The organism is Embleya sp. AB8 (genome assembly GCF_049739465.1).
Classification (GTDB): Bacteria; Actinomycetota; Actinomycetes; order Streptomycetales; family Streptomycetaceae; genus Embleya.
Genome location: NZ_JBMHHY010000038.1, coordinates 1 through 91351, shown reverse-complemented (window position 1 = coordinate 91351; position 91351 = coordinate 1). Strand labels below are relative to the sequence as shown.

The following is a 91351-nucleotide window of genomic DNA, read 5'->3' as shown; positions in this document are numbered from 1 at the left end:
GGGCCGGGGTCTTTGCTTGGTGCTCCGCATCCGTTGTTGCCCGTCCACTACGTGGCCGTTACCACCCTGGTCGGCATCCCCCGACTCGCGGTCGGCAGCCGTTGTCCCGGCGGCGGCCCCAGTGGCCGGTGGCCATGCCGCGTCTCGCAGCCCCTCACGGCACCCGCTCTCTCCTCGGGACCGAAAACGGATCCCGACGAGACTCCCAAGGCTCGAGACGAAGCCTGACCTGCGGCTTTACCCGGCACCCGGGTCCGCGCAGGCCGGCGAGTGCGGGTTTCGTGCTCCCCGACCCGAAACCGAGGCACGACAAGGCAGAAAAGGCCGCGCACCCCGCCGGAAACCCAAGCACCGGACACACACCCGACCCAAGACCCCGAGCCGGCGCTCCCCAAGCACACCGCAACACCCGCCACCCAACCCCAGCGAGCCCGGACCGCCTGCGCAGCGGCCGAACACCCCGACGCCCAATGCACAACGGCCCCCGACCGCGAGTCAGAGGAAGCCGTCCCGGGTGGTAACGGCCACGTAGTGGACGGGCAACAACGGATGCGAAGCACCAAGCAAAAACCCCGGCCCCGGAGGGGACGAGCAACGACGAGACGGCGGCCACCCCCACGACCCGGCCCCGCCGAACGGACCCAGGGCCACCACGCCACCAGCCCAACCCCACGACGCCCAACGGACAACGACCCCCGACCACGAGTCAGAGGAAACCGACCAGGGCGGCAACGGCCACGTAGTGGACGGGCAACAACGGATGCGGAGCACCAAGCAAAAACCCCGGCCCCGGAGGGGACGAGCAACGACGAAACGGCGGCCACCCGCCACGACCCAGCCCCGCCGAACCGACCCAGCGCCAACCACGACACCAGCCCAACCCCGCGACGCCCAAGCGCCCAACCGCCGCAGGGCGGGCAAGCGCCCCGTACGGAGCACCCCCGCCCCCGCCCCGCCGCCCGCCCGCCACGCCGCCGCGACCCACAGCCGCACCCATCCCGGCCCGCCACACCGCCGCCCGGGCCCAGGCGCGCTTCCCGCCCAGCCGCCCAACCGCCCCGCATTCCGCATTCCGCGCGTCAGCGCGTCCGCCCATCAGCATTCGCGCGTCAGCGTGGCCGCATCAGCGTCCGCCCATCGGCATCCGCGCGTCCACGTCCCCCGCATCCGCCTCCCCGCGCCCGCGTCCGTGCCCCTCCCCGTCAGTACCCCGTCGGGTGCCAGACCGTCCGTACCTCCGTGAACGCCAGCATTCGGGCCGTGCCCGGGTCTGCCGACCAGTCCGGTTCCTTTGCCGCCGGCCTCAGGACTCGTTTCAGGTTGTCCGCTGCGGCGATTTCCAGGTCGCGTGCCGAGGCCACTCCCGCGTCCGGGGATACGCCGGTCAGGTCGATCGCGTTGATGTCCTGGTGGGCGGCCAGGGTCGGGGCGATCTCGGCCGGGTGGCCGGTCAGGATGTTGATCACGCCGCCCGGCAGGTCGGATACCGCGAGTACCTCGGCGAAGGACAACGCGGGCAGTGCCGAGGCGCCGGCCGCGAGTACGACGGCCGTGTTGCCCGTGGCGATCACCGGCGCGACCGCGCTGGTGAGGCCGAGCAGCGAGGAGCGCTGCGACGCGATCACCGCGACCACGCCGGTGGGTTCCGGCGTCGACCAGTTGGCGAACGGGCCCGCCACCGGATTGGCGCCGCCCGCCACCTGGGCGAGCTTGTCGGTCCATCCGGCGTACCAGACCCAGCGGTCCACCGCCGCGTCCACCGCCGCGAGCGCCTTGGTCCGGCCGAGCCCCTCGGCCGCGGCGACCTCGGTCGCGAACTGCTCGCGCCGGCCCTCCAGCATCTCGGCGATCCGGTACAGGATCTGCCCGCGGTTGTACGCGGTGGCGCCCGACCAGCCCGGGAACGCCTTGCGCGCCGCGACGACCGCGTCCCGGGCGTCCTTGCGGCTCCCGCGCGGCGCGTTGGCCAGGGTTCGGCCCTTGCTGTCGGTCACCGGGTACACCCGCCCGCTCTCGGACCGGGGGAACTTGCCCCCGACGTACAGCTTGTAGGTCTTCAACACCTCAAGGCGCTCAGACATCGAGGTAGGCCTCCAGCCCGTGGCGGCCACCCTCGCGGCCGAAGCCCGACTCCTTGAACCCGCCGAACGGCGAGGCAGGATCGAACTTGTTGAACGTGTTGGTCCACACGACGCCCGCCCGCAACCGCTGCGCGGTCCACAGGGCCTTGGCGCCCTTCTCCGTCCACACCCCGGCGGACAGGCCGTACGCGGTGTTGTTCGCCTTCTCCACCGCCTCCGCCGGAGTACGGAAGGTCTGCACGGTCAGCACCGGGCCGAAGATCTCGTCCCGGGCGATCCGGTGCGCCTGGGTCACCCCGGTGAACACCGTCGGCGGGAACCAGAAGCCCTTGTCCGGCAGTTCGCCGGCCAACGACCAGCGCTCGGCGCCCTCGGCCTCGCCCGCCGCGACCAGTTCCTGGATCCGGGACAGTTGCGCGGCGGAGTTGATCGCGCCGACGTCGGTGTTCTTGTCCAGCGGGTCGCCCACCCGAAGGGTCTTGATCCGTCGGGTCAGGCTCGCCATCAGCTCGTCGGCCACCGACTCCTGGACCAGCAAACGCGAACCGGCGCAGCAGACCTGGCCGCCGTTGAAGAAGATGCCCTCGACGATGCCGTCCACCGCGGAGTCGATCGCCGCGTCGTCGTAGACGATGTTCGCGGCCTTGCCGCCGAGTTCGAGGGTGACCCGCTTGCGGGTGCCCGCGATGGTGCGGGCGATCTCCTTGCCCACGGCGGTCGAGCCGGTGAACGCGACCTTGTCCACGTCCGGGTGGGCGATCAGCGCGCGCCCGGTCTCGCCGGCGCCGGTGACGATGTTGAGCACACCGTCCGGCAGCCCGGCCTCGACGCAGATCTCGGCGAAGCGCAGCGCGGTCAGCGGCGTGGTCTCGGCCGGCTTGAGCACCACGGTGTTGCCGCCCGCCAGGGCCGGCGCCACCTTCCAGGCCAGCATCAGCAGCGGGAAGTTCCACGGGATGACCTGCCCGGCCACCCCGATCGGCTTGGGGTCGGCGCCGAAGCCCGCGTGGGCCAGCTTGTCCGCCCAGCCCGCGTAGTGGAAGAAGTGCGCCGCGACCAGCGGGATGTCCACGTCGCGCGACTCACGGATCGGCTTGCCGTTGTCGATCGACTCCAGGACGGCCAACTCGCGGCCGTGCTCCTGGATCAACCGGGCGATCCGGAACAGGTACTTGGCCCGCTCCGCGCCGGGCAGCGCGGACCAGGACTTGAACGCCTTGCGCGCGGCCTTGACCGCGCGGTCCACGTCCGCCTCGCCGCCGACCGCGATCTCGGCCAGCACCTCCTCGGTGGCCGGATTCACCGTCTTGAGCCGGCCGCCGTCCGCCGCGTCGACGAATTTGCCGTCGATGAACAGCCCGTACGCCGGGGCGATGTCGACGATCGCGCGCGACTCGGGCGCGGGCGCGTACTCGAATGGGTTGCCCATGGGTGTCAGTCCACCGTCACGTAGTCGGGGCCGGAGTAGCGGCCCGTGGCCAGCTTCTGGCGCTGCATCAGCAGGTCGTTGAGCAGGCTGGAGGCGCCGAGCCGGAACCAGTCCGGGTCCAGCCAGTCCGCGCCGACCGTCTCGTTGACCAGCACGAGGTATTTCATCGCGTCCTTGGTGGTGCGGATCCCGCCGGCCGGCTTGACGCCGACCTGACGACCCGTCGCCTCGCGGAAGTCGCGGACCGCCTGGAGCATCACCAGGGTCACCGGCAGTGTCGCGTTGACCGCGACCTTGCCCGTGGACGTCTTGATGAAGTCCGCCCCGGCGAGCATCGCCAGCCACGAGGCACGGCGCACGTTGTCGTACGTCGACAGTTCACCGGTCTCCAGAATCACCTTGAGGTGCGCGCTGCCCCCACCGGCCGCCGCGCTGCGGGCGCACGCGGCCTTGACCGCGACGATCTCGTCGAAGACGGCCCGGTAGTGCCCGGCCAGGAACGCGCCGCGGTCGATGACCATGTCGATCTCGTCGGCGCCGGCGGCCACCGCGTAGGCCACGTCGGCCAGCTTGACGTCGAGCGAGGCGCGCCCGGAGGGGAACGCGGTCGCGACGGCGGCGACATGTACGCCGAAGTCGCCGAGCGCGGCCTTGGCCTCGGCGACCAGGTCGCCGTACACACAGATCGCGGCGGGCCGCGGCGCGTCCGGCGCGCCCGGGTCCGGATGCAGCGCCTTGGCGCACAGCGCCCGGACCTTGCCCGGGGTATCGGCACCTTCCAAGGTGGTCAGGTCGATCATCCTGATGGCGAGGTCGATCGCGGCGACCTTGGCCTCGTTCTTGATCGAGCGGGTCGCGAGCATTGCTGCCCGCGCTTCGGTCCCGACCCTGTCGACGCCGGGAAGCCCGTGCAGAAAGCGTCGAAGGGCCGCTTCGGACGAGGTGACCTCGGCCGGGTCGGCGAGAATTGCAGACGGCATGCTCACCACAGGAGCATATCTACTCGCGTAGCGTCGGGCCCAGGGGTCCGGTCGGGCCAAAGTGGCGCCGCAATCGCCATCGCCGCGGTCTCGTGCGGCACAATCACCGGTCATGAGCAGCGACGAGGACATCACCACGTATCGCTCCCGGCCGGCGATGGCCGTCGGGGTGCTTCTGATCGCCGTCGGAGCCTGGATGGTGGTCGACACGTCGATCCGCGGCGACGGCCGAACCAAATGGCTGGCCATCGCCATGGTGATCTTCTTCGCGATCCTGGTGGTCGCGCTCACCCTGCGCTCGGCCGTCGTGATCGGGCCGGATCGGCTGGTGATCCGCAACCCGTTCCGCACCATCGTGGTGCCGTGGGGCGCGCTGGAGCGGGTCCGGGCCGAATACTCGATCGAGGTGCGCGCGGACCGGAAGGCCTTCCACATCTGGGCCATCCCGGTCTCCCTGCGCGAACGCAAGCGCGCCCTGCGCCAGCAGGGCCGCTCCGCCGCCGAGAACCCCTACGGTCAGGGCGTCCACGAACTCCCCCGGCTCTCCCAGGCCGACCAGGTGGTGGACGACCTGCGCGGCATGAGCGAACAGTTCGGCAAGCAGTCCACCGGCCCGGTCCAGATCCGCTGGTCCCCGGAAATCCTCGGCGGCCTGGCCGTGTCCGGCCTCGCGTCGGTGCTGCTGGGCGTGCTGTAGCCGCGCGGCCGGCGCGCCTTTCGCCGGGTCCGCGACGCTTGCCATGCCGACGGCCTCCGGCTCTCCCGGACGGGGAGCGGAGGCCGTCGCAGGCTACGCCGTCAGCTCGTCGGGCCGATCCGGTCGATCAGGATCGGGTTGGGGGTGAACGCCGTGCCGGCCGGGGCGATGGTGACCGCGTCGGACAGGATCTCGGTCGCGTAGGGGAACCGCTCCGGGGTGTCCGTGTGCAAGGTCATCAGCGGCTGCCCGGCGGTGACCACGTCGCCCGGCTTGGCGTGCAGTTCGACGCCCGCGCCGGCCTGGACCTGCTCCTCCTTGCGGGCCCGGCCCGCGCCCAGGCGCCAGGCCGAGACGCCGACCGCGTAGGCGTCGAGACGGGTCAGCACACCGGTGGCGCTCGCGGTGACCACCTGGGTCTCCCGGGCCACCGGCAGCTCGGCGTCCGGGTCGCCGCCCTGGGCCGCGATCATTCGCCGCCAGACGTCCATCGCCCGCCCGTCGCGCAGCGCGTCGGCCGGGTCGATCCGGGTCTGCCCGGCTGCCGCGAGCATCTCGCGGGCGAGCGCGACGGTCAGCTCGACCACGTCCGCCGGGCCGCCGCCGGCGAGCACCTCGACCGACTCGCGGACCTCCAGGGCGTTGCCCGCGGTCAGGCCCAGCGGGGTGGACATGTCGGTCAGCAGCGCGACCGTGCCGACCCCGTGGTCCACGCCCAACCGGACCATGGTGCGCGCCAGTTCGCGCGCGCTGTCCAGGTCCTTCATGAACGCGCCGGAGCCGACCTTGACGTCCAGGACCAGCGCGCCGGTGCCCTCGGCGATCTTCTTGCTCATGATCGAGCTGGCGATCAGCGGGATGGCCTCGACCGTGCCGGTGACATCGCGCAGCGCGTAGAGCTTCTTGTCCGCCGGGGCCAGCCCGTCGCCCGCCGCGCAGATCACCGCGCCGACGTCCTCGAGCACGCGCATCATCGCGTCGTTGGACAGCGCCGCCTGCCACCCGGGGATGGCTTCGAGCTTGTCCAGCGTGCCGCCGGTGTGGCCCAGGCCACGCCCGGACAACTGCGGGACCGCGACGCCGCACGCGGCGACCAGCGGGGCCAGCGGCAGGGTGATCTTGTCGCCCACCCCGCCGGTGGAGTGTTTGTCCGCAGTCGGCCGGGACAGCGTGGAGAAGTCCATCCGCTCGCCCGACGCGATCATCGCGTCGGTCCAGCGGTTGATCTCGCTCGCGGTCATCCCGTTGAGCAGGATCGCCATCGCGAGCGCGGACATCTGCTCGTCCGCGACCTCGCCGCGCGTGTACGCATCGACCACCCAGTCGATCTGAGCCGCCGTCAGTTCACTGCGGTCCCGCTTCGTACGGATGACCGAAATCGCGTCCATGCTGTCCGTTCTCTCTCGGCCGCCGAGGCGACCCGTTCCGGTCACGACCACGTGCTAGAGCAGATCCTCGGGCCCGAAGGCGTCCGGCAGGATCTCGTGCAACGGCCGTATCCCATGCTTGGTTTCCAGCAACATCGCGGCCCCGCCGTGCTCCCACAGGAGCTGTCGGCAGCGGCCACACGGCATCAGTACCGCACCCGCGCCGTCCACACAGCAGAACGCCACCAGGCGCCCGCCGCCGCTCGCGTGCAGCGCGGACACCAGGCCGCACTCCGCGCACAGCGTGAGGCCGTACGACGCGTTCTCCACATTGCACCCGGACACGATCCGGCCGTCGTCCACGAGTGCCGCGGCGCCGACCGGATACTTCGAGTACGGCGCGTACGCACCGCGCATCGCCGCCGTGGCGGCCTCGCGCAGCGCGGGCCAATCGATCTCCGACACGCCCGTCAGCCCTTCGTGTAGGGCTTGTTGGCCGCCGCCGGCGCCCGTACCTTGCCGACCAGACCGGCCACCGCGAAGATCGTCACGACGTACGGCATCATCTGCAGGAACTGGCTCGGGATCGAGGTGTTCAGCGGCTGCAGCGAGGTGGCAAGCGCGCTGGTGAAGCCGAACAGGAGCGCCGCGGCCACCGCGCCCAGCGGGCGCCACCGGCCGAAGATGACCGCCGCGAGCGCGATGTAGCCCGCGCCCGAGGTCATGTCCTTCGAGAAGGTGCCGACCGTGCCGATGCTCAGGAACGCGCCGCCGATGCCGGCGATCGCACCCGCGAGCATCACGTTGCGATACCGGGTCGCGTTGACCTTGATGCCGACCGTGTCCGCCGCCGTGGGGTGTTCGCCCACCGCGCGCGCCCGCAGGCCCCAGCGGGTGTGGAACAGGCCGAGGTGGACGATCACGATCAGCGCGTACATCAGGTACACGATGATGTTCACGTCGAACAGCACCGAGCCGATCACCGGGATGTCCGCGAGCCCCGGGATCCGGATGTTCTCGAACACGCCCGGGTTGTTGTACTGCTCGGGGTCCTTCTGCAGCAGCTGGGTGTAGAGGAAGCCGGTGATGCCGGTGACCAGCAGGTTGATCACCACACCGAGGACGACCTGTTCGACCAGGTAGCGCACCGCGAAGACGGCGAGCAGCCCGCCGATCAGCGCGCCCGCGATGGCACCCGCGGCCAGCCCCGCCCACAACGACCCGGTCACCGAACCGGTCAGCGCAGCGGCGAACGCGCCGAACAGGAACTGACCGTCGATGGCGATGTTGACCACGCCGGAACGCTCGCCGATCACCCCCGCGAGCGCGCCGAGCACCAGCGGCACCGCGGCCAACAGGGTGTTCTGCAGGGCGCCCGCGAAGGACATCTGCTTGCCCGCGACCGCCCATACCAAGAACGCGACCACGAACGCGATCAGGAACAGCGCGATGCTCAGCCGGATCGCCGCCTTGGACCGATCCAGCACGATCCGCAGCCCGCCCGCGACCATGCACACCACGGCCATCGCGATCGCCACACCACGCGCGGGCAACGACAGGTCGCCGATCTCGGTGGTGTCGCGGTTGGGCACGTTCATCCCGAAGACCGCGTCGCTGCCGCCCTTGGTGCCGAAGCCGAACGCCCACAGCGCGTACAGCCCGACCAGGACGAAGCCGATGCCGGTGATCAGCGCCTTGCGCCGGGCCGCGGCCCGCACCACGTCGGCGGCCTCGCCGGTGGGGTTCACCGGGGCCTCCACGTCGGGGGCGATCACGGTGTCCGCCACCTGCGTGCCTCCTTCAGGATTGCGCTCGGTCATGCCTGGACCCCCACGGTCTCCTTGGCGGTCAGGCCGCCCTCGGCACCCTTGCGGGCGCCGCGCAGCCGGAAGATCGAGCGCACCAGCGGCGGCGCCGCGACGAACAGCACGATCACGGCCTGGATGACGATGACGATGTCGACGGACACGTTCGCCGACGCCTGCATCACCGAACCGCCCGCGCGCAGCGCGCCGAACAGCAATGCGGCCAACACCGTGCCGACCGGCTTGGTCCGGCCGAGCAGGGCCACCGTGATCGCGTCGAAGCCGATGCCCGCGTCGATGCTCGGGGTCAGCGTGTGTGCCGGGTTGGTCGAGCTCATCACCTGCGAGACACCGGCGAGGCCGGCCATCGCACCGGCGATCACCATGGCCAGGATCTGCGCCCGGGCCACGCTCATCCCCGCGGTGCGCGCCGCGTCCGGGTTGGAGCCCACCGCGCGCAGCTCGAAGCCCAGCGTCGAGCGGTTGAGCAGCCACCAGTAGATGCCGGCCGCGAGCAGCGCCAGGATGATGCCGAAGTGGATCCGCAGGTTGTCGCCGAACAGGTTCGGCAACACCGCGTTGTGGTGCGCGTCCTTGCCGATCGGCTGCGACTGGCCGCCGCGGCGGAAGGTGTCGGTGGTCAGCAACCAGCCGAGCAGCAACACCGCGACGTGGTTGAGCATGATCGTCACGATCACCTCGTGCGCGCCGAAGCGGGCCTTGAGGAAACCGGCGATGCCCGCGTAGAGCCCGCCGCCGATCACGCCGGCGAGGATCACGAAGACCAGGTGGATCACCGGCGGCAGGTCGACCACGAAGCCGACCCAGGACGCGAACACCGCGCCGGCGATGATCTGGCCCTGCGCACCGATGTTGAACAGCCCGGTACGGAACGCGATGGAGACCGCGAGGCCGCCGAAGATCAGCGGCGTGGCCTGGGTGATGGTCTCCGAGATGGGCCGGAAGTTGTCCTCCAGCGAGCCGGAGGAGAAGGTGTCCGGGTTCATGATCGAACCCTTGAACATCGCGCTGTAGGCGTCCGCGACCAGGTGCCACGAGCTGGAGAGCGCGTCGCCGGGCGCGGCGGTGAAGTACTTGTACTGGTCGAGCACATCCTGGTCCGCGAGGATCATCAGGATGCCGCCGACCACCAGCGCGAGCAGGATCGCCAGGAAGGTGACCACGGCCGAGTTGCCGGTGATGATCGCGTCGAGCATCGCCCGACCGAGCGACGGCCTCGGGGGTGCGGTGGCGGTCGCCCCGGCGGCGGGTTGGCCGGCGCCGGGCTTGCCGGCAGCGGGCTTGCCGTCGGCGGGCTTCGTCCCGCTCGGCTCGCCGGGCGTGCTGTTGTTGTCCTCGGTCACGCTGGGTCCTCCTCCCCCGGGGTTGCGTCGGTGTGCTCGACGGCGTCTGCGCCGACCTCGGCGACCTTGCCGACCGCGTCGGCGCCGTTCGGCTCCCTGCTCGGGATCACCCCGGCCATCAGCAGGCCCAGGTCCCCGCGCGAGGTGGTCGGCGGCACGATGTCCACGATCCGGCCGCGATACATCACCGCGATCCGGTCGGCCAGCGCGACCACCTCGTCCAGCTCGGTGGACACGATGATCACCGGGGTGCCGACGTCGCGCTCGGCCACGATCCGCTTGTGGATGAACTCCATCGCCCCCACGTCCACCCCTCGGGTGGGCTGCGAGGCGATGAACAGCCGCAGCGGGCGCGAGAGTTCGCGGGCCACCACGACCTTTTGCTGGTTGCCGCCGGAGAGCGTGCCGGCCGGCGACTCGATGGTCTGGGTACGGATGTCGAACTCCTCGACCCGGCGGCGCGCGTTGTCGCGCACCGCGCCCGGGTCGATCGAGCCGCGCCGACCGTACGGCGCCTGGGTGACCAGGTCCAGGACCAGGTTCTCGGCCACCGTGAAGTCGCTCACGATGCCGTCGTGCTGCCGGTCCTCGGGGACGAAGCCGACCCCGGCGTTGAGGATCTGTCGCGGACTGCGGCCCGCCAGGTCCTGTCCGTCCAGGCTGATCGAACCGGCGGCGGGTGCCCGCAGGCCCAGGATGGCCTGGGTCAACTCGCTCTGGCCGTTGCCGTCGACGCCCGCGATGCCGAGGATCTCGCCCTCGCGCAGCTGGAGGTCGACCCGGTCCACCACGGCCTGGCCGTTGGCGTCGAGCACGGTCAGGTCGTCGATCTCGAGGCGGACCGCGCCGGGCTTCGCCTCGGTCTTGTCGACCACCAGCTTGACCGGCCGGCCGACCATCAGCGACGCGAGTTCCTTCTCCGTGGAGGCCGGGTCGGCGGTGCCGACCACCTTGCCGCGCCGGATCACGGTGATCCGGTCGGCGACCGCCTTGACCTCTTTGAGCTTGTGCGTGATGAACACGATGGAGTGGCCGGATTCGCGCAGCGCGCGCATCACCCGGAACAACTCCTCGGTCTCCTGCGGGGTGAGCACCGCGGTGGGCTCGTCCAGGATCAGCACCTTGGCGTCGCGCACCAGGGCCTTGAGGATCTCCACCCGCTGCTGCAGACCGACGGGGAGGTCCTCGACCAGCATGTCCGGGTCGACCTTGAGGCCGTACTCGTCGACCAGGTCGAGCACCTTCTTGCGGGCCCGGCGGCGGTCCAACCAGCCCAGCGGCTTGGTCTCCTCGTGACCGAGCATCACGTTCTCGGCGACGGTGAAGACCGGGACCAGCATGAAGTGCTGGTGGACCATGCCGATGCCCGCGTCGATCGCGTCACCGGCGGTCCGGAACTTGCGGGGGGTGCCGTCGACGACGATCTCGCCCTCGGTGGGCTCGTAGAGCCCATAGAGCACGTTCATCAGGGTCGACTTGCCGGCACCGTTCTCACCGAGAAGGCAGTGGATCTCCCCCGGCTCGACGGTCAGGTCGATGTGGTCGTTGGCGACCAGCGACCCGAACCGTTTCGTGATTCCGCGCAGTTCGAGCTTCAACGCGGAGACCTCCTCGGCTACGCCCCCCGCGAGGGGCCGCTACGGGTTCGACCCGGGTCCCCTCGGGGCCCGGGCAGGTACGGACGCGGGCGCCGCGGAATCTGCTTCCGCGGCGCCCGATCCCTTGGTCAGCTCTTCGGCTGGTTCTTCGAGGTGATCTTGATCTTGCCGCTGACGATGTCGGCCTTGACCGTGTTCAGCTCGGTCTTCAGCTCGGCGGGGACCTTCGCGTCGAAGTCGTGGAACGGCGCCAGGCCCACCCCACCGTTGGCGAGCGTGCCGATCGTCGCCTTGGTGGTGAACTGGTTGGTCGCCGCGGCCTTGACCGCGTTGAACACCTGGCTCTTGATGTCCTTGGTCACGGTCGACAGGAACACCGACTTGTACTGCTGGGCGCTTTCGTAGCCGTCCTGGTCGACCCAGATGACGCTGGCCTTGCCACCGCTCTTCTGCACGGCCGAGGCCGCGCCCAGCCCGGTCTGCCCGGCGACCGGCATGATCACGTCGGCGCCCTGGGCGATGAAGTCGTTGGCGATCCGCTCACCGTCGGCCGGCGAGTCGAACTTGCCCGCGAGCGAACCGTCGCCCTTGACGTCGTCCCAGCCGATGACCTGGACGTTCTTGCCCTTGGTCTGGTTGAAGTACTTGACGCCCTGGACGTAGCCGTCCATGAACACGGTGACCGGCGGGATCGGCAGTGCGCCGAAGGTGGCCACCTTGCCGGTCTTGGAGTAGCCCGCGGCGAGGTAGCCGCCGAGGAAGCCGGCCTCGGCCGTGTTGAACTCCAGGCCCTGCACGTTCGGCTCGATGCTCGACGAGTCGACGATCGCGAACTTCTGGTCCTTGTTCGTGGACGCGGCGGCCTTGGTCGCGTCGGCCATCAGGCCGCCGACCGCGACGATCAGCCCGCACTTGTCGTTCACCAGGCTGTTCAGGTTCGGCACGTAGTCGTTCTCGGTCTTCGAGGTGATGTACTTCACCTGAACACCCAGGTCCTTGTTGGCCTGCTGCAGACCCGCCCACGACGAGGCGTTGAACGAACGGTCGTCGATGCCGCCGGTGTCCGTCACCATGCATGCCTTGAAGTCGATCTTCGCGGCCTGCGTGCCACCCGGGGTGGCACTGCTGCCGGAGGACTTCTTGTCGTCCTTGGGCTTGCTACTGCACGCGGCAGTGGCAGTAAGGGCGAGAGTGACGCCGACCGCAGCCGCGGTCACCTTGGATACCCGGCGCACGGGTGTCTCCTTCCGATGAGCGCCCCTTCGGGCGCTGCTCCCAGATGCAGACTCTGACGCGCTTGGATCCCTGGTAAACGCGCGTAGACCTGCTAGCCGTCGGAGAGCATACCTAGTAAAAGAATATGAGCGACAAAAACCGTGAATCGCCGGCGCAACACGCCCCGCTAGCCCGGCCGAGTGGCCGGACCGGAGACGGGTCGACGCGGAACCGGGCAGTCCGCGAGATGGCAAGACGTGACAGACGTGACAAGACGGAAATGACCCGGTGCCGCACGTCGTCGAACGGCACCGGGTCGGAACATTACAGACTTACGAACGCGGGAGGAACGGGGACCGGAGTCGCGGTGGTTAACAGTTCCGCATACCTGCGTTCCCGGCGTACCCACCCACGTGACGTGCGGCGGGTCGGTCGAAGGTCAGCGAAAGGGCCGCAGCGCCAGCCCGGCGAACAGCTCGACACCGACCCCGATGGCCCGCTCGTCGACGTCGAACTGCCCCTGGTGCAAGTCGTATACGGGGTGTCCGACCGGTCGCACGCCGAGCCGGGTCAGCTGCCCGGGGACCTGGTCCAGGAACCACGAGAAGTCCTCGCCGCCCAGGCTCTGCTCGGTGCCCTCGACCGCCTGCGCGCCCAGTACGCCGGTGGCGATCGTGCGCATCGCGGCGACCGCGTCCGGGTCGTTGACCACCGGCGGCACACCCCGGTGGTGCTCCAGCTCCCACTTGGCGCCGTAGGTCGAGGCGATCGCGTCGACCAGCTCGTGCAGCAGATCCGGGGCCTGCCGCCACGCCTCCAGGTCCAGGCAGCGCAGCGTGCCCTCCAGCTCGCCGTGTTGCGGGATCACGTTGGGCGCCGAGCCGGATTCGATTCGTCCCCACACCAGGCTCGCGCCCGAGCGCGGGTCGATCCGCCGGGAGAACACCGAGGGCAGCTCGGCGGCCATCTTGGCCAGCGCGGTGACCAGGTCGGTGGTGCGATGCGGGCGCGCGGTGTGCCCGCCCGCGCCGCCGAGGGTGATCACCACGCGGTCGCAGGCCGAGGTGATCGCGCCGGAGCGCAGTCCGACCCGGCCCACCTCCACCTTGGGGTCGCAGTGGATCGCGTGGATCTCCGCGACGCCGTCCAGACCGCCCGCCTTGATCACGTCCAGCGCGCCGCCTGGCAGCTTCTCCTCGGCCGGCTGGAAGATCAGCCGGACCGGGCGCGGCAACAACCCCTCGCGGGCGAACTCGGCCAGCACCAGAGCGGTGCCGAGCACGATCGAGGTGTGCACGTCGTGACCGCACGCGTGCGCCCGGCCGGGCACCGTCGAGCGGTAGGGCACGTCCTTGACGTCGGCCACGGGCAGCGCGTCGATGTCGCCGCGGAACGCGATCAGCCCCTCGTCGAAGTGACCGCCCGGCGAGGCCCGTTCGGGTCTGATGTCGCACACCAGGCCGGTGCCGGGCAACAACCGGGGGGTCAGTCCCGCGCGCACCAACCGTTCCCGGATGAGCCCGGTGGTGCGGAACTCCTCCCGACCGAGCTCTGGGTGCATGTGCAGGTCGCGTCGAAAGGCGACGAGCTCGTCGGCGAAAGCCGCGGCTTTGCCGGCGGCCCGGGCGGGGAGGGATTCGCTCACCCACGCAAGACTACGTTGCATCGGCCCTACCGACGTGGTAGGGAGCGAATTACCCCCGTTCGGGTGAGAAAAAAGCGTCCCGCCGGCGCATGCGCTACGGCCGGTTGGGGTATGACTGTGCGCTCGTTCCGACAATGGCCGACTTCGGCCCGCTCGACCCCGTATCGACCAAGCGCCCCGATTGCTCAGGACTTCCCTTGCCGCCCATGGAACGCGTCCAGGATGCGAGACGCGGCAAGCGTCGCGGTGAGATGGCCGGCCCGCACGTCGCGTTCCAGGTCGGGCACGATAGCCCGTACTGCGGGGTGCCCGCGCAGCTCGGCGAGCAACGCGTCGTACACCGTCGCCCAGGTCCAGTCCACCTGCTGCCGGCGCCGCAGCTCGGCCGACTCGCCGGTGGCCTCCAGCGTTTGCCGATGCTTGAGGACGGCTCCCCAGACGTCGTCCAGGCCCTCCCCGGACAGCCCGGAGCAGGTCAGCACCGGCGTGGTCCAGGACTCCCCCGGGCGCCGCATCAGGCGCAGCGCACCGGCCAGTTCGCGGGCCGCGCGGCGGGCGGGGAGGGCGTACTCGCCGTCCGCCTTGTTCACCGCCACCACGTCCGCCAGCTCCAGGACGCCCTTCTTGATGCCCTGGAGCTGATCACCGGTCCGGGCCAGGGTCAGGAACAGAAAGCAGTCGACCATGTTCGCCACGGTCGTCTCGGACTGCCCCACGCCGACCGTCTCCACGAGCACGACGTCGTAGCCCGCCGCCTCCATCAACACGATCGACTCGCGGGTGGCCCGCGCCACCCCGCCGAGCGTGCCGGCGGTCGGCGAGGGCCGCACGAACGCGTGCTCGTCCACCGCGAGTCGGCCCATCCGGGTCTTGTCGCCCAGGATGCTGCCGCCGTGCCGGGACGAGGACGGGTCGACGGCGAGCACCGCCACCCGATGCCCCTCGCCGGTCAGCCGGGTGCCCAGCGTCTCGATGAAGGTCGACTTGCCCACCCCGGGCACGCCGGTGATGCCCACCCGGTGGGCACCGCCGGCGTGCGGCAACAGCTTGACCAGCAACTCCTGCGCGAGGTCGCGATGGTCGGCCCGGGTGGACTCGACCAGCGTGACCGCCCGGGCCAGGATCGTCCGGTTGCCCGCGAGCACACCTTCGGCATACGCGCCGACGTCGATCACCCGTGCCATCAGTCGACCGGCAGCTCGTGGTCCAGCCGCCGGTACAGGCCGCCCAGCAGGTCCACCGCGGCGTCCGCGATCACCGTGCCGGGCGGGAAGACCGCCGCCGCGCCCATGTCGAGCAGCGGCTGCACGTCGGCGGGCGGGATCACCCCGCCGACCACGACCATGATCTCCTCGGCGTCCAGCGCGGCCAGTTCCTCGCGCAGCGCGGGCACCAGGGTCAGGTGCCCGGCGGCGAGCGAGGACACGCCGACCACGTGCACGTCCGCCTCGACCGCCTGCCGGGCCACCTCGCCCGGTGTCTGGAACAGCGCGCCCACGTCCACGTCGAAGCCGAGGTCGGCAAAGGCGGTGGCGATCACCTTCTGCCCCCGGTCGTGCCCGTCCTGGCCCATCTTGGCCACCAGGATGCGCGGCCGGCGGCCCTCCAGTTCCTCGAACCGGGCGACCAGCGCGCGGGCCGTCTCCACGTTCGGCGACATGCCCACCTCTTCCCGGTAGACCCCGGTCAGCGTGCGGATCTGCGCCTGGTGCCGGCCGTACGCCGATTCCAGCGCGTCGGAGATCTCGCCGACCGTGGCCTTGGCGCGCGCCGCGTCCACGGCGAGTGCGAGCAGGTTGTGTTCGAGATCGCGCGGCCGAGTGCCCTCGACGTCGGCCTGCGCGGCGCCGGACAGTGCGCCGAGGGCGCGGCGTACCGCGTCGTCGTCGCGCTCCTCGCGCAACCGGCGCAGCTTGTCCAACTGGCCTTCGCGGACCGCCTTGTTGTCGATCTTGAGCACGTCTATCGCCTCGTCACCGGCGATCAGGTACTTGTTGACGCCGATCACCGACTGCCGACCCGAGTCGATCCGGGCCTGGGTGCGCGCCGCCGCCTCCTCGATCCGCAGCTTGGGCAACCCCTCGGCGATCGCCGACGCCATGCCGCCGGCCCGCTCGGCCTCGGCGATGTGCGCGCGGGCCTTGACCGCCAGATCGTGGGTGAGCCGCTCGATGTACGCCGAGCCGCCCCACGGGTCGATCACATCGCAGGTGCCCGACTCCTGCTGGAGCAGCAGCTGGGTGTTGCGCGCGATCCGGGCGGAGAAGTCGGTCGGCAGCGCGAGTGCCTCGTCCAGCGCGTTGGTGTGCAACGACTGGGTGTGCCCCTGGGTCGAGGCCATCGCCTCCAGGCACGTGCGCACCACGTTGTTGAACACGTCCTGCGCGGTCAACGACCAGCCCGAGGTCTGCGAATGGGTGCGCAGCGAGAAGGACTTCGGGTTCTTCGCGCCGAACGAGGCGACGATGTCGGCCCACAGCAGGCGCGCCGCGCGCAGCTTGGCGACCTCCATGAAGAAGTTCATCCCGATCGCCCAGAAGAACGACAGGCGCGGTGCGAACGCGTCGATGTCCAGGCCCGCCTCGACGCCGGCGCGCAGGTATTCGATGCCGTCCGCGAGCGTGTACGCCAGTTCCAGGTCGGCGGTGGCTCCGGCCTCCTGGATGTGGTAGCCGGAGATGGAGATCGAGTTGAACTTCGGCATCTTCTGCGAGGTGTACGCGAAGATGTCGGAGATGATCGACATCGAGGGCTTGGGCGGATAGATGTAGGTGTTGCGGACCATGAACTCCTTGAGGACGTCGTTTTGGATCGTCCCCGTCAGGTGTTCCGGTGCCACCCCCTGCTCCTCCGCCGCGACGATGTAGAGCGCGAGCACCGGCAGCACGGCGCCGTTCATCGTCATCGAGACCGACATCTTGTCCAGCGGGATGCCGTCGAAGAGTTGGCGCATGTCGTAGATCGAGTCGATCGCCACGCCCGCCATGCCGACGTCGCCGGTCACCCGCGGGTGGTCCGAGTCGTAGCCGCGGTGGGTGGCCAGGTCGAACGCGATGGACAGGCCCTTCTGGCCGGCCGCCAGGTTGCGCCGGTAGAAGGCGTTGGACTCCTCGGCGGTGGAGAAGCCCGCGTACTGGCGGATCGTCCACGGCTGGTTGACGTACATCGTCGGGTAGGGACCGCGCAGGAACGGCGTGATGCCCGGGTAGGTGCCCAGGAAGTCGAGCCCTTCGAGGTCCTCCTCGGTGTAGAGCGCCTTGAGCGGGATGCCCTCGGGGGTGTCGTGGGTCAGCGCGTCCGCGTCCTTGCCGGTCTCCTCGCGCACCGCGTCGCGCCACGCGTCGAGGTCGCCGGACGCGGGCGCGTCGAGCTCGACCTGGGTGAAGTCGGGAATGCTCATTTCGCCCCCTCCGGGGTTTCCGCCAGGGTCTCGTACGTGGCGTGCAGGACGGCGAGCGCGTCGCACCCGGTGTACACGTACCCGTCCGGCTCGGCTCCGTGCGCCTTTTGGCCGGCGAGCAGGATCCGTCGGGCGCCGGCCGCACGCAGCGCTGCGGCCACCGGGGCGGCCAGTGTGGCGTAGAGCTGCTCCGAGGAGGTCAGCACCACCGTCGCCGGTCGGCCGGCCGCCGTCCAGCGCTCGACGACCTGCGCCGCGGCACTGTCGTCCACCGCGGTGCTGCCCGCCTCGGCGGCGGCGATGCCACCGGCGGCGAACAGGTTCGTGGCGAAGCCGGCCCGCGCGGTGTACCGGGCGAGCGGGCCGAGGGTGGCCAGGAAGACGGTCGGGCGGGCGCCGGTGGCGGCGAGCAGCGCGTCGGAGCGATCGCGCAACGCCTCGTACGGCTCGGCGTAGCGCACCCTCGGCAGGCCGGCGGCGGAGACCGGCGGCTCGGGCGCGGGTGCGCGCACGACGGGTGCCTCGGTCAGGTTGGGGAACTCGCTCACGCCGGTGATCGGGTCGGTGCGATCGGCGATGTCGCGGTCCCGCTGCGCCCGGACCTCGGCCAACCGCTCGGCCAGCCAACCCGAGTCGAGCACCGCGACGATGCCGCCGCGCCGTTCGATCTCCTGGAAGAACGCCCAGCCGGCGCGCGCGAGATCGTCGGTGAGCTGTTCGACGAACCACGAGCCGCCGGCCGGGTCGATCACCTGCGCGAGGTGCGACTCCTCCAGGAGCAGCGCCTGCGTATTGCGGGCGATCCGCCGGGAGAACGGGTCGGGCAGGCCGATCGCCGCGTCGAAGGAGCGCACGGTGACCGCGTCGGCGCCGCCGACGCCGGCCGCGAAGGCGGCGACCGTGGTGCGCAACATGTTGACCCAGGGGTCGCGCCGGGTGGTCATCGCCCACGAGGTCAGCGCGTGCTGGCGCTGGGCGCCGGCGGTCGGGGCGGCGCCGGATGCCTGGGCGACCCGGGCCCACAACCGGCGGGCCGCGCGCAGCTTGGCGATGGTGGGGAACTGCTCGGCGGTGGCCGCGAAGCGGAACTCGACCAGGCCGAGCGCGGTGTCCACGTCGAGCCCGGCGGCGGTCAGCGCGCGCAGGTAGGCGACGCCGGCGGCGGTCGCCGCGCCGAGTTCCTGGCCGTCCGAGCCGCCCGCCTCGTGGTAGGGCTGCCCGTCCACGGCGATCGCCTGGATGCCGGGGAACTCGGCGTGGGCGCGCGCCGCGAGGTCGGCGGCGGCGGCCGGGTCGGCCCCCGAACCGGTGCGGGCGTGCTGCGAGATCGGGTCGGCCCCGAGGTTGCCGCGCAACTCGCCCGGCGCCACGCCGCTCGCCCGGAAGACGGCGAGCAACGCGTCGCCGGCGGCGACGAAATCGGCGCCGGTGGTCAGGGCCACCGGCGCCAGGTCGAGCAACACGCCGTCGAGTGCGCGGGCGAGTTCGGCGGGGGCCAACGCGCCGTCGCCCACGTGCAGGAAGACGGATGTGACGCCGTTCTCCAGATCCGCGAGCACGCTCTCGTTGGCCCGGGCCGGGTCGGTGTCCGCGTGCAATTGGCGCACGTCCCAACCGTCGGCCGCGTGTCCGGCCGCGCGCGAGCCCCGGACGAACGGGCTCAGCCCCGGCACGCCCGGCCGCGCGGCCGCCTCGGTGTAGAGCGGGGACAGCTCGATGCCGTCGTAGGTGGTGGTCGCCAGCAGGTCTTCGGGGCGCTCGGGCGCGTCGTGCTCGCCCAGCACCTTCGATTTGCGGAGCACGCCGGCCACGAGGCGCTGCCATTGTTCCCGCGTGGGTTGCGGGAATCGGCTCGCGAAGGTGGATCCGGTAGACGTGCCGCCATCGACAGTAGCCTCCGTCATGCGTCGCATCGTAGGGATCACCGGGTCCGATGAATACGCACAAGCGATGTGATGCCGGCCCTACCCGTCGGTCACCTCGCCGACCTGGGCCTTCGCGCTTGCCCCGAACTTTCGTCCGCAAGCGTGGCGCTTTCACCCGGACGGGTGCTGACGGGGCGTCAGGGATCCGTGACCCGAGACGTGCCCGTCACCCGGATGGTTCCACTCTGCCGTGCGGAATCGATCACATCGCGCGCCCTGCCACAAGAGGGCCCCGCAACGGTGGCTACCATGGCCGGGGCCGGGCGACCGATACCCGGCCGGGCCGACCGACATCCAGAGGGTCCGACACCGAATGCGGACACCCTCCCAGCCGGCCGTGTCCCCACCTGTACCGCACCCGGAGGGTAGTTTCCGTGCCGGCTGGAACGCTCTACCGCGGCCGGGAAGGCATGTGGTCCTGGGTGGCTCATCGAGTCACCGGCGTCCTCATCTTCTTCTTCCTGTTCGCGCACGTCCTCGACACCGCACTCGTTCGCGTATCGCCCGAGGCGTACGACCAGACGATCGAGATCTACAAGAACCCGTTCGTCAACCTGCTCGAGTACGGGCTCGTCGCGGCCATCCTGTTCCACGCACTCAATGGTCTGCGGATCATCGCGGTGGACTTCTGGGAGAAGGGCCCGCGCTACCAGAAGCAGATGTTGTGGGCGGTGCTCGGCGTGTGGCTGATCCTGATGGCCGCCAGCCTGCCGCGGATCCTGGAGCACTCGATCAAGACCGTCTTCGGGAGCTGAAGTGTCCGCAACCATCGAGAACGCACCCAAGATCCACGGCGGCGGTCCGTCGATCGAGTCCCCCCGCAGCAAGCGTTCGCCGCGCTCGACGAAGACCAACTTCGAGCTCTACAGCTGGCTGTTCATGCGGCTGTCCGGGATCCTCCTGGTCGTGCTGGTGCTCGGCCACCTGCTCATTCAGCTCGTCCTCGACGGCGGGGTCAGCCGGATCGGCTTCGCGTTCGTCGCCGGTCGCTGGGCGTCGCCGTTCTGGCAGTCGTGGGACCTGATCATGCTGTGGCTCGCCGAGCTGCACGGTGTCAACGGTCTGCGCACGATCATCAACGACTACGCGGAGCGGGACCAGACCCGGTTCTGGCTCAAGACGCTGCTCTACACGTCCGCGCTGATCGTGCTTTTCCTGGGGACATTGGTGATCTTCACCTTCGACCCGAACATCGGCAGCTGACCAGTACCCCGAGGACTGAACGAGCATCATGCAGACCCACAAGTACGACACCGTCATCGTCGGCGCGGGCGGCGCCGGCATGCGCGCGGCCCTGGAGTCGAGCAAGCGCAGCCGTACCGCCGTACTGACCAAGCTGTATCCCACGCGTTCGCACACCGGCGCCGCGCAGGGCGGCATGTGCGCCGCCCTCGCGAACGTCGAGGAGGACAACTGGGAGTGGCACACGTTCGACACGGTCAAGGGTGGTGACTACCTCACCGACCAGGACGCCGCGGAGATCATGTGCAAGGAGGCGATCGACGCCGTCCTGGACCTGGAGAAGATGGGTCTCCCCTTCTCCCGGACCCCCGAGGGCCGGATCGACCAGCGCCGCTTCGGCGGGCACACCCGCGACCACGGCAAGGCGGCGGTGCGTCGCTCCTGCTACGCGGCGGACCGCACCGGCCACATGATCCTGCAGACGCTGTTCCAGAACTGCGTCAAGCAGAACGTCGAGTTCTACAACGAGTTCTACGTCCTGGACCTGCTCCTGGCCGAGGACGAGGCCGGCAACAAGACCACCTCCGGCGTGGTCGCCTACGAGCTGGCCACCGGCGAGATCCACGTCTTCCAGGCCAAGTCGGTGATCTTCGCGACCGGCGGCTTCGGCAAGGTCTTCAAGACCACCTCCAACGCGCACACCCTCACCGGGGACGGCATGGGCATCGCGTGGCGTCGCGGACTGCCGCTGGAGGACATGGAGTTCTACCAGTTCCACCCGACCGGTCTCGCGGGCCTGGGCATCCTGCTCACCGAGGGCGCCCGCGGCGAGGGCGGCATCCTGCGCAACGCGGACGGCGAGCGCTTCATGGAGCGCTACGCGCCGACCATCAAGGACCTCGCGCCGCGCGACATCGTGGCCCGCTCGATGGTCCTGGAGGTGCTGGAGGGTCGCGGCGCGGGTCCGAACAAGGACTACGTCTACCTCGACCTGACCCACCTGCCGGCCGCGCAGATCGAGGAGAAGCTCCCCGACATCACCGAGTTCGCGCGCACCTACCTGGGCGTCGAGCCGACCACCGAGCTGGTCCCGGTGTACCCCACCGCGCACTACGCGATGGGCGGCATCCCGACCAACGTCGAGGCCGAGGTGCTCTCGGACAACACCACCGTGGTGCCCGGCCTGTATGCGGCCGGCGAGGTCGCGTGCGTGTCGGTGCACGGCTCCAACCGGCTCGGCACCAACTCGCTGCTCGACATCAACGTGTTCGGCCGCCGAGCGGGCATCGCCGCCGCCGAGTACGCCACTTCGCACGACTTCGTCGAGTTGCCGGAGGCTCCCGAGGCCACCGTGGTCGAGCTGATCGAGCGGCTGCGGGACAGTGCGGGCACCGAGCGGGTCGGCGCGATCCGCGCCGAGATGCAGGAGACGATGGACGCCAACGCCGGCGTCTACCGCACCGCGGAGACGCTCAAGCAGGCGCTCTCCGACATCAAGGGCCTGCAGAAGCGCTACCTGGACGTCTCCATCCAGGACAAGGGCAAGCGGTACAACACCGACCTGCTCGAGGCGATCGAGCTGGGCTTCCTGCTCGACCTGGCCGAGGTCCTGGTGGTCGGCGCGCAAAACCGCAAGGAGTCCCGCGGCGGGCACGCCCGCGAGGACTTCCAGGCACGCGACGACGAGAACTACATGAAGCACACGATGGCGTACCGCGAGGTCGACGCGAAGGGCGAGCACTCGATCCGCCTGGGCTACAAGCCGGTCGTGGTCACCCGCTACCAGCCGATGGAGCGTAAGTACTGATGACTGCCGTAGTGGAAGAGACCGCGCCCGGCACCGGGCACGGCAACACGGCCGCCGAGCGCGACCACACGCCGATCGTGATCACGCTGCGGATCCGCCGGTTCAACCCGGAGACGGACACCGAGCCGCACTGGCAGGACTTCCGGGTCGAGGCCGACCCGACCGAGCGCATCCTGACCGCGATGATGAAGATCAAGGCGGAGCAGGACGGTTCGCTGACCTTCCGCCGCTCGTGCGCGCACGGGATCTGCGGCTCGGACGCGATGCGGATCAACGGCCGCAACCGGCTGGCCTGCAAGACCCTGGTCAAGGACTTGGACATGTCCAAGCCGATCACGGTCGAGGCGATCAAGGGCCTGAAGCTGGAGAAGGACCTCGTCGTCGACATGGACCCGTTCATGCAGGCGTACAAGGATGTGATGCCGTTCCTGATCACGTCCGGCAACGAGCCGACGCGCGAGCGGCTGCAAAGTCCCGAGGACCGGGAACGGTTCGACGACACCACCAAGTGCATCCTGTGCGCGGCGTGCACCACGTCGTGCCCGGTGTTCTGGAGCGACGGGCAGTACTTCGGCCCGGCCGCGATCGTCAACGCACACCGGTTCATCTTCGACTCGCGGGACGAGGGCGCCGAGGAGCGCCTGGAGATCCTCAACGAGAAGGAGGGCGTGTGGCGTTGCCGGACGACCTTCAACTGCACCGACGCGTGCCCGCGTGGCATCGAGGTCACCAAGGCGATCCAGGAAGTGAAGCGCGCGCTGATCTTCCGCCGGGTGTGATCGATTGACCCGACGAGGGCCCGGAAACCGAGATCGGTTTCCGGGCCCTCGGCTGTTTCGGGCGGCGGCGGTGGGGGTTTCGGCCGGCGCCCCTCGACTAGCGCCCCTCGACCTCGCGGACGCGGGCGCCGTGGCGCAGCGTCGCGGCGCGCAGGGCGGTTTCGGCGTCCACGCCTTGGCGGGCCGCCAGTTCGGTGACGGCCAGGAGCAGGTCGCCGATTGCCTCGGGGCCGGTGTAGGCGTCCGGGTCGATGGCGGGCGGGAGGGCCGGGGTCGGTACGGTCAGGCCCGCCTTGGCCGTGCGGGACAGGTACTTGGCCGCCAGCGCCAGGGCGGGCTGGCCGAGCGCCACGCCGTCGAGCGCCGAGGCCCGGTCGCTCTTCTCGGCCGCCTTGAGCGTGTCCCAGTTGGCCTCGACCGCCTCCGGGGTGTCCGCCTCGACGTCGGCAAACACGTGTGGGTGACGGCTGATCAGCTTGGCCACGATGCCGCCGGCCACGTCGTCCACGGAGAACGGGTCGGCCTCGTCCTCCTCGGCCACCCGGGCGTGGAAGAACACCTGCATCAGCACGTCGCCCAGTTCCTCGCGCAGATGCTCGCGGTCGCCCGAGTCGATCGCGTCCACCAGTTCGTAGGTCTCCTCGACCAGATACCGCGCCAGCGACTCGTGGGTCTGCTTGGCGTCCCACGGGCAACCGCCCGGCGAGCGCAGCCGGTCCATGACCGCGACCAGGTCCAGGAGCCGCGCCCCCGGCAGGTCCCACGCGCCGGGCAGCAGTTCGATCTCCGGGATCGGCGCGCCGTCCTGCTCCCCGGCCGCCACCTGCCCGAGCGCCGGACCCAGGCCCGGGTCGTCGTCGGTCCCCGCGAGCCACACCACCAGCCCCGTGCGGGCCCGCTCGACCAGTGCGCGGGCGACCGCGCGCGGGCCGGCGTCGAGGCCGACCACCTCCACGTCGATGCCCGCCTCGCGCAGATACGGCAGTTGCGGGTGGTCGGCGTCGGCGGTCAGCACGCCCCCGGTCGGCGCGTCGGCCGCCGCGCGCAACGTCCGCCACGCGGGCCGGCTCAGCAGGCCGGGGGCGACCCGGTGCGTGGTGGCGAGCAGGACGAGGCGGTTGACGGGCACGGCGGGTGCGGAAGCAGACGAGTCACTCACCCGGCCAGCCTACGGTCCGACTCAGGCGCCGCCCCCCGCGCCGGTGGGCACCTCGACCAGGCCGGTGGCGGGCTGGGTGCCCGGGGCCAACCACGAGTAGGTCGCCGCGGTGGTGGTCAGCTTGGCCGAGTCCCACGTGCCGTACCTCGGGTTCACCTGGATCTTCATCGAGCTCGCCACATCGCCCAGATACTGGTTCAGCCGCGCCTGCGCGTCGGCCGAGCCCAGGTCGATCCCGCGCGCCTTGGCGATCTCCGGCTTGAGTGCCTCGGTCCGGACGAAGTCGTCCACCTCGCCGGGCAACACGCCGGTCTGCAGCAGCCGGTTCTGCAGTGCCTGCGGGCTGCCGAACCTGCCCTCCAGGGTGCGCCGGGCCTGGAGCACCTGGGTCGCGGTCACCGAGATGTGGTTGCGGCGGGCCGCCTCGTCGACCACCCGACGCTGGATCAGTTGCACCAACTCGGCCTGGTTGGCCTCCAGTTGGGCGCCGCTGCCGGCCAGCGGGAGATGCTGCGCGGTGAATGCCTGCTCCAGTTTGGCGACCTTGGCGTTCAGGGTCGAGATCTCGATCCGGTCCCCGCCGACCATGGCGGCGGCCCCGGCCTTGGATTCCGAACAGCCGGACAACGCCAGGCCGGTGACCAGTACCAGGCCCACCGCGACCACCCGGGCCCGGGAGGCGGCTCGCCGCGGGCGGTGCGCGGGATCGACAGGGACGGAACGCGACGTGCGACTCACACGAACTCCCGAGGCTCGATGGCGCTGTACGGCGGTACGACTGTCGGCCACGGCAGGCGTGCGACCCATGACCAACGATCAAAGATACGGGCGGGCACGCCCGAAGTCCGCAGATTCGCCAAGATCATCCGCACGCCGGCGGACCACCGGGCCCGAACCGACCCGCCGCCCGGGCCCGGGCCGACGCCTCGCGCCGGCCCGGGGGCGACCGGCTACTTGCCCGCCGCCGCCGCGATCGGCTCCAACAGGATCGCGTCCACCAGGTCCCGCGCCCAGGCGAGCAGCGCCACGTCGCGCAGCGGCTGACCGCCGATCCGGGCGGTCATCGGCTTGGGTACCAGGATCTGCTGGGTGGCCGTCTTGACCAGTGTCTTCGGATACAGCCGCTGGAGCCGCAACTGCTGCGACTCGCGCAGCTCGACCGGCCCGAACCGGACGAAGTTGCCCTGCAGGGTGACGTCGGCGACGCCCGCCTGCCGGACATGCGCCCGGAACCGGGCCACCGCCAGGAGGTTTTCCACCGGCTGCGGCAACGGCCCGTAGCGGTCCACCAGTTCGGCCCGCACCGCGTCGATGTCCGACTCGGAGGTGATCGCCGCGATCCGCCGATACGCCTCCAGGCGCAGCCGCTCGCCGGGCACGTAGTCGTGCGGGACGTGTGCGTCGATGGGCAGTTCGACCCGGATCTCCGGGATCTCCTCGGCGCCCTCGCCGCCCGCCGCGAGTTCCTTGTACTGGTTGACCGCCTCGCCCACCATGCGTACGTAGAGGTCGAATCCGACGCCCGCGATGTGCCCGGACTGCTCGCCGCCGAGCAGGTTGCCCGCGCCGCGGATCTCCAGGTCCTTCATCGCCACGAACATGCCCGCGCCCATCTCGGTGTGCTGGGCGATCGTGGCCAGCCGCTCGTGCGCGGTCTCGGTCAGCGGCTTCTCCGGCGGGTAGAGGAAGTAGGAGTACGCGCGTTCGCGCCCGCGCCCGACCCGGCCGCGCAGTTGGTGCAGCTGGGACAGGCCGAAGTTGTCGGCCCGCTCGACAATCAGCGTGTTGGCGTTGGAGATGTCGATGCCGGACTCCACGATCGTGGTGCAGACCAAAACGTCGAACTCCTTCTCCCAGAAGTCCACCACCACCTGTTCCAACGCGTTCTCGTGCATCTGGCCGTGTGCGATGGCCACCCGCGCCTCGGGCACCAGTTCACGGATCTTCGCCGCCGTACGGTCGATCGACTCGACCCGGTTGTGGATGTAGAAGACCTGTCCCTCGCGCAGCAGTTCGCGCCGGATCGCGGCGCCGATCTGCTTCTCCTCGTACGGTCCCACGAAGGTGAGCACCGGGTGCCGCTCCTCGGGCGGCGTGGTGATCGTGGACATCTCCCGGATGCCGGTGACCGCCATCTCCAGGGTGCGCGGGATCGGCGTCGCGGACATCGTCAACACGTCCACGTTGGCCCGCAGCTTCTTCAGCTGCTCCTTGTGCTCGACGCCGAAGCGCTGCTCCTCGTCGACGATGACCAGGCCCAGGTCCTTGAACTTCGTCTCGGCCGAGAACAGCCGGTGGGTGCCGATCACGATGTCGACCGAACCCTCGCGCAGCCCCTCCAGGACCGCCTTGGCCTCGGTCTCGGTCTGGAACCGGGACAACGACTTCACCACCACCGGGAACTGCGCGTAGCGCTCGGAGAAGGTGGAGAAGTGTTGCTGGACGAGCAGCGTGGTGGGCACCAGTACGGCCACCTGCTTGCCGTCCTGGACCGCCTTGAAGGCCGCCCGCACCGCGATCTCGGTCTTGCCGTAGCCGACGTCGCCGCAGATCAGCCGGTCCATCGGGATCGGCTTCTCCATGTCGCCCTTGACCTCCTCGATCGAGGAGAGCTGGTCGGGCGTCTCGATGTAGGGGAAGGCGTCCTCCAGCTCGCGCTGCCACGGGGTGTCCGGGCCGAAGGCGTGCCCCGGCGCGGCCATCCGGGCCGAGTAGAGCTTGATCAGGTCGCCGGCGATCTCCTTGATCGCCTTCTTCGCCTTGGCCTTGGTCTTGGCCCAGTCCGCCCCGCCGAGCCGGTGCAGCGACGGGCTCTCCCCGCCGACGTACTTGGTCACCTGCTCCAGCTGGTCGGTGGGCACGAACAGCCGGTCGCCGGGTTGGCCGCGCTTGGCCGGCGCGTATTCCAGGACCAGGTATTCGCGCTGGGCGCCCTGCACGGTGCGCTGGAGCATCTCCACGTAGCGGCCCACGCCGTGCGACTCGTGCACGACGAAGTCGCCGGGCTTGAGCTGGAGCGGGTCGACCATGTTGCGCCGCCGGCTGGGCAGCCGGCGCATGTCCTTGGTGGAGGTGCGCTGGCCGGAGACGTCCTCCTCGGTGAGCACCAGGATGCGCAGCGGCTCGGAGCTGAAGCCGTGGCCCAGGCAGCCGGTGGTCACGTGTACCAGGCCGGGATCCGGCACGGTGTCCAGGTCGGCGTCCAGGCGGGCCGCGACGCCCTCGCCGGAGAGCGTCTCGACGAACCGCGAGGCGGGCCCGTGGCCCTCGGTGACCAGTACCACGCGCCAGTCCTCGGCGAGCCGGCCCTTGATCTCGGCCAGCACCCGCTGGGCGTCGCCGCGATACGCCTCGGCCTCGACCGCGCCGATCTCGTTGCCGCACTCGTCGGCGTCCGCGCTGAACGGGCTGAGCGACCACCACGGCACGCCGATGTCGGCGGCGTGCTCGCGCACGTCGGCCAGGCTCCACAGGGAGGCCGCGCCCAGGTCGATCGGGCTCTCCCCGCCGCCCGCCGCGGCGGCCCACGAGGCGTCCAGGAACTCGCGGCTGGTGGCCACCAGGTCGGCCGAGCGGGTGCGCACCCGCTCGGGGTCGCAGACCAGCACATGGCTCCCGGCGGGCAGCACGTCCAGGAGCAGCTCCATGTCGTCCACCAGGGCCGGGGCGAGCGACTCCATGCCCTCGACCGCGATGCCCTCGGCGATCTTCCCGAGCATCTCGACCAGCCCGGGGTGCTCCACGAGCAGCTCGCGGGCCCGCTCGCGCACCTCGTCGGTGAGCAGCAGCTCCCGGCACGGCGGCGCCCACAACCCGTGTTCGGCGGTTTCCAGGGAGCGCTGGTCGGCCACCTTGAACCAGCGGATCTCCTCGACCTGATCGCCCCAGAACTCGACCCGGAGCGGGTGTTCCTCGGTCGGCGGGAAGACGTCCAGGATGCCGCCGCGCACCGCGAATTCACCGCGCTTCTCCACCAGGTCGACCCGGGAGTAGGCGGCTGCCGCGAGCTGCTCGACGACGGTGTCCAGCTCGATCTCCTGCCCGGCGGTCAGCGCCACCGGTTCCAGGTCGCCAAGGCCCTTGACCTGTGGCTGGAGCACGCTGCGGATCGGCGCGACGACCACCTTGAGCCTGCCGGTGCCCGAGTCGGCCGGGCCGCCGGAGGTCGGGTGGGCGAGTCTGCGCAGCACCGCGAGCCGGCGCCCGACGGTGTCCGAGCGCGGCGACAGGCGTTCGTGCGGGAGCGTCTCCCACGAGGGGTACTCCACCACGGAGTCCTCGGGCAGCAGCGACCCCAGCGCGGCGACCAGGTCCTCGCACTCGCGGGTGGTGGCGGTGACCGCGAGTACGGGTCGATCCGCGCGGGCGGCGATCGCGGCCACCACGAAGGGTCGCAACGCCGGTGGTCCGACGAGGTCGAGGGCGGTACCGCGGCCCTCGGACGCGGCCCGCACCGCCTCGGCGACGGCGGGGTCCTGGACGACGATGTCTAGCAGACCGGTCAGGCTCATGGGCCGGTTGGATCCTCCGCAACGCGAACGGCCCCGACCTTGGAAAAGGACCGGGGTTCCCGGACAACCCTACGCCCGAAGGGGTCGGTGTCGCCTGCGCCGAGCGTGCGCGACTGTGACCAGCACCGCCTACCCCTACCTCTTGGCAATGCGACGGATAGGGGGTCCAATGGCCTGCGAACACGAATCTGACGGGTCGTCGGATTCTCGACGGACCGTCGGGAGTCCCGGGCGGCGGCCGGACCAGGGGAGCGACGGACACGATGAGCAGCGCGCAGCAGAAGCTCTACATCGGCGGCGAATGGGTCGAGCCGGAGCGCGGTCACTACGAGGTGATCAACCCGGCGACCGAGGAGGTCGTGGGCCTGGCGCCGGACGCGTCGGTGGAGCAGGCGCACGCGGCCACGGCGGCGGCCGCCGAGGCGTTCGGAACGTGGTCGCGAACCGCCCCCGAGGAACGCTCCCGGATCCTGGACCGGGCCGCGGACCTGTTCCTCAAGCTCGGCGGCGAGGTGGTCCCGCTGGCCTCCGCCGAGACCGGCGCCACGCTCGCGGTGGCGGGCATGATGCAGCTGGGCACCACCTACTCGCGGTTCAAGCGCTACGCCAAGGGCGCCCTGGAGCCGACCGAGTTCGCGCTCAACCCCCAGGCCACCCCGGAGACCGCGCTGAGCCGGGCGGGCATCTTCGGCGCCGTGGAGGTCCGTCAGCCGGTCGGCGTGGTCACCTGCATCACGTCGTACAACAACCCGCTGGCGAACACCGCGGGCAAGGTCGCGCCGGCCCTGGCGATGGGCAACACGGTCGTGGTCAAGCCCGCGCCGCAGGACCCGCTGGCGGTGTACCGGATGGCCGAGGCGCTGGCCGAGGCCGGGCTGCCGGCCGGCGTGCTGAACATCGTCACCGGTTCGGGCGTGGACGTGTCCGAGGCGACCGTGGACTCGCCGCACGTGGACATGATCAGCTTCACCGGCTCGACGCTGATCGGCGCCCGGATCGCCCAGGTGGCGAGCCGGACCTTCAAGCGCCAGCTGATGGAGCTGGGCGGCAAGGGCGCGTGCATCGTGCTCGACGACGCGGACCTGGACGCGGCGGTGCACGGCATCGGCACCGTGTGGAGCTTCTACGCGGGCCAGATCTGCACCGCGCCCACCCGGGTGATCGCCCAGCGCGGCATCTACGACCGGCTGGTGGAGCGACTCGCCGAGCATGCGAAGGGCCTCAAGGTGGGCAGCCCGCTGGACCCGGCCACCCAGGTCACCCCGGTGATCTCCGCGGTGCAGCGCGGCCGGGTGGAGGCGCTGATCGCCCGGGGCCGCGAGGAGGGCGCCCGCCTGGTGGTCGGCGGCGAGCGGCCCGACTTCGCGAAGGGTTTCTACGTGGCGCCGACGTTGTTCGCCGACGCGACCAACGAGATGACCATCGCGCGCGAGGAGTTCTTCGGCCCGGTGGTCACGGTGATCCCGTTCGACGGGGACGAGGAGGAGGCGATCCGGCTCGCCAACGACTCCGACTACGGGCTGATCTCCTACGTCTTCTCCGGCGACACCACACGCGCCTACGCGGTGGCCCGGCGGCTGCGCTCCGGCGGGGTCGGGGTGAACACCGTGGGCCGCAACATGGAGGCCCCGTTCGGCGGCTTCAAGCAGTCCGGCATCGGCCGTGACGGCGGCTCCTACGGGCTGGCCGCCTACAGCGAGATCCAGAGCATCGTCTGGCCCAGCGTCTGACCGTCGGGCGAGCGGGCACCGGCCGCCGACCACTGGCGGTCGACCCGCCCGCCATGGAGCGCTCGCCCCCGCCTGCTCACCGGCGACCGCTCCCCACCGACCGCGGACGACCCCGGGATCCTTCCCCGGGGTCGTCCGCATGTCCGCGTGCGCGACACACGGCTGTACCCGCCCGCTCCACCCGTTGCGTTCACCTCGATGGCTGCGGGATCAGAGGCCCCGGGCGGCCCGGTCCGGCCCCGCGACCCCCGCCCGGGATGGTGACCGAGATTTGGTGGATCGGCTGCGGTTTCGAGACGGGCTTCCCCCAAGTCCCCGACGGAGGCCGCGTCCCGGCGCAGCGCCCCCGAGCCGGGCCACCTGCGGTGATCGACGCGCGAAGCGCGGAGAGCGGCGGAGCCGCAAAGTTTGAGCGGGGTGGCCCGGAGCGAAGCGGAGGGACACCCCGCTCCGAGCGAGGTGCCGCTTTTTGCGGGGGAGCGAAGCGGAGGAGCAAAAAGCGGTATCTCGCGAGCCGGCGGCGAAGCCGCCCAACAAGAGCAACACTGCACCCGCGACTCCGGCCCCGGCGCCTCGCCGCGCGCACGACTCCGGTCCCCGTGGCTCGCTGCGCCCGCGACTCCGGCCCCGGTACTCACCGCGCGCACGACTCCGGTCCCGGTACCTCGCCGCACCCGCGACACCGGCCCCGCTGCCTCGCACCCGCGACTCCCGCCCCGGCGCCTCACTACGCGCGCGACTCCCGCCCCAGTGCCCCGCCCCACCCCCGACTCCGCTCCCGGCACCTCACTCCACCCCGACCCCGGCCCCGGCGCCCCGCCCCCACACCACCCACCCCACCCAAACCCCCACCCCCACCGCCCCTTTCCCCATAGCCTGATCCCCGGTCCGCGGCGCCAGGTCGTGGGCTCGTCAGGGGGGATTGCTCGCGATGTCGAGTGCGCAGCCGCAACGTCTGGTCCGGGCCTGGTCGGTGCGCGCGGGAGCGGCCCGTTCGCAGGTGGCGGCCGGGGCGCGGGCGCGACGGTGGTTGTGGTTTCGCGAGGCGTTCCCGGACATCGAGCGGTTGCGGGTGGTGGACCTGGGCGGCTCGGCCGAGTTCTGGTGGCACGCGCCGGTCCGGCCCGCCCGGGTGCGCGTGGTCGCGGCGGCCGACCGATCCGCCGAACTCGCCTCGTGGCTGGTCCACGAGGCGGCCGATCCGCTTGCCTGGTCCGGGAGTTGCGACCTGGTGGTGTGCGACGGCCTGCTCGACCGGTTGGCCGCGCCGAGCAGCCGGGCCCGGCTGGCCGACGTGGTGCACGCGTCGGCCGAGCGGTTCTGGCTGCGCGCATCCGCCCGCGTGCACCCGCTCGATCCGCAGACCTCGCTGCCCGCGCTGCATCTGCTGCCCGATCGACTCCGGTCGCGGATCGGCGGATCGGCGCCGCGGGTGTATCCGGTCCGACGCGCGGAACTGGCATCGCGGTTTCCCGGCGCGGTGCTGCGCGGCGAACGCGAGGCCGGGCTCATCGCGTCCTGGGTGGTGGCCAAACCACGTGCCGATCACGTGCCGGGCCGCACCTGACGTTGCATCACCAACCGCTCGGGGGTGGGCGGTTGCACGAGGAGGGGGATTCTCGGATGCGTGTTGTCATCGCCGGTCAGGGCTATGTGGGGCTGCCGCTGGCGGTCCGGGCCGCGCAGGTGGGCCACGACGTGGTCGGCTACGACGTCGACCAGGGGCGGGTCAAGCGGTTGGCGGCGGGCGAGTCCTACGTCGAGGACATCCCGTCGGCACAGCTGCGGGCGATCCTGGACGCGGGCAGCTACCGCGCCACCGCCGAGCCGCGCGATCTGGGCGGCTACGACATCGCGGTGATCACCGTACCCACGCCGCTGCGCGAGGGTGTACCGGATCTGAGCTACATCGAGGAGTGCGCGCGCACCCTCGCCCGCTACCTGCGCCCGGGCGCCTGCGTGGTGCTCGAATCGACCACCTACCCGGGCACCACGGAGGAGTTGGTCGGCCCGATCCTGGCGGAGGGCTCCGGACTGACCGCGGGCCGCGACTTCCACCTGGGCTACAGCCCGGAGCGGATCGACCCGGGCAACCCGACCTGGAACCTGGTGAACACGCCGAAGGTGGTCTCGGGCGTGGACGCCGCGTCGCTCGCGGTGGTGGAGGGCTTCTACGGTTCGCTGATCGAGCGGGTGGTGCCGGTCTCCTCGCCCAAGGAGGCCGAGTTGGTCAAGTTGATCGAGAACACCTTCCGACACGTGAACATCGCGCTCGTCAACGAGGTCGCGATGTTCGCCCACGACCTGGGCATCGACGTGTGGGAGGCGATCGACGCGTGCTCGACCAAGCCGTTCGGGTTCCTGCGCTTCACCCCGGGCCCCGGCGTCGGCGGGCACTGCCTGCCGATCGACCCGTCGTACCTGTCCTGGCGGGTGCAGCGCGCGCTGGGCCAGAACTTCCGCTTCGTGGAGCTCGCCAACGACGTCAACAACCACATGCCGGACTACGTGATCCGCCGACTCACCGCCGCGTTCAACACCCGGCGCCGCTCGGTCAACGGCTCGCGCGTCCTGCTGGTGGGACTCGCGTACAAGAAGAACACCGGCGACGCCCGGGAGTCGCCGTCGGCGCATGTGGCCCGGCTGCTGCTGAACCTGGGCGCCGAGGTCACCGCCGCCGATCCGCATGTGGAGACCTCCCAGGTGGTGGACGCCCGGCTGCACCGGGTGGAGTTGACCGCGCAGACCGTGGCCGAGGCCGACGCGGTGGTGCTGCTCGTGGACCACGACGACGTGGACCTGGACCTGCTGCGCACCGCGGACTATGTGCTCGACTGCCGACGGGTGCTCGGCGCCGGGCCCAACATCGAGGTGTTGTAGGCCCGTTGCGGGCCGGCGCGCGGCGGCCGTGGGGGTCGGCCGCCGCGCGCCGCGCGGCCCGCTACCTGTATTCGACGATCTTCGTCTTGTGCCCGGTGGCCTTCGTGTGCGCCTTGGCCGCCACCTGCGCCGCGTCCTTCGAACGGTACCGCTGACGGGCTCCGTCGGCCTTCGACGGACAACCGCTCTCCTGGCAGACCCATCCCCAAGTGCTCATGGACAACCTCCAGACATCGCAGGCGCCATTCGAGTCCCGACCGAGGAACACGAATGACTTGGACGGGCACACCGCAGCACTTGTGACCGCCGCACGACCGACACTCGACACGCCATGACACGCTCGTGACGGAACCCGGACGTTCCGGAGAAAAACGTTTTCCTTTTGAATGCCTAACGCGTCGCTACCGACATACAAAGGATGCGATACCGCGATCAATGCTCTTTTCTGTCAATTAGGGCATAAGAGTTGCGCGGGCTCGCTCGCAGGGGTGACACGACGCAAGCCGGCCCGCCCGGCTGCCGATAAGCGCGACACGTTATGTCAACCGGATCGGGCTCGAACACGTGTGTTGAGCGTTCGGCGCCGACGCTCATCGATTCGGCGCCTCGGCAGCCTCCCGATCGACCGGCTCCACCCGCAACGGCACCGTGCCGCCCGCGACGCACTCCCCCGTGTCCAGGCGCCACTTCCAGTGATGGCGCGGGCATTCCAGCACCCCCGCGTCGATGTCCGCGTGCGAGAGGTCCTCGCTGGCGTGCGGGCAGAACCGCTGCATCCGCACCCCGCAGCGCTCGATCCGCTCGCCGGCCGCGGCCGATTCGCGCTCGCGGACCATCTGCATGGTCTGCGCCGGGTGTTCGCCGTAGCGCAGCAGGCTCATCAGGGTCAGGTCGAACACGTCCGGATCGCGGGCCAGGCCCAGGCGCATGGACAGCAGCGCCTCCTCCCAGCCGACCGCGCCGGACACGATCGCGCGCAGCGCCCGCTGCGGTACCTCGATCGTGTAGGCGGGGTCGACCGGTTCGTCCTCGAAGACGATGTCGCCCGCGATCCGGCCCAGCCGCACCGACCAGGACCCGCCGTCCGAGGTCAGCCGCACGTCCTTGCGCCAGTCGCCCAGGAATCGTTTGTTCCAGCTCTGCAACCGGGCGAAGTAGGCGTCCAGTTCGGCCGGCGCGACCGGCTCGAAGGGCGCGTCCGCGTACGCCCGCCACTCCGCCTCGCGGCGCTCCCGGTAGGCGGTGAGGTAGGCGTCGGTGCGCACGTGCGCCTGCGGGCCGCTCGGCGCCGCCAGATCGTCGCCCGGCGCCGCCTCGACCACCTTCACCTGCGGACAGGCCGCCGCGAAGTCGGCCGCGAAGGTGTCCCACAGCGGGAAGATCGTCGCGTCGCGGTCGTTGTACCGGGCCAGTTCCGGATCCAGGAACACCGGCGGGCCCGCCGACGGCAGATACGCCCGGGCCCCGGTCAGCCGAACCTTGCGCACCAGTGTGTCGAACAGGTCCGACCGCACCTCGGCGGTCTTCTTGCGCTGGACCTCCTCGGGATACGCGTAGGCGTTCGGATACCACATCGCGCCGGAGTACTGCGCGGACAACAGGTCGACATCGCCCGGGAGTTCGCTCAGCGGCGTATTGCAGTCGTTGAGGTCGAGAAAACGGAACCCGGACAGGTCGACAAGCAGCCCGGAGTCCTCCTTGTGGCTGGTGTCGAGCAGCATGGTCAGGGTCAACCCCGGCGCGGGGGTGAACGACTCGCGATGCCCGAGCACCACCTGCTCGCGAAAGCCCAGCGCGCTCATCCGCCGGACCAGCGACCGGGACCGATACCTGGGCAGCACCACGGTGGTGTCCCGATCCAGCCGCGCCAACACCCGTTCGTCGAAGTGGTCCTCGTGCAGGTGGGACAGGTAGAGCAGATCCGGTCGCGCGGCCAGCACCTCGGGCAACAACTCACGATTGTCCGGGAACGGGAACCACGAGCCGAGGAAGGCCGGATGGAACCACGGGTCGATCAGCAGCGACAAGCCCGCGTGCGCGACGACGAAGCCCGCGTGCCCCAGATAGCGGATCGCACCGGGCGCCGGTGCCCCCGGCGGCCCGCCGGCAAACGCGGGCCTCACAGTCGGCTCAGCGCTCCCACGAGCACCTCCACGACCCGTTCCTGCTGCGCGGCGGTCAGCTGCGGGTACAGCGGCAGCGACAGCAGCTCCTCGGCGGCCCGCTCGGTCACCGGGAAGTCGCCCTTGGCGTAGCCCAGTTCGGCGAACGCGGGCTGAAGGTGCACCGGCACCGGGTAGTGCACGCCGGCCCCCACCCCCGCCTCGGCGAGCAGCGCGAGCACCTTGTCCCGCTCGGGCACCCGGACCGCGTACAGATGCCACACATGCACATTGCCCGGCGCGGTCCGCGGCAGCCGGACGCCCTCGACGCCGGCGAGCAGCGTGTCGTAGCGGGCCGCCGCCGCCCGGCGTCGTACGTTCCAGTCCGCGAGCCGGCGCAGTTTGGCCCGCAACACCACGGCCTGGATGGTGTCCAGGCGCGAGTTGAAGCCGAGCCGGGCGTGTACGTACTTGCGGGACGAGCCGTGATCACGCATCTCGCGCAACACCCGGGCGTGCTCCTCGTCGCCGGCGGACACCGCGCCGCCGTCGCCGTACGCGCCCAGATTCTTGCCCGGGTAGAAGCTGGTCGCCGCGAGGCCGGCCGGCCCCCACGCGCCGGGCGCCAGGCCGTCCTGGGTGGCGCCCTGGCACTGCGCGGCGTCCTCGACCAGGGCCAGGCCGCGCGCGTCCGCGAGCGCCCGCAGCGCGCCCATCGGGGCCAGTTGCCCGTTCAGGTGCACCGGGAGCAACGCGCGGACCGGCATCGGGCCGCCCGACGCCTCGGCGGCGCGGTTCGGATCGAGCAGCAGGAACTCGTCGTCCACGTCCGCCAGTACGGGCCGCGCGCCGGCCCGGACCACCGCCTCGGCGCTGGCCACGAACGTGTTCGCGGGCAGCACCACACCGGCGCCCGCGCCGATCTCCCGGACACGCAGCGCCAGTTCGACCGCGTCGGTGCCGTTGGCCACCGCGACGCAGTGCGCCACACCGGTGAACTCGGCGTATTCGGCCTCGAATTCGGCGACATCCGGCCCGCCCACGAAGGCACACGTGGCCAGCACCCGGGCAATCCCCGCCTCGACCTCGGCCGCCACCTCGGCGTGCGCGGCGGCCAGATCCACCAGCGGAATACGCTTCGGCTCAGCATTCATCACGTATCTCCCCCTCGTCGTACCTGCGGCTGGTCGTGCCGTGCCCGGGCAGGCGTCGGCGCCGACCGCAGTCGGCGGGCCGGCACCCCCGCCCACACCTCGGCCGGCGGCACGTCCCGCGTCACCACCGAGCCCATCCCCACCAGCGACCGGGCGCCGATGGCGCGGTTCTCGCGCACCAGCGCGCCCGCCCCCAGGTAGGCCTCCCGGCCCACCCGCACTCCGCCCGCGAGCCGCACCCCCGCGGCCAGCGTGGCGAATTCGCCCACGTCGTCGTCGTGGGTGAGCACCACATGCGGCATGGTGTGCGCGTGCGCGCCGAGCCGAACCGCGGTGGTCAACACGGTCTGCGCCATCAACACCACGCCCGGACCCAGCTCGCAGGTGCGCGGCACCACCGCACTGACATGCACGAGGCTCGCCCACCGATGCTCCGGCAGGGCCAGCCGGGCCACCACCCGCGAGCGGCTCCACCAGTTGGTCGGACTGCCGACGCACACCACGACCATCGCGTCCGGCCACTTGTGCACCACGTCCGCGCCGCCGAGCACCGGGAACCCGTCCACCTCGGTGTCCCACCGGCCCGGATCCTCGTCCACGAAGCCCAGCAGCCGCCAGCCCGAACTCCCGCGCGGGGACCGGAAGTCCGGGAGCGCGGCGGCCACCTCCCGGGCGAACCCGCCGGCGCCGACCAGGAGCAGGTCGGTGAAGGCCACTAGACCGCCGCCCGCACACCGGCCGCCGCGCGCACCGCGGCGACCACCCGGTCCTGCTGCGCCTCGGTCATGTCGTGGAACAGCGGCAGGATCAGCGAGTCGCGGGTCAGCCGCTCGGTGACGGGCAGCGGCACATGCTCGACGTCCGCGTAGGCCGGCTCCAGATGCGCGGCCATGATCCCCCGCCGGGCCGAGATCCCGGCCCGGGCCAGCTCGCCGAGCAGTTCGTCGCGCGACACGGGGAAGTCCTCGGGCAACAGCACCCAGAACGCCTGATGGTTGCTCTGCCCGTACGCGGGATCCGCCGCCGTCCTCAGGCCCGTTACCTCGGCGAGCAACTCCCGGTAACGGGCCGCCAGTTCGCGCCGCCGGGCGACCATCGCGGGCAATCTGCCCAATTGCACCAGGCCGACCGCCGCCTGGATGTCGGTCATCCGGTAGTTGAAGCCCAGTTCGTCGTAGCTCTCCACCACCGGTGCCCCGCCCGCGCGGTCCGCCGCGTCCCGATCGGCCGCACTCACGCTCATCCCGTGCTCGCGCAACCGGCGCAACCGCGGCGCCGCGCTCTCCCGGGCCAGGGTGAGCATGCCGCCCTCGCCGGTGGTCAGCAACTTGCGCGGGTGGAAGGAGAAGGTCGCCGACATCGCCCCGGCGCCCACCGGGCGGCCCTTGTAGGTCGAGCCCGCCGCACAGGCCGCGTCCTCGACCACCACGACCCCTCGGGCGTCCACGAGGTCCCGCACGCCGTCCAGATCGGCCGGGATGCCGCCCTGGTCGACCAGGATCACCGCGCGCGTGGCGGCGCCGAGCACCGGCTCGATGGTCGCCGGGGTCAGGTTCCCGGTGGCCGACTCCACGTCGGCGAACACCGGCCGCGCACCCACGTAGCGCACCGCGTTGGCGGTGGCCACGAAGGACAACGAGGGCACCACGACCTCGTCGCCCGGTCCCACCCCGGCGTTGATCAGCGCCAGGTGCAGCGCGGTCGTACACGAGGACACCGCGATCGCCGCGGGCACTTCGACATACTCCGCGAAGGCCCGCTCGAAGGCCGCCACCCGGGGCCCCTGGGCCACCCAGCCGGAGCGCACCGCCTCCGCCGCCGCGGTCGCCTCCTCCTCGCCCATCCAGGGCCGCATCACCGGAATTCGTTCCATGCTCATCGTGTCTCCCCCAACCCCGTCCGCCCCGACCCTTGTCCCAGCCGCACGACCTTCGCCCGCCGGGCACCGAACTCCCTCGATGCCCCGGTCGACTCAGACCGTCTCCCGCCACCACGCCACCAACCGGCGCAGCCCCTCGTCGATGTCCACCTCCGCCGTGAAGCCCAACTCCCGGGCCGCCTTGGAGGTATCGGCCAGCCGCCGGGTCACCCCGCCGCCCGCCCGGGCCGGCCCGTACTCGATCCCGAGCTCCGCCGCGCCCATCACCGCCGACAACCGCTCGGCCAGGTCACGTAGCGAAGTCTCGGTCCCGGAGCCGATGTTGAACACCTCGCCGCTCGAATCGGCCCGCGCGGCAAGGAGGTTGGCGCGGGCGATGTCGTCGGTGTACACGAAGTCCATGGTCTGCAGGCCGTCGCCGAGGATCAACGGGGGTTCCCCCTTGCCGATCCGCTCCATCCAGCGGATCAACACCTCGGTGTAGAGGCCGTGTACGTCCATCCGCGGGCCGTAGACGTTGAAGTAGCGCAGCGCCACGTAGTCCAGGCCGTACATCGCCCGGAAGCTGCGCAGCAGGCCCTCGTTGAACAACTTGGCCGCGCCGTAGAGCGTGTCGTTGTCGTAGGGGTGGTGCCGCTCGGTGGTCGGGAACTCCTCGGCCAGCCCGTAGACGGACGCCGAGGAGGAGGTGACCACCTTGCGGACGTCGGCAGCGACCGCCGCCTCGAACACGTCGTAGGTGCCGTCCACCAGCACCTCCAGGGCCAGTCTCGGCTCCTCGACGCACTGGGTGATCCGGATCGCGGCCAGGTGGAACAACACGTCGGTGCCCGGCATCAGCCGGGCGAGCAGCGGCCGGTCGCGGATGTCGCCCACCACCAGTTCGACCCGCTCGTCGGTCGACGCCCGGGCCAGATTGCCCCGGTGACCCCGGGTCAGATCGTCCAGCACGACCACCCGCGCCGCGCCCTCGGCCAACAGGTGGTCCACGATGGTGGACCCGATGGTCCCCGCGCCACCGGTGACCACGCAGCGCGACCCCGCGATCTCGACACTCATCGGATCTCCCCCACCGCGACGGTGACGCCGCCCAGTTCCAGGCTGCGCGAGGCGGCCTCCAACAGTGCCAATACCCGCAGACCCGCGCGGCCGTCGGTGAGCGCCGGCCGCGAGGTGCCGATCGCGTCGGCGAACTCGGCCATCACCGCGCGCAGCGCCTCACGTTCGGGCAGCGCGGGCGAGACCACGTCGCCCACCCGGTAGGAGATCAGCTTCTCCCGCCGGGCCTCGTGGCTGAGCGCGGCGTCCGCGGCCAGGTCGATCCCCTTGTCGTGCACCTGGAGCCGGGCGGCCGGGTTGGTGTCGTCCCACACCAGCGTGCGCCGCGAGCCGCCGATGATGGTGGTACGCACCTTGGTCGGCGACAGCCAGTTCACGTGCACGTGCGCGATGGCGTCGTTGTTCAGCCGCAACACCAGATAGGCCAGGCAGGCCCGCCCGGTGCCGAGCGGGTCCGCGCCGTGCGCGGCCACCGACACCGGGCGCACCCCGGGCGGCAGGATGAAGTCCAGGATGGACAGGTCGTGCGGGGCCAGGTCCCACAACACGTCCACGTCCGGCTGGACCAGGCCGAGGTTGATCCGCACCGAGTCGAAGAATCGGATGTCGCCCAACTCGCCGCCGTGGATCAGCTCGCGGATGTGGCGGACCACCGGCATGTAGCAGAACGTGTGATCGCACATCAGGGTCAGCCCGCTGCGCTCGGCCAGTTCGACCAGCTTGACCGCGTCCGCGTACTCGGCCGTGATCGGCTTCTCGACCAGGACGTGCTTGCCCGCCGCCAGGGCCGCGGCGACCAGTTCGAAGTGCGTCGCGGCCGGCGTCGCGATCGCGACCGCGTGTACCGCGGGATCGGCCAGCACGTCCTGATACGACGTGCTCACCCCGACCGTGCTGTACTCACCCAGTACCGCGCGGGCACGCGCCTCGTCGAGGTCGCACAGCCACTCCACCCGCAACGCCGGTGTGGCCTGCGCGTTGCGCACCAGATTGGGCCCCCAGTAACCGGCCCCTATCACGGCGAGCCCGATGGCTCGCCCCGACCCGGAATTCGACATGACGGACATGACGAAGCGTCAACTCCCCTGCACCCCCCGGCCGCACGGGCCCAGCCGCCGCACGGCACCCCCACCCGAACGAAGCTAGCGTCCGATCCGGTCCGCCGCCCCGCATCCGGGAAATCCGGGGCGGTATCCGGGAAATCTGCGGGTCATCCGGGAAATCCCGGGGTCGGACCGAGCTGCGAGGATCCTTCCCGGCGTCCCGGTTGCACGTGTCGCCGAGGCGTTTGGCACGCTGTTGCACGCACAGTCACCGATCCGGGCGCCGGCATGATCGATCCGTCGACTACAGCCGTGTCGAACCGAGCAGCAAGAGAACGAGAAGGGAACGCCACGTGGCCGCGGGTACTCCGACGACGACACTGGCGAAGGAACGTACGGCGCAGGTGGATCCGGAACTCGAACCGGACGCCGCCGAGCCGCACGAGCCGAGCGCGCCGGGGGCCGCTCGGGAGAGCATCCTCCCGGCCGTGGCAGCGGCGCTGTTCATCGGCAAGCAGATCCGCACCCGGGCCGGCGCCAAGGGCGACACCGTGCCGACCGCGCATCCGCTGGTCCGGGACTTCCTGGTGGCGCTGCCGGTCGAGGCGCGCGAGCGCTGGCGGGGCCGCTGCCCCGAGGTCGAGCTGGTCTCCGAGCACCTCTTCGAGGCCGAGGCCGCGCGGACCAAGCGGGCCGCCCGGCGGCCGTTCACCGTGCAGGAGGCGCGGCGCTCGCTCAAGGGCGCCAAGTTGACCCTGCGGCGGATCCGCGAGGACGGCGATCCGCACCACGACACCTATCAACCGCCGTGCCGCTCCTGCGCGCCGATGCTCGAGCACTTCGGCGTCACGCCGACGGAAAGCGGCTGAGATGTCGCGCTTCTCCACCGACGTGGTACACGAACTCAAGCGGGCCGGCTGGACGGTGGGCCGGCGCCGACTGGCCCAGGCCGAGACGTGGGCCCGACAGATCAGCGATCACGAATCGCCCGACGGACACCGGCACAGCGTGTTCCCGGCGGCCCTGGTGGCCTGGGCCGAGTTCGGCACGCTGCACTTCGCAATCCACGGCGCGGGCAAGGACGTGCTGCGCCGGCCGTTCACCATCGACCCCACCCGGGGACTGCACCTGCCGCGCACGCTCACCGACGTGGGTCGCGCGCTGGGCACCCCGCTGGCGCCGCTGGGCGAGGAGGAGGGCGGCAGCAGCTATCTGGCGATCGACCCGAGCGGTCGGGTGTTCGGCCTGGACCACACCGGTGAGTGGTTCCTCGGCTCGTCGATGGACGCCGCGATCAGCACACTGGTGCTCGGCCTGGCCCCGGTGCGCATCCGCGACGACGGGCGCTGGTAGTCGTACTCGCACAGCCGTACGCACACGTCGGGGCGGTGTCCCCCAGCGGAGACACCGCCCCGACCCGCGCACGGCACGATCAGACGTTGAACCGGTTCTGCGCGCGCTCGAGTCCCTCGCGGACCAGGGCCTCGCACGCGTCGGCCGCCCGGTCCACCTCGAACCCGAGTTCCTTGCGCTCGGTGGCGGAGAAGTCCTTGAGCACGAACGCCGCCACGTCCATCCGGCCGGGCGGGCGGCCGATGCCGAACCGTACGCGCAGGTAGTCGGGTCCGAGCGACTTGGTGATCGACTTCAGGCCGTTGTGCCCGTTGTCGCCGCCACCGCGCTTGAGCCGCAGCACGCCGAAGTCGACGTCCAACTCGTCGTGGACCGCGATGATGTTCGCGACCGGGATCTTGTAGAAGTCGCGCAGCGCGGTCACCGGACCGCCGGACAGGTTCATGAACGACATCGGCTTGGCCAACACCACCCGATGCGGACCGAGCCGGGTCTCCACCACCTGGGCACGCGACCTGTGCGCCTTGAACTTCGACCGGTCCCGCTCGGCGAGCAGGTCGACCACCATGAATCCGACGTTGTGGCGATTCCCGGCGTATTCCGGCCCGGGATTGCCGAGGCCCACGATCAACCACGGACTGTCGTCCGTGGTCGCGTGGGCCTGCGACTCACTCATGATGTTGTTGTCCCCGCGTTCGTCCTACGACAACGGACCGGATCAGGCCTCGGCCGCGGCTTCCTCGGCGGTCGGCTCCGGCGCCGACGGGGTGAGGATGTGCAGGATGACCGCGTCCGGGTCGCCCGCCAGGACGGTGCCCTTCGGCAGCTTGATGTCCTTGGCGTGCACCGAGGCGCCCGGCTCCAGGCCGGTCACGTCGATCTCGATGGTCCCGGGGAGGGCGGTCGCGTCGGCCTCGATGGGCAGCGCGGTGACGACGGTCTCGAGCAGGCCGCCCGGGGCGATGTCGCCGACGGTGCTGACCGGGACGTCGACCGTGACGGTCTCGCCCTTCTGCACGATCAGCAGGTCCACGTGCTCGAGGTGGCGCTTGATCGGGTGCCGCTGGACGTCCTTGGGCAGGGCGAGCTGCGCCTTGCCGTCGATGTCCAGCGAGAACAGCACGTTGGGGGTCTTGAGCGCGAGCATGAGCTCGTGGCCCGGAAGCGCAAGGTGGAGCGGAGCGGAGCCGTGACCGTAGAGGACGGCCGGCACCTTACCCGCGCGACGGGCGCGACGGGCGGCACCCTTGCCGAACTCGGAACGCGGCTCGGCGACGATACGGACCTCGGACACGACGGGTACTCCTCGAACGACGCGGTGGCGGATGGCGGGGCGGGGTCCCCATGGTGCGGACCGACTGCGGACGGATGAGTCGCCGGAGCCGGTTCGTAGGTGCCCGAGTGGCACCGGGTCCCCTGCAAAAGCCTTGGAGGAGCACACGACACACAACTACCGCGTCGATCACGGAGCAAGTAGCGCGCATCCCTCGCCGGGCAACCCCGTTAGCCTACCCGCTCTTCTCGGTCACCCCGAAATCGGGTCGGGACAAGCACCACTCACAGGAGTGACAGCGTGCGCCCCATTCGTCGCAAGATACCGCGAAAAGCAGGTGGGCACACGTCCGCCGCCCGGCCGAACGGCCGGGCGGCGGACGCGAGTTGAGGCTCGGTCACCCGTCGGGGTGAATCCTGCTCAGCTGTGGCCGTCGAACAGGCTCGTGACCGAACCGTCCTCGAAGACCTCGCGAATCGCGCGACCGACCATCGGCGCGATCGACAGGATGGTCAGCTTGTCGAACCGGCGCTCCTCCTCGATCGGCAGCGAGTTGGTCACGATGACCTCGCTGATCCGCGAGTTCTTCAGCCGGTCCACGGCGGGGCCGGAGAGCACCGCGTGGGTGGCGGCCACGATCACGTCGGCGGCGCCGTTGTCGTAGAGCGCGTCGGCCGCGGCGCAGATCGTGCCGCCGGTGTCGATCATGTCGTCGACCAGCACACACGTACGGCCGGTGACGTCACCGACCACCTCGTGCACGGTGACCTCGTTGGCGATGTTCGGGTCGCGGCGCTTGTGGATGATCGCCAGCGGTGCGCCCAGGCGATCCGTCCACTGGTCGGCCACCCGGACCCGGCCGGCGTCCGGGGAGACCACGGTCAGCCGCTCGCGGTCCACCCGCCTGCCGACGTGGTCGGCCAGCAGCGGCAGCGCGAACAGGTGGTCCACCGGGCCGTCGAAGAAGCCCTGGATCTGCGAGGTGTGCAGGTCCACGGCCATCAGCCGATCCGCGCCCGCGGTCTTGAACAGGTCCGCCATCAGCCGGGCCGAGATCGGCTCGCGACCGCGGTGCTTCTTGTCCTGCCGGGCGTAGCCGTAGAACGGCACGATGACCGTGATGCGCTTGGCGGAGGCCCGCTTCAGCGCGTCGATCATGATCAGCTGTTCCATGATCCACGTGTTGATCGGAGCCGTGTGGCTCTGGATCACGAACGCGTCGGCACCTCGTACGGAGTCCTCGAACCGTACGTAGATCTCCCCGTTGGCGAACTCGAAGGCCTTGGTGGGAACGAGATCCGCACCGAGCTCCGAGGCCACCTCCTTCGCAAGTTCGGGGTGGGCCCTGCCCGTGAAGAGCATGAGCTTGCGCTCAGGCGTCACCTTGATCCCGCTCACAGCACCGTCTCCTTGCCATTCGCCTCGGCAGAACCGTCGTTCGGCCCGGCCGTTGTGTGCACGTCCCCCGCGGCGCCCTGCGCCGCCGCGAGCGCGCGTTCGGCGGCCTGCGCCGAGGCCGAACCCGCGCGTTTGCGTGCGACCCACCCGTCGATGTTGCGCTGGCGCCCCCGCGCCACCGCCATCGCACCGGGCGGGACATCTTCGGTGATCGCCGATCCGGCGGCCGTGTAGGCACCGTCGCCGATCTCGATCGGGGCGATCAGCATCGTGTCGCTGCCCACTCGCACGTGGTCCCCGACCACGGTGTGGTGCTTGTTCACTCCGTCGTAGTTCACGAAGATCGTCGCCGCGCCGATATTGCTGCCCACCCCAATCGTCGCATCCCCGACGTAGGACAGGTGCGGCACCTTGGATCCCTCGCCGACCACGGCGTTCTTCATCTCCACGAAGCCGCCGGCCTTGGCCGCGCGCGCGAGGCGGGTGCCCGGTCGCAGGTAGGTGTACGGACCCACGCTCGCCTCGGCACCGATCTCGGCGCCCTCGCTCGTGGTGTTGTACACGTGCGCCCGCTCGCCCACGACGGTGTCGCGCAGCGTGCAGTTGGGACCGACCACGGCCTCGGCGGCCACGCTGGTGGTGCCGTGCAGTTGGGTGTTGGGGTGCACGACGGCGTCCGGTTCGAACGTGACGTCCACGTCGATCCAGGTGGTCGCGGGGTCGATGACGGTGACCCCGGCGCGCATCGCGGCTTCCAGGAGACGGTCGTTGAACACCCGCCGCGCCTCGGCCAACTGGACCCGGTCGTTGACGCCCAGGATCTCCCGGTGGTCCACCGCGGCGGCGGCGCCGACCCGGTGGCCGGCCTCGCGCAGCACGTGCAGCGTGTCGGTGAGGTATTCCTCGCCCTGGCTGTTGTGCGCGGTGATCTGGCCGAGCGCCTCGCGCAGCAGCTTGCCGTCGAACGCGTACACGCCGGAGTTGATCTCGGCGATCGCGCGCTGCGCGGCGGAGGCGTCCTTGTGCTCGACGATCGCGGTGACCGCGCCGCGCCCGTCGGGGGTGTTCTCCCGGACGATCCGGCCGTAGCCGGCCGGGTCCGGGACGACCGCGGAGAGCACGGTGACCGCGTTGCCCTCGCGCTCGTGGGTGTCCACCAGCGCGGCCAGGCTGGCCGCGGTCAGCAGCGGGGTGTCCCCGCAGGTGACCAGGACCACGCCGGTCGGCTCGCGGCCGGCCGCGCCGAGCCCGTCCAGGGCCACCCGCACGGCGTGCCCGGTGCCGTTCTGCTCCTCCTGGACCACCACGCGGGCGGCCGGGTCCAGTTCGGACAGGTAGCTCGCCACCTTGTCGCGGCCGTGGCCGACGACGACGATCAGGTCTTCGGGATCCAGCCGTCGCGCGGCCTCGACCACGTGCCCGACCATGGCCCGACCGGCCAGGGCGTGCAACACCTTCGGTGTGGTCTTGGAACGCATGCGGGTGCCCTCACCCGCAGCGAGTACGACGACGGCAGCCGGGCGGATGGGGCTCACAGAGCAAGGCTCCTCGGCTTCGCTGGCGGGGGAAGCCCGACGACTCCGAAGGCCGACTCCGGAGAAACGAAATGACGGCACGACGAAGTCGAGCCGAACAAACCGGGCCCTACGAGGATAGCGCCGTCGGGAGAAGGCTCCACGCGCCGCTGCGGCCGGCACTGCCGAAAGGCTCCGCTACCAGGATTTGAACCTGGACCATGGGGACCAAAACCCCGTGTGCTGCCGAGTTACACCATAGCGGAATGAATCGGGCATTCCGCTGGGCAGGCGGGTTCATCCCGTTTTCACGGCACCTACTATGCCGGCCCCTCGACGGTTCGTGCGCGAATAACCCCCGTCGACCCCGTCGAAGATCCGCGCGACGCCGCGCCGCACTCGCACACAAAGCCGACCGAGGCCGCCGGCATGCCGCCCGCCGGGCCCGGAAAACCTCTCGGACAGGGCATGAACGGAAGGAACAGGGGGCCGTACAGACCCCTCACTTTCCGCTCATGACCTGCCATACTGACGGAACTTACGGCCCCGTAGGTTACGTCGCCGTAGCGCTGCCCGCCCCCGACCCGAGGGAATCCCGATGACCCCTTCCTCCGGCACCAGCGTGCTCGACGCCGAACGGAAGCCCGCCACCGACGCCGCCCGCGGCACCCTCGGTGGCGAACGCAAGCACCTCGCCGAACAGATCGCGCTGGCGTTGTTCATCGGCATCCCGTTCCTCGCGCTGGTGGCGGCGGTCCCGGCGGCCTGGGGTTGGGGACTGTCCTGGCACGACGTGGTGCTGGGGGTGGTGATGTACGCCATCACCGGCCACGGGATCACGATCGGGTTCCATCGCTACTTCACCCACGGGTCGTTCAAGGCCAAGCGCCCGGTCCGGATCGCGCTGGCGATCGCGGGCAACATGGCCGTACAGGGGCCGCTGGTGCGGTGGGTGGCCGACCATCGCAAGCACCACAAGTACTCCGACAAGGAGGGCGACCCGCACTCGCCATGGCGCTACGGCACCAGCGTCGGCGCCCTCGCCAAGGGCCTGTGGTGGGCACACCTGGGGTGGCTGTTCGACGTCGAGCAGACCTCGCAACAAAAGTACGCGCCGGACCTGCTCAAGGACCGCGACATGATCCGGGTATCGCGCCAGTTCCCGCTGTGGGTGGCGGTCTCGCTGGCGGCTCCCGCGCTGGTCGGCGGCCTGTGGGCGTGGTCGTGGTGGGGCGCGCTGACCGCGTTCTTCTGGGCCGGTCTGGTCCGGGTCGCGCTGCTGCACCACGTGACCTGGTCGATCAACTCGATCTGCCACGCGGTCGGCGCGCACACCTTCAAGTCCCGGGACCGCTCGGGCAACGTGTGGTGGTTGGCGATTCCCTCGATGGGCGAGTCCTGGCACAACCTGCACCACGCGGACCAGACCAGCGCCCGACACGGGGTGCTGCGCGGCCAACTCGACAGCAGCGCGCGGGCGATCCGCTGGATGGAGCGGCTCGGCTGGGTCTGGGACGTGCGCTGGCCGGACCGGGAGCGGGTGGCGGCCCGGCGGGCGGCATGATGGGGCAGTGACCGAGAGCAGCAGGCGGAGTGCACCGCGCGGCGGCGGTCGTGTGCGCATGACCGGGAAAGAGCGCCGTGAGCAGTTGATCGACATCGGTCGAACACTGTTCGCGGAGCGTGGCTACGACGCGACGAGCGTCGAGGAGATCGCCCACAAGGCGGGCGTCTCGAAGCCGGTCGTCTACGAACACTTCGGGGGCAAGGAAGGGCTTTACGCGGTCGTCGTGGACCGCGAGACCAGCGCGCTGCTCGACATGGTGACGGGGGCGCTGACCGGCGGGCACCCTCGGGAGCTGCTGGAACAGGCCGCGTTCGCCCTCCTGGACTACATCGACCAGAACACCGACGGCTTCCGGATCCTGGTCCGGGACTCGCCGGTGGCCCAATCGACCGGCACCTTCGCGTCCCTGATCAGCGACATCGCCTCGCAGGTCGAGGACGTACTGGGCCTGGAATTCAAGTCCCGCGGCTACGACCCGAAGCTGGCCCCGATGTACGCCCAGATGTTGGTCGGCATGGTCGCGCTGACCGGCCAGTGGTGGCTCGACGTCCGCCGCCCGAAGAAGGCCGACGTGGCCGCCCACCTGGTCAACCTGGCCTGGAACGGCCTGTCCGGCATAGAACCCAAGCCGAGGCTGGTGGGCCGCAGGAGCTCGTGAGCCGAGGTGTCGTTGGACACATATATGTGCGGGGCCGCTCCGGAGGGGGCGGCCCCTCGCGCTGTCCGCGCGGGTCACGCAGCGAGCGGAAGACTTCCACCAAAGATACTATCGCCAGAGATAGTATCTCTGGCGCTACCATTGTGAGTCGGTCCGAAGATGCCCGACGCTTCACGAATGGACATTTCCTCTCATGTACCGCTTCATCGGCAGGGATCGAGAGCTGCGCACGCTGCGGAACACGCTGGACGAGGTGCGCGATGCCGTCGGCGCGCCTCGCCCCGGACAGTGCGTTCTGATGCGCGGGAGGCGGCGCGTCGGGAAATCGACGCTGGTCGAGGAGTTTCTCCGGCAGGCGGCGGTTCCGCATCTCTTCTTCACCGCCGGCGGCGGTACCGCCGAGGACGAACTGGCGGAACTGCTCGACGCGGTGGCTGAATCCTCGCTGCCGAATCGCTCGCTGTTCGCCGAAGAGGCGCCGAGCCGGTGGAACGCGGCGTTCCGACTGTTGGCCGAGATCCTGCCGGACGACGCGCCGAGCGTGGTGGTGATCGACGAGGTGCCCTATCTGATGGAGCGCGTCGACGCCTTCGAGGGCATGCTTCAGCGGGCCTGGGATCGTTGGCTCGGCACCAAGCCGGTGCTGTTGCTGCTGGTCGGTTCGGACCTGTCGATGATGGCCGCGCTGAACGCCTACGACCGACCGTTCCACCAGCGTGGGCGGGAAATGGTCGTCGGCCCGCTGAACCCGGCCGACCTCGGCGAGATGCTCGACCTGGCGCCCGCCGACGCCTTCGACGCCGCGCTGATCACCGGGGGCCTGCCGCTGATCTGCCGGGAATGGCGACCCGGGGCCTCGATGTGGGAGTTCCTGGCAGCCGCGCTGGAGAACCCGATCTCCGCCCTGCTCGTCTCCGCCGAGCGATCCCTCGCCGCCGAGTTCCCACCGCAGGCGATGGGCCGGGAGGTGTTGCGCGCCATCGGGGCGGGCGAGCGCACCTTCACCAATATCGCGCGCGCCGCCGGCGGCATCGCGCACAGCAGCCTCAGCAGGGCGACGGACCTGCTGATCGGCAAGGGCGTGGTGGCGGCCGAGTTGCCGCTCTCGACGCACCCCTCGAAGGAACGCCGCTACCGCGTGGCGGACCCGTATCTGCGCTTCTGGCTGACGTTCCTCGACCCGCACATGGCGGAGATCGAACGGATGCGTGGCGATCTCACCCTGGACCGACTCAGGGGGCAGTGGACCGCGTGGCGCGGACGCGCCGTCGAGCCATTGATCCGAGAATCCCTCGCCCGGATACTGCCCGCCGGCGGCCTGCCCGCCGCGCCCGCCGTCGGCGCCTACTGGACCCGAAGCAACGACGTCGAAATCGACCTCGTGGGCGCCGACCGGCAGCCCGTGGCCAAGAAGCTGCTGTTCCTGGGCTCGATCAAATGGCTGGAGACGTCCCCGTTCGACGCCCACGACCTGGCCGCCCTGCACAAGCATCGCGCCGCGCTCACCACCGAAGCGGTCCCCTTGATCGCCGTCTCCCGAAGCGGCACCACCTGCTCGGGCCTGCAAGCGAACTTCGGCCCGGAGGACCTACTTGCCGGATGGCGGCCACAGCGCGGCACAGGCGCGGCATAGTCACGTCGGGTCGAGCGCGGGCCCGATCACGCCGGCGCGACGCTCCCCGTGTCCACCCACCCCGGGATCGGTTCGCGGGTGGTCAGCCAGGTGCTCGGGACGTCGGTCAGGCCCCTGCGCGAGGCCACGACACCCGCGGTGATCGCGCAGGTCGTGTCGACGTCGCCCATTCCGCTCGCCGTCTCCCACAGGGCGTCGTCGAGCGCGTCCGGGTGGTGGGCCGCCGTCCACAGGGCGAAGGGGACCGTGTCCGGCGCGCTGATGCGCGAGCCGTTGCCCAGCATGCTCACCGCGTTGCGGACCGAGGAGTCGGCCGGCAATCGGGCGGCCGTGCGCAGGCCCGCCGCCACGTCGCTCTCGGGGGTGTGCCCGGCCACCTCGGTCAGGAACCGCACCGGGTCGGGGGCCGGTTCGTCCCGCCCCCGAGTCGCCAGCGCCGCCGCGATCGCCACCGCGACCGCGCCCGCCACCGCCTCCGGATGCGCGTGCGTGGTCTCCGCCGAGCGCTCGGCCTCGGCCGCGACGTCGGCGAGTTCGCGGTCCGCGTACCACGCGCCCAGTGGCGCGACCCGCATCGCGGCGCCGTTGCCCCACGACCCCTGGCCGTCGAACTGACGGCGCGTCACCTCCCGCCACGACTCGCCCTCGCGGATCGCGCGCAGCACGCCGTGCATCGACGGGCCGTAGCCGCGATACGGGTCGGCCGTGTACGCCGCGGCGAAGTGCTCGGCCAGCGCGTCCTGGTCCACCTCGCCGCGCAGGTGCAGGATCCGCAGTACGGACAGTGCCATCGCGGTGTCGTCCGTCCAGTACCAGAGGTCGGCCTCGGGGGCGATCCGGCGCGCCTGATGCTCGGCCAGGTCGGCACCCTTGTAGAAGAACCACTGCTCGCCGAAGGCGTCGCCGAGGGCGAGGCCGTGGAGTGTGCGGGCCGCGTTCGCGACCCGTCGGGTACGGTCCATACACCTCAGCCTGCCGGCCGCCCCCGGCCCGGACCAGGGATTTCCCGGGCGTTCGAAGTAGCCCGAAACCAAGGAAGAAGTGTCGGATATTGCTCATTCTTATCTCGACATCAAGAGGCTCGGCATCGAACGACTCGCTAGAATGACCTCATGAAAGACGAGGTCGACCGGCTTGTCGCGGCATGGAAGCGGGAGCGCCCGGACCTCGACGTCGAACCCCTCGAAGTACTGAGCCGGGTCACCCGGCTGGCTCGGCATCTCGACCGCGCCCGACGCACCGCGTTCTCCGCGCGCGACCTCGAACCGTGGGAGTTCGACGTACTCTCCGCACTGCGTCGCGACGGCGCCCCGTACCAGCTCTCCCCCGGCCAGCTGCTCACCCAGACCCTGGTCACCTCCGGGACGATGACGAACCGGATCGACCGCCTCGCGGCCAAGGGGCTGGTGTTGCGGCTGCCCGATCCCGACGACCGGCGCGGCGTACTGGTCCGGTTGACCGAGGACGGGCGCGATCGGGTCGACTCGGCGATGGCCGAACTGCTCGGCCGGGAACGGGCCATCCTGGCCGGCCTGACGGTCGATCAGCAGGCCGCGCTGGCCGGGCTTTTGCGTTCTCTTGTCGCGCCGTTCGACAACCACGCCTGAAACAAACCTCTTTGACCATCTCATGGCCATGATTCACTCTTGGTGACCAAATACGTCAAGCACCCATTGTGTGTCGGTAAGTGCGCCCTGTAGACAAGTTCCTGTCGGAAGCGAAACCGCGAGGGTTCGCCCACCTCGGGAACAGGAGCAGGGAATGCCGCCCACCATTCGTCCGGTCCACAGTCCGCGGCACCGACGGACCCCGGCGTCCGGCCGGATCGACCGACCCACCCCCGCCGACCTCGCCGCCCTGACCGGGCACGACTAGTCCCGATCGACCCCGGGGGACGGGGTCGGGGGGACTCGGGGCGACGCGGGGGCTGGGGGAACGGCCCCGCTCACGAGCCGCGAAGGCGTCTTGGGGAAGTAACGCCGGAGCGATCGGACAGCGGTGGTCGACGAGTCGGCGGGGTGCGAAGCGTGGGGGTCGGGGGCGGAACACGAATACGGCGGTGGAATTCCGGGGGGATCCGAAGGAGAAACCCGAAGGGACCCGAACGGGGAAACGCGGCGCGGCGACAACAGGCGAACGACACGGAATACCGGGGAATACCGGGGAATGGGGCGGGGCGGCGCGCACTGGGGGCGGGTGGCAGGAAATGGGGGCGGGTCGGGGGCAGTCGGGGGCGATTCGGGGAGAAGGGCAATCGGGCCACACCCGACGGCGGGCCGGTGGATGACGATCCACCGGCCCGCCGTCGGGTCCGATCCCGCCAAATTCAGCCGGCCGACGTACCGACCGCCGAGGCCGCCTCCGGGGTGAATGTCACCGGCAGCCGCTGTAGGCCCCGCATGATCAGCCCACCGCGCCACCGCAGTTCGTCCTCGGGCAGCGCGAGGCGTACGTCCGGCAACCGGCGCAACAGTGTGCCGATCGCGATCTGGCCCTCGAGCCGGGCCAGCGGCGCGCCGATGCAGTAGTGGATGCCGTGCCCGAACGCGAGGTGCTGGTTGTCCGCGCGGGCCGGGTCGAGCAGGTCCGGCTCGGCGAACCGGCGCGGATCACGATCGGCCGCCGCGAGCACCACGAGCACCGGCTCGCCCGCCGGGATCCGGGTCCCGCCGATCTCCACCTCGGTGGTGCTGAATCGCCAGGTGGCCACCTCGACCGGCCCGTCGTAGCGCAGCAGTTCCTCGACGGTGGGCGCCAACAACCCCGGATCGGCCTGGAGCGCGAGCCGTTCGGCCGGATGGTTCAGCAGGGCAAAAAGGCCATTTCCGATCAAATTGACCGTGGTTTCGAAACCGGCGAACAGCAGGATGAAGGCCATCGCCGCGGCCTCGTCCTCGGTCAGGTGTTCGCCGTGGTCGCTCGCCCGGATCAGGCCGGAGATCAGGTCGTCGTCCGTGTCGGTGAGCGTCGCCCGCTTGCGGTGGATCAACTCGGCCAGATAGGTGCGCATGTGCCGCACCGCGCGGGCCACTCCGCCGCGCGGCCCCGAGCCGTGTCGGATCATCATCCCGGCCCAGGTGCGGAAGTCGGCCTGGTCCTCGTCCGGCACCCCGAGCAGGTCGCAGATCGCGTAGATCGGCAGCGGGAAGGCGAAGTCGTGGATCAGGTCGGCCTCGCCGGTGCGCGCCACGTCGTCGAGCAGCCGGTCCGCCAGCGCCTGCACCCGGGGACGGAACTCCTCGGCCCGGCGCGGCGTGAACGCCTTGGACACCAGCCGGCGCAGCCGGGTGTGGTCCGGCGGGTCGAGGTTGAGCAGATGCGCGCCCACGCCGGAGCGCTGCTCGCCGGGCACCCCGACCTTGCCCTGCTTCCAGGCCGCCTCCGAATGCCGGGGGTTCTTGCTGAGTCGCTGGTCGGCGAGCGCCTGCCGGGCGTCCGCGTACCGGGTGACCAGCCAGGCCTCGACTCCGCTGGGCAACGTGGTGCGGTGCACCGGTGCGTGCTCGCGCAGGTGCGCGTAGGCCGGATACGGATCGGCGATGAACTCTCGGCTGAACAGCTCGGGCCCGGCGGGCACCGGGTGCGCCGGGCAGCCCGGCGCGGGTGTGTCGTCGGTCACGGCTGCGGCGTCCGGGCCGCGCGGAGCCCCTTGATACCGAGCCAACCGATCGCGTTGCCGGCCACGAACGAGACGATCGTCAGGGCCAGATGGATGAGGAAGAAGGTGGTCGCCCCGTCGTTCCAGGATCGGTCGTCGGCCCAGATGTTCTTGAGAAAGTTCGGCCACAGGATCCAGCTCCAGACGCCGAACAACACCAGACAGGTGGAAATACCTCGGCCGATCCTCAACGTGAAGCACCCGTTCCTCGGTCACAAGCTTCGCAATTTTGTCCCGGTTCAGTATGCGGCGGCGCGGCCGACGGACCGTAGCCGGGGGTCACCAGTACGCTCATCACATGTCTGATTGGTTCCGGGCTTCTCGCAAGCCGGCTGTGGTGTGCGCTGCCGCGCTCGTTCTCGCGTCCGGTCCGGCCTCGGCCGCGTGGGCGAGCAAGACCGATCCGGAGCCACAACCCCCCTCGCCGATGTCCGATGTCGGCGGGCCGCGCCTGGCCGAGCCCGGCGTACAGAGCGAGCTGCCCGCCGGCGCTCCCGCGTTGCCCGCGGTGGAGGGCTACTCGTGGGTGGTCGCGGACGCGGACACCGGCAAGATCCTGGCCGCGAAGAACCCGCACTGGAAGTTGCCGCCGGCCAGCACGCTCAAGATGTTGTTCGCGGACACCGTGTTGCCCAAGATCGACCGCAACTCCACCCACCAGGTGGCCCCCTCCGACATCCGGAACCTCGGCGAGGGCAGCAGCCTGGTGGGCATAAAGGAGAACGAGACCTACAAGGTCGAGGACCTGTGGCGCGGGGTGTTCCTGCGCTCGGGCAACGACGCGGTACACGTGCTGTGCGCGATGAACGGCGGTGTGGCCACCACCGTGCAGCAGATGAACGAGCGGGCCAAGCAGCTCCAGGCGGGCGACACCAACGTGATCTCGCCGGACGGCTACGACATGCCGGGCCAGGTCTCCAGCGCATACGACCTGGCGCTGTTCGCCCGTGAAGGCATGAAGAACAACGACTTCCGCTCGTACGCGAGCACCAGGGTCGCCGACTTCCCCGGCGTCGCGGGGGCCAAGTTCCAGATCCAGAACACCAATACGATGCTCGGCCAGTATCCGGGCATGATCGGCGTCAAGAACGGCTACACCACCAACGCCGGGAACACCTTCGTCGGCGGCGCCCAGCGCGGCGGGCACACCCTGCTGGTGAGCATCATGCACATCGAGGGCAAGGGCAAGACCTACGAGGACACCGGCAAGCTGCTCGACTGGGGCTTCGCCGCACTGGCCCAGGCGAAGCCGATCGGCACGCTGGTGGAGCCGCTGTCCGGGCCCGGCGAGCAGAAGAACGACAAGGGCGGCAAGTCGACCGACGGCAAGCCCGGCACGGCGAACACCACCAAGGCCGCGTCCTCCTCGGACGACGGCACCTTCGACTGGGGCCTGTGGGCCGGTCTGGGCGTGCCCGCCGCCCTCGTGGTCGGCGGCGGCGTGCTGTTCGCGCTGCGCCGCCGCGAGGGCAACACCGGGGTCCGGTTCGAGGACGACGTCAATCCCTAGGACGCGCCTTCAAGCCCTAGGGCAGGCGGCCCGGTTCAGGCGCGTTGCCGGTTTCGGGTGAACCGTTCCAGGAGCACGCCGAGCGCGGCGACCCCGGCGATCCCCAAGCCGTAGGTGCGGACCGGGTGCGCCGGCTTGGCGGGGTGGGCGGACAGGTCCAGCGGCGGTTGTGCCGCCACCTTCTCGGCGGCGGCCTCGGTGTGCACCGCGAGTTCCTCAGCCTGCTGCGCGTTCGCCGTCCAGGCCGCGCAGAACAACAACAGCCGGATCACGAAGTGCATCCACAGGAGCAGCGCGACCGGCACGCCGAATGCCCCGTACGCGCTCTTCCCCGCGATGCCCGCGATATAGCCGGACACCAGCAGCTTGAGCACCTCGAAGCCGACCGCCCCGATCAACGCGCCCTTGAGCGCGACGCCTCGACTCATGGTCAGCACCGGCAATCCGACCAGCAGGTAGACGAACAACACCACACTCGCCCCGACCGCCACCGCGAAGGCGGCGATCTGCAGCAGGATCCGGCCGACCGGCTGGTGTTCGAGCCCGATCGAGTCGGAGACGCGCTGGATCACCACGGTGGCGAAGGTGGACGCGCCGACCGACAGCGCGCCGGCGAGGCCGAGTCCGATCAGGACACCCACGTCGGCGAGCTTGCGGGTGACCACATTGCCGGGTTCCTCGTTCACGTCCCAGATCGCTCGGATCGAGGAGCGGGTCGCCTCCACCCACCCGGTGCCGGACACCAGCAGGAGTGCCCCGCCGATCAGCCCGACCGCGCCCGCGTTGCGCACCAGGGCGTCCAGGTCGAGCTTGTCCGCGATGCCGGGGATCTGCTTCGAGATCTTGTCCTGCAGCCGCCGGACCTGGCTGTGGTCGAGCGTCGCGGCCACCATCGCCGCGGCGAGCGTGATCAGCGGGAACAGCGACAGGAACCCGTAGTAGGTCACCGCCGCGGCGAGCCGATTGCCCTGCCGCTCGTCGTAGCGTGAATACGCCCGCCAGGCGGGGCCGATGACCGGGATCCGGGCCAGTCGTTCCTTGATCGCCACGAATGACCGCTGCCCGGCCGAGAACCGACCCACACACGACTCCACTTCGTGCCGTCCCCGCTCACCGGGACGGCGTCAGACGGGCAAGGGCCCCGGCAACGACTGGCCGAACGCGAAGTCACGTTGCGGACGCCACACGCCGTCGGCGCCGTGCTCGTAGAGGCTGAAGCCCCAGATCGGGAAGACCGCGTCGTAGTCCACGAGTTCGGCGAACGCCAGATCGAGCATGTGGTCCGGCAGGTGGTGCGCGATCGTCACGTGCGGATGGTACGGGAAGTGCAACTCGCGCTCCAGCGGTCCCGAGCGCACCGCGGCCTCGATCCGCTCGCACTCCGGGATGCCGCGCGCGACCTGGACGAACACCACCGGCGAGGTCGGTCGGAAGGTCCCGGTGCCGCGCAGGTGTATGTCGAACGAGGCCTCGCCCGCGGCGACCGCGCGTAGATGTTCCTCGACCTCGGCCATCGCCTCGTCGGCCACCTCGGTGGGCGGCAACAGGGTCACGTGGGTCGGGATGGCGTTCGCGAGCGGGTCCCCGAACCCGGCGCGGCGCGACTGTAGTTCGCTGCCGTAGGGCTCGGGGATCGCGATCGATACCCCGATGGTGCGCTTCGCCATGTGGTGCGCCTCAGACTCCCGACCGGCCGGTCACCGGGGGCAGGAAGCCGACACGGTCGTAGGTCTCGGCGAGCGTCCTGGACGCCACCGCGCGGGCCTTCTCGGCGCCCTGCGCAAGCACCCGGTCCAACTCGCCCGGGTCGTCCAGATAGCTGCGCACCCGCTCCTGGAACGGGGTGACGAACTCGACCAGCACCTCGGCCACCTCCTTCTTCAGGTCGCCGTAGCCGCGCCCCGCGAAACGCTCCTCGAGCGCGGCGATCGAGGTGCCGGAGAGCGCCGAGTGGATGGTGAGCAGGTTGGACACGCCCGGTTTGTCGGTCTCGTCGAAGCGCACCTCGGTCCCGGTGTCGGTGACCGCGCTGCGGATCTTCTTGGCGCTGACCTTGGGGTCGTCGAGCAGGTTGACGATGCCCTTGGGCGCGGACGCGGACTTGCTCATCTTTATCGTCGGGTCCTGGAGATCGACGATCTTGGCCGTCTCCTTGACGATGAACGGCTTGGGGATGACGTAGGTCTCACCGAAGGTCGAGTTGAACCGCTGCGCGATGTCGCGGGTCAGCTCCAGGTGCTGGCGCTGGTCCTCGCCGACCGGGACCGCGTCGGCCTGGTAGAGCAGGATGTCCGCGACCTGGAGCACCGGGTAGGTGAACAACCCGACCGTGGTGCGGTCGCTGCCCTGCTTGGCGGACTTGTCCTTGAACTGGGTCATCCGCGCGGCCTCGCCGAAGCCGGTGACGCAGTTCATGATCCAGGCGAGCTGCGCGTGCTCGGGCACGTGGCTCTGGACGAACAGCGTGCAGCGCTCGGGGTCGAGGCCGACCGCGAGCAGCTGGGCGGCGGAGATCCGGGTGCGTTCGCGCAGTTCCTTCGGGTCCTGCGGAACGGTGATCGCGTGCAGGTCGACCACACAGTAGAAGGCATCGTGGCTGTCCTGGAGCGGCACCCACTGGCGGATCGCACCCAGGTAGTTGCCCAGGTGGAACGAATCCGCGGTGGGCTGGATTCCGGACAGAACACGGGGACGCGTCGATGCCATGCCGTCATTCTCTCAGGCGCGTGAGGCGGATCCGGTCAGGGGAGCCACGCGACGTCCACGCCGGGCGCACAACAAAGCACGTGGGCGCCCCGGGGAAGACGCAACGATCGTGCGGTGGTGGACAACACAGCCGCCTTACCCCCTCGGTGGCCGCGATCTAGGCTGTACAGATCGACACAGAGGGTCGCCGATCGCGTATCCGTGGTGACGATCCGGCGCGGCCTCCGGCCTGCCGCCACCGCACGGCATTCCGCCGGCATGCCATACCGACGGCACGGCGACTCGGATGCGGGTCCCGGAAATCCCGGGCACCGCCCGCCCGCCGCCGTCCGTGAGAAGGGGAGATCGCGTGCGCCTCACCTCGTGCTGCGGTCGATCGAACCGGTCCGACCTGCGGCCGGAGCGCGTCTCGCCCGGAGCCGAGCGGGCCCGGGTGCCCCGCCGACGACGTCGCGGCTTCGGCGCGCCGCGCGCGGCCGTACTGCGGCACTACGTGATGTGCCCACCGGTGTTCCTGGACGCGCCGGCGGAGCGGAGCGGGGGCGGCCGCTCGACCGGCGTCGCCGGGTTCGGGGCGCCGACCACGACCGCGATGGCCCAGTGGGAGCGGCTGCGCGACACGTTGATCGGGCTGGGCCATCGGGTGAGCCTGGTACCGGGCCGGCCGGGTCTGCCCGAGATGGTGTTCGCCGCGCGGGCCGCCACTGCGGTCGGCGATCGGGCGCTCGGCGCGCGTTCGCGCACGGCGGATCGCTCGGCGCAAACCCCCACCTATCTCGACTGGTTCGCCCGGCACGGCTTCCGCGCCACGTTGGAACCGGTGTTCGCGCACGAGGGCGAGAGCGATCTGCTGCCGGTCGGACCGCGGTTACTGGCCGCAGTGGGGCCGCGCACCGAACCCGCCGCGCACGCCGAGGCGCGGGCCTTCTTCGGCCTGCCGGTGGTCGCGCTCGAACTGGCCGACCCGCGCTTTCCCCGGCTGGGCTCGGCGTTGACCGTACTCGGCGAACACACCGCGGCCTACTACCCGGGCGCGTTCACCCCGACCGCGCAGCGCAGGCTGGCCCGGCTGTTCCCGGAACGGATCGAGGTCGACGAGGCGGAAGCGCTCGCGCTCGGCCTCGACGCGGTCTCCGACGGGCGCAGCGTGCTGCTCGGCGACGCGACACCCACGCTCGCCGCGCGGCTCGCGGGGCGGGGGTTTCGTACGATCGAGCTGGACATGTCGGCATTCGCGGCCCATGGCGCGAGTGTGCGCAGTTGTGTACTGGAACTGCGCGCCGATCGTTGACCGGACGGCATTCGCGGGTATCCCCTCGGCACCTCCCCCGGTGCGTTTCCCCACTCCCGCCGCCGGTGCCGGCCCTGCGCGATTTCTTCACCTTCGTACTGTTCTCCACCGCTACGAAAGGACGTCATGAGCACGCAGCACTCCCCCGTCCCCTCCTCCGCGGACAAGATCGGAGTCGGCCGCCCCGCCGGCCCCGGCGCCGAGAGCACCCGACTGATCGAACTGGCCGACGACTTCAGCGCGCACAACTACCACCCGCTGCCGATCGTGGTCGCCGAGGCGCACGGCGCGTGGATGACCGATGTCGAGGGTCGGCGCTTCCTGGACCTGCTGGCCGGGTATTCGGCGCTCAACTTCGGGCACGGCAACGCGCGGCTGATCGACGCGGCCAAGCGGCAGTTGGACCGGGTCACGCTGACCAGCCGGGCGTTCCACAACGATCGCTTCGCGCCGTTTTGCGAGCAGCTCGCGGAGCTCGCCGGCATGGAGATGGTCCTGGTGATGAACACCGGGGCGGAGGCGGTGGAGACGGCGGTCAAGACGGCGCGCAAGTGGGGCTACGAGGTCAAGGGTGTGCCGGACGGGCGGGCCAGGATCATCGTCGCGGCGGGCAACTTCCACGGCCGCACCACCACGATCGTCAGCTTCTCCACCGACGAGGAGGCGCGCCGGCACTTCGGCCCGTACACCCCGGGCTTCGACATCGTGCCCTACGGCGACGCGGCGGCGCTGCGCGCGGCGATCACCGACGACACCGTGGCGGTGCTGCTCGAACCGATCCAGGGCGAGGCCGGCGTGCTGGTCCCGCCGCCCGGCTATCTGGCCGAGGTGCGCCGGGTCACCGCCGAGCGCGACGTGTTGTTCATCGCCGACGAGATCCAGTCCGGACTCGGCCGCACCGGGCGCACGTTCGCGTGCGAGCACGAGGGCGTGGTGCCCGACATGTACATCCTGGGCAAGGCGCTCGGCGGTGGCATCCTGCCGATCTCGGCCGTGGTGTCCTCGCGCGCGGTGCTCGGGGTGTTCGCGCCGGGCGAGCACGGCTCGACGTTCGGCGGCAATCCGCTGGCCTGCGCGGTGGGCCTGGAGGTGCTGGAGATCCTGCGCTCCGGCGAGTTCCAGCAGCGCTCCGCCGATCTCGGCGACTATCTGCATCGCGAACTCGCCACGTTGGTGGGCCACTCGGTGGTCACCGTGCGCGGGCGCGGGCTGTGGGCGGGGGTGGACATCGACCCCGCCCACGGCACGGCCCGTGCGGTCTCCCAGGCACTGATGGACCGGGGCGTCCTGGTCAAGGACACACACGGGCAGACGATCCGGATCGCCCCGCCGCTGGTGATCTCCAAGGACGACCTGGAGTGGTCGTTGGACCAGCTGCGCGCGGTGCTGGGCTGAGCGAGGCGTGGGCGGGCCGCGGGGTGCACGACCCCGCGGCCGGGAGGCGGTTCACCGGGCCGGGTCCGGGCGGTGGGAGCCCGCCACCCACGCGCGGGTGGACGGGCCGACCCGGTTGAGCGTGTTGAGCGTGTTGAGCGCGGCGATCGACCAGGCGATCTACGCCATCTCCACATCGTCGAAGTACTGCGCAGCCTCGTCCCGGATCGGCGTGGGACATGGCCGTCGGCAACCAGCGTGACCGCCTCGGTCGACGCCGGCACCGCCTACTCGCGCGCGGTGGAGAACGGCGTCTCGCGCCGGACCGCGAGGGCCGGCATGTGCTGCTCGGGCGCGGCCGTCCGGAGCCGGGACGGCGAAAGGGGCCGCCCCGGTCGGGACGGCCCCTCGCGGGCCGGGGTGGCCCCTCGCATCCCGATGGGCCACCCCGGCCGAGGATCAGATCAGGCCCAGTTCGCGCACCGCGTCGCGCTCCTCGGCCAGCTCCTGCACCGAGGCGTCGATCCGGCCGCGCGAGAACTCGTTGACGTCCAGGCCCTGGACGATCTCCCACGCGCCGTCCTTGCAGACGACCGGGAAGGACGAGATGAGGCCCTCGGGCACGCCGTAGGAGCCGTCCGAGACGACGCCCATCGAGGTCCAGTCGCCGTCGGCGGTGCCGTTGACCCACGTGTGCACGTGGTCGATCGCCGCGTTGGCCGCGGAGGCCGCCGAGGACGCGCCGCGCGCCTCGATGATCGCCGCGCCGCGCTTGGCGACGGTCGGGATGAAGGTGTCCGCGAGCCACGCCTGGTCGTCGACCACCTCGGCGGCGTTCTTCCCGGCGATCCGCGCGTTGAAGACGTCCGGGTACTGGGTGGCCGAGTGGTTGCCCCAGATGGTCAGGTTCGAGATGTCGGTGACCGCGACGCCGGCCTTCTTGGCGAGCTGGGTCAGCGCGCGGTTGTGGTCCAGGCGGGTCATCGCGGTGAACCGCGAGGCCGGTACGTCCGGCGCGTGCTGCTGCGCGATCAGCGCGTTGGTGTTGGCCGGGTTGCCGACCACGAGCACCTTGATGTCGTCCGCCGCGCCGGCGTTGATCGCCTCGCCCTGCGGCTTGAAGATGCCACCGTTGGCGGCCAGCAGGTCACCGCGCTCCATGCCCTTGGTCCGCGGGCGGGCGCCGACCAGCAAGGCCACGTTGGCGCCGGCGAAGCCGTCGGTCGGGTTGTCGAAGATGTCGATCCCGGCCAGCAGCGGGAACGCGCAGTCGTCCAGCTCCATCGCGGTGCCCTCGGCGGCCTTGACCGCCTGCGGGATCTCCAGGAGGCGCAGCCGGACGGGGGTGTCGGGGCCGAGCAGGTGACCGGAGGCGATGCGGAACAGCAGCGCGTAGCCGATCTGACCGGCCGCGCCCGTGACGGTGACGTTGACGGGGGTACGGGACATTGCGCGCGGGTCTCCTCTGCTGCGGCGGGATCCGACGCCGATGGCAGTGAGCCGGTAGCTCGGCATCGAGATACTTTTCGCCGCCACATTACTCCCGCCCCCGGGGCCGCTCGGCCAACCGCCGGTGTGAGGTTCACCCCGAACCGGTTTTCGTTCGCCGCCGCGTTCGCCACTTCGTTCACCGCGTGGTTCGCCGCGTCGTTCGCCGCGTCGTTCGCCGCGTTTTCGTTTCGGGAGAACCGGCCGATAGGTTCGTCACTCATCGCACCCAATCACTCCCGGAGGGCGACCAACATGCACCTGTCGGACCTGACCGAGCCGACCCGCGTGCCGGCCGCCGAACCCCTCGGAGTGTCCGCAGTGACCGACTCCGCCGCGCCGGCGGCCACGATCGACGTGGTCGCGTTGGGCTGGGTGGACAACGCCGGCATCACCCGGGTCAAGACGATCCCGTACGCCCGCCTGGACGCGGTCGCCGCGCACGGCGTGGGCTTCGCCCCGGTGTTCGACGTGTTCCTGGCCGACGACTCGATCACCGCCGGCGACCTGGTCGGCGGGCCGGCCGGCGATCTGCGGCTGATCCCGGACCTGAGCGCGCTGCGTCCGCTGGCCGCGCTGCCGGGGTGGGCCTGGGCGCCGGGCGATCGGTACACCCAGGACGGCGTGCCGTACGCGGGCTGCCAGCGCACCTTCGCCCGGCGGATGACCGAGCGGGCGGGGCGGCGCGGGCTGACCTTGCGGATGGGCTTCGAGGTCGAGTGGATCACCGGTACGCAGGATGCGGCGGGCCACTTCGTACCGGCCTTCCACAAGGCCGCGTACGGGATGACCCGGGTGATTCGGGTCGCCGCCCAACTGCGTGAACTGATCCGGGCGTTGGCGGCGCAGGAGGTGACCGTGCTGCAGGTGCACCCGGAGTACGCGGCGGGCCAACTGGAGGTCTCCGTCGCGGCGCAGGATCCGGTCGGCGCGGCGGACACCACGGTGCTGGTACGCGAGACGATCCGCGCGGTGGCGGCCCGGCACGGCCACACGGTCACCTTCGCGCCGTGCGTGGTACCGGGCGAGGTGGGCAACGGCGCGCACCTGCACTTCTCGCCGTGGCGCGACGGGGCGAACCTGTGCCAGGGCGGCGCGGGGCCGCGGGGGTTGACCGAGGAGGGCGAGGCGTTCCTGGCCGGTGTGCTGCGCGAGTTGCCGGCGCTGTTGGCGATCGGCGCGCCGGGGGCGGCCGGCCATCTGCGGCTGGTACCCGATCAGTGGGCGGGGGTGTACCGCTGCTGGGGCCTGGAGAACCGCGAGGCGGCGTTGCGGCTGATCACCGGGATGGCGGGCGAGCGGCAACACACGGCGAACGCGGAGCTCAAGTGCTTCGACGCGACGGCGAATCCCTACCTGGTGGTCGGCTCGGTGATCGCCGCGGGGCTGGCCGGGATCGACGACGGGCTACAGTTGCCCGCCGAGGTGCCGGGCGACCCCTCGGCCACCGCCGACGTCCCACGACTCCCGGATTCCCCCGCCGCCGCGCTGGCCGCCCTGACGGCGAGCGAGGTCCTGCGCGAGGCCCTCGGCGAAACCCTCTTCGACGCGATCACCGCGGTCCGCCGAGCCGAAATCGCCCGAACCGCCAAAATGACCCCACTCGAGATCGCCACGGAGTCTCGCCACCTGTATTAGGCATCGGCCGGCCGCACACCCGCATCGCGTGCACTGCCCCGCGTCGCGTGCGCCGCCCCGAATCGCGTGCACTGCCCAGAATCACGAGCGACGCCCAGAATCACGAGCAACGCCCCGAGTCGAGAGCACTGCTCCGCATCGCGAGCACCGCCCGGCAGCCCGAGCCGAGAGCACCGACCCACAACAAGAGCATGCGACCGCTCCGAGAGCACCGCTCCGAGTCACGAGCACCGCACTTGCGCGGCATTGGAGCGGGCCGCACCGCGTCGAGAGCACTGCTCCATGCCGAGAACGCCGCTCCGTATCGCGAGCACCGCCCCACCGACCCAACCGGCCCCACCGGCCCGAGCCGACCAAGCCCCGAGAGCAGCAACCCACAACAAGAGCACACGACCGACCCGAGAGCACCGCTCCCCATCGTGAGCACCGCCCACCCCGCCGCGCGAAAAGGGACCCCGCTCACGAGGCCCCCTCCCGCGCAGCCGCCGCGCTACTGGCCCGTGCTCCCGCCGCCCGTGCGTTTCGGCACCCACGGCAGGTCGACCAGTGGGTTCGGGATGCTCAGGCCCAGGAACAACACCGCGGCGCCGAAGAACAACAACATCCCCACGTCGGTGAAGCGACTGCGCACCGCCAGCACCCCGACGTCGGACACGAACAGCCGCAGGATCGCGGCGACCAGGAACGTGCCCGCGATCAGGATCGCGGCGATTCGGAAACCGTTCAGCGCGGCGGTCAGGAGCGCGGCGATCAGGCAGCCGAACACCACCATCGCGGGCCACTCCCGCAGCGGCCCCGGTCCGGCCAGCGAGGCGCCGCCCTCGGGCAGAAATGTGCCCGACTCCTTCGGCCTACCGTCCTTGCGGCGCCCCCGAGTGGTTGCCACAACTTCCACCTCTCCTCGTCCCGGCCCCGACGGGCCCGGGCTCATCGTGGCCGGATCACAGGCTGGTGACCTGCCGCTCGGCGGCCTCGATGACGTTGCTGAGCAACATCGCGCGGGTCATCGGCCCCACCCCACCCGGCATCGGGGCGACCCACGCCGCCTTCTCGTACGCCTCCGGGTGCACGTCGCCGACCAGCCCCTGCTCGGTGCGGGTGATGCCCACGTCGAGCAGTACCGCGCCGGGCTTGACCATGTCCGCGCTGATCAGCCCGGGCACGCCGGCGGCGGCGATGACGATGTCCGCCTGCAGGACGTGGAACGGCAGTTCCTTGGTGCCGGTGTGGCACAGGGTCACCGTGGCGTTCTCGGTACGCCGGGTGAGCAGCAGGCCGATCGGGCGACCGACGGTGACCCCGCGGCCGATCACGCACACCTCGGCGCCGTTGATCTCGATCTCGTGCCGGCGCAGCAGTTCCACGATGCCGCGCGGGGTGCACGGCAGCGGCGCCTCCTGGCCCAGCACCAGGCGGCCCAGGTTGGTCGGGTGCAGGCCGTCGGCGTCCTTGTCCGGGTCCATCAGCTCCAGGACCCGGTTGGCGTCCAGGTGCTTGGGCAGCGGCAGCTGGACGATGTAGCCGGTACAGGCGGGGTCCGCGTTGAGTTCGCGGACCACGTCCTCGACCTGCTCCTGCGTCGCGTCGGCGGGCAGGTTGCGCTGCAGGCTCGCGATGCCCACCTGGGCGCAGTCGCGGTGCTTGCCGCGCACGTACGAGTGGCTGCCGGGGTCGTCGCCCACGAGCACGGTGCCCAGACCCGGCGTGATGCCGCGGGCCTTGAGGGCCTCGGCCCGTACGGCCAGTTCGGCTTTGATGGCGGTGGCGGTGGCCTTGCCGTCGAGGATCTGCGCCTTCACGTTCTGTCTCCTGGTCCACGGTTCCGGGCCGGTCGCTGCGATTGTCCCGTATCCGGGTCGGCCGTGCGGCGAGCCCCGGACAGCAGCCGTACCGGCGCGGCCAGGATGCGCTCCTGGACGAACGCCGGCAGATGCCACGTGGGCACCGGCTCGTTCGCCCGGGTGATCGCCCGGCCCAGCCGCTTGAGGTGCTGGCGCGGTACCGGATGCCCCCACAGGTCCGGCAGTTCGGGCAGCGTCGGCGGGCGGCGTTCCTCGGCGGCGGAGGCCAGTTCCTCGAGGTAGGCGTCGAGCCGGGCCAGGTCGTCCGCGGGAATCGGCTCGGGCGGTTTGGCGCGCTGTGTCTCGGGCGCGGTCATCAACCGGTAGCCGAGCCGTTGGGTGGTCACGATCGCGGGCCACAGCCGTTCCGCGTCCAGATGCCGGCCGGTGAACTCGCCGAGCGCCGACTCGTACACGCTCCACAGGTCGAGCAGTTCGCGCCGGGTGGCCCGCCGGGTGCTGCCCCACGCACGGTCGTCGACGATCGGCCCGGTGACCGTGGCGCGCAGCAACATCGCCTCGGCGCGGATGGTCCGGCCGAGTTGCCTGGGCAACCGGGTGGCGGAGGCGCGCGGCCACAACACCAGGCTCGCGGTCAGCCCGACGGCCAGTCCGAGCACGGTGTCGATCAGCCGGGTGGCGGCCAGGTCGCCGACGTGCGATCCCGGGCTGCCCGCCGCGGCCAGGAACAGGCCGACCGGCGTCACGCACGCCGCGCCCACCGCCAGGTTGCGGGCGATCACCGTCTGGGTCGCGCCGAACAGCAGCGCGACCGCGAGCACCACCAGCCACCGGTTCGGCATCAGGTCGTGGAAGAACAGCGCGATCACCGCGACGCCCAGGAGCGTACCGATCGCGCGTTGCAACACCCGCCCGAAGTCGAGGACCACATTGCCGCCCTGGAGCGCCGCGCCCGCCGCGATGGCCACCCACACCGGGTGCACCACCGGGAGCAGCGCCGCGGCCAGCGCCGCCGAGCCGACCCCGAGTCCGGTACGCAGCGCGGTCGGCGGGACCAGCGACGAGCGGTCGAACGCGGCGCGCAGCCGCTCGCCGGCGGTGGGCCGCCGGCCGGGGATGATCTCGCCCTCCTTGACCGCGGGTTGCCCGGCCGCCGCCGCGGCGGCCTTGAGCGCGGCCCGCAACATCCGCTCCGCCGCGGTCTCGGTGTCCGCGAGCACCGCGGGCAGTACCGGCACCAGGGTCGGCCGCCCGACCGCGCCGGCCAGTGCGCGTACGGTGTCCGGGATCTCCGGGGGCAGCGGCCGGGTGCGCTCGACGGCGAGCAGTTGCGCGGCCTGGAACAGGTCGAGCGCGCGCCGGCACAACACCCGCAGCCGCCGGGCCTCGCCGGTGCGCCGATTACGTTTGGTGTCCGCGCGCAGCACGGTCACCCACGCGCTGTGCACGGTCTCGGACGCGCGGTGCCGGGCCGCGTCGCTGGGTCCCTCGCCGATCGAGGCGAAGAAGTCGGCGAGCGCCTCGAAGCAGGCCGCGAGGGCCAGGTGTTCGGGGTGGCGCGGGCGCAGCAGCCAGCCGGACATCGACACCAGCCAGGCCCCGGCGGCGCCGACGAGTACGAGGGCGGCCCGCTGCGGGACCAGATCCGGTTGGTGCGGCAGGAACGCGCCCATCGCGCAGACCAGGGTGAACATGTACCCGCCGGGGCGATCCACCTGGAGCGCCCCGCACAGGAAGGTCGCGACGCCGGCCACCAGGGTGATCACCGGGACGTACAGGAACGCGGTGCCGGCCGCGAGCGAGCCCAGGGACAGCGCCAGGGCCAGCCCCAGGCCGACCAGGGCGAGGGTGATCGCGCGGCGCGCGTAGGGCTCCTTGGCCGCGTAGAGCACGGTGTAGCCACCGAGCGCGGCGAATGTCGCGTCGCCGATCCCCAGGGTCGCGGTGACCAGCGCGAACGGGATGCCCACGCCGAGCGCGGCACGCACCCCGGCGGCCCAGGTGAAGCGCTTGCCGGTGAGCGTGACCAGCGGCTTGAGCTGGTTCTGCGGGCCCAGTTCGGGCGGATGCACGGCGGGAAACGGGGGCAGCGTCGGCGGACCGGACGGGTCCGCCGAGGGCCCGGGCGGCAACGCGAGTGGTGTGCGTTCCGGATGGGGTCCCGGGGTCGCCTGATCCTGCATGCTCCCATGCAACGCACCTTTCGCACGGATTGCCAAGTCCCCGGGCGGGGCCCCGGAGATGATCCCGGTCACGGGGTCCGATATCGACCTACCGCGCGCCAACCGGCTCGGTGTAGGGTGCCGCCTCCAACAGGCTTCGGGCGGGTGGGGGCGACACGGCGGTCCGCTTCGGCGGTCGCGCGTCGACATGTGCCCGGGCCATCGGCGTCGCGCACCCCCGGTGCGCGCGTTCTCAGGGGAGAGCTCCGCATGTCCCAACCTCCGGGTCCGTACGGCCCGCCGCCCGGCTATGGCGCCGAGGGCCAGGCCCGGCCCGGCTATGGTCAGCCTGCCTACGGGCAGCCGGGCTATGGCCAGCCGGGCTATGGCCCGCCGGCCGGCTACGCCCAGCCCTACGGCTACGGCCCGCCGCAGGACCTCGGCGACTACTGCGCGAGCTGGGGACGTCGCGTGGGCGGCTTTCTGGTCGACATGCTCGTGATGCTGCCGGTGCTGATCCCCATGTTCATCGGGCTCGGTATGTACGCGAACAAGACCACGACCACCAGCGAACTCGACGGCAGCGAGACGACCAGCTACGACGGTGGGAGCGGGCCGATCATCGTGATGGTCGTCGGCGGCCTGCTGGTCTTCGTGTTCGGCCTGTGGCAGCTCTACCGCCAGGGCAAGACCGGCCAGACCATCGGCAAGAAGGCCGTCGGAATCAAGGTGTTGCGCGAGCGGGATGGCATGCCGACCGGTTTCGGGATGGCCTTCGTCCGCCAGATCGCGCACTTCCTCGACTCGATCGCGTGCTACCTCGGCTGGCTGTGGCCGCTGTGGGACGACAAGAAGCAGACGTTCGCCGACAAGGTCTGCTCGACGGTCGTGGTCAAGGTCTGAGCACCACCATCCGAACGTGCGCGAGGCGCGGCCCCGATCGGGGTCGCGCCTCGCGTGTATTCGAGCCCGTCGATCAGTGGAAGAAGTGCCGGGTCCCGGTGAAGTACATGGTGATCCCCGCCGCGCGCGCGGCCTCGACCACCTGCTCGTCGCGGACCGAGCCGCCCGGCTGGACGACCGCCTTGACGCCGCCCGCGATCAGCACCTCCAGGCCGTCGGCGAACGGGAAGAACGCGTCGGACGCGGCCACCGAGCCGGCCGCCCGCTCCCCCGCCCGCTGGACCGCGAGCCGGGCCGAGTCGACCCGGTTGACCTGGCCCATGCCCACCCCGACCGTGGCGCCGCCGGCCGCGAGCAGGATCGCGTTGGACTTGACCGCGCGTACCGCGCGCCAGGCGAACACCAGGTCGCGCAGCGTGTCGGCGTCGGCCGGCTCGCCGGTGGCCAGGGTCCAGGCCGCCGCGTCGTCGCCGGGCGCCTGGTAGCGGTCCGCGTTCTGGAGCAGCAGGCCGCCGTCGATCTGGCGGAACTCGACCGGCGTGCGCGGTGCCTCGGGGGCGCGCAGCACCCGGATGTTCTTCTTCCGGGCCAGCACCTCGACGGCGCCGTCCGCGTAGTCCGGGGCGACGATCACCTCGGTGAAGATCTCCGCGACCTGCTCGGCCATCGCCACGCTGACCGGCCGGTTGACCGCGATCACCCCGCCGTAGGCGGACACCGGGTCGCTCGCGTGCGCCGCCTTGTGTGCCTCGGCGACGGTGTCGCCGATCGCGATCCCGCACGGGTTGGCGTGCTTGATGATCGCCACGCAGGGCTGCTCGTGGTCGTAGGCGGCCCGCCGGGCGGCGTCGGTGTCCTGGTAGTTGTTGTAGGACATCTCCTTGCCGTGCAGCTGCTCGGCGCCCGCGAGACCGCCGGTGCCGTCCACGTAGAGCGCGGCAGCCTGGTGCGGGTTCTCGCCGTAGCGCAGCACGTTCTCCCGGCGGCGGACCGAGCCGAGGAAGGCCGGGAAGCCCTCGTCGTCGGCCGGCGCGTAGGTGTTCGAGAACCAGGACGCGACCGCGACGTCGTACGCGGCGGTGTGCCCGAACGCCTCGCCCGCGAGCCGCTTGCGCTGCGCGAGATCGAAGCCGCCCTGCGCGAGTGCGGCCAGCACGTCGGCGTAGCGGTCCGGGCTGGTCACCACCGAGACCGAGGGGTGGTTCTTGGCCGCGGCGCGGACCATCGAGGGGCCGCCGATGTCGATCTGCTCGACGCATTCGTCCGGGCTCGCGCCCGATTCGACGGTCGCGGTGAACGGGTAGAGGTTGACCACGACCAGGTCGAACGGCCGTACGTCCAGCTCCTCGAGCTGCGCGCGGTGCGACTCCAGGCGCAGGTCGGCCAGGATGCCGGCGTGTACGCGCGGGTGCAGCGTCTTGACCCGGCCGTCCAGGCACTCGGGGAAGCCGGTCAGCTCCTCGACCCTGGTCACCGGGACACCGGCGGCGGCGATCCGCCCGGCGGTGGAGCCGGTGGAGACCAGTTCGACGCCGGCCGCATGCAGACCTCGGGCCAGTTCCTCCAGGCCGGTCTTGTCGTAGACGCTGATCAACGCGCGACGGATCGGGCGGCGGCCGCTCTCGTCGTCGGGGGTGGGGGTGGGGGCGGCGGAAGTCATGCGGGGATCCGGACCTTTCTTCCTTCGATGCGGTAGCCCTCGCGGGCCAGCCGGCCCACGACCTCGACGAGCAGGGTGCGCTCGACAGTCTTGATGCGCTCGTGCAACGCGGCGCCGCCGTCGGCGTGATCGCCGTCCTCGACCTCGACGACGCCCTGAGCGATGATCGGCCCGGTGTCCACGCCGGCGTCCACGAGGTGGACCGTGCAGCCGGTGACCTTGGCGCCGTACGCGAGCGCGTCCCGGACGCCGTGCGCGCCGGGGAACGAGGGCAGCAGGGCGGGGTGGGTGTTGACGGTGCGTCCCTCGAAGCGGGCCAGGAAGCGCGGGCCGAGGATCTTCATGAAGCCGGCCGAGACGACCAGGTCGGGTTCGTACGCGGCGACCGCCGCGGCCAACGCGGCGTCCCAATCGGCCCGGTCCGGGTGATCGGCGACACGTTCGACGAACGTCGGCACCCCGGCCTGCTCGGCGCGGCCAAGCCCCGCGATGCCGGCGCGGTCGGCGCCCACGGCCACCACGCGCGCCCCGTACGCGGGATCCGCGCACGCGTCGAGCAGGGCCTGCAGGTTGGTACCGGAGCCGGAGACGAGGACGACGAGCCGGGCCGGCCCGGGGGTGCGCGGGGCGTGAACGGCCACTGCTTTCAGGCTCTTTCCGGAAGCGGGGGACGGGAGGGGCACCGACTGGATTCGGGCTCTCGCCGGGATTTCGCACGGGTCCGGCGGGTGTTCCCCGGCAGGAGGCGGGAACACGGAGCGACGCCCGTACGTCGGCAACGATAGCGTCAGGGGGTAGGCAGTACCGAACCGGCGGGGTGGATGGCATCGGCGGACCCGGCCGGGGCGGGGCGACCGGCCCCGGGGCACGGCACCTGGGGCCGCATGGCCGCCGCCGCCCGGCTACGGTGCACCCCGCACACGTACGATCCTGGGAAGGGAATCCCGCGATCCGGCACGACGAGGGCAGGCAGAGGATGAGTACCGGCAACGAGACCGACGAGCGGGATCCCTACGCCCCGCCGCCGGAGGGTACGCCCGACCGCCCGCCGGCCGCCCCCTGGAACGTGCCCGGCAACGGGCGAGGGGACGGCGGCAACGGGGGCAACCGGCAGGGCCGCGAGGACCGACCGCAGCGGGCGCCGCGCGAACCGCGCGAGCAGCCCGACCCGAAGGACATCCGGGTCCGCAACGGCCGACTGGCCCTGTGGGCGGGGGTGTGGGCGGTGTTCTTCGCCCTGTTCTTCCCGTCCGACCTGGGCCTGGTGCTGGGTGTGGTGCTGGGTGTGGTCGCGCTGGCGCTCGGCGTCCGCACGGTCCGCGGCACCACGCCGGCCACGGCCGGGCCGCGGATCGAGGAGGGTCCGGGCGGCACCGCCCGACACCCGGGCCACGCCCCGGGCGGCCCGGCCCACCGCCCGCGGGTACGCCGCCCGGCCCGCGCCCGCTCGGCCGCCGCGCTCGCGGGGCTGGTCACCGGCGCGATCGCGGTGGTGTACGTGCTGGGCGTGTGGACGTTCGAGGCGGTCAACAAGGACTACTACGACTGCATGGACAGCGCGCTCACCAAGACCGGCGAGCAACGTTGCCTCGACAAGCTCCCCGACCGCTACCACTGGGTCGTGGACGGCACGTTCTAGGCCCGCGCCCGGCTGCGCCCGCCCGAAGGCGCCGAAGACCGTTCCCGCTGCGGCGGGGGCGGTCTTCGGGTTTTACGGCGGGGTGGGTGGGTCGGGTGCGCGGTCAGGGTCGGGTGGGGCGGCGGCGGGTGCGGATGGTCGGCTTCGGTTCGGCCGGGGTCTCCCGGCCGCGCCACCAGGTGGCCGCCAGTGCGGTGGGGGTGGCGATCAGGGCGATCTCGACGGTGAGGGCGGCGGCCGTGCGCCAGACGTTCGGGCCCAGGTCGGCGAGGTTGGCCAGGCCGGCGGTACCGGAGGCGAGGCGGGCCGAGGCGAGGGTGAGCAGGCCTACCCCGAGGCCGGCGCCGGCCGCGTGTGCGGTGACCGCGAGCCAGGCACGAGGCGGCTCGGCGCGTGCCGCGAAGCAGCCGGCCGCAACCCCCGCGAGTACCGGCAGCACGATCGGCGCCCATGCGGTCGAGGGCACTGCCGCGGGGCCCGGCAGGGCGGCCAGCAGGGGCAGCGTGGGCAGCGCGCCGAAGGTACTGCCGGTGGGCGCGAGGGTGGTGGCCGCGCCGAGCGCGAAGCCGGTACCGGCCGCGTAGGACACCGCCCAGACGATCGCGTTGGGCACCAGCGCCGCACACAATACGGCCAGCGCCGCGAAGCCGACCGCATCGTTGGTGGTCAGCGCCAGCGCGCCGCGGACCTGGCCCGCGTGTGCGAACAGGCAGGCCAGCACCAGGAGCGCGCCGCCCGCCGCGAGCACCGCGGCGGAGGCCAGGCCGGCCCGGACGGCCGGCACCCGGATCAGCTTCGGCCCGACCGCGCCGAGCACGCCGGCGGCCAGGACGCCGAGCGCGGCGACGGCGACCGTGCCGAACACGGGACGTACGCTCGCCGTGCCGACGCCGGCGGCCACGGCGTACATCAGGCCGGTGTACACCAGCGCCTGGCCGGCGAGCACGATCGTGGTGCCGGCCAGGCCGTCCGCGAGCCGCCTGCCGAGCCGGCACAACACCCAGATCAGCGGGACGGTCAGGCCGAGCGGGGCCAGCCGCAGCGGTACGACGGTCACGATCGGTTCGATCGAGCCGGTCGCGGTGTGGCTGATCTCGACGAACTCGAAGCCGACGTGGTGCGCCGCGAGCCAGATTCCGCCGACCACGCGGAGCAGTTCCTGCGGATGGTCGAAGCCGCCCGAGGTAGCTCCGAAGGTGGCCACGATCAGCACGAGCACCGCGACTCCGCCGAGCCCGGCACCGACCGCGAGCAGCGCCGAGACGACCCCTCGGGCGAGCGCCTGGACGATCCGAGCGGTGTCGGGGCGCCGACGGGCCAGGGCGGCCAGGGCAGGCAGACCGGGCAGGGCGGCCCAGCGCGGCGGGGTGGTCGGCGAACCCCACGGGCGCTCGGCAGCGCCGGGCCACGGAACGACATCCGGCGGCCGATCGGGCCTGGGCGGCACCACGACGGGCGGCGACTCGGGCCTGGGCGGCACGGCGCGCGACGGGGACCCGGGGGGCTGCGGTGCGGCAATCGCACGGGACAAGGCGGCGCGGGCCTCGGGGGATACGGGGTGCACCAACTCCCCCGGTGGCCCAGCCGAATTCGCCGCCGCCACCGCCTCGGCGACCTCGGCCCCGTCGGCCCACCCCGCCGGCTCCCCTGCGATCCGGTCGGCCCGGTCCGGCCCGGCCGGCTCGGCGAACTTCGCCGGCCCGACGAACCGGGCCGGCGAAGCGGCCGGAGTGGGCTCGACGGCCCGGACACCCTCGGCCGGCTCGGCGGACCGCGTGTGCTCCGCCGGCGCAGCGGGCTCGATGGACCGGCCGAGCCCGACGGCCCGGGCAGTGCGCGCGAACCAGGTCGACCGTAGGGACTTCCGCGACTCGGCGAACCCGACGGAGCGGATGGGCTCGCCGACTTCGACCACCCGGGCGTCCTGGGTGTCCTGGGTGTCCTGGGTGTCCTGGGCAGGCTGGGCCGGTTCAGCGGGCTTGGCACGCTTGGCGGCCTCGCTGCGGCCGGCGACCCGGGCAGTGCGCGCGAACCAGGTGGACCGTACCGACTCCCCCGACCCGGCGAACCCGACGGGCCGGGCCGGCTCGCCGGCTTCGACCACTTGGGCGTCCTGGGCAGATTGGGCCGGTTCGGTCGGCTTGGCGGGCTTGGCGGGCTTGGCGAGCCGGCTGCGGCCGGCGACCCGGGCAGTGCGCGCGAACCGGGTGGGCCGTAGCGACTTCCCCGACTCGGCGAGCCCGACGGGCCAGGCGGGCCCGACGCCCTCGACCATCTCGGCGGCCCTGGCGGGCTCGGCCGGCCCGGCGGAGTCGACCGGCCGGGGGGACCCGACGACTTCGACGCCTTGGGCGGCCTCGGCAGATTTGGCGGATTCAGCGGATTTGCCGGGCCTCGTGGATCGGCTCAACCCGACCGCCCGGGCAGTCCGCGCGAACCAACCGGACCGGGTCGACTCCACCCCCTCGGCAGGCCCGACGGAGCGGATCGACCCGATGGCCTCGACCACCTGGGCGTCCGCACGAGGCTCGACGGACTGAGTGGACCCGGCGAACTCAGCCGGCTCGGTGGACCCGCCGGACCTGGCGGACCCGGCGGACCCGGCCGACCAGGTGGACCAGGTGGACCAGGTGGACCGGGTGGACACGATTGGCACGGTGGGCTCGACCGTCCCTACCGGATGCGGTGTCTCGGTGTGTTCGGTCGGCTCGGATGCCTCGGGGGATTCCGGTGGCTGGATGGGCTCGACCCCGCCCGGCGGCTCGGCTGCCCCGCCGAAGGCGGCCGTAGTCGGCGGCCGGGGCGTCTCGGCCGGCCGGTCGGAGGTGGCCGGGTGCGGCGGTTCGGTGTGCCCCGCCGGGTCCGCCGGGGTGGCGGTGGGTGGCCGGGTGTGCGTGGGTGACGGGCCGTGCTCGGGTTCCGGCATTTCGGTCACGAGGCTCATGCTGCCAACGGCGTCCCGCTCCGGGCCGCAATTGCCCGTCGGGCGCGGCAAGTCGCCCCATTTGATCGATTGAGGTCATTTCATATGCATTATCCATCGACCCTCGGGTACCTCACGCCCCCATGGGCATCGACGACGAGCGGGACGAGCGACCGGCCCCGCCCGACCGCGCCCCCGGGTTCGACGCCCTGCACGCGGCGATCGCCCCCGACATCGCGCGCTACGCGTACCTGTTGACCGCGAGCCCCACCCGCGCCACACACGTGACCCGGCACGCCTTCGCCCGAGTCTGGCGCGAACTGCCCGACATCACGAACACCCCGGCCGACGCCGGCTACGTACGCACCCTCGCCGGCGACCTCGCACTCAGCCGCCGCTTCCTGCTGCGCCGCGCGCTGTGGCGACTCGTACCGCACCCCGACCGCACCGCCGCAGTCGTCCCGCACGCCGCCGACGACGCCTGCCGCGACCAGGACATCGCCCTGCTCCGCGCACTCCAGCGGGTACCCGCGCACCGGCGGCGGGTCTTCGTACTGCGCCACCTGTTCGGCATGTCGCCCGAGGAGGTCGCGGTGGAGACCGAGGCAACCACCGAGGCCACCCGGATCCGGTTGGTACACGCGCACGAGGACCTCGCCGAGTGGGTCCCGGCGCTCACCGGCCCGTCGCCCAACTGCCCGGAGGCGCACGCGTACCTGACCCGGATCACCCGCGATCTGGCCGCGCGCCACGAACCGCGGGTGCCGGGGCCGCACGCGGTCCGGGTGCGGACCAGGACCCGGACCGGCGCGCTGGTGGCCGTCGTGGCCGCGGCGATCCTCGCGCTGTTCGGCGCCTCGCTGCCCCGGCTGATCACCCCCGGCACCTCCCCCAACTCGCGCGCCGGCGACCGGGTGCGGCCGATCACCGGCCCCGAGGTGGCCCGGATGGTGCCACCGGTCCCCGCCGAGCGGGACGCACCGGCACCGGAGCCGCCGCAGCCCCCGGCCGCCGCCCCGCCGGCCCCGGCCCAGGCCCCCGGGACGCCCGCCGCGCCTTCGCCGACCCCGACCCCGGCCCCACCACCGCCCACCGAACCCGCGCCGGCCGGCACGCCCACCCAGCCGGGCCGGATCACCCCGCTGGTCCGCCCCGCGGCGCCCGCCGCCATCCGCCGGCAATCGGGAGCGTCCACGATCATCGGGCGGGCGCAGGCCGGCGGCCCCGCCGCGCTGCTCTCCCCGCAGCACACGTTCATCGTGGAAACGAGTTGCCTCGACAACGGCCTCCGGCGCGCGTCGCCGCCCTGACCGACCGCCGAGAAACCACGCAAGACCCCGGAACGGCACGACGCCCCACGCCCCGCCGAAAGTCGGCGGAACGTGGGGCGTCGCAGTGACCGAGTGGGTCAGCCCGCCATGATCTCGCGCATCAGGCGCGCCGTCTCGGACGGCGTCTTGCCGACCTTGACGCCGACCGCCTCGAGCGCGTCCTGCTTCGCCTGCGCGGTGCCCGAGGAGCCGGAGACGATGGCGCCGGCGTGGCCCATGGTCTTGCCCTCGGGAGCGGTGAAGCCCGCGACGTAGCCGACCACCGGCTTGGTGATGTGCTCGGCGATGTAGGCCGCGGCCCGCTCCTCGGCGTCGCCGCCGATCTCGCCGATCATCACGATCGCGTCCGTCTCCGGGTCGTCCTGGAACGCCTGGAGGCAGTCGATGTGCGTGGTGCCGATGATCGGGTCGCCACCGATGCCGACGGCGGTCGAGAAGCCGATGTCGGCCAGCTCGTACATCATCTGGTAGGTCAGCGTGCCCGACTTGGACACCAGACCGATCCGGCCCGGCTTGGTGATGCCGGCCGGGATGATGCCCGCGTTGGACTGACCCGGGGTGATCAGGCCGGGGCAGTTCGGGCCGATGATCCGGGTCTTGTTGCCCTTGGCGCCGGCGAGCGCCCAGAACTGCGCGGTGTCGTGCACCGGCACGCCCTCGGTGATCACCACGGCGAGGCCGATCTCCGCCTCGATCGCCTCGACCACGGCGTCCTTGGTGAACTTCGGCGGTACGAAGACCACCGTGACATCGGCGCCGGTGGCCTTCATGGCATCGGCTACGGTGCCGAACACCGGTACCTCGGTGCCGTCCACGTCGACCGTGGTGCCGGCCTTGCGCGGGTTCACGCCGCCGACGATGTTCGTCCCGGAGGCGAGCATCCGGTGGGTGTGCTTCATCCCCTCGGAGCCGGTCATGCCCTGGACGATGACCTTGCTGTCCTTGGTCAGGAAGATAGCCATGCTGGGTCGGTCTCCCTTACTTCGCGGCAGCGAGCTCGGCGGCCCGCTCGGCCGCGCCATCCATGGTGTCCACCTGCTGGACCAGCGGGTGGTTCGCGTCGGTCAGGATCTGCCGACCCAGCTCCGCGTTGTTGCCGTCCAGACGCACGACGAGCGGCTTGGTGACCGTCTCGCCCTTCTGCTTCAGCAGTTCGAGCGCCTGCACGATGCCGTTCGCGACCGCGTCGCACGCGGTGATGCCGCCGAAGACGTTGACGAACACCGACTTCACGTCGGCGTCGCCCAGGATGATCTCCAGGCCGTTCGCCATCACCTCGGCGGACGCGCCGCCGCCGATGTCGAGGAAGTTGGCCGGCTTGACGCCGCCGTGGTTCTCCCCGGCGTAGGCGACCACGTCCAGGGTCGACATGACCAGGCCCGCGCCGTTGCCGATGATGCCCACCGAGCCGTCGAGCTTGACGTAGTTGAGGCCCTTGGCCTTGGCCGCCGCCTCCAGCGGGTCGGCCGCGTCCTTGTCCTCGAGCTCTGCGTGGTCGGGGTGCCGGAAGTCGGCGTTCTCGTCCAGCGAGACCTTGCCGTCGAGCGCGATGATCCGGCCCTCTTCGGACTTGATCAGCGGGTTGACCTCGACCAGCGTGGCGTCCTCCGCGACGAACACGGTCCACAACTTCTGCAGCGCCGCGACGATCTGGTCCTGCACCTCGGCCGGGAACTTCGCGGCCTCGACGATCTCGCGGGCCTTGGCCTCGGTCACGCCCTCGATCGCGTCGACCGGGATCTTCGCCAGCGCGTCGGGGTTCTCCTCGGCGACGATCTCGATCTCGACGCCACCCTCGACGGACGCCATCGCCAGGAAGGTGCGGTTGGTGCGGTCGAGCAGGAACGAGACGTAGTACTCGTCCACCGGCTTGGCCAGCCCGGCCAGCATGACCTTCTTGACGATGTGGCCCTTGATGTCGAGGCCGAGGATCTGCTCGGTCTTCTCGACGACCTCGTCGGTGCTGAACGCCAGCTTCACGCCGCCGGCCTTGCCTCGGCCACCGACCTTCACCTGCGCCTTGACGACGGCCTTGCCGCCCATGCGCTCGGCGGCGGCCCGTGCCTCCTCCGGCGTGAAGACGACTTCACCGGGCAGAACCGGCACACCGTGCTTAGCGAAGAGATCCCTCGCCTGGTACTCGAACAGGTCCACGCGGGTCCGTCCTTGTGATCGCGATCGGATATGCGGAACATGCGCAGCCGCGTCCGTCGTCGCGCAGGTCCGGCAGGCTCGCCCCCAGGTCTGGTGGACGGCGTCCGCACGCGTAGCTGATCCGTCTTGCAGGTTATCGGGCAGGAGTGCTAGGTCCGAATCAGGGTCACGGTCGCACTCCCCGAGGGCCCCTCGCCGCCGGCTCCGCCGGGTGTCGAGATCCGCCCGTTTACGCCTGTTCCACGGTGCCACAGGGAACACACCGGAACGGATGGTGATGCTGTCGATGTGGCCGATCCCACGCCGGCACATGGCCGACGATCACACTTATCCGGAATCCCGACATGTGAACGAACGGACGGTCACGATGGACACGCACCCCAGTCCCGACGAAGGAGCCGAGATGACTGCGCTCGCACACGAGCAGGACGTCACCGCGACCCTCGACGACTACACCGCCCGACCCACGGCGTACATCGCCGGGCTGCGGACGCCCCAGGGCGTGCGCGTCGAGTACATCGAGGGGAAGTACCACATGAATCCGCCCGCGAACGACGAGCACAATCGCTGGGCGACTCGACTCGTCGTACAGCTCTTCCTCGCGGGCCTGGAAGACGTGACCATCGGCAACGGTTTTTGCACGGAACCCGGCGAGGAGAAGCACATCACAGGCGCCTTCATCCCGGACTTCGTCGTCCAATACAACCCAGCCGGCGAATCGGACGAGGCATACCGCCGCAACCACGACGGCTGGTACCCGGCGAGTATGGTTCGCCTCGCCTGCGAAATCACGTCGCCGAGCAACGCGATGGTGGATCGCGGGCCGAAGTACCGCACCTACGCGCGGGCAGGCATCCCCGTCTACCTTCTCGTCGACCGAGAAAAGGGCGTGGTCGTCGTCTATTCGGAGCCGATCGATCGCGGCAAGGACTCCGTCTATCAGGTCGCACATCAGGTCACACTCGGCCAGAAGCTCGATCTCCCCGACGGTCTGCCCACCCTCGACACCTCGGCCCTCACCTGACGTTCGGCGCCACCATTCCTTCTGCTCGGCTCGGTACGTTCGCGCAGTTCGACGTCGATCCTCGCGGTGGTTCGCGTCCCGAGAAGGATGCCGAATTCCGGGCGCCCTACGGCTCCGGGCGTGGGAGTGGCCGACCCTGGATCGCGGCGGCCATCACCTCCGGGAACAGGTCCGGGGTGCAGGCGAAGGCCGGTGCGCCGAGGGTGGACAGGGCTGCGGCGGTGCGGTGGTCGTACGCGGGGGCGCCCTCGTCGGACAGCGCGAGCAGGGTGATCAGCGACGTACCCGCGGCCCGGATGCTCGCCGCGCGGCGGAGCATCTCGTCCCGAACGCCGCCCTCGTACAGGTCGCTGACCAGGATCAGCACCGTGTCCGCCGGGCGGGTGATCAGGGATTGGCAGTAGGCCAGCGCGCGGTTGATGTCGGTACCGCCGCCGAGTCGGGTGCCGAAGAGGACGTCGACCGGGTCGCTCAGTCGGTCGGTGAGGTCGACCACGCTGGTGTCGAAGACGACCAGGGATGTCCTGAGCGAGCGCATCGAGGCCAGCACCGCGCCGAAGACCGACGCGTAGACCACCGAGGCGGCCATCGAGCCGGACTGGTCGATGCACAGGATCACGTCCTTGTGCACACCGTGCCGCCGGCGGCCGTAGCCGACCAGGCGCTCCGGCACGATCGTGTGCTGTTCAGGCTGGTAGTGCCGGAGGTTGGCGCGGATCGTGGCGGGCCAGTCGATGTCGTGCGGGCGCGGGCGGTTGATCCGGGTGGAGCGGTCGAGGGCGCCCTGGATCAGGCTCGTGGTGTGCTGGGCGACCCGGCGCTCCAGGTCCTCGACGACCGTGCGGACCACCGCGCGGGCGGCCTCCTTGGTCGCCTCGGGCATCAGTTTGCCCAGCGTGAGCAGCGTGCCGACCAGGTGTACGTCCGGTTCGACGGCGGCGAGCATCTCCGGTTCCAGGAGCAGCCGAGTCAGGTCGAGGCGTTCGATCGCGTCCTGTTGAAGGATCTGTACGACGCCCGCCGGGAAGTGCTCGCGGATGTCGCCCAGCCAGCGGGCCACCGACGGCGCGGAGGCGCCGAGTCCCGCGCCGCGCGGGCCGTTGCCCCGCCGACTGCCGCGTGGGGCCTGGCTCTCCGGGCGGTACAACGCGGCCAGGGCCTGGTCGATCCGGGCGTCGTCGCCGGTCAGCCCGTAGCCGGTGCCGTCCGCGTCGCCGCCGAGCACCAGCCGCCAGCGCCGCAGCCGCTCGTCGACCGCGCCGCCGCTCTCGCTCCCGCTCATCGGCCGGCCGCCTCTCGATCCGTCAGGCCGAGTATCTCGGCCAGCAACGGCAGTACGGCGTCGGCCCGTTCGGTGTCGAACAGGTCGGCGCTCGCGGCCGGCGCGGCGGTCCGCGCGGGGTTGCGGACCCGCTCGCCGAGCAGCCGACGCTCCGGCGCCGCGAAGCCGGCGAAGGTACGCCGAAGCAGCGGCAGGATCTCGGTGAACAGGTCGGCCGGCGTGCCGGTGATCCATTCGTCGACCAGGCCGAGCAGCCGCTCGTCGTGGATCAGCAACATGCCGCCGCCGGCCAGGAACCCCTCGATCCAGGCGGCCGATTCGCGATGCGGGACCCCCCGGGTCAGCGCCCGGGCCAGTCGGGGCGCGGCCTGCTCCGGGGCGAGTCGGCCCAGGTCGAGCAGGAGTCGGGTGGCCCGGCCGGTGAGCAGGCCGGGCAACTGCTCCCGGTCGGCGAGCCGTTCCAGGGTGGTGTACCACTCGTGTCGCTGATCGTCCGTCAGCAGTTGTACGGCCGCGTGCACGTCGTCGAGATGCCGGCGCATCGCCCGGGCGCCCTCGGCGTCCAGTCCGGCGCACGCGGGCAGCAGGCCGACCCGGATCCGGACCACCAGGCCGGCCACCACGGTGTCGAGCGCGGAGGTGTCGGTGCCCCGGACGTCGCCGTAGCGCAGCGCGCGGACCAGTCCCGGCAGCGCCTCGGCCAGCCGGGCGACGTCGGTGTCCAGTGCGGCGCGTCGGTCCAGGACGCGCATGACCACCGGCAACGCGTCGGGCAGGTCGGCGCGCAGGCAACGTTCGGCGACCTCGGTCACCTCGGCGAGCGAATCGGCCCGGATCGCCAGATCGGCCGCGCGCGCCTCGGCGGCGGCGAGCACGGTGGTCCCCCACACGCCCGCCTCGGCGACCCGAATCGCCAACTCCGGCTGCCAGTCCAGGCGCCAGGTCTCGCGAAAGGTGCCCCGGCTCTCCCGGGCCCGGGTCGGCACGCCCCACGCGACGTCCAGGAGCGCGAGTCGGTTGAGCAGCCGGCTGCGCTCGGCGTGCGTGTCCTTGCGCAGGTCGAGTTCGAGTTCGCGGGCCGAGGGCTCCGGCTTGAGCCGGAGTCGGCGCTGCTCCCGGGTCAGGTCGCGCTGGAGCGGTACGGCGGGCACCGAATCGGGCACCTCGCCGATCACGTCGCCGACCACGAGGGCGTCGTGGACCAATGCGAGCGGCCCGGTCACGCCGTCGCAGATCACCGCGCGGACCGCCTCGATCGTCTCGTCGAGGCCGGCCAGCGGACGGCCGCGCAGCGCGGCGAGCGCGGACGCGTGCCGGGTGGCCTCGATCACCTGCGCGGGCGACACCGGATGGCCCGCCTCGCGCAGCAGCGTGGCGATCCGGACGAACCAGCGGGGCAACAGCTCACGTTCGTCGGTGGTGGTGAACAGGTGCCGGTACCACCCGGGCGAGGCCACCCCCGCGCCGTAGCCGGAGCTGTGCGCGAGCCGCCGATGCGTCCACGGCACCCACGTGGTCTCCACCTTCACCCGGGCCCGGTGCGGTGCGAGCAGTGCCCGGTCGGCGGCGGCCGAGGGCATCGTGGCCAGCGCGGGCAGATGCCACGCGCCGCACACCACGGCGATGCGGCGGTGTCCGGCCCGGCGCGCGGCGCGGATCGACTGGCGCATGTACGCCTCGCGCAGCCGCTCCACGTCGGGTGCCGCCGGGTCGTCGTCACCGGCCTCCTCGTCCTCGCGCAGCGCGGCCATCGCGTCGGCAAGCGCGGCGAACGGGGCCAGCGGGTCGTCGCCGGTGGGCGGCCGATGCTCGATCGTGTCCTCCCACCAGCGCTCGGGGTCGTCGTGGCCGGCCAATCGGGCCAGCGCGGCGATCGGGTCGGGTCGGGGCGGTCCGGGCTGCGCGGGCTGCTCCGGCGGCGAGTCGACGGCCTCGCGGTCGCGGCGGGCGCGGTCGAGTGCGAAGGAGATCGCGACCGGCAGATCGATGAATCGGACCGGGACGCCGTGTTCGCCGGCCCGGCCGATGGCCACCCATTCGGGGCTGAAGTCGGCGTACGGCCAAAAGCCGGCCTGCGCGGGATCGTCGACCGCGTGCGCGAGCAGCGCGACGGGTGGGCGCAGTCGCGGGTCGGCGGCGAAGGACAGCAGGGCGTCGGCCTCGGGCGGGCCCTCGATCAGCACGATGTCCGGCTCGATCCGGGCCAGCGCCGCGGCCACCGCCCGGGCCGAACCGGGCCCGTGGTGCCGGACGCCGAGCAGGATCGGCGCACCCGCCGGGGGCTTGGCCATCAGGCCCGGTCCGCGTCGCGGCAGGCCCGGTAGAAGTCCTGCCAGTCGGCGCGCGGACGCACGGCGGTCTCCAGGTATTCGCGCCAGACTTGGGTGTCTGCGGCCGGATCGCGGACCACCGCGCCCAGGATCCCGGCGGCCACGTCCGCCGAGCGCAATACGCCGTCGCCGAAGTGCGCGGCGAGCGCGAGGCCGCCGGTGACCACGGAGATCGCCTCGGCGGTGGACAACGTCCCCGACGGGCTCTTCAACCTGGTCCGGCCGTCCTCGGTCAGCCCGGCGCGCAGTTCGCGGAACACCGTGACCACGCGCCGCAGTTCGGCCTCGGCGCCGGCCACCGGGGGCAGTTCGAGGGAGGAGCCGAGTTGGGCCACCCGGCGGCTGACGATGTCCACCTCGGCCTCGGCGGTCGCGGGCAGCGGAAGCACCACGGTGTTGAACCGGCGGCGCAGCGCGGACGACAGCTCGTTGACGCCGCGGTCGCGGTCGTTGGCGGTGGCGATCAGGTTGAACCCGGGCACGGCCTGGATCTCGTCGTTCAACTCCGGTACGGGCAGCGTCTTTTCGGACAGGATGGTGATCAGCGAGTCCTGTACGTCGGCCGGGATGCGGGTCAGCTCCTCGACCCGGGCGACCAGTCCCCGGCTCATCGCGCGCATCACGGGACCGGCCACCATGGCCGCGCGACTGGGCCCGTGGGCGAGCAACTCGGCGTAGTTCCAGCCGTAGCGGATGGCCTCCTCGGGGGTCCCGGCGGTGCCCTGGACCAGCAGCGTGGAGTCGCCGCACACGGCGGCGGCGAGATGCTCGGACACCCAGGTCTTGGCCGTCCCGGGCACGCCGAGCAGGAGTAGGGCCCGATCGGTGGCGAGCGTGGTGACGGCGACCTCGATGATCCGCCTCGGTCCGATGTACTTGGGCGAGATCACCGTCCCGTCGGGCAGGGTCCCGCCGAGCAGGTAGGTGGCCACGGCCCACGGCGAAAGCCGCCACCGCGGCGGCCGGGGGCGCTCGTCGGCTGCGGCCAACGCCGCCAACTCCCCGGCGAAGGCATCCTCGGCGTGCGCCCGAAGCACACCCGGCCCACTCACTCCGACGACCCCGGCCACGGCAGCTCCCCCAGCGCTCGACCAAACCCGAACGGGGACCAGCCTGCCCCGAAGGTCTGACACCCGAGGTTGCCGCCCACGTCACGGCGAGTCGAGCGGAGAGGCGGTATGCACGGTCGCGTCGAACGGCTCGGGCAGCCGCACGCGTCGCGATCGACGACCAGCGTCATCGGCGCTCCGGCCGGTGCGTACTCCGGTGGTTCCTCGACCCGACGACGCAGACCTGGTGCCGTGGCCGGCGACGTTTGCCCCGGTGCGGTGCTCGGTGCGGTGCCGGAACGTGCTCGTACTGGAGTACTCGGCGGTGCGGCGGTGCGGCGGTGCGGCGAGGCACCCTGCCGGGCGCCGAGACGGGGCAAACGTCGCCGGGCGCGGCACCAGGTCCCGACCGGCGTGTGTCGCGGCACCATGAAGCTCGGTGTGCCGTTCGCGCTCGAACCGCACGTGGCCGCGCCGATTCGCCGACTCGCCGTGCCGCCCGGCGGGCCCGAAACTCACCCGCCCAGGAGTTCGCCCCGCATCGTCGCGCGGTAGCGAAGTGTGCCGGCCAGGGCGCGGAACGCCTTGGGCCATTCGCCTTCGCCCTGGGCCAGTTGCTCCACCCGGTCGACCGTCGCCGGGTCCAGGCCGCGGCCGGCCACGTCTCTCGCGCCGCTGAAGCTCCACGGGTAGCCACCGCTCTCGGCGGCGGTCGCGAAGGCGTTCAGGACGGCGTCGCCGAGGTTCGCGGGCCAGGGGGTCGGGCAGTTGGTCAGGAGTTGGAGGGCCTCGGACAGGCCGTGCGCGGCGATGTGCCGGGCCACATGGTCCGCGCACTCGGCCGCCGGGAGCACGGTCAGGAGGCGGGTGGGGGCGCCGCGGCCGGCCAGCGCCCGGGCCCAGGCGACGTCGCGCTGCCGGATGGCCGCGCGGGCCCAGCCGTCCCGTACGTCCTCGGCGAACCGGCGCGGCAGCGAGCGGGCGGCGATCACCTCGGGGGACGCGTCGAACACCTCACGCCAGACGGCCAACGGCGTCGCCGCGACGACCTCGCCCAGCCACCAGGAATGGTCCTCGCGCCCGGTCGGCGACGACTGGTCGATCCCGTCCCGGCGCATCGCCTCGTCGCACTCGCTCGGCGGTACCACCAGCACACGTTCCGCGCCGTCGGGCCGCAGGCAGGCCCGGGCCCGGACGCGCATCCGGGCCGCGAAGGCCGATTCGGGCAGTTCGGTGAGCAGCCGCGCGGCGGCCACCCGGACCACCTTGGCCCGATCGTCCAACGCCGCTTCCAGGAACGCCTCGTCGGCCGCCGCCAACCCGGTACCCAGCGCCGTCACCAACACCGCGCGGTCCTCCGCCGGTTCGGCCCGCCAGGTCTGCGCCAGGAGCATCCGGGCCGCGTCCGGATCGCTGCCGCGCAACACGGCGAATGCGGCGAGCCGCTCACCGAACCGCCCGTGCCGCCACAGCTCGACCGGATCGCCGGGGTCGCCCGCCGCAATCCGGGGCAACCAGGCCCACTCCGGGTTGAGCTCGGCCAGCCAGCGCCCGCGCGGGCCGGCCAGGTCGGCCACGACCTCGCGCAGATCGGTCCGCGACCGGGCCGCCGTCAGCAGGGCCGGCAACTCGGACTCGGGCGCGCGCAGTCCGGCCGCGCGGGCCACGCCGAGCCACTCGGGCAGGAAGTCCGTCCCGTCGCCCTCGAGCAGGATCCGCAGCCGCGCGCGGGCCGCCGCCGGCACCGCCGGTCGTGGGTCCACCTCGGTACACGGCGCGGGCGGCGCACCGGCGGCGGCCCGCCGACCCGCACGCCGATGCACCATCACGATCGCGGCCAGATCCAGCAATCGAACGGCCTCGTCCGCCCGATCCACCCGCGCGGTCAACGCCCCCAACGCTCCCTCCGCCGGCGCCGGTGCCGCGGCAGCCGGCCGCCGGCCGGTCCCCACCAACGCCGCCGAAACCAGGTCGTCCCACACCGGATCCGCCACCCGCACCCGAACTCCCCTTCCACTTCCACACCGAACGATCAGCGGCCCAAAACCGCCGAGCGACCCCCGCCGCCACCCGACGAGAGCACGCGACCGAATCAAGAGCACCGCTCCGAGTCGCGGGCATGCGACCGAATCAAGAGCACTGCTCCGAATCACGAGCACCCATCCGCCCCGAGAGCGCCCGCCGCCACCGCCCCGACAGCGAACATCGAGCCGCGAGCCGCGAGCCGCGAGCCGCGAGCACCGCACCACATCGAGATCACCGAACCACATCGAGAGCACTGCTCTGAATCGCAAGCACCGATCCGGATCATGAGCATCGATCCGAGTCATGAGCACTGATCCAAATCACGAGCAATGCACCACACCGAGAGCATCGTTCCGCACCGCGCGCGCCCGGCCCGAGCCCCCGTCGGCCACCCCGCCTACAGCTGCACCGCCTGCCCCTCGTGCCAAGCCGTCACCGGCACGAAACCCCGCGCGCCGTACTCGCCGAAAACGGTCAACCCGGTGCCGCCCGACATCGCGGACAGGCGCCACAGGGCCTGCTCGCCGGTCCTGGCGCGGTCCACCGGCAACCAGAAGCCGTCCGCGCCCGCGATCCGCCAACCCATCGGCTCCGGCACCGCCACCACGTCGGCCAGCACCACCGGCCACGCCTCCAGCCACGGTTCGCTGCGCAGCGCCTCGGCGTAGGCCAACGTGGCCTCCTCGGGCCCCACCCCCGCCGGTTCCCCGCCCGCCGCCGACACCTCGTCCCGCTCGCCCAACGCCGCCCGCAGCGGCACCGCGTCGTCGTGGAACGCCGCGTCGGCCTCGATCGATCGGCCCACCGGCAGGGCCAGTTGCGGCGCGCGCCCCTGCGGCCCGAAGGCCAACACCAGCGCCGACCGGCCGGATTCGGTGCCGCGCAGCCAGATCCGACGCTCCGTCAGGCCGCCGTCGGTGCTGTCCCGGCTGCCCAGCACCAGCCACCGATCGTGCACCACGGTGCCTGCCGCCCGGGCGGTGCGCAGCACGTCCTCCGCGTCCACGGTCCAGCCGATCCGCGCCCGCAGTCCGGCCACCAGGGACGGGTCCAGGTCGTCGGCGTGTTCGTGGGCGCGCAGCAGCAGCCACAACTCCGCGTAGTCCTCGAGCAGTCGGCCCGGCCAACCCTCCGCGCCGGACGCGGGTATCGCCCCGGCGGCGCGCAACCGGGCGGCCAGCCCCGGGGCCTTGGCGTCGACCATCCGCTCGGCGATGCCGTCCCACATCGCGTAGCCCTCGCGCTCGGTGCCGGCCAGCCCCTGGTGCACCCGGTCGGCCAGCCACCGGCGCAACCGCTCGGTGCCCTCGGCCACCTGGGCCGCCCGCTGCTCGGCCCGCCGCCGGGCGGCGACGGGATCGGCCGGACCGGGCGCCCGCTCTGGCCGGCGCCCGGCCAACCACGCGTCCGCCCAAGCCGGTACGGCCGCGCCGCTCGGCACGGCCACCGGATCGTCCGCCCACAGCAACAACAGCCCGAGCGCGTGTTCGCACGGGAACCCGCCACCGGCACACGTGCATTGCGCGGCGGGCCCGGACAGGTCGACCACCGTGCGATACGGCGTCGCCGCGCCCTCCGCGCACCGCCCCCACACCGCCCCGCCCCCGGCGCCCGCGGCCGACCACGGGCGCGGGTCGGCCAGTTCGCTTCCGGCCCTGCGTGCGGCGGCGTCGGGGGCGAGGGCCAGCACCTGTGTCGCGGTCCACCGTTCCAGCATGACGGTCACGGTACGGGCCCGGACCGACACGTGTGCACGGGCCGGTCGAACCCGCCCGCCGCCCGGGCCGATTGTCCGGATCCGGGCCGGACGCGCGGGTCAGGCGGCCGTGGCCGGCACGTGCGCGCGGACCCAGTCGACGATGTCCGTGGTCGGCGCGCCCGGGGTGAACACGGCCGCGACGCCGATGCGTTCCAGCTCCGGTACGTCCTCCTCCGGGATGATCCCGCCGCCGAACACCAGGATGTCCTCGGCCTCGCGCTCCTTGAGCAGCTCGATGACCTTCGCGAACAGGGTCATGTGCGCCCCGGAGAGCACCGACAACCCGATCGCGTCGGCGTCCTCCTGGATGGCCGTCTCGACGATCTGGATCGGCGTCTGGTGCAGGCCGGTGTACACCACTTCGAAGCCCGCGTCGCGCAGCGCGCGCGCGACCACCTTGACGCCACGATCGTGCCCGTCCAGCCCGGGCTTGGCCACGACGATCCTGATCGGTCCGGGAACACCCATCACTGCCTCCATGTACGCGTAGCGAAGCCCTCGCCGGGAGCGTAACCCGCTACCGATCCGGCCTGCCCGGGACGGTCCCCCGACAACCGCGGCGCCGGATCACCCACCCGGCCCCACCGATCCGCGCCGGGTCCCCCACTCGGCGGCCTGACCTGCGGTTCCGATCGCGAGGATTGTCCTGTGAACGTCAAGAGCACTACAGTCCCAATCCGACCCGCCCCCGAGACGAAGGCGACGTAGGTGACGGACGTTCGCTATCCGAGTGAGGATCAGCAGGGTCGCTACGTCCCGGACGCCGAGGGTGCGTACTCCCCTTACGGCCCGTCCGGCTCGATCGGAAGCGGCTACGACCAGGGCTACGGCCAGACCGGCGGATACGACGCAAGCGCGTATTCGGCCGGGGCGAGCGGCGGTTGGCCCGCGGTCGACTCATCGGGTGGTTGGGGCGTGCCGGACCCCTCCTACCAGGGATACGTCGACGGCGGCGCCGGCGGTTCCACGTACGACGCGAATTCCGGATACGCCGGCGCGGACCAGACCTACGCCGGTTACGACACGTCGGGCCGGCAACAGGCCTACGACGCCTCGGGCCACACCTCGGTGCCGACCTACGACGCGTACGGCCAACCGGTGCCATCCGGCTACGCCGCGACCGGCGCCTACGGTTACGCCGCGGTGGCGGACCACAGCGGTACGTACGCCGCCTACGGCACGCAGACCCAGACCCAGACGTGGGCCGGTACCGACCCGGCCGGGCAGCAGGCGCCGGCCGCCCCCTATGCCGACCCCTCCTGGGACGGCTCCTCGAACACCGGTATGTGGTACGCCGCTTCGGACACCGCCGCGTGGGAGTCGGACACCTGGTTCTCCCCCGCCCCGGTGCGCGACGCCGCCGACATGTGGTCGGGCGGGAACCGCGCGTCGACCGATCCGTTCGACGACGGCGCCGCGCCCGCGCCGGTCGAGCCGGCGTTCGATCCCGATGTCCACGAGGACAGGGTGCCGGCCGGCACCGACAACGCGGCCGAGCCGACCGAGGAAGCGGTCGCGCGGCAGGAGCGGCGGGAGAAACCGGCCCAGCAGGCGAAGCCGCAGTCGGCCGAGGGCAAGGCCCCGACCAAGCGCAAACGGGCGTTCCCGCTCACCGCCGGCGCCCCGCTCGCGGTGATGGGCGCGGCGGCGATGGCCGTCGCGGCGGTCGGCGGCCTGCACACCGCCGGCGCCCAGACCAAGGACGCGGACCCCGTGGCCGGCGGCGAGGACCTGCCGCTGATGTCGCCGATGGACAAGCAACTGGTGGATCTCCAGGTCGGCGCCGAGGACTTCGCCGAACGCGCGAGCCGCGCGCAGTCCCGGATCTCGCTCCAGGAGCGCCAGAGCGAGGCGCAGCGGGCCACCGAGGCCGAGCGCAAGCGCAAGGAGTCGCTGCGGCCCAAGTACGTCCTCCCGGTCACTCAGCGCGGCCTCAGCGCCTATTTCGGCTCGTCCGGCTCGCGCTGGGCGCACACCCACACCGGCATCGACTTCCCGGTGGACGAGGGCACCGAGGTGATGGCGGTGATGGACGGCGTGGTCCGGACCCAGGTGAACTCGGCCTACGGCAACATGGTCATCCTCACCGCCAAGGACGGCACCGAGTTCTGGTTCTGCCACCTGACCCGGGCGAAGGTACGCTCCGGCCCGGTCAAGGCGGGCGACGTGATCGCGTACAGCGGGAACACCGGCAACAGCACCGGCCCGCACCTGCACTTCGAGGTCCGCCCGGGCGGCGGCGCGCCGGTCAACCCGCTGCCCTGGCTGCGCGCGAACGGCCTCGACCCGACCTGACCCAAGCGCCCGAATCCGCCCGCGGCGGCCCGTCCCGGCCTACCGTGGACGGATGAGCACACCCGAGGCGCAGGCGCAGTTCGCCGCCGAGACCGGCCGGCGCGGAGAGTTCGTCCGGCAGGCCAATCGGTTCACCGGTCGGCCGGAGCCGGTGGCGGGGCGCTATCGACTCGTCGTGTCGTTGGCCTGCCCGTGGGCCCATCGGGCGGTGATCGTACGGCGGTTGCTCGGCCTGGAGGACGCGCTCGGGCTGTCGATCGTGGATCCGATCCGGGACGAGCGCGGGTGGCGGTTCACCAACCACCCCGACGGCCGCGACCCGGTGACCGGGCTCGCCTTCCTGGCCGACGCCTACCGGGCCAGTGACCCCACGTACAGCGGCCGGGTGACCGTGCCCGCGATCATCGACCTGACCACGGGACACGTGGTCACCAACGACTATCCGCAGATCACCCTCGACCTCTCCACCCGCTGGACCGCACTGCACCGGGCCGGCGCGCCCGACCTCTACCCCGAGCCGCTGCGCGCCGAGATCGACACGATCAACGCGGACGTGTTCCGGGACGTGAACAACGGCGTGTACAAGTGCGGGTTCGCCACCACCCAGGAGGCGTACGAGGCGGCCTTCGACGCGCTGTTCGCCCGGCTGGACGTGTTGGAGAAGCGGCTGGCCGGACGGCGATACCTGGTCGGCGACACGATCACCGAGGCGGACATCCGGCTGTTCACCACACTGGTCCGGTTCGACGCGGTCTACCACGGCCACTTCAAGACCAACCTGCGCAAGCTGACCGAATATCCGGCGCTGTGGGCCTACGCCCGCGACCTGTTCCAGACCGAGGGCTTCGGCGACACGGTCGACTTCGACCAGATCAAACGCCACTACTACGTCACCCACGACACGATCAACCCGACCGGCATCGTCCCCAAGGGCCCCGACCCGAGCGGTTGGCAAACGCCACACAACCGCGGCTGACGCACACCGGCGCGGGCGCGCGCGGGGGCGGGGGCCGGGCCCAAGCAGGGCAACTGCTGCCCGGTGCGGACGGGGCCCGAGACCACAGTCCGGGCGCGGCGGGCGCGGCGGGCGCGGCGGGCGCGGCGGGCGCGGCGGGCGCGGCGGGCGCGGCGGGCGCGGCGGGCGCGGCGGGCGCGGCGGGC

At 71.6% G+C, this 91351-nt stretch carries 72 protein-coding genes, 1 tRNA gene and 1 pseudogene; 25 read left to right on the top strand and 49 right to left on the bottom strand.

Features of this window, described 5'->3' with window-relative positions:
* Nucleotides 1-1202: 1202 nt before the first annotated feature.
* From ABIA38_RS40100 to deoC, 3 genes are read right to left on the bottom strand one after another with little or no spacing between them, the layout of a single operon-like run.
* Nucleotides 1203-2081, bottom strand: coding sequence for an aldehyde dehydrogenase family protein (locus ABIA38_RS40100; RefSeq protein WP_424643914.1), 879 nt, complete (start codon nucleotides 2079-2081; stop codon nucleotides 1203-1205).
* Nucleotides 2074-3510, bottom strand: a complete 1437-nt coding sequence (locus ABIA38_RS40095) for an aldehyde dehydrogenase family protein (RefSeq protein ID WP_424643913.1) — start codon at nucleotides 3508-3510, stop codon at nucleotides 2074-2076. Before ABIA38_RS40095 ends, ABIA38_RS40100 begins: the two co-directional genes overlap by 8 nt.
* Before the next feature lie 5 nt (nucleotides 3511-3515).
* The gene (gene deoC, locus ABIA38_RS40090) at nucleotides 3516-4490 is read right to left on the bottom strand and encodes a deoxyribose-phosphate aldolase (RefSeq protein WP_424643916.1); all 975 of its coding nucleotides are present in this window, start codon (nucleotides 4488-4490) and stop codon (nucleotides 3516-3518) included.
* A 112-nt stretch (nucleotides 4491-4602) separates the two neighbouring features.
* Between deoC and ABIA38_RS40085 the strand changes: the two genes are divergently transcribed.
* Complete coding sequence (locus ABIA38_RS40085) at nucleotides 4603-5187, top strand: PH domain-containing protein (protein ID WP_424643912.1); 585 nt, start codon at nucleotides 4603-4605, stop codon at nucleotides 5185-5187.
* Nucleotides 5188-5288: 101 nt separating this feature from the next.
* On the opposite strand, the gene ABIA38_RS40080 is transcribed toward ABIA38_RS40085, so the two are convergent.
* From ABIA38_RS40080 to ABIA38_RS40035, 10 genes are all read right to left on the bottom strand, one after another.
* Nucleotides 5289-6575, bottom strand: a complete 1287-nt coding sequence (locus ABIA38_RS40080; protein ID WP_424643911.1) for a thymidine phosphorylase — start codon at nucleotides 6573-6575, stop codon at nucleotides 5289-5291.
* A gap of 54 nt (nucleotides 6576-6629) precedes the next feature.
* Nucleotides 6630-7019 carry a cytidine deaminase gene (locus ABIA38_RS40075; protein ID WP_424643910.1) on the bottom strand — a complete coding sequence of 130 codons (390 nt, stop codon included), beginning with the start codon at nucleotides 7017-7019 and terminating at the stop codon, nucleotides 6630-6632.
* A gap of 5 nt (nucleotides 7020-7024) precedes the next feature.
* The gene (locus ABIA38_RS40070; protein WP_424643909.1) at nucleotides 7025-8341 is read right to left on the bottom strand and encodes an ABC transporter permease; all 1317 of its coding nucleotides are present in this window, start codon (nucleotides 8339-8341) and stop codon (nucleotides 7025-7027) included.
* 29 nt (nucleotides 8342-8370) lie between these two features.
* Nucleotides 8371-9723 (bottom strand): ABC transporter permease, encoded by a 1353-nt coding sequence (locus ABIA38_RS40065; protein WP_424643908.1) that lies wholly within the window; start codon nucleotides 9721-9723, stop codon nucleotides 8371-8373.
* A complete protein-coding gene (locus tag ABIA38_RS40060; protein ID WP_424643907.1) occupies nucleotides 9720-11321 on the bottom strand; it encodes an ABC transporter ATP-binding protein in 1602 nt (533 codons plus the stop codon). Before ABIA38_RS40060 ends, ABIA38_RS40065 begins: the two co-directional genes overlap by 4 nt.
* A gap of 128 nt (nucleotides 11322-11449) precedes the next feature.
* Nucleotides 11450-12556, bottom strand: coding sequence for a BMP family lipoprotein (locus ABIA38_RS40055; protein WP_424643906.1), 1107 nt, complete (start codon nucleotides 12554-12556; stop codon nucleotides 11450-11452).
* Between the two features lie 419 nt (nucleotides 12557-12975).
* The gene (locus ABIA38_RS40050; protein WP_424643905.1) at nucleotides 12976-14202 is read right to left on the bottom strand and encodes an amidohydrolase; all 1227 of its coding nucleotides are present in this window, start codon (nucleotides 14200-14202) and stop codon (nucleotides 12976-12978) included.
* 164 nt (nucleotides 14203-14366) lie between these two features.
* Nucleotides 14367-15365 carry a methylmalonyl Co-A mutase-associated GTPase MeaB gene (meaB, locus tag ABIA38_RS40045; protein ID WP_424643904.1) on the bottom strand — a complete coding sequence of 333 codons (999 nt, stop codon included), beginning with the start codon at nucleotides 15363-15365 and terminating at the stop codon, nucleotides 14367-14369.
* Complete coding sequence (gene scpA / locus ABIA38_RS40040) at nucleotides 15365-17581, bottom strand: methylmalonyl-CoA mutase (protein WP_424643903.1); 2217 nt, start codon at nucleotides 17579-17581, stop codon at nucleotides 15365-15367. Before scpA ends, meaB begins: the two co-directional genes overlap by 1 nt.
* Nucleotides 17578-19485: a methylmalonyl-CoA mutase subunit beta gene (locus tag ABIA38_RS40035; protein ID WP_424643902.1), complete on the bottom strand. Its 1908-nt coding sequence runs from the start codon at nucleotides 19483-19485 to the stop codon at nucleotides 17578-17580. The genes scpA and ABIA38_RS40035 overlap by 4 nt, the downstream gene beginning before the upstream one ends.
* Before the next feature lie 395 nt (nucleotides 19486-19880).
* On the opposite strand from ABIA38_RS40035, the gene sdhC reads away from it, so the two are divergent.
* The 4 genes from sdhC to ABIA38_RS40015 are packed head-to-tail and all read left to right on the top strand — an operon-like array spanning nucleotide 19881 to nucleotide 23274.
* Nucleotides 19881-20261, top strand: a complete 381-nt coding sequence (gene sdhC / locus ABIA38_RS40030; protein WP_424643901.1) for a succinate dehydrogenase, cytochrome b556 subunit — start codon at nucleotides 19881-19883, stop codon at nucleotides 20259-20261.
* A gap of 1 nt (nucleotide 20262) precedes the next feature.
* On the top strand, nucleotides 20263-20709 hold the full coding sequence (locus tag ABIA38_RS40025) for a succinate dehydrogenase hydrophobic membrane anchor subunit (protein WP_424643900.1): 447 nt from the start codon (nucleotides 20263-20265) through the stop codon (nucleotides 20707-20709).
* A 28-nt stretch (nucleotides 20710-20737) separates the two neighbouring features.
* Complete coding sequence (gene sdhA, locus ABIA38_RS40020; protein ID WP_424643899.1) at nucleotides 20738-22495, top strand: succinate dehydrogenase flavoprotein subunit; 1758 nt, start codon at nucleotides 20738-20740, stop codon at nucleotides 22493-22495.
* Nucleotides 22492-23274: a succinate dehydrogenase iron-sulfur subunit gene (locus ABIA38_RS40015; RefSeq protein ID WP_424643915.1), complete on the top strand. Its 783-nt coding sequence runs from the start codon at nucleotides 22492-22494 to the stop codon at nucleotides 23272-23274. Before sdhA ends, ABIA38_RS40015 begins: the two co-directional genes overlap by 4 nt.
* A 97-nt stretch (nucleotides 23275-23371) precedes the next feature.
* Here ABIA38_RS40015 and ABIA38_RS40010 read toward each other — a convergent pair whose 3' ends face one another.
* From ABIA38_RS40010 to mfd, 3 genes are all read right to left on the bottom strand, one after another.
* The gene (locus tag ABIA38_RS40010; protein ID WP_424643898.1) at nucleotides 23372-24433 is read right to left on the bottom strand and encodes a MazG family protein; all 1062 of its coding nucleotides are present in this window, start codon (nucleotides 24431-24433) and stop codon (nucleotides 23372-23374) included.
* Between the two features lie 21 nt (nucleotides 24434-24454).
* Nucleotides 24455-25171 carry a SurA N-terminal domain-containing protein gene (locus tag ABIA38_RS40005; RefSeq protein ID WP_424643897.1) on the bottom strand — a complete coding sequence of 239 codons (717 nt, stop codon included), beginning with the start codon at nucleotides 25169-25171 and terminating at the stop codon, nucleotides 24455-24457.
* Nucleotides 25172-25383: 212 nt separating this feature from the next.
* The gene (gene mfd / locus ABIA38_RS40000; RefSeq protein WP_424643896.1) at nucleotides 25384-28944 is read right to left on the bottom strand and encodes a transcription-repair coupling factor; all 3561 of its coding nucleotides are present in this window, start codon (nucleotides 28942-28944) and stop codon (nucleotides 25384-25386) included.
* A 263-nt stretch (nucleotides 28945-29207) separates the two neighbouring features.
* Here mfd and ABIA38_RS39995 point away from each other — a divergent pair, with 263 nt between their 5' ends.
* The 3 genes from ABIA38_RS39995 to ABIA38_RS39985 all read left to right on the top strand — a co-directional run bounded on the left by ABIA38_RS39995 (nucleotide 29208) and on the right by ABIA38_RS39985 (nucleotide 33554).
* Nucleotides 29208-30674 carry an aldehyde dehydrogenase family protein gene (locus ABIA38_RS39995; RefSeq protein ID WP_424643895.1) on the top strand — a complete coding sequence of 489 codons (1467 nt, stop codon included), beginning with the start codon at nucleotides 29208-29210 and terminating at the stop codon, nucleotides 30672-30674.
* A gap of 931 nt (nucleotides 30675-31605) precedes the next feature.
* On the top strand, nucleotides 31606-32241 hold the full coding sequence (locus ABIA38_RS39990; protein ID WP_424643894.1) for a hypothetical protein: 636 nt from the start codon (nucleotides 31606-31608) through the stop codon (nucleotides 32239-32241).
* Nucleotides 32242-32297: 56 nt separating this feature from the next.
* Nucleotides 32298-33554: a nucleotide sugar dehydrogenase gene (locus ABIA38_RS39985; RefSeq protein WP_424643893.1), complete on the top strand. Its 1257-nt coding sequence runs from the start codon at nucleotides 32298-32300 to the stop codon at nucleotides 33552-33554.
* 61 nt (nucleotides 33555-33615) lie between these two features.
* On the opposite strand, the gene ABIA38_RS39980 is transcribed toward ABIA38_RS39985, so the two are convergent.
* The 7 genes from ABIA38_RS39980 to ABIA38_RS39950 all read right to left on the bottom strand — a co-directional run bounded on the left by ABIA38_RS39980 (nucleotide 33616) and on the right by ABIA38_RS39950 (nucleotide 40806).
* The gene (locus ABIA38_RS39980; protein ID WP_424643892.1) at nucleotides 33616-33771 is read right to left on the bottom strand and encodes a hypothetical protein; all 156 of its coding nucleotides are present in this window, start codon (nucleotides 33769-33771) and stop codon (nucleotides 33616-33618) included.
* Between the two features lie 373 nt (nucleotides 33772-34144).
* On the bottom strand, nucleotides 34145-35677 hold the full coding sequence (locus tag ABIA38_RS39975) for an MBL fold metallo-hydrolase (protein WP_424643891.1): 1533 nt from the start codon (nucleotides 35675-35677) through the stop codon (nucleotides 34145-34147).
* Nucleotides 35674-36810 (bottom strand): DegT/DnrJ/EryC1/StrS family aminotransferase, encoded by a 1137-nt coding sequence (locus ABIA38_RS39970; RefSeq protein ID WP_424643890.1) that lies wholly within the window; start codon nucleotides 36808-36810, stop codon nucleotides 35674-35676. Before ABIA38_RS39970 ends, ABIA38_RS39975 begins: the two co-directional genes overlap by 4 nt.
* Nucleotides 36810-37526, bottom strand: coding sequence for an acetyltransferase (locus ABIA38_RS39965; protein WP_424643889.1), 717 nt, complete (start codon nucleotides 37524-37526; stop codon nucleotides 36810-36812). The genes ABIA38_RS39970 and ABIA38_RS39965 overlap by 1 nt, the downstream gene beginning before the upstream one ends.
* Nucleotides 37526-38689 carry a DegT/DnrJ/EryC1/StrS family aminotransferase gene (locus tag ABIA38_RS39960; RefSeq protein ID WP_424643888.1) on the bottom strand — a complete coding sequence of 388 codons (1164 nt, stop codon included), beginning with the start codon at nucleotides 38687-38689 and terminating at the stop codon, nucleotides 37526-37528. Before ABIA38_RS39960 ends, ABIA38_RS39965 begins: the two co-directional genes overlap by 1 nt.
* A gap of 93 nt (nucleotides 38690-38782) precedes the next feature.
* Nucleotides 38783-39748, bottom strand: a complete 966-nt coding sequence (locus ABIA38_RS39955; RefSeq protein WP_424643887.1) for an NAD-dependent epimerase/dehydratase family protein — start codon at nucleotides 39746-39748, stop codon at nucleotides 38783-38785.
* Nucleotides 39745-40806, bottom strand: coding sequence for a Gfo/Idh/MocA family protein (locus ABIA38_RS39950; RefSeq protein ID WP_424643886.1), 1062 nt, complete (start codon nucleotides 40804-40806; stop codon nucleotides 39745-39747). The genes ABIA38_RS39955 and ABIA38_RS39950 overlap by 4 nt, the downstream gene beginning before the upstream one ends.
* A 338-nt stretch (nucleotides 40807-41144) precedes the next feature.
* Here ABIA38_RS39950 and ABIA38_RS39945 point away from each other — a divergent pair, with 338 nt between their 5' ends.
* The gene (locus ABIA38_RS39945; protein ID WP_424643885.1) at nucleotides 41145-41660 is read left to right on the top strand and encodes a YwqJ-related putative deaminase; all 516 of its coding nucleotides are present in this window, start codon (nucleotides 41145-41147) and stop codon (nucleotides 41658-41660) included.
* A gap of 1 nt (nucleotide 41661) precedes the next feature.
* Nucleotides 41662-42144 (top strand): SUKH-3 domain-containing protein, encoded by a 483-nt coding sequence (locus tag ABIA38_RS39940; protein ID WP_424643884.1) that lies wholly within the window; start codon nucleotides 41662-41664, stop codon nucleotides 42142-42144.
* Between the two features lie 79 nt (nucleotides 42145-42223).
* On the opposite strand, the gene pth is transcribed toward ABIA38_RS39940, so the two are convergent.
* The 5 genes from pth to ABIA38_RS39915 form a co-directional block, all read right to left on the bottom strand.
* A complete protein-coding gene (gene pth, locus ABIA38_RS39935; RefSeq protein WP_424643883.1) occupies nucleotides 42224-42820 on the bottom strand; it encodes an aminoacyl-tRNA hydrolase in 597 nt (198 codons plus the stop codon).
* Between the two features lie 42 nt (nucleotides 42821-42862).
* Nucleotides 42863-43438: a 50S ribosomal protein L25/general stress protein Ctc gene (locus ABIA38_RS39930; protein WP_424643882.1), complete on the bottom strand. Its 576-nt coding sequence runs from the start codon at nucleotides 43436-43438 to the stop codon at nucleotides 42863-42865.
* 399 nt (nucleotides 43439-43837) lie between these two features.
* Nucleotides 43838-44815 (bottom strand): ribose-phosphate diphosphokinase, encoded by a 978-nt coding sequence (locus tag ABIA38_RS39925; protein WP_424643881.1) that lies wholly within the window; start codon nucleotides 44813-44815, stop codon nucleotides 43838-43840.
* A complete protein-coding gene (glmU, locus tag ABIA38_RS39920; RefSeq protein WP_424643880.1) occupies nucleotides 44812-46350 on the bottom strand; it encodes a bifunctional UDP-N-acetylglucosamine diphosphorylase/glucosamine-1-phosphate N-acetyltransferase GlmU in 1539 nt (512 codons plus the stop codon). Before glmU ends, ABIA38_RS39925 begins: the two co-directional genes overlap by 4 nt.
* A gap of 172 nt (nucleotides 46351-46522) precedes the next feature.
* Nucleotides 46523-46595: transfer RNA gene (locus tag ABIA38_RS39915), tRNA-Gln, on the bottom strand.
* A gap of 332 nt (nucleotides 46596-46927) precedes the next feature.
* On the opposite strand from ABIA38_RS39915, the gene ABIA38_RS39910 reads away from it, so the two are divergent.
* The 3 genes from ABIA38_RS39910 (at nucleotide 46928) to ABIA38_RS39900 (ending at nucleotide 50187) form a co-directional block, all read left to right on the top strand.
* Nucleotides 46928-47893 (top strand): acyl-CoA desaturase, encoded by a 966-nt coding sequence (locus ABIA38_RS39910; protein ID WP_424643879.1) that lies wholly within the window; start codon nucleotides 46928-46930, stop codon nucleotides 47891-47893.
* Nucleotides 47894-47951: 58 nt separating this feature from the next.
* Nucleotides 47952-48554 (top strand): TetR family transcriptional regulator, encoded by a 603-nt coding sequence (locus ABIA38_RS39905; protein WP_391585312.1) that lies wholly within the window; start codon nucleotides 47952-47954, stop codon nucleotides 48552-48554.
* A gap of 193 nt (nucleotides 48555-48747) precedes the next feature.
* The gene (locus tag ABIA38_RS39900) at nucleotides 48748-50187 is read left to right on the top strand and encodes an ATP-binding protein (RefSeq protein ID WP_424643878.1); all 1440 of its coding nucleotides are present in this window, start codon (nucleotides 48748-48750) and stop codon (nucleotides 50185-50187) included.
* A 26-nt stretch (nucleotides 50188-50213) separates the two neighbouring features.
* Here the strand turns inward: ABIA38_RS39900 and ABIA38_RS39895 are convergent, their stop codons facing one another.
* Nucleotides 50214-51149, bottom strand: a complete 936-nt coding sequence (locus tag ABIA38_RS39895; protein WP_424643877.1) for an ADP-ribosylglycohydrolase family protein — start codon at nucleotides 51147-51149, stop codon at nucleotides 50214-50216.
* Between the two features lie 150 nt (nucleotides 51150-51299).
* Here ABIA38_RS39895 and ABIA38_RS39890 point away from each other — a divergent pair, with 150 nt between their 5' ends.
* Complete coding sequence (locus ABIA38_RS39890) at nucleotides 51300-51794, top strand: MarR family winged helix-turn-helix transcriptional regulator (RefSeq protein ID WP_424643876.1); 495 nt, start codon at nucleotides 51300-51302, stop codon at nucleotides 51792-51794.
* A 719-nt stretch (nucleotides 51795-52513) separates the two neighbouring features.
* Here the strand turns inward: ABIA38_RS39890 and ABIA38_RS39885 are convergent.
* Complete coding sequence (locus ABIA38_RS39885) at nucleotides 52514-53806, bottom strand: cytochrome P450 family protein (RefSeq protein ID WP_424643875.1); 1293 nt, start codon at nucleotides 53804-53806, stop codon at nucleotides 52514-52516.
* On the bottom strand, nucleotides 53803-54036 hold the full coding sequence (locus ABIA38_RS39880; RefSeq protein WP_391585320.1) for an SCO4848 family membrane protein: 234 nt from the start codon (nucleotides 54034-54036) through the stop codon (nucleotides 53803-53805). Before ABIA38_RS39880 ends, ABIA38_RS39885 begins: the two co-directional genes overlap by 4 nt.
* Nucleotides 54037-54143: 107 nt before the next feature.
* Here ABIA38_RS39880 and ABIA38_RS39875 point away from each other — a divergent pair, with 107 nt between their 5' ends.
* The gene (locus tag ABIA38_RS39875; RefSeq protein ID WP_424643874.1) at nucleotides 54144-55355 is read left to right on the top strand and encodes a D-alanyl-D-alanine carboxypeptidase family protein; all 1212 of its coding nucleotides are present in this window, start codon (nucleotides 54144-54146) and stop codon (nucleotides 55353-55355) included.
* 35 nt (nucleotides 55356-55390) lie between these two features.
* Here the strand turns inward: ABIA38_RS39875 and ABIA38_RS39870 are convergent, their stop codons facing one another.
* From ABIA38_RS39870 to trpS, 3 genes are read right to left on the bottom strand one after another with little or no spacing between them, the layout of a single operon-like run.
* The gene (locus ABIA38_RS39870) at nucleotides 55391-56437 is read right to left on the bottom strand and encodes a YihY/virulence factor BrkB family protein (protein WP_424643873.1); all 1047 of its coding nucleotides are present in this window, start codon (nucleotides 56435-56437) and stop codon (nucleotides 55391-55393) included.
* Nucleotides 56438-56479: 42 nt separating this feature from the next.
* Nucleotides 56480-57022 (bottom strand): 2'-5' RNA ligase family protein, encoded by a 543-nt coding sequence (locus ABIA38_RS39865; RefSeq protein WP_424643872.1) that lies wholly within the window; start codon nucleotides 57020-57022, stop codon nucleotides 56480-56482.
* 10 nt (nucleotides 57023-57032) lie between these two features.
* Nucleotides 57033-58061: a tryptophan--tRNA ligase gene (trpS, locus tag ABIA38_RS39860; RefSeq protein WP_424643871.1), complete on the bottom strand. Its 1029-nt coding sequence runs from the start codon at nucleotides 58059-58061 to the stop codon at nucleotides 57033-57035.
* A gap of 349 nt (nucleotides 58062-58410) precedes the next feature.
* Between trpS and ABIA38_RS39855 the strand changes: the two genes are divergently transcribed.
* Nucleotides 58411-59352 carry a dimethylarginine dimethylaminohydrolase family protein gene (locus tag ABIA38_RS39855; RefSeq protein WP_424643870.1) on the top strand — a complete coding sequence of 314 codons (942 nt, stop codon included), beginning with the start codon at nucleotides 58411-58413 and terminating at the stop codon, nucleotides 59350-59352.
* A 126-nt stretch (nucleotides 59353-59478) separates the two neighbouring features.
* On the top strand, nucleotides 59479-60747 hold the full coding sequence (gene rocD / locus ABIA38_RS39850; protein WP_424643869.1) for an ornithine--oxo-acid transaminase: 1269 nt from the start codon (nucleotides 59479-59481) through the stop codon (nucleotides 60745-60747).
* 438 nt (nucleotides 60748-61185) lie between these two features.
* On the opposite strand, the gene ABIA38_RS39845 is transcribed toward rocD, so the two are convergent.
* Entirely contained in the window at nucleotides 61186-62175 is a 990-nt protein-coding gene (locus ABIA38_RS39845; protein ID WP_424643868.1) for a malate dehydrogenase, read from the bottom strand.
* A gap of 294 nt (nucleotides 62176-62469) precedes the next feature.
* On the opposite strand from ABIA38_RS39845, the gene ABIA38_RS39840 reads away from it, so the two are divergent.
* Complete coding sequence (locus ABIA38_RS39840) at nucleotides 62470-63852, top strand: glutamine synthetase (protein ID WP_424643867.1); 1383 nt, start codon at nucleotides 62470-62472, stop codon at nucleotides 63850-63852.
* A gap of 490 nt (nucleotides 63853-64342) precedes the next feature.
* Here ABIA38_RS39840 and ABIA38_RS39835 read toward each other — a convergent pair whose 3' ends face one another.
* Genes ABIA38_RS39835 through ABIA38_RS39825 form a run of 3 tightly spaced genes read right to left on the bottom strand, consistent with a single transcriptional unit; the run spans nucleotide 64343 to nucleotide 67837 of the window.
* Nucleotides 64343-64738: a DUF3017 domain-containing protein gene (locus ABIA38_RS39835; protein ID WP_424643866.1), complete on the bottom strand. Its 396-nt coding sequence runs from the start codon at nucleotides 64736-64738 to the stop codon at nucleotides 64343-64345.
* A 55-nt stretch (nucleotides 64739-64793) separates the two neighbouring features.
* Nucleotides 64794-65651: a bifunctional methylenetetrahydrofolate dehydrogenase/methenyltetrahydrofolate cyclohydrolase gene (locus ABIA38_RS39830; protein ID WP_424643865.1), complete on the bottom strand. Its 858-nt coding sequence runs from the start codon at nucleotides 65649-65651 to the stop codon at nucleotides 64794-64796.
* A complete protein-coding gene (locus ABIA38_RS39825) occupies nucleotides 65648-67837 on the bottom strand; it encodes an FUSC family protein (RefSeq protein ID WP_424643864.1) in 2190 nt (729 codons plus the stop codon). Before ABIA38_RS39825 ends, ABIA38_RS39830 begins: the two co-directional genes overlap by 4 nt.
* Nucleotides 67838-68086: 249 nt before the next feature.
* Here ABIA38_RS39825 and ABIA38_RS39820 point away from each other — a divergent pair, with 249 nt between their 5' ends.
* Complete coding sequence (locus ABIA38_RS39820; RefSeq protein ID WP_424643863.1) at nucleotides 68087-68719, top strand: RDD family protein; 633 nt, start codon at nucleotides 68087-68089, stop codon at nucleotides 68717-68719.
* Nucleotides 68720-68792: 73 nt separating this feature from the next.
* Here ABIA38_RS39820 and purH read toward each other — a convergent pair whose 3' ends face one another.
* Both purH and purN read right to left on the bottom strand, forming a co-directional pair.
* Nucleotides 68793-70379, bottom strand: a complete 1587-nt coding sequence (purH, locus tag ABIA38_RS39815) for a bifunctional phosphoribosylaminoimidazolecarboxamide formyltransferase/IMP cyclohydrolase (RefSeq protein WP_424643862.1) — start codon at nucleotides 70377-70379, stop codon at nucleotides 68793-68795.
* Nucleotides 70376-71020 carry a phosphoribosylglycinamide formyltransferase gene (purN, locus tag ABIA38_RS39810; RefSeq protein WP_424643861.1) on the bottom strand — a complete coding sequence of 215 codons (645 nt, stop codon included), beginning with the start codon at nucleotides 71018-71020 and terminating at the stop codon, nucleotides 70376-70378. Before purN ends, purH begins: the two co-directional genes overlap by 4 nt.
* A gap of 335 nt (nucleotides 71021-71355) precedes the next feature.
* Between purN and ABIA38_RS39805 the strand changes: the two genes are divergently transcribed.
* Nucleotides 71356-72018 (top strand): hypothetical protein, encoded by a 663-nt coding sequence (locus ABIA38_RS39805; RefSeq protein WP_424643860.1) that lies wholly within the window; start codon nucleotides 71356-71358, stop codon nucleotides 72016-72018.
* A gap of 103 nt (nucleotides 72019-72121) precedes the next feature.
* Here the strand turns inward: ABIA38_RS39805 and ABIA38_RS39800 are convergent, their stop codons facing one another.
* Entirely contained in the window at nucleotides 72122-74293 is a 2172-nt protein-coding gene (locus ABIA38_RS39800; protein WP_424643859.1) for a DUF6350 family protein, read from the bottom strand.
* Between the two features lie 791 nt (nucleotides 74294-75084).
* Between ABIA38_RS39800 and ABIA38_RS39795 the strand changes: the two genes are divergently transcribed.
* Nucleotides 75085-76251, top strand: coding sequence for an RNA polymerase sigma factor (locus ABIA38_RS39795; RefSeq protein WP_424643858.1), 1167 nt, complete (start codon nucleotides 75085-75087; stop codon nucleotides 76249-76251).
* Nucleotides 76252-76349: 98 nt separating this feature from the next.
* On the opposite strand, the gene sucD is transcribed toward ABIA38_RS39795, so the two are convergent.
* Together sucD and sucC are read right to left on the bottom strand one after the other, a co-directional pair.
* Nucleotides 76350-77234: a succinate--CoA ligase subunit alpha gene (gene sucD, locus ABIA38_RS39790; RefSeq protein ID WP_424643857.1), complete on the bottom strand. Its 885-nt coding sequence runs from the start codon at nucleotides 77232-77234 to the stop codon at nucleotides 76350-76352.
* 16 nt (nucleotides 77235-77250) lie between these two features.
* Nucleotides 77251-78426: an ADP-forming succinate--CoA ligase subunit beta gene (sucC, locus tag ABIA38_RS39785; protein ID WP_424643856.1), complete on the bottom strand. Its 1176-nt coding sequence runs from the start codon at nucleotides 78424-78426 to the stop codon at nucleotides 77251-77253.
* A 211-nt stretch (nucleotides 78427-78637) separates the two neighbouring features.
* Between sucC and ABIA38_RS39780 the strand changes: the two genes are divergently transcribed.
* A complete protein-coding gene (locus ABIA38_RS39780; protein WP_424643855.1) occupies nucleotides 78638-79450 on the top strand; it encodes a Uma2 family endonuclease in 813 nt (270 codons plus the stop codon).
* 106 nt (nucleotides 79451-79556) lie between these two features.
* On the opposite strand, the gene ABIA38_RS39775 is transcribed toward ABIA38_RS39780, so the two are convergent.
* The 6 genes from ABIA38_RS39775 to ABIA38_RS39750 form a co-directional block, all read right to left on the bottom strand.
* The gene (locus ABIA38_RS39775; RefSeq protein ID WP_424643854.1) at nucleotides 79557-80732 is read right to left on the bottom strand and encodes a VWA domain-containing protein; all 1176 of its coding nucleotides are present in this window, start codon (nucleotides 80730-80732) and stop codon (nucleotides 79557-79559) included.
* On the bottom strand, nucleotides 80729-83023 hold the full coding sequence (locus ABIA38_RS39770; RefSeq protein ID WP_424643853.1) for a DUF5682 family protein: 2295 nt from the start codon (nucleotides 83021-83023) through the stop codon (nucleotides 80729-80731). The genes ABIA38_RS39775 and ABIA38_RS39770 overlap by 4 nt, the downstream gene beginning before the upstream one ends.
* Nucleotides 83023-84132, bottom strand: a complete 1110-nt coding sequence (locus ABIA38_RS39765) for an ATP-binding protein (protein ID WP_424643852.1) — start codon at nucleotides 84130-84132, stop codon at nucleotides 83023-83025. The genes ABIA38_RS39770 and ABIA38_RS39765 overlap by 1 nt, the downstream gene beginning before the upstream one ends.
* A 494-nt stretch (nucleotides 84133-84626) precedes the next feature.
* Nucleotides 84627-86105 (bottom strand): DUF5691 domain-containing protein, encoded by a 1479-nt coding sequence (locus ABIA38_RS39760; protein WP_424643851.1) that lies wholly within the window; start codon nucleotides 86103-86105, stop codon nucleotides 84627-84629.
* A 428-nt stretch (nucleotides 86106-86533) separates the two neighbouring features.
* A complete protein-coding gene (locus ABIA38_RS39755; RefSeq protein WP_424643850.1) occupies nucleotides 86534-87853 on the bottom strand; it encodes an SWIM zinc finger family protein in 1320 nt (439 codons plus the stop codon).
* 99 nt (nucleotides 87854-87952) lie between these two features.
* On the bottom strand, nucleotides 87953-88363 hold the full coding sequence (locus ABIA38_RS39750; RefSeq protein WP_424643849.1) for a cobalamin B12-binding domain-containing protein: 411 nt from the start codon (nucleotides 88361-88363) through the stop codon (nucleotides 87953-87955).
* Nucleotides 88364-88603: 240 nt separating this feature from the next.
* On the opposite strand from ABIA38_RS39750, the gene ABIA38_RS39745 reads away from it, so the two are divergent.
* The 3 genes and pseudogenes from ABIA38_RS39745 to ABIA38_RS39735 form a co-directional block, all read left to right on the top strand.
* Entirely contained in the window at nucleotides 88604-90190 is a 1587-nt protein-coding gene (locus ABIA38_RS39745; RefSeq protein WP_424643848.1) for a M23 family metallopeptidase, read from the top strand.
* Nucleotides 90191-90242: 52 nt separating this feature from the next.
* Nucleotides 90243-91166 (top strand): glutathione S-transferase family protein, encoded by a 924-nt coding sequence (locus tag ABIA38_RS39740; protein WP_424643847.1) that lies wholly within the window; start codon nucleotides 90243-90245, stop codon nucleotides 91164-91166.
* Nucleotides 91139-91351 (top strand): annotated as a pseudogene (locus ABIA38_RS39735) (hypothetical protein); the annotation flags it as partial. The gene ABIA38_RS39740 and the pseudogene ABIA38_RS39735, both read left to right, overlap by 28 nt.

Bases quoted from the DNA above. Each gene is read 5' to 3' on its own strand.
- ABIA38_RS40050 (WP_424643905.1), bottom strand. From the start codon at position 14,202: ATGCAACGTAGTCTTGCGTGGGTGAGCGAATCCCTCCCCGCCCGGGCC.
- ABIA38_RS39955 (WP_424643887.1), bottom strand. From the start codon at position 39,748: ATGAGTGTCGAGATCGCGGGGTCGCGCTGCGTGGTCACCGGTGGCGCG.
- ABIA38_RS39960 (WP_424643888.1), bottom strand. From the start codon at position 38,689: ATGAGCATGGAACGAATTCCGGTGATGCGGCCCTGGATGGGCGAGGAG.
- ABIA38_RS40085 (WP_424643912.1), top strand. From the start codon at position 4,603: ATGAGCAGCGACGAGGACATCACCACGTATCGCTCCCGGCCGGCGATG.
- ABIA38_RS39900 (WP_424643878.1), top strand. From the start codon at position 48,748: ATGTACCGCTTCATCGGCAGGGATCGAGAGCTGCGCACGCTGCGGAAC.
- ABIA38_RS40035 (WP_424643902.1), bottom strand. From the start codon at position 19,485: ATGACGGAGGCTACTGTCGATGGCGGCACGTCTACCGGATCCACCTTC.
- ABIA38_RS39805 (WP_424643860.1), top strand. From the start codon at position 71,356: ATGAGTACCGGCAACGAGACCGACGAGCGGGATCCCTACGCCCCGCCG.
- trpS (WP_424643871.1), bottom strand. From the start codon at position 58,061: ATGGCATCGACGCGTCCCCGTGTTCTGTCCGGAATCCAGCCCACCGCG.
- scpA (WP_424643903.1), bottom strand. From the start codon at position 17,581: ATGAGCATTCCCGACTTCACCCAGGTCGAGCTCGACGCGCCCGCGTCC.
- ABIA38_RS39940 (WP_424643884.1), top strand. From the start codon at position 41,662: ATGTCGCGCTTCTCCACCGACGTGGTACACGAACTCAAGCGGGCCGGC.
- ABIA38_RS39800 (WP_424643859.1), bottom strand. From the start codon at position 74,293: ATGGTCGAGGGCGTCGGGCCCGCCTGGCCCGTCGGGCTCGCCGAGTCG.
- rocD (WP_424643869.1), top strand. From the start codon at position 59,479: ATGAGCACGCAGCACTCCCCCGTCCCCTCCTCCGCGGACAAGATCGGA.
- ABIA38_RS39875 (WP_424643874.1), top strand. From the start codon at position 54,144: ATGTCTGATTGGTTCCGGGCTTCTCGCAAGCCGGCTGTGGTGTGCGCT.
- ABIA38_RS40080 (WP_424643911.1), bottom strand. From the start codon at position 6,575: ATGGACGCGATTTCGGTCATCCGTACGAAGCGGGACCGCAGTGAACTG.
- ABIA38_RS39950 (WP_424643886.1), bottom strand. From the start codon at position 40,806: ATGTCGAATTCCGGGTCGGGGCGAGCCATCGGGCTCGCCGTGATAGGG.
- ABIA38_RS39775 (WP_424643854.1), bottom strand. From the start codon at position 80,732: ATGAGCGGGAGCGAGAGCGGCGGCGCGGTCGACGAGCGGCTGCGGCGC.
- ABIA38_RS40095 (WP_424643913.1), bottom strand. From the start codon at position 3,510: ATGGGCAACCCATTCGAGTACGCGCCCGCGCCCGAGTCGCGCGCGATC.
- deoC (WP_424643916.1), bottom strand. From the start codon at position 4,490: ATGCCGTCTGCAATTCTCGCCGACCCGGCCGAGGTCACCTCGTCCGAA.
- meaB (WP_424643904.1), bottom strand. From the start codon at position 15,365: ATGGCACGGGTGATCGACGTCGGCGCGTATGCCGAAGGTGTGCTCGCG.
- ABIA38_RS39990 (WP_424643894.1), top strand. From the start codon at position 31,606: ATGTCGAGTGCGCAGCCGCAACGTCTGGTCCGGGCCTGGTCGGTGCGC.
- sdhA (WP_424643899.1), top strand. From the start codon at position 20,738: ATGCAGACCCACAAGTACGACACCGTCATCGTCGGCGCGGGCGGCGCC.
- sucD (WP_424643857.1), bottom strand. From the start codon at position 77,234: ATGGCTATCTTCCTGACCAAGGACAGCAAGGTCATCGTCCAGGGCATG.
- ABIA38_RS39795 (WP_424643858.1), top strand. From the start codon at position 75,085: ATGGGCATCGACGACGAGCGGGACGAGCGACCGGCCCCGCCCGACCGC.
- ABIA38_RS39895 (WP_424643877.1), bottom strand. From the start codon at position 51,149: ATGGACCGTACCCGACGGGTCGCGAACGCGGCCCGCACACTCCACGGC.
- pth (WP_424643883.1), bottom strand. From the start codon at position 42,820: ATGAGTGAGTCGCAGGCCCACGCGACCACGGACGACAGTCCGTGGTTG.
- ABIA38_RS39980 (WP_424643892.1), bottom strand. From the start codon at position 33,771: ATGAGCACTTGGGGATGGGTCTGCCAGGAGAGCGGTTGTCCGTCGAAG.
- ABIA38_RS39910 (WP_424643879.1), top strand. From the start codon at position 46,928: ATGACCCCTTCCTCCGGCACCAGCGTGCTCGACGCCGAACGGAAGCCC.
- ABIA38_RS39865 (WP_424643872.1), bottom strand. From the start codon at position 57,022: ATGGCGAAGCGCACCATCGGGGTATCGATCGCGATCCCCGAGCCCTAC.
- mfd (WP_424643896.1), bottom strand. From the start codon at position 28,944: ATGAGCCTGACCGGTCTGCTAGACATCGTCGTCCAGGACCCCGCCGTC.
- ABIA38_RS39970 (WP_424643890.1), bottom strand. From the start codon at position 36,810: ATGAATGCTGAGCCGAAGCGTATTCCGCTGGTGGATCTGGCCGCCGCG.
- ABIA38_RS40100 (WP_424643914.1), bottom strand. From the start codon at position 2,081: ATGTCTGAGCGCCTTGAGGTGTTGAAGACCTACAAGCTGTACGTCGGG.
- ABIA38_RS39820 (WP_424643863.1), top strand. From the start codon at position 68,087: ATGTCCCAACCTCCGGGTCCGTACGGCCCGCCGCCCGGCTATGGCGCC.
- purH (WP_424643862.1), bottom strand. From the start codon at position 70,379: ATGACTTCCGCCGCCCCCACCCCCACCCCCGACGACGAGAGCGGCCGC.
- ABIA38_RS39890 (WP_424643876.1), top strand. From the start codon at position 51,300: ATGAAAGACGAGGTCGACCGGCTTGTCGCGGCATGGAAGCGGGAGCGC.
- ABIA38_RS39750 (WP_424643849.1), bottom strand. From the start codon at position 88,363: ATGGGTGTTCCCGGACCGATCAGGATCGTCGTGGCCAAGCCCGGGCTG.
- ABIA38_RS39825 (WP_424643864.1), bottom strand. From the start codon at position 67,837: ATGCAGGATCAGGCGACCCCGGGACCCCATCCGGAACGCACACCACTC.
- ABIA38_RS39755 (WP_424643850.1), bottom strand. From the start codon at position 87,853: ATGCTGGAACGGTGGACCGCGACACAGGTGCTGGCCCTCGCCCCCGAC.
- ABIA38_RS39985 (WP_424643893.1), top strand. From the start codon at position 32,298: ATGCGTGTTGTCATCGCCGGTCAGGGCTATGTGGGGCTGCCGCTGGCG.
- ABIA38_RS39740 (WP_424643847.1), top strand. From the start codon at position 90,243: ATGAGCACACCCGAGGCGCAGGCGCAGTTCGCCGCCGAGACCGGCCGG.
- ABIA38_RS39770 (WP_424643853.1), bottom strand. From the start codon at position 83,023: ATGGCCAAGCCCCCGGCGGGTGCGCCGATCCTGCTCGGCGTCCGGCAC.
- ABIA38_RS39995 (WP_424643895.1), top strand. From the start codon at position 29,208: ATGAGCAGCGCGCAGCAGAAGCTCTACATCGGCGGCGAATGGGTCGAG.
- ABIA38_RS39845 (WP_424643868.1), bottom strand. From the start codon at position 62,175: ATGTCCCGTACCCCCGTCAACGTCACCGTCACGGGCGCGGCCGGTCAG.
- ABIA38_RS39905 (WP_391585312.1), top strand. From the start codon at position 47,952: ATGACCGGGAAAGAGCGCCGTGAGCAGTTGATCGACATCGGTCGAACA.
- ABIA38_RS39840 (WP_424643867.1), top strand. From the start codon at position 62,470: ATGCACCTGTCGGACCTGACCGAGCCGACCCGCGTGCCGGCCGCCGAA.